General features: G+C 60.7%; 101 protein-coding genes (1 of these 101 running past the window's edge). 51 read left to right on the top strand and 50 right to left on the bottom strand.

Annotated features, from left to right (window positions below):
- The 3 genes from Q4S41_RS20490 to Q4S41_RS20480 all read left to right on the top strand — a co-directional run.
- Positions 1–761: the 3' portion of a T9SS type A sorting domain-containing protein gene (locus Q4S41_RS20490; protein WP_305032999.1), read on the top strand. Its footprint begins 247 nt before the window's first position; 761 of the gene's 1,008 nt are visible here — the last part of the coding sequence; the start codon falls outside the window, past its left edge; the stop codon is at positions 759–761.
- 261 nt (positions 762–1,022) lie between these two features.
- Positions 1,023–4,346 carry a pectinesterase family protein gene (locus tag Q4S41_RS20485; protein WP_305032998.1) on the top strand — a complete coding sequence of 1,108 codons (3,324 nt, stop codon included), beginning with the start codon at positions 1,023–1,025 and terminating at the stop codon, positions 4,344–4,346.
- A 231-nt stretch (positions 4,347–4,577) separates the two neighbouring features.
- Positions 4,578–7,184, top strand: a complete 2,607-nt coding sequence (locus tag Q4S41_RS20480; protein WP_305032997.1) for a pectinesterase family protein — start codon at positions 4,578–4,580, stop codon at positions 7,182–7,184.
- 135 nt (positions 7,185–7,319) lie between these two features.
- Here the strand turns inward: Q4S41_RS20480 and Q4S41_RS20475 are convergent, their stop codons facing one another.
- Entirely contained in the window at positions 7,320–9,818 is a 2,499-nt protein-coding gene (locus tag Q4S41_RS20475) for a TonB-dependent receptor plug domain-containing protein (RefSeq protein WP_305032996.1), read from the bottom strand.
- A 379-nt stretch (positions 9,819–10,197) separates the two neighbouring features.
- On the opposite strand from Q4S41_RS20475, the gene Q4S41_RS20470 reads away from it, so the two are divergent.
- Positions 10,198–11,229 carry a LacI family DNA-binding transcriptional regulator gene (locus Q4S41_RS20470; protein ID WP_305032995.1) on the top strand — a complete coding sequence of 344 codons (1,032 nt, stop codon included), beginning with the start codon at positions 10,198–10,200 and terminating at the stop codon, positions 11,227–11,229.
- Between the two features lie 137 nt (positions 11,230–11,366).
- Here Q4S41_RS20470 and Q4S41_RS20465 read toward each other — a convergent pair whose 3' ends face one another.
- The 10 genes from Q4S41_RS20465 to Q4S41_RS20420 all read right to left on the bottom strand — a co-directional run bounded on the left by Q4S41_RS20465 (position 11,367) and on the right by Q4S41_RS20420 (position 23,791).
- A complete protein-coding gene (locus Q4S41_RS20465; RefSeq protein ID WP_305032994.1) occupies positions 11,367–13,139 on the bottom strand; it encodes a T9SS type A sorting domain-containing protein in 1,773 nt (590 codons plus the stop codon).
- Positions 13,140–13,325: 186 nt separating this feature from the next.
- Positions 13,326–14,156: a 50S ribosomal protein L11 methyltransferase gene (gene prmA, locus Q4S41_RS20460; protein ID WP_305032993.1), complete on the bottom strand. Its 831-nt coding sequence runs from the start codon at positions 14,154–14,156 to the stop codon at positions 13,326–13,328.
- 156 nt (positions 14,157–14,312) lie between these two features.
- Positions 14,313–15,722, bottom strand: a complete 1,410-nt coding sequence (locus Q4S41_RS20455) for a hypothetical protein (protein ID WP_305032992.1) — start codon at positions 15,720–15,722, stop codon at positions 14,313–14,315.
- Positions 15,701–16,462 carry an ABC transporter ATP-binding protein gene (locus Q4S41_RS20450; protein ID WP_305032991.1) on the bottom strand — a complete coding sequence of 254 codons (762 nt, stop codon included), beginning with the start codon at positions 16,460–16,462 and terminating at the stop codon, positions 15,701–15,703. The genes Q4S41_RS20455 and Q4S41_RS20450 overlap by 22 nt, the downstream gene beginning before the upstream one ends.
- 187 nt (positions 16,463–16,649) lie before the next feature.
- The gene (locus Q4S41_RS20445; protein WP_305032990.1) at positions 16,650–17,003 is read right to left on the bottom strand and encodes a hypothetical protein; all 354 of its coding nucleotides are present in this window, start codon (positions 17,001–17,003) and stop codon (positions 16,650–16,652) included.
- Positions 17,004–17,102: 99 nt separating this feature from the next.
- Positions 17,103–17,858 (bottom strand): triose-phosphate isomerase, encoded by a 756-nt coding sequence (gene tpiA, locus Q4S41_RS20440; protein WP_305032989.1) that lies wholly within the window; start codon positions 17,856–17,858, stop codon positions 17,103–17,105.
- Between the two features lie 74 nt (positions 17,859–17,932).
- On the bottom strand, positions 17,933–18,814 hold the full coding sequence (locus Q4S41_RS20435; protein ID WP_305032988.1) for a hypothetical protein: 882 nt from the start codon (positions 18,812–18,814) through the stop codon (positions 17,933–17,935).
- Between the two features lie 225 nt (positions 18,815–19,039).
- The gene (locus tag Q4S41_RS20430; protein ID WP_305032987.1) at positions 19,040–20,110 is read right to left on the bottom strand and encodes a T9SS type A sorting domain-containing protein; all 1,071 of its coding nucleotides are present in this window, start codon (positions 20,108–20,110) and stop codon (positions 19,040–19,042) included.
- A gap of 138 nt (positions 20,111–20,248) precedes the next feature.
- Positions 20,249–23,101 carry an excinuclease ABC subunit UvrA gene (gene uvrA / locus Q4S41_RS20425; RefSeq protein ID WP_305032986.1) on the bottom strand — a complete coding sequence of 951 codons (2,853 nt, stop codon included), beginning with the start codon at positions 23,099–23,101 and terminating at the stop codon, positions 20,249–20,251.
- 114 nt (positions 23,102–23,215) lie between these two features.
- Entirely contained in the window at positions 23,216–23,791 is a 576-nt protein-coding gene (locus tag Q4S41_RS20420; RefSeq protein WP_305032985.1) for a hypothetical protein, read from the bottom strand.
- Between the two features lie 124 nt (positions 23,792–23,915).
- Between Q4S41_RS20420 and Q4S41_RS20415 the strand changes: the two genes are divergently transcribed.
- The 7 genes from Q4S41_RS20415 to Q4S41_RS20385 all read left to right on the top strand — a co-directional run bounded on the left by Q4S41_RS20415 (position 23,916) and on the right by Q4S41_RS20385 (position 33,266).
- Complete coding sequence (locus Q4S41_RS20415; protein ID WP_305032984.1) at positions 23,916–25,310, top strand: alpha/beta hydrolase family protein; 1,395 nt, start codon at positions 23,916–23,918, stop codon at positions 25,308–25,310.
- 239 nt (positions 25,311–25,549) lie between these two features.
- Positions 25,550–26,968 (top strand): alpha/beta hydrolase family protein, encoded by a 1,419-nt coding sequence (locus tag Q4S41_RS20410; RefSeq protein WP_305032983.1) that lies wholly within the window; start codon positions 25,550–25,552, stop codon positions 26,966–26,968.
- A gap of 138 nt (positions 26,969–27,106) precedes the next feature.
- Positions 27,107–28,159, top strand: coding sequence for a ComEA family DNA-binding protein (locus Q4S41_RS20405; protein WP_305032982.1), 1,053 nt, complete (start codon positions 27,107–27,109; stop codon positions 28,157–28,159).
- A gap of 166 nt (positions 28,160–28,325) precedes the next feature.
- Entirely contained in the window at positions 28,326–28,964 is a 639-nt protein-coding gene (locus tag Q4S41_RS20400) for a (2Fe-2S)-binding protein (RefSeq protein WP_305032981.1), read from the top strand.
- A gap of 134 nt (positions 28,965–29,098) precedes the next feature.
- The gene (locus tag Q4S41_RS20395; RefSeq protein ID WP_305032980.1) at positions 29,099–30,082 is read left to right on the top strand and encodes an FAD binding domain-containing protein; all 984 of its coding nucleotides are present in this window, start codon (positions 29,099–29,101) and stop codon (positions 30,080–30,082) included.
- 137 nt (positions 30,083–30,219) lie between these two features.
- Positions 30,220–32,550: a xanthine dehydrogenase family protein molybdopterin-binding subunit gene (locus Q4S41_RS20390; protein ID WP_305032979.1), complete on the top strand. Its 2,331-nt coding sequence runs from the start codon at positions 30,220–30,222 to the stop codon at positions 32,548–32,550.
- A gap of 95 nt (positions 32,551–32,645) precedes the next feature.
- Positions 32,646–33,266, top strand: a complete 621-nt coding sequence (locus Q4S41_RS20385; protein WP_305032978.1) for a nucleotidyltransferase family protein — start codon at positions 32,646–32,648, stop codon at positions 33,264–33,266.
- A 9-nt stretch (positions 33,267–33,275) separates the two neighbouring features.
- Here Q4S41_RS20385 and Q4S41_RS20380 read toward each other — a convergent pair whose 3' ends face one another.
- Positions 33,276–34,550: an MFS transporter gene (locus Q4S41_RS20380; RefSeq protein ID WP_305032977.1), complete on the bottom strand. Its 1,275-nt coding sequence runs from the start codon at positions 34,548–34,550 to the stop codon at positions 33,276–33,278.
- Positions 34,551–34,682: 132 nt separating this feature from the next.
- On the opposite strand from Q4S41_RS20380, the gene Q4S41_RS20375 reads away from it, so the two are divergent.
- The 3 genes from Q4S41_RS20375 to nth all read left to right on the top strand — a co-directional run bounded on the left by Q4S41_RS20375 (position 34,683) and on the right by nth (position 37,088).
- Positions 34,683–35,087 carry a hypothetical protein gene (locus Q4S41_RS20375; RefSeq protein WP_305032976.1) on the top strand — a complete coding sequence of 135 codons (405 nt, stop codon included), beginning with the start codon at positions 34,683–34,685 and terminating at the stop codon, positions 35,085–35,087.
- Positions 35,088–35,380: 293 nt separating this feature from the next.
- Positions 35,381–36,019, top strand: coding sequence for an RNA polymerase sigma factor (locus Q4S41_RS20370; RefSeq protein WP_245113854.1), 639 nt, complete (start codon positions 35,381–35,383; stop codon positions 36,017–36,019).
- Positions 36,020–36,410: 391 nt separating this feature from the next.
- Complete coding sequence (nth, locus tag Q4S41_RS20365; RefSeq protein ID WP_305032975.1) at positions 36,411–37,088, top strand: endonuclease III; 678 nt, start codon at positions 36,411–36,413, stop codon at positions 37,086–37,088.
- Between the two features lie 112 nt (positions 37,089–37,200).
- Here nth and Q4S41_RS20360 read toward each other — a convergent pair whose 3' ends face one another.
- Both Q4S41_RS20360 and Q4S41_RS20355 read right to left on the bottom strand, forming a co-directional pair.
- Positions 37,201–38,403, bottom strand: a complete 1,203-nt coding sequence (locus Q4S41_RS20360) for a glycosyltransferase family 4 protein (protein WP_305032974.1) — start codon at positions 38,401–38,403, stop codon at positions 37,201–37,203.
- A gap of 48 nt (positions 38,404–38,451) precedes the next feature.
- Positions 38,452–39,483 (bottom strand): gliding motility protein GldB-related protein, encoded by a 1,032-nt coding sequence (locus Q4S41_RS20355; RefSeq protein ID WP_305032973.1) that lies wholly within the window; start codon positions 39,481–39,483, stop codon positions 38,452–38,454.
- Between the two features lie 79 nt (positions 39,484–39,562).
- Between Q4S41_RS20355 and Q4S41_RS20350 the strand changes: the two genes are divergently transcribed.
- The gene (locus Q4S41_RS20350) at positions 39,563–40,255 is read left to right on the top strand and encodes a porin family protein (RefSeq protein ID WP_305032972.1); all 693 of its coding nucleotides are present in this window, start codon (positions 39,563–39,565) and stop codon (positions 40,253–40,255) included.
- Positions 40,256–40,336: 81 nt separating this feature from the next.
- Here the strand turns inward: Q4S41_RS20350 and Q4S41_RS20345 are convergent, their stop codons facing one another.
- The 3 genes from Q4S41_RS20345 to Q4S41_RS20335 form a co-directional block, all read right to left on the bottom strand.
- Positions 40,337–41,944: an Rne/Rng family ribonuclease gene (locus tag Q4S41_RS20345; protein ID WP_305032971.1), complete on the bottom strand. Its 1,608-nt coding sequence runs from the start codon at positions 41,942–41,944 to the stop codon at positions 40,337–40,339.
- Positions 41,945–42,286: 342 nt separating this feature from the next.
- A complete protein-coding gene (locus Q4S41_RS20340; protein ID WP_305032970.1) occupies positions 42,287–43,213 on the bottom strand; it encodes a tetratricopeptide repeat protein in 927 nt (308 codons plus the stop codon).
- Between the two features lie 124 nt (positions 43,214–43,337).
- The gene (locus tag Q4S41_RS20335; RefSeq protein WP_190928317.1) at positions 43,338–43,646 is read right to left on the bottom strand and encodes an HU family DNA-binding protein; all 309 of its coding nucleotides are present in this window, start codon (positions 43,644–43,646) and stop codon (positions 43,338–43,340) included.
- 189 nt (positions 43,647–43,835) lie between these two features.
- Here Q4S41_RS20335 and mutY point away from each other — a divergent pair, with 189 nt between their 5' ends.
- The 5 genes from mutY to Q4S41_RS20310 all read left to right on the top strand — a co-directional run bounded on the left by mutY (position 43,836) and on the right by Q4S41_RS20310 (position 50,535).
- Positions 43,836–44,918, top strand: a complete 1,083-nt coding sequence (mutY, locus tag Q4S41_RS20330; RefSeq protein WP_305032969.1) for an A/G-specific adenine glycosylase — start codon at positions 43,836–43,838, stop codon at positions 44,916–44,918.
- Between the two features lie 142 nt (positions 44,919–45,060).
- Positions 45,061–45,495, top strand: a complete 435-nt coding sequence (locus Q4S41_RS20325; protein WP_305032968.1) for a single-stranded DNA-binding protein — start codon at positions 45,061–45,063, stop codon at positions 45,493–45,495.
- Positions 45,496–45,651: 156 nt separating this feature from the next.
- The gene (gene gldD / locus Q4S41_RS20320; RefSeq protein WP_305032967.1) at positions 45,652–46,236 is read left to right on the top strand and encodes a gliding motility lipoprotein GldD; all 585 of its coding nucleotides are present in this window, start codon (positions 45,652–45,654) and stop codon (positions 46,234–46,236) included.
- Positions 46,237–46,342: 106 nt separating this feature from the next.
- Positions 46,343–48,442 (top strand): ATP-dependent DNA helicase RecG, encoded by a 2,100-nt coding sequence (gene recG / locus Q4S41_RS20315; protein ID WP_305032966.1) that lies wholly within the window; start codon positions 46,343–46,345, stop codon positions 48,440–48,442.
- Between the two features lie 620 nt (positions 48,443–49,062).
- Complete coding sequence (locus tag Q4S41_RS20310) at positions 49,063–50,535, top strand: hypothetical protein (protein ID WP_305032965.1); 1,473 nt, start codon at positions 49,063–49,065, stop codon at positions 50,533–50,535.
- A 99-nt stretch (positions 50,536–50,634) separates the two neighbouring features.
- On the opposite strand, the gene Q4S41_RS20305 is transcribed toward Q4S41_RS20310, so the two are convergent.
- From Q4S41_RS20305 to Q4S41_RS20275, 7 genes are all read right to left on the bottom strand, one after another.
- Positions 50,635–51,831, bottom strand: a complete 1,197-nt coding sequence (locus tag Q4S41_RS20305) for a fibronectin type III domain-containing protein (RefSeq protein ID WP_305032964.1) — start codon at positions 51,829–51,831, stop codon at positions 50,635–50,637.
- Positions 51,832–52,073: 242 nt separating this feature from the next.
- Complete coding sequence (locus Q4S41_RS20300) at positions 52,074–53,864, bottom strand: acyl-CoA dehydrogenase family protein (protein WP_305032963.1); 1,791 nt, start codon at positions 53,862–53,864, stop codon at positions 52,074–52,076.
- A gap of 172 nt (positions 53,865–54,036) precedes the next feature.
- A complete protein-coding gene (locus tag Q4S41_RS20295) occupies positions 54,037–54,348 on the bottom strand; it encodes a 50S ribosome-binding protein YggL (protein WP_305032962.1) in 312 nt (103 codons plus the stop codon).
- Positions 54,349–54,477: 129 nt separating this feature from the next.
- Positions 54,478–55,662 (bottom strand): acetyl-CoA C-acyltransferase, encoded by a 1,185-nt coding sequence (locus Q4S41_RS20290; protein WP_305032961.1) that lies wholly within the window; start codon positions 55,660–55,662, stop codon positions 54,478–54,480.
- A 23-nt stretch (positions 55,663–55,685) separates the two neighbouring features.
- Positions 55,686–58,091 carry a 3-hydroxyacyl-CoA dehydrogenase/enoyl-CoA hydratase family protein gene (locus Q4S41_RS20285; protein WP_305032960.1) on the bottom strand — a complete coding sequence of 802 codons (2,406 nt, stop codon included), beginning with the start codon at positions 58,089–58,091 and terminating at the stop codon, positions 55,686–55,688.
- 133 nt (positions 58,092–58,224) lie between these two features.
- Positions 58,225–58,704, bottom strand: a complete 480-nt coding sequence (locus tag Q4S41_RS20280; RefSeq protein ID WP_305032959.1) for a MarR family winged helix-turn-helix transcriptional regulator — start codon at positions 58,702–58,704, stop codon at positions 58,225–58,227.
- Positions 58,705–58,840: 136 nt separating this feature from the next.
- Complete coding sequence (locus Q4S41_RS20275) at positions 58,841–60,640, bottom strand: AMP-dependent synthetase/ligase (RefSeq protein WP_305032958.1); 1,800 nt, start codon at positions 60,638–60,640, stop codon at positions 58,841–58,843.
- A 198-nt stretch (positions 60,641–60,838) separates the two neighbouring features.
- On the opposite strand from Q4S41_RS20275, the gene Q4S41_RS20270 reads away from it, so the two are divergent.
- The 4 genes from Q4S41_RS20270 to Q4S41_RS20255 all read left to right on the top strand — a co-directional run bounded on the left by Q4S41_RS20270 (position 60,839) and on the right by Q4S41_RS20255 (position 63,934).
- Entirely contained in the window at positions 60,839–61,990 is a 1,152-nt protein-coding gene (locus Q4S41_RS20270) for a formimidoylglutamase (protein ID WP_305032957.1), read from the top strand.
- Positions 61,991–62,118: 128 nt separating this feature from the next.
- Complete coding sequence (locus Q4S41_RS20265) at positions 62,119–62,370, top strand: cytochrome b5 domain-containing protein (protein ID WP_305032956.1); 252 nt, start codon at positions 62,119–62,121, stop codon at positions 62,368–62,370.
- 71 nt (positions 62,371–62,441) lie between these two features.
- Entirely contained in the window at positions 62,442–63,242 is an 801-nt protein-coding gene (gene murQ / locus Q4S41_RS20260) for an N-acetylmuramic acid 6-phosphate etherase (RefSeq protein WP_305033057.1), read from the top strand.
- A gap of 107 nt (positions 63,243–63,349) precedes the next feature.
- Positions 63,350–63,934: a hypothetical protein gene (locus Q4S41_RS20255; RefSeq protein WP_305032955.1), complete on the top strand. Its 585-nt coding sequence runs from the start codon at positions 63,350–63,352 to the stop codon at positions 63,932–63,934.
- Between the two features lie 60 nt (positions 63,935–63,994).
- Here Q4S41_RS20255 and Q4S41_RS20250 read toward each other — a convergent pair whose 3' ends face one another.
- From Q4S41_RS20250 to era, 3 genes are all read right to left on the bottom strand, one after another.
- Entirely contained in the window at positions 63,995–64,246 is a 252-nt protein-coding gene (locus Q4S41_RS20250; protein WP_305032954.1) for a hypothetical protein, read from the bottom strand.
- Between the two features lie 181 nt (positions 64,247–64,427).
- On the bottom strand, positions 64,428–65,756 hold the full coding sequence (der, locus tag Q4S41_RS20245; protein WP_305032953.1) for a ribosome biogenesis GTPase Der: 1,329 nt from the start codon (positions 65,754–65,756) through the stop codon (positions 64,428–64,430).
- A 168-nt stretch (positions 65,757–65,924) separates the two neighbouring features.
- Positions 65,925–66,821 (bottom strand): GTPase Era, encoded by an 897-nt coding sequence (gene era, locus Q4S41_RS20240; RefSeq protein WP_305032952.1) that lies wholly within the window; start codon positions 66,819–66,821, stop codon positions 65,925–65,927.
- 214 nt (positions 66,822–67,035) lie between these two features.
- Between era and Q4S41_RS20235 the strand changes: the two genes are divergently transcribed.
- Positions 67,036–67,722: a hypothetical protein gene (locus tag Q4S41_RS20235; protein WP_305032951.1), complete on the top strand. Its 687-nt coding sequence runs from the start codon at positions 67,036–67,038 to the stop codon at positions 67,720–67,722.
- Here Q4S41_RS20235 and Q4S41_RS20230 read toward each other — a convergent pair.
- Complete coding sequence (locus tag Q4S41_RS20230) at positions 67,679–68,701, bottom strand: AraC family transcriptional regulator (RefSeq protein WP_305032950.1); 1,023 nt, start codon at positions 68,699–68,701, stop codon at positions 67,679–67,681. The genes Q4S41_RS20235 and Q4S41_RS20230 overlap by 44 nt on opposite strands.
- A gap of 174 nt (positions 68,702–68,875) precedes the next feature.
- Here Q4S41_RS20230 and hemH point away from each other — a divergent pair, with 174 nt between their 5' ends.
- The gene (gene hemH, locus Q4S41_RS20225) at positions 68,876–69,919 is read left to right on the top strand and encodes a ferrochelatase (RefSeq protein WP_305032949.1); all 1,044 of its coding nucleotides are present in this window, start codon (positions 68,876–68,878) and stop codon (positions 69,917–69,919) included.
- Between the two features lie 97 nt (positions 69,920–70,016).
- Here hemH and Q4S41_RS20220 read toward each other — a convergent pair whose 3' ends face one another.
- From Q4S41_RS20220 to glmM, 4 genes are all read right to left on the bottom strand, one after another.
- Positions 70,017–70,469: a PRC-barrel domain-containing protein gene (locus Q4S41_RS20220; RefSeq protein ID WP_305032948.1), complete on the bottom strand. Its 453-nt coding sequence runs from the start codon at positions 70,467–70,469 to the stop codon at positions 70,017–70,019.
- An 87-nt stretch (positions 70,470–70,556) separates the two neighbouring features.
- Complete coding sequence (locus Q4S41_RS20215; RefSeq protein ID WP_305032947.1) at positions 70,557–71,231, bottom strand: hypothetical protein; 675 nt, start codon at positions 71,229–71,231, stop codon at positions 70,557–70,559.
- A gap of 81 nt (positions 71,232–71,312) precedes the next feature.
- Entirely contained in the window at positions 71,313–72,476 is a 1,164-nt protein-coding gene (locus tag Q4S41_RS20210) for a cysteine desulfurase family protein (protein WP_305032946.1), read from the bottom strand.
- 152 nt (positions 72,477–72,628) lie between these two features.
- Positions 72,629–74,026, bottom strand: a complete 1,398-nt coding sequence (gene glmM / locus Q4S41_RS20205; protein ID WP_305032945.1) for a phosphoglucosamine mutase — start codon at positions 74,024–74,026, stop codon at positions 72,629–72,631.
- A gap of 73 nt (positions 74,027–74,099) precedes the next feature.
- Between glmM and mazG the strand changes: the two genes are divergently transcribed.
- The 9 genes from mazG to Q4S41_RS20160 all read left to right on the top strand — a co-directional run bounded on the left by mazG (position 74,100) and on the right by Q4S41_RS20160 (position 82,412).
- Positions 74,100–74,957: a nucleoside triphosphate pyrophosphohydrolase gene (gene mazG, locus Q4S41_RS20200; protein ID WP_305032944.1), complete on the top strand. Its 858-nt coding sequence runs from the start codon at positions 74,100–74,102 to the stop codon at positions 74,955–74,957.
- A 267-nt stretch (positions 74,958–75,224) separates the two neighbouring features.
- On the top strand, positions 75,225–76,112 hold the full coding sequence (locus Q4S41_RS20195; protein ID WP_369811341.1) for a MotA/TolQ/ExbB proton channel family protein: 888 nt from the start codon (positions 75,225–75,227) through the stop codon (positions 76,110–76,112).
- 87 nt (positions 76,113–76,199) lie between these two features.
- Positions 76,200–76,829 carry an ExbD/TolR family protein gene (locus Q4S41_RS20190; RefSeq protein WP_305032943.1) on the top strand — a complete coding sequence of 210 codons (630 nt, stop codon included), beginning with the start codon at positions 76,200–76,202 and terminating at the stop codon, positions 76,827–76,829.
- 57 nt (positions 76,830–76,886) lie between these two features.
- Positions 76,887–77,423: an ExbD/TolR family protein gene (locus tag Q4S41_RS20185; RefSeq protein ID WP_305032942.1), complete on the top strand. Its 537-nt coding sequence runs from the start codon at positions 76,887–76,889 to the stop codon at positions 77,421–77,423.
- A gap of 77 nt (positions 77,424–77,500) precedes the next feature.
- Positions 77,501–78,250: an energy transducer TonB gene (locus tag Q4S41_RS20180; protein ID WP_305032941.1), complete on the top strand. Its 750-nt coding sequence runs from the start codon at positions 77,501–77,503 to the stop codon at positions 78,248–78,250.
- 214 nt (positions 78,251–78,464) lie between these two features.
- Complete coding sequence (locus tag Q4S41_RS20175; RefSeq protein WP_305032940.1) at positions 78,465–79,286, top strand: energy transducer TonB; 822 nt, start codon at positions 78,465–78,467, stop codon at positions 79,284–79,286.
- A 179-nt stretch (positions 79,287–79,465) separates the two neighbouring features.
- Entirely contained in the window at positions 79,466–79,738 is a 273-nt protein-coding gene (locus Q4S41_RS20170; RefSeq protein WP_305032939.1) for a hypothetical protein, read from the top strand.
- Positions 79,731–80,726, top strand: coding sequence for a PstS family phosphate ABC transporter substrate-binding protein (locus tag Q4S41_RS20165; protein ID WP_305032938.1), 996 nt, complete (start codon positions 79,731–79,733; stop codon positions 80,724–80,726). Before Q4S41_RS20170 ends, Q4S41_RS20165 begins: the two co-directional genes overlap by 8 nt.
- A 54-nt stretch (positions 80,727–80,780) precedes the next feature.
- Positions 80,781–82,412 carry a tetratricopeptide repeat protein gene (locus tag Q4S41_RS20160; RefSeq protein ID WP_305032937.1) on the top strand — a complete coding sequence of 544 codons (1,632 nt, stop codon included), beginning with the start codon at positions 80,781–80,783 and terminating at the stop codon, positions 82,410–82,412.
- A gap of 68 nt (positions 82,413–82,480) precedes the next feature.
- Here the strand turns inward: Q4S41_RS20160 and Q4S41_RS20155 are convergent, their stop codons facing one another.
- From Q4S41_RS20155 to Q4S41_RS20090, 14 genes are all read right to left on the bottom strand, one after another.
- Positions 82,481–83,524, bottom strand: a complete 1,044-nt coding sequence (locus Q4S41_RS20155) for an RluA family pseudouridine synthase (RefSeq protein ID WP_305032936.1) — start codon at positions 83,522–83,524, stop codon at positions 82,481–82,483.
- Between the two features lie 81 nt (positions 83,525–83,605).
- The gene (locus tag Q4S41_RS20150; RefSeq protein ID WP_369811340.1) at positions 83,606–84,247 is read right to left on the bottom strand and encodes an OmpH family outer membrane protein; all 642 of its coding nucleotides are present in this window, start codon (positions 84,245–84,247) and stop codon (positions 83,606–83,608) included.
- A 42-nt stretch (positions 84,248–84,289) separates the two neighbouring features.
- Positions 84,290–84,982 (bottom strand): OmpH family outer membrane protein, encoded by a 693-nt coding sequence (locus Q4S41_RS20145; RefSeq protein WP_305032934.1) that lies wholly within the window; start codon positions 84,980–84,982, stop codon positions 84,290–84,292.
- Between the two features lie 38 nt (positions 84,983–85,020).
- Complete coding sequence (bamA, locus tag Q4S41_RS20140; RefSeq protein WP_305032933.1) at positions 85,021–87,528, bottom strand: outer membrane protein assembly factor BamA; 2,508 nt, start codon at positions 87,526–87,528, stop codon at positions 85,021–85,023.
- An 18-nt stretch (positions 87,529–87,546) separates the two neighbouring features.
- Entirely contained in the window at positions 87,547–88,293 is a 747-nt protein-coding gene (locus Q4S41_RS20135) for an isoprenyl transferase (RefSeq protein WP_305032932.1), read from the bottom strand.
- 131 nt (positions 88,294–88,424) lie between these two features.
- The gene (gene porG / locus Q4S41_RS20130) at positions 88,425–89,180 is read right to left on the bottom strand and encodes a type IX secretion system protein PorG (RefSeq protein WP_305032931.1); all 756 of its coding nucleotides are present in this window, start codon (positions 89,178–89,180) and stop codon (positions 88,425–88,427) included.
- 47 nt (positions 89,181–89,227) lie between these two features.
- Entirely contained in the window at positions 89,228–90,157 is a 930-nt protein-coding gene (locus Q4S41_RS20125; RefSeq protein ID WP_305032930.1) for a DUF6089 family protein, read from the bottom strand.
- A gap of 146 nt (positions 90,158–90,303) precedes the next feature.
- Positions 90,304–91,191 carry an NAD kinase gene (locus tag Q4S41_RS20120; RefSeq protein ID WP_305032929.1) on the bottom strand — a complete coding sequence of 296 codons (888 nt, stop codon included), beginning with the start codon at positions 91,189–91,191 and terminating at the stop codon, positions 90,304–90,306.
- 91 nt (positions 91,192–91,282) lie between these two features.
- Positions 91,283–92,713: a BamA/TamA family outer membrane protein gene (locus Q4S41_RS20115; RefSeq protein WP_305032928.1), complete on the bottom strand. Its 1,431-nt coding sequence runs from the start codon at positions 92,711–92,713 to the stop codon at positions 91,283–91,285.
- A 36-nt stretch (positions 92,714–92,749) separates the two neighbouring features.
- The gene (locus Q4S41_RS20110; protein WP_305032927.1) at positions 92,750–93,424 is read right to left on the bottom strand and encodes a CBS domain-containing protein; all 675 of its coding nucleotides are present in this window, start codon (positions 93,422–93,424) and stop codon (positions 92,750–92,752) included.
- A 128-nt stretch (positions 93,425–93,552) separates the two neighbouring features.
- A complete protein-coding gene (locus tag Q4S41_RS20105; RefSeq protein WP_305032926.1) occupies positions 93,553–94,335 on the bottom strand; it encodes an alpha/beta fold hydrolase in 783 nt (260 codons plus the stop codon).
- A gap of 11 nt (positions 94,336–94,346) precedes the next feature.
- Positions 94,347–94,943: an anthranilate synthase component II gene (locus Q4S41_RS20100; protein ID WP_305032925.1), complete on the bottom strand. Its 597-nt coding sequence runs from the start codon at positions 94,941–94,943 to the stop codon at positions 94,347–94,349.
- 32 nt (positions 94,944–94,975) lie between these two features.
- Positions 94,976–95,506: a CvpA family protein gene (locus Q4S41_RS20095; protein ID WP_305032924.1), complete on the bottom strand. Its 531-nt coding sequence runs from the start codon at positions 95,504–95,506 to the stop codon at positions 94,976–94,978.
- Positions 95,507–95,617: 111 nt separating this feature from the next.
- The gene (locus Q4S41_RS20090) at positions 95,618–96,079 is read right to left on the bottom strand and encodes a GatB/YqeY domain-containing protein (protein ID WP_305013068.1); all 462 of its coding nucleotides are present in this window, start codon (positions 96,077–96,079) and stop codon (positions 95,618–95,620) included.
- Positions 96,080–96,279: 200 nt separating this feature from the next.
- Here Q4S41_RS20090 and Q4S41_RS20085 point away from each other — a divergent pair, with 200 nt between their 5' ends.
- The 3 genes from Q4S41_RS20085 to Q4S41_RS20075 all read left to right on the top strand — a co-directional run bounded on the left by Q4S41_RS20085 (position 96,280) and on the right by Q4S41_RS20075 (position 100,604).
- Entirely contained in the window at positions 96,280–96,993 is a 714-nt protein-coding gene (locus Q4S41_RS20085) for a pyridoxine 5'-phosphate synthase (protein WP_305032923.1), read from the top strand.
- Between the two features lie 71 nt (positions 96,994–97,064).
- Positions 97,065–98,096, top strand: a complete 1,032-nt coding sequence (mnmH, locus tag Q4S41_RS20080) for a tRNA 2-selenouridine(34) synthase MnmH (RefSeq protein WP_305032922.1) — start codon at positions 97,065–97,067, stop codon at positions 98,094–98,096.
- Positions 98,097–98,261: 165 nt separating this feature from the next.
- Positions 98,262–100,604, top strand: a complete 2,343-nt coding sequence (locus tag Q4S41_RS20075) for a T9SS type A sorting domain-containing protein (RefSeq protein ID WP_305032921.1) — start codon at positions 98,262–98,264, stop codon at positions 100,602–100,604.
- A 77-nt stretch (positions 100,605–100,681) separates the two neighbouring features.
- Here the strand turns inward: Q4S41_RS20075 and Q4S41_RS20070 are convergent, their stop codons facing one another.
- On the bottom strand, positions 100,682–101,680 hold the full coding sequence (locus tag Q4S41_RS20070; protein WP_305032920.1) for an AAA family ATPase: 999 nt from the start codon (positions 101,678–101,680) through the stop codon (positions 100,682–100,684).
- Positions 101,681–102,001: 321 nt separating this feature from the next.
- On the opposite strand from Q4S41_RS20070, the gene Q4S41_RS20065 reads away from it, so the two are divergent.
- The 9 genes from Q4S41_RS20065 (at position 102,002) to Q4S41_RS20025 (ending at position 108,637) form a co-directional block, all read left to right on the top strand.
- Positions 102,002–102,220, top strand: a complete 219-nt coding sequence (locus Q4S41_RS20065; RefSeq protein WP_305032919.1) for a PID-CTERM protein-sorting domain-containing protein — start codon at positions 102,002–102,004, stop codon at positions 102,218–102,220.
- A 101-nt stretch (positions 102,221–102,321) separates the two neighbouring features.
- Positions 102,322–102,888 (top strand): exosortase X, encoded by a 567-nt coding sequence (xrtX, locus tag Q4S41_RS20060; RefSeq protein ID WP_305032918.1) that lies wholly within the window; start codon positions 102,322–102,324, stop codon positions 102,886–102,888.
- Positions 102,872–103,378 (top strand): XrtX-associated membrane protein, encoded by a 507-nt coding sequence (locus Q4S41_RS20055; protein WP_305032917.1) that lies wholly within the window; start codon positions 102,872–102,874, stop codon positions 103,376–103,378. The genes xrtX and Q4S41_RS20055 overlap by 17 nt, the downstream gene beginning before the upstream one ends.
- Before the next feature lie 198 nt (positions 103,379–103,576).
- Positions 103,577–104,650, top strand: a complete 1,074-nt coding sequence (gene paaE / locus Q4S41_RS20050) for a 1,2-phenylacetyl-CoA epoxidase subunit PaaE (protein ID WP_305032916.1) — start codon at positions 103,577–103,579, stop codon at positions 104,648–104,650.
- A 171-nt stretch (positions 104,651–104,821) separates the two neighbouring features.
- Positions 104,822–105,778 (top strand): 1,2-phenylacetyl-CoA epoxidase subunit PaaA, encoded by a 957-nt coding sequence (gene paaA / locus Q4S41_RS20045; RefSeq protein ID WP_305032915.1) that lies wholly within the window; start codon positions 104,822–104,824, stop codon positions 105,776–105,778.
- An 86-nt stretch (positions 105,779–105,864) separates the two neighbouring features.
- Positions 105,865–106,152 carry a 1,2-phenylacetyl-CoA epoxidase subunit PaaB gene (paaB, locus tag Q4S41_RS20040; protein WP_190928204.1) on the top strand — a complete coding sequence of 96 codons (288 nt, stop codon included), beginning with the start codon at positions 105,865–105,867 and terminating at the stop codon, positions 106,150–106,152.
- Positions 106,153–106,163: 11 nt separating this feature from the next.
- A complete protein-coding gene (paaC, locus tag Q4S41_RS20035; RefSeq protein ID WP_305032914.1) occupies positions 106,164–106,964 on the top strand; it encodes a 1,2-phenylacetyl-CoA epoxidase subunit PaaC in 801 nt (266 codons plus the stop codon).
- Positions 106,958–107,467, top strand: a complete 510-nt coding sequence (paaD, locus tag Q4S41_RS20030) for a 1,2-phenylacetyl-CoA epoxidase subunit PaaD (protein ID WP_305032913.1) — start codon at positions 106,958–106,960, stop codon at positions 107,465–107,467. The genes paaC and paaD overlap by 7 nt, the downstream gene beginning before the upstream one ends.
- A gap of 9 nt (positions 107,468–107,476) precedes the next feature.
- A complete protein-coding gene (locus Q4S41_RS20025) occupies positions 107,477–108,637 on the top strand; it encodes a 3-hydroxyacyl-CoA dehydrogenase NAD-binding domain-containing protein (RefSeq protein ID WP_305032912.1) in 1,161 nt (386 codons plus the stop codon).
- A 6-nt stretch (positions 108,638–108,643) separates the two neighbouring features.
- Here the strand turns inward: Q4S41_RS20025 and Q4S41_RS20020 are convergent, their stop codons facing one another.
- The 3 genes from Q4S41_RS20020 to Q4S41_RS20010 all read right to left on the bottom strand — a co-directional run bounded on the left by Q4S41_RS20020 (position 108,644) and on the right by Q4S41_RS20010 (position 111,358).
- Positions 108,644–109,261: a DUF6134 family protein gene (locus tag Q4S41_RS20020; protein ID WP_305032911.1), complete on the bottom strand. Its 618-nt coding sequence runs from the start codon at positions 109,259–109,261 to the stop codon at positions 108,644–108,646.
- A 153-nt stretch (positions 109,262–109,414) separates the two neighbouring features.
- On the bottom strand, positions 109,415–110,383 hold the full coding sequence (gene arsM / locus Q4S41_RS20015; RefSeq protein ID WP_305032910.1) for an arsenosugar biosynthesis arsenite methyltransferase ArsM: 969 nt from the start codon (positions 110,381–110,383) through the stop codon (positions 109,415–109,417).
- Between the two features lie 177 nt (positions 110,384–110,560).
- On the bottom strand, positions 110,561–111,358 hold the full coding sequence (locus Q4S41_RS20010; protein ID WP_305032909.1) for a DUF547 domain-containing protein: 798 nt from the start codon (positions 111,356–111,358) through the stop codon (positions 110,561–110,563).
- Positions 111,359–111,511: 153 nt separating this feature from the next.
- On the opposite strand from Q4S41_RS20010, the gene Q4S41_RS20005 reads away from it, so the two are divergent.
- From Q4S41_RS20005 to arsS, 4 genes are all read left to right on the top strand, one after another.
- Positions 111,512–112,204 carry a TIGR04283 family arsenosugar biosynthesis glycosyltransferase gene (locus tag Q4S41_RS20005; protein ID WP_305032908.1) on the top strand — a complete coding sequence of 231 codons (693 nt, stop codon included), beginning with the start codon at positions 111,512–111,514 and terminating at the stop codon, positions 112,202–112,204.
- Positions 112,204–113,202, top strand: a complete 999-nt coding sequence (locus tag Q4S41_RS20000; RefSeq protein ID WP_305032907.1) for an NAD-dependent epimerase/dehydratase family protein — start codon at positions 112,204–112,206, stop codon at positions 113,200–113,202. Before Q4S41_RS20005 ends, Q4S41_RS20000 begins: the two co-directional genes overlap by 1 nt.
- Positions 113,195–114,034 carry an SDR family oxidoreductase gene (locus Q4S41_RS19995; RefSeq protein ID WP_305032906.1) on the top strand — a complete coding sequence of 280 codons (840 nt, stop codon included), beginning with the start codon at positions 113,195–113,197 and terminating at the stop codon, positions 114,032–114,034. Before Q4S41_RS20000 ends, Q4S41_RS19995 begins: the two co-directional genes overlap by 8 nt.
- A 128-nt stretch (positions 114,035–114,162) precedes the next feature.
- Complete coding sequence (gene arsS / locus Q4S41_RS19990) at positions 114,163–115,209, top strand: arsenosugar biosynthesis radical SAM (seleno)protein ArsS (protein WP_305033055.1); 1,047 nt, start codon at positions 114,163–114,165, stop codon at positions 115,207–115,209.
- Positions 115,210–115,343 lie beyond the last annotated feature (134 nt).

Here is a 115,343-nt window from a genome sequence, read left to right as displayed (position 1 = left end):
CCGGCGGTAGCACCGCCATTAGCAGCGGCCCGAAACGGGGGTACTTTGAGCAGTTCACCATTACCAACTCCGGCACTGCTGCGCTACGAGTTGACTCATTGATTTTTTCGGTCCAGACTGCCAACTCGGCCAACGGCCGGGCGGCTCTGTCTTACTCCCTCAACGGCGTCACCACCACCCGTTTCACCACCGACTCCATTGATTTTGCCGGTGGCAAAGGCCCGAGCGGGGTGCTGCCCGCCACTGGCAATGGTTCTTTCGGCGCGGCTAGCTCCACGCAAGCTGCGGTCAACCCGATTGTGATACCGCAGTTCTCGACCACTGCCACTGCGAGAAGCACCACTTTCCGCATGGCCTTTGTGAGCGGTGGTACGGGCCTCTCAATTCCCGCTGGCCGCACCCTCGCCGTGCGTATGTATTTCCGGGTGGGCAGCGACACGGAAGGCCGCTACTTCCTGCTGCGCGACGTCATTCTGAAGAGCCAGCAAGCTGTGGTATCGGCCAGCCGCACGGCCCTGCAAACCAACCTGTCGGTATACCCCAACCCCACCCAGAACCAGCTCAACGTGCCCCACGCCGCCGCCAGCCGCGATGCCCGCGTGACCGTGTTCGGCACCACCGGTGCTAAAGTGGCCGCCTTCGCGGTGCAGTCCGGCAGCACCGAAACGGCCGTGGACCTGAATGCCCTGCCCAAAGGCCTGTATCTGGTAGAATACGCCGACGGCACGCTACGCAGCAGCGCCCGCATCGTGAAGGAATAGCTCTTTCTCTAACAATCCTTTTTAAAAGCGCCCCTGGCTTAGCCGGGGGCGCTTTCTGTTTTCGGGATTTTTGCTAAAGGCTAGCTGTAAAGCAATTGGTGGGCTGGGAGGCCGGGCACATTTCAGCGGAGTGCCTTGAAGACGAGCTGGCAACGTTCCCGGCAACGATTGCGCAAATAAAGCGGCCAGTTTCAGAGTCGCTTAGGGGCTGGCCAGGGTAATATTGATTAGAATTCTCCCCCCAACACCAACTCGTTTCTTATGTCAAACTTTTCCTCAACGCCCGGGGTCCGGGGCCGGGCCGTGGCTCGATTCTGGGCCCTGCTGGGCCTTTTGCTGCTGAGCGGGCTCAGCACGCGCGTATTCGCCTACGACCTGACCGTGGCCAAGGACGGCACCGGCAACTACACCACCGTGCAGGCGGCCATCGACGCGGCCCCGACGGGCCGCACCACTCCGTTCACCATTTTTATCAAGAACGGCCGCTACCGGGAGGTGGTGACCGTGCCCGCCACCAAGCCGTTCATCCAGCTGGTGGGCGAGAGCGTGGGCAACACCGTGCTGACCTACAATAACTCGGCCGGTACCATCGTGAACGGCGTGGCGCTGGGCACCCAGAACTCGGCCTCGGTGACCATCAACGCCACCGACTTTTCGGCGCTGAACCTCACGTTTGAAAACTCGTTTGGCGAGGCCGCTTCCAACGGGCAGGCGGTGGCCATTCTGGTGAACAACGACCGGGCCGCCTTCCGCAACTGCCGCTTCCTGGGCAACCAGGACACGATGTACCTGAAGGGCAACGGCACGCCGCACCAGTACTTCCTCAACTGCTACGTGGAAGGCAACACCGACTTTATTTTCGGCAGCGCCATTGCCCTGTTCGAGAACTGCAACATTTACGCGAAAAATAAGGCTACGGCCTCCACGTCCTACATTGCCGTGCCCAATACGCCGGCCGGGCAGGCCTTCGGGCTGGTGTTTAAGAACTGCAACGTGACCGGGCACTCGGTGGCCGGCGGCACCACCTACGACCTCGGCCGGCCCTGGCAGGCCAACCCCAAAGCCGCGTTCCTGAACTGCAACCTCTCGACGCCGCTGATTCTGAACGAAGGCTGGTCGCCGACCAGCTCGGCCGGCACGGCCACCATCCGCGACTCGTATTTTGTGGAGTACCAGAACACGCACTTCAACGGGCGGCCAATCAACGTGGCCAGCCGGGTGCTGTCGGGCCAGGGCCTGACGCCGGTGCAGCCCTCGTCGCAACTCACCGCCGCCGAAGCTGCCACTTATACCAAGGCCAACATCATGGGCACCTGGGACCCGTGCACGCTCATTGACTGCGCAACGCCGTTTGTAAAAACTGTCATCGTCAACAATTTCCGGGGCGTAAAAGGTACTAGCACCACCAACTCGACCTTTACGTGGAACACGAGTTGGCCCATCAGCGGCGACGTGCTGAGCGTGTTCCGCGCCACGGCCACGCCGCCGGCCGTCCTCGGTGCTTTTGCGGTGGTTAACAGCCAGACCGAGCCCAACGACACGACCTTCAACTACGCTTACTCCGATGCCATTCCGGCCTCGGGCAGCCTCTACAAGTACTTCGTGCGCGGCAGCAACGCCGTGCGCCAGATTTCGTCCGACACCGTGACCATCACCAGTGCCCCCACCATCATAGTGACGGGCACGCTGGGCGGCTTCACGCAGCAGTTGGGTACGGGCTCGGGCGCGCAAAACGTGTCGGTGTCGGGCTCCGACCTGGCGGGCCCCGTGACGGTGACGGCCTCGGCCAATTTCCAAGTGTCGCTGACTTCGGGCGGCACCTACGCCAGCAGCGTGAGCCTCACGCCCACCAGCGGCACACTGGCCGCCACCCCGGTCTACGTGCGGCTGAACGCCACCACGGCCGGCCCCTACACCGGCACCCTGACGCTGACCAGCACCAACGCCACCAACGTAGTACTCAGCCTGAGCGGCACGGCCATTGTGGCGCCCACCATCACCTCGAACCTGTTGCAGTGGTGGCCGCTGCGCGTGAACAACGCCGACAGCGCCCAAATCCGCAGCAGCCGTTTAACAGCCACTACGCCCACGCTCAAGCGCCTGTATCTGTCGAACGGCACCACGCTGGCCACGGTGCCGGCCTACTCGAACCAGTTCGGCCAGGCCTTTGGGCCCAGCGCCAACGGCGACGGCACCTGGACCACGGTGGGCGGCACGCTCAACCGCATGTACTACGAGCAGTTTACCGTGACCGTGGCCGCCGGGGCGCCCACCATGCGCGTGGACTCGCTGCTGTTCAACTCGGCGTTTTACAACACCAGCTCCAACACCAAGATGGGCATTGTGTACTCGCTCAACGGCTTCACCACCCCGGCCGATTCCACGGAGATTACCGGCGTGACCGGCCCCGGCGGGACGCAGACGCTTAGCGCCAGTGGCAACTTCAACCGCTCGTTCCCGCTGCTGAACCAAACTTCGGGCAACACCAACCTCTACCGCGTGGCCCTGAGCGGCCCCAGCACCGCTAACCCCAGCGGCGGCGTGACCGTGGCCGCCGGCCAGACGCTGACCGTGCGCTTGTACTACGCCTGCGGCAGCACTGGCACCCCGCGCTACGCCATGCTCAAGAACTTCCGCGTGAAGGGCGACGTGGCCCCGGTGCCGGTGACGGTGCTGGAGCAGTGGCCGCTGCGCGTGAACAACGTTGACAGCACCCAAGCCCGGAGCAGCCGCATCCTGCCCACGGTGCCCACGCTCAAGCGCCTGTACCTGTCGAACGGTACGACGCTGGCCACGGTGCCGGCCTACTCGAACCAGTTCGGCCAGGCCTTTGGGCCCAGCGCCAACGGCGACGGCACCTGGACCACGGTGGGCGGCACGCTCAACCGCATGTACTACGAGCAGTTCACCCTGGCAGTAGCCGCCGGCTCGGCGGTGCGCGTCGACACGCTGCTGTTCAACTCGGCGTTTTATAATACCAGCTCCAACACTAAAATGGCGGTGGTATACTCGCTGAATGGCTTCACGACGCCGGCCGACTCGACCGAAATTGTGGCGGCGTACGGCCCCGGCGGGCTGCAGACGCTCAGTGCCAGCGGCAACTTCACCAACTCCTTCCCGCTACTGAACCAGACCTCCGGCAACACCAACCTCTACCGCGTGGTGCTGCGCAACGGCGGCGTGCCGCTGGCTGGTGGCCAGACGCTCACCGTGCGCCTGTACTACGCCTGCGGCAGCACCGGCACCCCGCGCTACGCCATGCTTAAGAATCTGCGTTTCAAGGGTACGGCTTCGGTGGCGCTGGCCACTACATCGGCCCGGGCGCTGGCCGGGCAGTTGCAGCTGTTCCCGAACCCGACCTCCACGTCGTTCCGGGTGCAGTTGCCGGCCGTCAGCAGCAAGGCGGCGGTATCGGCCACGCTCATCAATACACTGGGCCAAACCGTGCGGACGCAGCGCCTCAGCGCCGCCAACGGCCAGCCCATCGACGCTGAGTTTGACGTGCGCGGCCTGGCCGCCGGCGTGTACACGCTGCGCCTGAACGTGGATGGCACGCCCGTAACGCGCAAGGTGGTGGTGGAATAGCCCACGCCGCCGTTTCGCAGGCATTTGCCTGAAACACAAAATGCTCCGGCCGCTGGCTGGAGCATTTTGTGTTTAGTGCCGGCCCGCCTCGTGAAGCAGAAAAGCGCGCCACGGCAGCTCGCGAATTACCGGCATCGATTGCGCAAATAAAGCCCGGTTATTGGGCCCTGCCTGGGGCCGGAACCGGGTAATATTGAGCAGAATTCTCTCCCAACATCACACTCATTTTCTATGTCAAACTTCTTCGCTGAATACTTCACCTGGCGACGCCCGGCGGCCCGTTTCTGGGTGCTGCTGAGCTTTATGGCGCTGGCGGTCAGCCGCGCCTTTGCCTACGACGTGACCGTGGCCCAGGACGGCACTGGCAACTACACTACCGTGGCCGCCGCCATTGCCGCCGCCCCTACCGGCCGCACCACGGTCTACAGCATCTTCATCAAAAACGGCGTTTACCGCGAGAAAATCAGCATTCCGGCCACCAAGCCGTTCATTCAGCTGGAGGGCGAAAGCGTGGCCAACACCATTCTGACCTACACCGACGGTGCCAGTACCCTGGTGGGCGGCGTGGCTTTGGGCACCCAGAATTCGGCCAGCTTCAGCGTGAATGCCAACGACTTCTCGGCCCTGAACCTCACGTTTGAAAATTCGTTCGGCGACGGCTCGCAGGCCGTGGCGGTGCTGGTGAATGCCGACCGCGCGGTGTTCAAAAACTGCCGCCTCCTGGGCAACCAGGACACGCTGTACGTGAAGGGCACCGGCGCGCCGATGCACTACTTCCGCGACTGCTACATCGATGGCAACGTGGACTTTATCTTCGGCAGCTCGATTGACATTTTCGACCGCTGCGTGATTTATGCCAAGTCGCGCTCCACTAACGGCGCCTCCTACATCACGGCGGCCAACACGCCGCCCGGCCAGGCGTTCGGCTTCATTTTCCACGATGCCAAAATCCCGTCCAACACCGGCGCCACGCTCTATTACTTGGGCCGGCCCTGGCAAAATTCGACTGGCAGTACGCCCCTGACGCAGAACAAGGTGGTATTTGTGAAGCCCACGCTGGGCTTCAACCAGATTCAGCCTGCCGGCTGGACCACCTGGGACGCCGGCACCGACACCAACCTCATTACCTACGCCGAGTTCCGGCCCCGCTACTTCAGCGGCCGCAACGTGAACCTGGGCCAGCGCGTGGCGTGGTCGCGCCAGCTGGCCGTGGCCGACACCGCCCAGTACCAGACCAGCACCGTGTTTGGCGCCTGGAACCCCTGTGCCGTGGCTCCCGGCATCTGCACGGCGTTCACGCCGGCCATTGCCGTGTCGAACTTCCGCGCCACCAAAGGCGCCACCCAAACCACGCTGGACTGGAACATCAGCTGGGCCATGGCGGGCATTCGCTACGACCTGCTGCGCTCGACGGACAACGTGAATTTCAGCCAGATTAACACCGTGACGGCGGCCACCGACTCGACCTACAACTTTCAGATGACCGACGCGCTGCCCGCCGCTGGCAACGTGTACTACTACAAAGTGCAGGCCTCGAAAGCCGGTCTGGCCACGCACACCACACTTACGGCCACCGTGTCGAGCATCGCCACCATTGTGGCCAATACCACGTCGCTGGGTACGTTTGCGCAGTACCAGACCGGCGCCTCGGCGGTGCAGACGTACTCCCTCTCGGCTACCAACCTCACCGCGCCCCTGACGGTGACGCCCCCGGCCGGCTACGAAGTATCGGCCAACGGCGGCACCAACTGGTATACCAACGCCACGCCGCTGGTGCTCACGCCCACGGCCAATACCGTGGCCGCCACTACCATCAGCGTGCGCCTGAACGCCACCACGGCGGGCACCTACGCTGGCAACATTGTGCACACCAGCACGCCCGCCACCGCCCAGAACGTGGCCGTAACCGGCTCGAAAGTCAATACCGCCGCCCCGGTGTCGGACCCGCTGAAATGGTGGTCGTTGAAAGTAAGCGACCAGGACAGCGCGGCCATCCGCACGGCCGCCACCACGGCCAGCACGCCCACGCTACGCCGTTTCGTGCTCTCGAACGGGACTACCGTAGCGGCTTACCCGGCCCGCTCCACCCGCTACGGACAGGCGTTTGCCGCCACCGCCGATGGGCTGTGGAGCACGAGCAGCGGCGGCCCCGGCAATAACGTTGACCGCCGTTTTTATGAGCAGTTCACCATCGCATCTACGCAAAGCGCCCTACGGGAAATCCGGGTTGATTCGATAACGCTCTGGACGGCTTTCTACAACACCACCGGCAAACTGGCCGTGGCGTATTCTCGCACCAATTTCACGCTTGACTCCACGGACGTGACCAGCGGCCGGGGGCCCGCCGGCGTGCTGCCTTCCACGGCCAACGGCGCCTTCGCGACGCCCGTAGCCTTGGCTAACCAGAACACCGGCGCCAATCAGACCTACCGTTTTGCCCTTAATAATGCATCGGGCGTGAGCGTAGGCCCGGGCGGCTTGCTCACCGTGCGCCTGTACTATGGCTGTGCCAGTTCCAGCTCGGGCCGCTACGCGCTGCTGAAAGATGTGGTGCTCAAAGGCCAGACGCGGGTTATTACGGCCACCCGGGCGGCCCGCAACGGCATGGCTCTGTCGGTGTACCCGAACCCCGCGGCCGGCCAAGCTACGGTGGACCTGCTGGGCACTTCGAAGCCGGCCACGCTCACCGTGCTCAACGCCCTCGGGCAGGTGGTGCACACGCAGGCCATTACGGCCGATGCAGCGCAGCTGAATACCGGCCAGCTGGCCCCAGGTGTGTACCTGCTGCGCGTGAGCACGGCCGATGGCACGCTCTCGCAGCAGCTGGTGCGCGAGTAACGCTTGGGACTTTCTCAACAAAAAGCCCCGCTGGCATTGCCGGCGGGGCTTTTTGTTGTTTGGCAAGCACTCAAACAGCACGTCATGCTTCGGCTGCGCTCAGCATGACGTGCTGTTTTTTTCACGGTAACTACCCTACTTCCCGCGCACCACGAAGTTGCTCGAAGTGCCCTGTGCGGGCTGGCCGTCCACGCTCAGGCCTTCGGCAATGGCCTGGAAGGTACCGCCGCCGTCGGCGGTGAAGAAGTGCAGCTCGGCCTGGCCGTTGGCATTGGTACGCACCAGGGGGTTCCAATAGAGCGTGCTGGTGCGCAGGTCGGCGGGCGGATTGGTGAGCAGGGCGTTGTAGCGCGGCTGGTAAAACTCGCGGGCGGCGTAGAAGCCAGGCAGCTTCACCGTGGCAATACCGGGCGAGGCGCCCAGCGGGCCCTTATAGTTGGGGTTGGCGCGTTTGGTGTAGATGGCAATGGCCCCGCCGCTGCCGCCAAAAATGGCCGCTTCGGTGCCTTTGAAAACCTCCACCGACTCCACATCCGCCGAATTGATGGAGCTGATGGCGTCGATGTCCACCTTCATGCCGTCGAGAATAAACAACGGGCTGCCGCTGTTCCGAATCTGGGCCGTCATATTGGGCGGGTTGCCGCTGATGGTGAGGCCGGCCACCCGGCCCTGCAGCATCTGCAAAATGTTCATGCCGGATTTGGCGGTGGGGTCGTTGGCGAAGTCAATCACGGTGCCGCCGGTGGCACCGTAGAGGCGGCGCGGGTCGTCGCGGGGCACGGTTTCGCGCTTGGCCGTCACCGACACGTTGCCGAGGTTGATGTTGCGAACGGCTTTTTCGGGGTGCAGGTCCAGGTCGGCGGCCTGGGCCTGGCGGCTGCGCTTGATGAACGAGGCCACACCCGCCGGCGCGGCCGAAAGCTGCGGCAGCAGCGGCAGCGGCCCGCCCGTGGGGTCGGGGCCAAAATCGGGCTTGATGAGGACGTTGGAACCGCCCTGCGCGCGCCGGGCCTGCAGCGTGATGAGCGCCGTATCGGTAACGGGAATGCCGGCGAAGCTGAAGCGGCCGTTCACATCGGTGGTGCCGGTGGCCACCACCTTGCCGGGGCGCATCTGCAAAAAGGTGAGCTGGCTGTTGGGAATGGGGCGGTTGCCGCTGGCGCTCACCACCTGGCCCACCAGGCTAATGTCGCGCTCCGGCGTGAAGGGCATGGGCGGGGCCTGCCCGGCCAGCACTTCCTTCCACACAAAGCGGCGCCAGCCCTGGGTGAGCAGCAGGTCGTCCAGCGCCTGGGCGGTGGCGGCCGAGGGTTCGCGGAAGTAGTAGCCGGGGTTCTCGACGTAGCCCACCAAATCAGAAGTGAGCAGCAGGTTGGAGGCAATGGTTTCGGCCTGCGGGTCGATGGCCGTCAGGCCGGCATCGCTCACGCCCAGCGAGAAGTTGGTGGCCACGGGTTTGCCGGCGGCATCGGTCACGCGCACATTGAGCTGCACCGGCGCGTGCGGCCCGTAATTGGTCTGGTCGGAAGTGATGGCGATGCGCAGCGCGCTGGGCCCGTTCAGCACAAAAGCCAGCCGCTCACACTGCGGCGCGCCCTGCCCATCGAACAGCGTGAAGTGCACGATGCCGCTGGGGTAGTTTTTCTTGGGCATACGCCAGCTCACGGGCGCGTCGGCGGTGAGGGTGCGGGGGCCGGGGTAGGCCACCACGCCGCGCACTTCGGTCATGAGCTGCACGGCGCCGGGCGCGCCGGGGCCCCGGTACCGGGCCTCCACCAGAAAGTCATCGGCGCTTTCCACCACGTGCAGGGTGTAGCCGCTGGGCTGCGACGCCGGCAGGGGGTAGTCGGTGGCCGTGCCATCGGGCAGCACGATGCGGGCGTGGTAGCGCTGCCCCGCGCCGGGCACAAAGGCAAAACGCCCCATACCGGCGTGGCGGCTGCTGTAGGCGGGTACTACCACCGCGTTCTGGGCATTCATAATCTGGCCCTTCACGGCCAGGCTGCGGCCGGTGGCGTCGGTGGCTTTCACGGCCACCACGGCGGGCAAGCCTTCCACGAGGTAGCCGCCTTCGGGGAAGAACTGGATATCGGGCTGGCCGGGGCGGGCCACGCGGCGCACGTTGCTGCCCGCGCCGCCGGGGGTACTGGTGGGCACGTCGGGCGGGCTCAGGGGCGAGGCGGGCCACACGCTGAGGCGGCGGCTGTAAATGAAGTTTTCGCCGGCGTTGCGCATCCAGTTGGTGTAGGCGCGCAGCACATAAGTGCCGGCGGTGAGCGAGTCGGCGATGTCAATATCGCCGTTGGCGCGGCCGCCCTGCAGGCGAATGGTACGGCGGGCCACCACCTTGCGCTGGGGCGAAAGCAAATCGACGTGCAGCACCTGGCTGAGCGAGTCGAGCTGGTGGCGCGAGCCGTCTACCACGTAAGCGCTGAACCAGATGGTTTCGCCGGTGGCATACACGGGGCGGTCGAGGTGGAGGTAGGCTTTTTCCTGGCGGGCGGTGGTGTAGTATTCGCCCACCTGGCGCGCAATGCGCTGAAGCAGCGTTTCATCGGTGGGCCGGGGGCGAAACGCCGAGAGGGCCGCGCCACTGGCCAGCAGGGCAACAAGAAGTGCTTTGGGCAAGCGCATGGGTGTCGGGGAAATGTTCGGAACAGAAAAGGTAAGCCGGCCGGCCGGAACTACCCGCGAGATTACCCCACAAAGATGGCGACGCCATGAAGCCTGCGGCGCGGCGCGGTCGGCGAAATACGGGGATTGGTCGAGTGTGTGGCCTCGCCTCGCGCGACTTAGCTAGATTTTCGTTACTCTTGTACCCGGATTGGCCCGACGAAGACTTTTTGAAGGAGCAAGTGGCGGCCCCGGCCCCGTGCGGGGCGCCCGGCTAGGGATAAGCCGGACGGTGGGCGGCGGGCTTGTTGCCGGATGAAACTATTCGGGCCGGTTAGCTGCTAGTTGCCCGGGGGCGGTTCTGCCCGCCGCCTTTCTCTTACTTCCTTTCTCAACGCGCTTGGACCCCGTCACCATCAAGGATATTGCGCACGCCCTCAACCTGTCGACGTCGACGGTATCGCGGGCCCTGCGCGACAGCTACGAAATCAGCCCCGAAACCAAGCGGCTGGTGATGGAGTACGCCGAACGGCTCAACTACCGCCCCAACCCCATTGCCCTGAGCCTAAAAGGCAGCAGCAGCAAGGCCCTGGCCGTGATAGTGCCCCAGATTGCGAACAACTTCTTTTCGCAGGCCATCAACGGCATCGAGGCCATTGCCTACAACCGTGGCTACCACGTCATCATTTTCCAGACACACGAGAGCTACGAGCGTGAGGTGGCCAACGTGCAGCAGGCTGTGTCGCGCCGCGTCGACGGCCTGCTGCTCTCACTTTCCAGCGAAACCTCCGATGTGAAGCACCTGCAGGCCCTCATCGACCAGGGAATGCCGCTGGTGCTCTTCGACCGCGTGGCCGCCGAGCTGCCCGTAACGCAGGTGGTGGCCGATAACTTTGGCGGGGCCTATGCCGCCACCTCGCACCTGCTCCAAACCGGTCGGCGGCGCATTGCCCACCTCACCATTCCGCCCTACCTCAGCATTGCGCAGGAGCGCCTGGCCGGCTACCGCGCCGCCCTGGAGCAATACGGCGTGCCCTACGACGAAAATCTGGTGCGCTACGGCACCTTCGGCCCCGACGAGGCCGGGCCGCTCGTAGATGAACTGCTGGCCCTTTCCCCGGCCCCGGACGCGTTTTTCACGGCCAGCGACCGGCTGGCCCTGGGCTGCCTGGGCGCCCTGCGCCAGCGCGGCATCGACGTGCCCGGCCAGGTGGCGCTGCTCAGCTTCACCAACTCGCAATCGGCCCACCTGCTCAACCCGCCTTTGAGCACCGTGACGCAGCCGGCCCAGGAAATCGGCCAGCTCGCCGCCGAGCGCCTCATCGAGCTCATCGAGCGCAAGCACAAGAGCACCGGCCCCAGCACCATGAAGCTGCCCACCACGCTGGTCGTGCGCGAGTCGTCGCGCCCGGTGCCCAAGCTGGTGGTTTAGGAAAGGTTTTAAAGCAGCACGTCATGCTGAGCGCAGGCGAAGCATCTCTACCGCAGCAGTAAATAATTACGCTTGCGGTAGAGATGCTTCGCCTGCGCTCAGCATGACGTGCTCAATTTATCCCAGAAACTCCTTTCCTACTCCCGCGTGCACTTCGCCGTCAGACTCACGTTGGCGTCGGTGTATACCACCAAATAGTTGCCTTTGGCCAGATTACTCAGATTGACCGGCGTGGCGGTGACGCCCGTGGCGGGCGTGAGCGTGGCCACGCGCTGGCCCACGAAGTTGTAGACGGTGAGGCGGGCGGCGGCCGTGGCGCGGGGGTGCGTCACGGTCAGTTGCTCGCTGGCGGGGTTGGGGTAAAGCTGCAGGGGCGCAACGGTGGCGCCGGTGGGCTTGCTGGCCGTGACGACGGTGACGAGGCCGTTGAGGTAGTTTTCGAGGTTGGTGTAGCCGTTGGCGGCGATGAACTGACGGTCGGCGGGGTTGAGGGGCGCCAAGCCGTTGTTAAGCTCGTAGGCGTCGGGCATGCCGTCGTGGTCGGAGTCGACCGGCGCGGCGCCGCAGGTCAATACCGGCCAGGCCACCTGCGAGGTGCTGATGGGCGTGCCGTGCGGGAAGCCGCCCTGCACATCGATGACGGCCCCGCCGCGCGTTTGCACGTCGTTGATGATGCGCTGGTCGAGCGGGTCGCGCACGGGCAGCACACAGCCCACATTCTGCAGCACCGAAGCGTAGGCGTCGGTAGCCGTCTGGGTATTGAGCGGGGCCACGTTGAAGGGCGTCGTCACTTTCGACTGCACCGTGTCGGCGGCGGTGCCGCCGTTCATCGACACACCTTTCCAGTTAGCGGCCGTCACTATCGGGTTACCATCTACGTAGTTGCCAGCGATGTACAGCTGCGGGTAGGGCAGCACCGGCGCGGTGGTTTGCTTATAGGCCTGAAATACTCGCGAGCGGTTGGTGGTGCTGGTGCCGGTGGTGGGGCCGTACTTGTAGTAGTTGTTCACCATGTTGTAGTTGCCGCCTTCGCCGCCGTAGGCGTTGGCGCCGGCGCCCCAGTTGTAGATGACGTTGTTGCGGAAATCGCAGTTTTCGGAGCCGATGGCGGCGCCGTAGCGGGTGCCGTTCCAGCGCGGGGTGCGGCTCACGCAGTGGGCAAACAGGTTGTGGTGGAACGTGGCCCGCCGGCCGCCCCAGATGCCGCCGTAGCCGTGGCGCTCGTAGTCGGTATCGCCGGTTTCGAAGTGGTAGGAGTAGTTCAGCGGCTCCGAAATCAGGTTCCACTGCAGGGTCATCGAGTCGTTGGTGGCGCCGTAGAACGTGAAGGCCTCGTCCATGCTCCAGCTCATGGTGCAGTGGTCAATCACAATGTTTTTGCGCTCGGTGCTGCTCAGGGCGTCCTCGTCGCCGTTGCCGTTGGTCATGCCGATGCCGGTTTGCTGCGGGTAAGCATCGCCGCAGCGGAAGCGTACGAAGCGGATAATCACGTTGTTGCCATTCACCGTCACCTGCCGGTCGGCAATGCAAATGCCGTCGCCCGGGGCCGTCTGGCCCGCAATGGTGGTGTTGGCCGGAATGTTCATCCGGGAAGCCAGGTGAATGGTGCCGCACACCCGAAACACGATGGTGCGAAACGGCGCCGCGGTGGCCGACTGGCTGATGGCGTAGCGCAACGTGCCCTGCGTGTTGGTATCGGCCAGGCTGGTCACTTCAAACACCGTGGTAGGCGTCGAAGTCCGGCCCCGGCCACCGGTCACGAAGCGGCCCGCCCCTTCCACGCCGGGGAAAGCCAGCTGCTGCGCCTGGGCCGGCACGGCCGCTGCCAGGCCGCCCACCGTAGCCAGCAGGCTTAGCCCCAGGCGCACCCGGGAAAGAGAAGAAACAGTGCGGGAGAAGAAAGAAATCATTGCGAAAATGTTGGGAGTCGACGGAAAATTTGCCAGGCGCTCCCGTCTCAAAACGGCTGCAAAACCCGGCAATTCCCCTATAAATATTACGCCCCAAATGCCCGGCAAATGCTGCGCACCGGCTTTTTATTCGCGCAATCGTTCCCGGCAACGATGCCATCATCTACCCTTCATCCTCCCCTCACGCTACTCCTTCTCAAAAATGGCCGACACCCAGCTGCGCAAGGTGCGGTGGCGCTGGTAGCGCAGGCCGTGCTTGCTGGCCTCGGCCTGAATTTTGGGCAAGTCTTCCTCGTAGAAGCCGCTGAACAGGATGGGCCGGCCGCTGGGCAGCAGGCGGGCGTACTCGTGCATGTCTTCGAGCAGCACGTTGCGGTTGATGTTGGCCAGAATCAGGTCGAAGGGCTCCTCGTTGGCAAGGGTTTCCACGCCGCCCAGGCGGCACTCGATGTTGTGGCACTGGTTTTCGGCGGCGTTGTCGCGGGCGTTTTCCACGGTCCAGGGCTCGGTATCGACGGCCAGCACCTGGCGGGCGCCCAGCATCTCGGCCATAATGGCCAGAATGCCGGTGCCGGTGCCCATGTCCAGCACGCGCAGGCCCTTGTGGTTCACGTCCAGTTGGTTTTCAATCATCAAAGCTGTGGTTTCGTGATGACCCGTGCCGAAGGACATGCGCGGCATAATCACGATGTCGTAGTCGACGCCCGCCGGCTCGGGGTGAAACGGCGCGCGAACCGACACCCGCTCGGCAATGATGAGCGGCTGGAAGTTCTTCTCCCACTCCGCGTTCCAGTTCTGGCGCGTGATGATGCGGTGCGAATGATTTAAATCGCCAATGCCGGAGTAGCGGGCCATGATTTCCTCCACGGCATCGGGGTTGAAAACCTCCTCGGTGGTGTAGGCGCGGAAGCCTTCGTCGGTGTCCTCAAAGGTGTCGAAGCCTACTTCGGCCAGCTCGGCCACCAGAATGTCGGCCATCTCGCGCGGGGCTTCCACGGTCAGTTCAATAAAATCCATCTTGTTTGGATGAAGTGTGAGAAAAGAAACAGAACGTCATGCAGAGCGCAGCGAAGCATCTTGCCCGCCACTAGTAAATAATTACTATTGCGGTAAAGATGCTGCGCTGCATGACGTTCTTTATTCCGGTTGCGTCTTACAAAGGTCGCCAAAAAATCAGGCCCCGATGCCGCGCCACAGCCGGCGACGCAAGCTGCCATCGTTGCGCAGCACTGCTTGGATGGGCCAGTAGGCCGACGCGGTGATAACCAGCGCTAGCGCAATGCGCGCCCACCACCAAGGCAGGAAATACAGCGCCGCCGCCGTGCCCAGGGTGGCAAAGCTCATGAGCGTGCTGGCGTTGCGGTTGTTGCCGAACTGCACCGTTTTCACCACGTGCTTGGCCTGGTAGAGGCTTCCCCACAGCCCCAGGCTGGTGAGCGCAGCGGCCCCCAGCGGCAGCAACCCCAGGTAGGGCCAAAACGGCCGTGGGAATAGTCCGAGCAGCGCCGCCGCCGTCAGCAGGCAGTCGACGAGCACCACGGGCAGCACCAGCCGCAGGTACAGCAGCAGCACCCGTTTGGTGAGGCCCAAGCGCTGGATTTCGTTGGCCACCAGCGTGCGCACGAAGCCAAACAGGTTGTTGTTGGCGTAGGTGAAGCCGGCCAGCGGCACCAGCGCGAGGTAAAAGAACGACTGGCTTTTCAGCTTGGCACCATTAGCATCCAGGCCCACCAGGTTGATGAGCATCAGCACCATCTTCAGCACCAGCCCCATCAGCAGCAGCACCCATACTTTGGCAAAATAGGCGCGGTGCTCGGGCGACAGCCGCGCCAGCAGCGAGCCCGAGGCCGGCGCGGCCGGGGCCGCCTCCGCAGGCAGGTAGCGGGCGCTGAAGTACGGCCCCAGCCGGTAGAGCTGCCCCGCCCCCAGCAGCCACGGCAGCACGGCCATGCCCGCGCCCAGCGCGGTGTTGTAAGACGCTTCGGGATGCGAGAGCCACCACAGCATGAGCCCCAGGCTGGCCAGGTGGGCCAGCATGAGCGGGTGCCGCCAGCGCCGCAGCGCCACCAGCAGCCGTAGGTTGAAGCTGAACACCGTGGCCCCCAGCACCAGCAGCAGGCTAAAGCCCGGCACCGCCGCGTGGCCGGGCGCCACGGCCAGCGCCGTGAGCAGCGTGGCCACCACCAGCAGGCGGCGCAGCGTTATCAAATCGAGGAGAAAAGCCGCCGCCCCGTTCCAGCGCGCCGATACCGGGTAGTGTTCGGGCACGGCCCGCACCACCGGCCGCAGCGCGGGCAAAAAATCGACCAGCAGCGCCGACACCAGCCAGGCCGCGTTCAGCCCCACCAGCAGCGTGGGCAGAAAATCGGCCGATTCGTCAAGCGCGTCGGCGTGGTTGAGCATCAGGCCAAAACCGGCGCCGTAGGCCATCATCAGGGCCAGCAGCAGCAGGGCCATGGTGCGCTCACCGCCCTCGGCGGGCCAGAGCACAGCGCGCAGGCGGCGGCGTAGCAGGTAGGGCAAAAAATGGCCGAGCCGGCCCCCGGGATGGCCGGCGGGCGCTAGCGCTGCGAGGTCAGCCATGTCAGGTCCTGGGCTTGGTTGGTGGCAGGGTGCAGCAACTGCAGCAGAGCGTCGCCGAGGTCGGCGCGCTCGCCCCGCGCAAACTCGTCCATGGTGCCCCAGAACTTCACTTCGCTCTCGTCAATAATCAGCAAGTGGGTGGCCAGCTGCTCGATATGGCCCAGGTTGTGCGACGACACGAAGGTGAGGGCCTGCGGCTGGTAGCTGCGCAGCAGGCTCAGCACGCGGTCGGCGGCAAACACGTCGAGGCCGTTGAAGGGCTCGTCCAGAATCAGCAGCTCGGGGCGGTGCAGCAGGCAGGAGGCAATGGCCACGCGCTGCTTCATGCCGGTGGAAAAGGTGCTCAGGCGCTTGTGGCGCACGGTGTCGTAGTCTTCCAGCAGGTGGGCCAGCAGGCTGGCAATGCGCGCCTGCGCATCGGGCAGCGCGTAGATGCGGGCCACGAATTGCAGGTATTCTTCGGCCGTGAGCTCTTCCACCAAATAGCCCTGGTTAACGAGCGCGCCCATGCGGCGCTTCACCGCCACCGGAAAGGTTTCGCCCATCGCCTCGCCGTCGATGATAATCTGGCCGCTACTGGGCAGCAGCACGTTGGTGAGCAGGTTGAACAGCGTGCTTTTGCCGGCGCCGTTGCGGCCCAGCACGCCCACGCACATGCCGGGGCCGGCCGTCAGGCTCAGGTCGCGCAGCACGGTTTTCGTTCCGAAGGACTTGGTGAGGTTTTGTAGGGTTAATTCCATGGAAAGGGATAATAGTTTTGCTGTGAATGAAAGAACGTCATGCTGAGCGCAGCCGAAGCATCTCTATCGCAGAGTGTTTTCAATCGCCGACTCTTTATCGTCGGGCATTCGATTAAATTACTGCTGCGGTAGAGATGCTTCGACTGCGCTCAGCATGACGTTCAGAGTCAGTCGCTTTTGCTTCTGTTTAATTGTTCGACTTGCAGCCCGCGAACGAGCGCACCTTCGTGTAGTGAATGCTGAAATCGGCGCGACTGCGGTCCGTCACCACCAGCAGCACGTAGTCGGCGAAGTTGCGGGCGGGGGCGTCGGCCCACAGGCCGGCTTTATCGGCAAACAGCTTGTTGTTCTCCTTGAAAACCAGCACGTCGGCAAAAGCTTCTTCGGGCTCCACGTACACCGTGCCGTAGCAGTAGCTGCGCCGGCCGGGGTCGGTTTCGAGGTATACCGAGCCGAAGATTTTGCACGGCTCCAGCGGGCCGGCGGCCGGGCTTTTGGCGGGCGGCAGGGCCAGCAGGAAGGTGAGGATGAAGGAGAGCATGCGATGAGGGTTGCGTTTTGAATGTGAAAGGCTGAATGTCAAATGCAGTGCCGCGTTGTGTTTTTCAACTCCGCTCCCAACCCTAAAAATTCAACATTTCTAGAACGACTGAATAATCGTCGTGAAATCGGCCGCTTTCAGCGAAGCACCGCCAATGAGTCCGCCGTCCACGTCGGGCTGCGAGAACAGCTCCCGCGCGTTCTGCGCATTGGCCGAGCCGCCGTAGAGAATGGTGGTGTCGAGGGCCGCCTGGGCGTCGTAGGCCCGCGCAATCTGCTCGCGGATAAAGGCGTGTACTTCCTGCGCCTGGGCGCTGGTGGCAGTACGGCCCGTGCCAATGGCCCAGATGGGCTCATAAGCCACGGTTACCTGCGCAAACTCCTCGTTGCTGAGGTGGAACAGGCCGGCGGCCAACTGCTGGCCGATGAAGTCGAACGTCTCGTCGGCCTCGCGGGTGTCCAGCGACTCGCCCACGCAAAAAATGGGTTTCAGGCCGGCGGCCAGGGCAGCTTTCAGCTTCTGGCTCAGCAGCTCATCGGTTTCGCCGAAGTACTGGCGGCGCTCCGAGTGGCCCAGAATCACGTATTCGCAGCCCACCGAAGCCAGCATTTTGGCCGCTACCTCGCCGGTGAAGGCGCCGCTTTCCTTCTGGTGGCAGTTCTGGGCGCCAAGGTGCAGCTTGCCGCCCTGCGGCAGCTTCTCGCCCACGCCCGCCAGGAACGGGAACGGCGGGCAAACCACCACTTCCGGCCCGGTGCCGGCTGCGTTCAGTCGAACAATTTCTTCTACCAGGGCAAGGCCTTCCTGATAGGTGAGATTCATTTTCCAGTTGCCGGCAACGAGGTTTTGGCGCATACTAAGCGGGGCGAATTAAGTGGGAGTTCGTCGCAAAGCTACGGGCCAAACCGCCGGCCGGGCGCCCCGCCGCCTTAGTGGTTCTGGCTGGCCGCGTTGCGGGCGGCAATCTCGGCTTCAATGGCTTTGGCAGCCTCGTCGCGCAGCTGCCAGGGCGTTTTGCGGCCGCCCACGCGCGACAGCGTGAAGCCCAGCACAATGCACACCACCGCGCCGGCCAGCGCGGCCCAGCCCAGCTCGGGCACCTCGTGCAGGCGGGCCACCCACAGCCACGCCAGCGCCCAGGCCACCACCAGCGGGAACACCAAGTCGCGAAATATCCGGCTCATTATCAGGGCCAAGGCCACAACAATGAACAGCAACCCCAGCGTGAGAACCACCGAAACGCCTTCGGCTGTTTGCCAGCCCAGGTGCCGGATGCCAATGGTGAGATTGATAACCGAGGCCACCGAAATCCAACCCAGAAACAGCGAAAACGGCACCCCCACCCAGGCCGGCGCGGCCTCGGCAAAAATGCGACGGCGGACCCGGCCGTAGGTTATTATCAGGCTGATGAGGATAACGAGCATGACGCCTACGCTGGGCAAAATCAGCTCATAGGCAAACAGCACCACCCAGGCGCTGGTGCACAGGCAAGCCAGCGTCAGGGGCTTGGCCACGGCATCGGGCAGCGAGAGTTTCTGCTGGGCCGGCAGCAACTGCCACACCGAATACACCACCAACCCCAGAAATATCAGCCCCCAGATGCTGAACGCGTACCCCGCCGGCGTGAGCAGCGTAGGATATTTGGCCGACACCTGCCCCATGGTCTGGCCATTGAAGGGGTGGGTATTGGCGTAAAAATTCACGAAAACAGTGCTCCAAATAAACAATGCAGTCAGCCAGCGCCAGGCATGGCCGGTGGCGGTGGCTCTTGGGGCGGCGTATTGGTCAGGGGCGGTGACGGTGGAGGGCATTGTGCAGAAGGGTGGGAATTACTACCTACGTGCCAGTGAACAAGTTGGATTAGGCAGCAGGCTCCCCAACCCGCGCGCCATAAGCATCATTATTTCCCTTTCGCATTGGAAATAACGGCCGTCTCATTGCCCACGGCGCTAGGCTTGGGGCTACAACGTTACACTTTCTTCATCAAAAACTAACACCTGAGCCTTTATAATCGGCCCGGATGTTGATAACCAGCATTATCCGCCAACCTGAAAACGCTGGCTGAGCGTGGCGGCAGCACCTTTTGCTACCAGCAGGTACAACCCGGGCGTCAGGCCGCTTAGCTGCACATCGGAGCCGCCAACGGCCTGCACGGTGGGATAAACGCGCTGGCCCAGCACCGTGTACACGCTCAGCTCCGCCCCGTCGAGCGCGGGCGCCAGGCGCACCGTGAGGCTTCCACCCGGCGCCGGGCTGGGGAACACCTGCACCTGGGCGCCGGCTGGGCGTGCGGCCACGGCGGCCAGGGCCAGCGTGTGCAGGGCCTGGGCTTCGGCGGCCGTCAGGGCCCGGTTGTAGAAGCGGGCTTCGTCGAGGCCGCCGTTGAAGTTCAGTCCGAAGCGGTTGGCATCGGTCAGGAAGCCGGTGCGACTGGTGCTGTAGCCGGGGTTGAGGTCGACAAACATGGTGGACGTGGTGGTGAGCTGAAACACCGTGCCGCTGATGGTGCCGTAGTCGGGCCGGGACGACACGTAGGTGAGCGGCTGCGCCACGCCATCCACGTACACCACAATTTGGCGGGTGCCTCGGTTCACTACGGCCGTGGCCGTGTGCCACAGGCCGTCGTTGAAGGAGCTTTGGGTGGCCAGGCCCAGGTTGCCATTATAGGAGCTGGCGGCCACCAAGTTGAAATACACCTTGCCCACCTGGGCGTTGTCGAAGCCCAGGCTCCAGCCGCGCGCCCCGGTGCCGGTGCTGCCGCTGACCGAATAGTAGCCCTGGTTGCTGAAAAACGCCTGCGTGGCCGACGACAATGACCGAAAAGCCACCGAGAAGCTGAAGTCGCCGGTGGTGCCGAAGCTGAGCAGACCGTTGGGCAAAATCCATACTTCGCCACCCCCGCCCAGCTGCAGCGCCGCGTTGGGCTGGTTGCGCCGGTCGGGCCCGTACGCCACGTTGGTGGCGCTGTTGGTGCTCATATTTCCGGTGGCGTCGGTGGTGTTGCCATCGAACGGAAAGCGGCCCAGCAGGCCGCTATTCAGGTTCTGTGCATCAGCATGTTGGCCGAGCAAGCAGCCGAATAATACCCAAAGTAGCTTTTTCTTCATTTAAGAATAAGAATTGGAAATTGATACCGTTCACTAATTGAAACAGATGCCTGAAACAACCTGATGCGCAACGGTCGGGCTAAACACGAATTACTTCCCGCTTTAGCCCGACCGTTGCCGCATCAATTAGCTTCAAAATTACACCTTCTCCGCCAGGAAGCGGGCCGTGTGGTTGGTGTCTTTTAGCTTCACCATGTCCTCGGGCGTGCCTTCGAACAGCAGGTGGCCGCCGTTGAGGCCGCCCTCGGGGCCGAGGTCAATAATCCAGTCGGCGCACTTGATGATGTCGACGTTGTGCTCGATGATGAGCACGGAATTGCCCTGCTCAATCAGCGCATTAAGGGCGCCCAGCAGCTTGGCAATGTCGTGAAAGTGCAGGCCGGTGCTGGGCTCATCGAAGATGAACAGAATCTTATCCTGCTGCAGCGTAGCGCCTTTGGTGAGGAAGCTGGCCAGCTTCACGCGCTGGGCCTCGCCGCCGCTCAACGTGTTGGCCGACTGCCCGAGGCGGATGTAGCCCAGACCTACGTCCTCCAGCGGCTTGAGCCGCTCGGCCACTTTGGGGTGGGGCTGGAAGAACTGCACGGCATCCGTCACCGTCATTTCCAGTACCTCATCAATGCTCTTGTCCTGGTATTTAATTTCGAGAATGTCCTGCTTGAATTTATGACCGCCGCAGCCCTCGCAGGTCAGGTAAATGTCGGCCATGAACTGCATCTCGATTTTTACCTGGCCCTCGCCCTGGCACACCTCGCAGCGCCCACCATCGACGTTGAAGCTGAAGTGCGACGGCTTCAGCCCCCGCGCCTTGGCTAGCGGCTGCTCCGAAAACAGCGTCCGGATGGCGTCATACGCCTTCACGTAGGTAACGGGGTTGGAGCGCGACGACTTGCCGATGGGGTTCTGGTCGACGAACTCGACGTGCGACACCTGCCCGTTCACGCCGGTGAGGCGGTCAAATTTGCCGGTGCTTTCGCCCGCGCCGCCGCCCAGCATCTTCATCAGGGCCGGCGCCAGAATGCGCTTGATGAGCGTGGACTTGCCCGAGCCTGATACGCCCGTCACGACGGTCATCACGCCCAGCGGCAGCTTCACGCTCACGTTTTTGAGGTTGTTTTCGCGGGCGCCGGTCAGCTCCAGGGCGTTGCGCCAGGGGCGGCGCACCTTGGGCACGGGCACTTCCATGCGCCCGCTCAGGTACTGGCCGGTGTAGGTGGTGGTGTCCTGCAGCAGCGCGTCCATCGTGCCCTGAAACATCAGGTTGCCGCCGCCGCTGCCCGCTTCGGGGCCGATGTCAATAATCTGGTCGGCGGCCTCCATCATCTTCTCCTCGTGCTCCACCACCACCACGGTGTTGCCGAGCTGCTGCAGAGAGCGCAGCACGCCAATCAGTTGCTCCGCATCCTTGGGGTGCAGGCCAATGCTGGGCTCATCGAGCACGTACATCGAGCCCACCAGCGCCGAGCCCAGCGAGGTGGCCAGCGAAATGCGCTGGCTCTCGCCGCCGCTCAGCGTGTTGCTCAGGCGGTTCAGCGTCAGGTAACCCAGGCCCACGCGGTTGAGGTAGCCGAGGCGGTTGATGATTTCCGTCACGAGGCGCTCGGCCACTTTGGCGTCGTGTTCGCTCAGGCTCATGTTCTCGAAGAATTTGAGGGCTTCCGAGATGGGCAGCAGCACGATGTCGGCAATGCTGCGGCCGTCAATCTTCACATACTGCGCGTCTTTGCGCAGGCGGGTGCCGCGGCAGTCGGGGCAGGTGGTACGGCCCCGGTAGCGGCTTTGCAGCACACGGTACTGGATTTTGTGGGTCTGTTCGCTCACCCACTTGAAGTAGGAATCGAGGCCCTGGAAGTGCTTGTTGCCGGTCCAGAGCAGGCGCTGCTCGGCGGCGCTCAGTTCGTTATAGGGGCGGTGAATGGGGAAGTCGAAACGGATGCCGTTTTTCAACAGCGGCTTCAGCCACTCGCCCTGCTTCTCGGTGCGCCAGGGCGCAATCGCGCCTTCGTACACGGTCAGGCTCTTATCGGGAATCACCAAATCCTCGTCAATGCCCAGCACCGAGCCGAAGCCTTCGCAGGTCTGGCAGGCGCCGTAGGGGTTATTGAAGGAGAAGAAGTTGACGCTGGGTTCCTCGAACGTGATGCCGTCAAGCTCGAATTTATCCGAAAAAGTGCGGGTTTCGGACCCGCTGTCGGCGCCGGACATCTGTACCAGGCAGGTGCCGTGGCCTTCAAAAAACGCCGTCTGCACCGAGTCCGACAACCGGAAAAGCAGGTCTTCATCGTCGGGCCGCAGCACGGCGCGGTCAATCATGATGTAGACGTCGCCCTTCACCTCGGGCAGGCCCTCTCCTATCAGGTCTTCAATCTGGGCGGTTTCGCCGTTCACCACCACGCGGCTGTAGCCTTTTTGCAACAGCAAATCCAGCTCCTTGCTCATGGCGCGCGTGGGGTCAGGCCGGTGCAGAGGGGCCAGAATCATGGCGCGGGTGCCCTCCGGCTGTGCGGCCAGAAAGTCAACCACGTCGGCCACGTTATCCTTGCGCACCTGCTCGCCGCTCACCGGCGAAAACGTTTTGCCCACCCGCGCAAACAGCAGCTTGAGGTAATCGTAAATCTCGGTACTGGTGCCCACCGTCGAGCGGTTGTTCTTGATGCTGACCTTCTGCTCGATGGCAATGGCCGGCGAAATGCCCCGAATGTAGTCCACGTCGGGCTTGTCCATGCGGCCCAGAAACTGGCGGGCGTAGCTGCTCAGGCTTTCCACGTACATGCGCTGGCCTTCAGCGTAGAGCGTATCGAAGGCGAGGCTGGATTTGCCCGAGCCCGAGAGGCCCGTGACGACGATGAACTGGTTGCGCGGCAGGGCCACGCTGAGGTTTTTGAGGTTATGAACCCGGGCGTTTTTGATGAGGATGAATTCGCGCGGGTCGAGGTTGTCAATGGCGTTGTCGGCGGGGGCCGAAACTTGCAAAGCGTCTTTTTTGGGCATAAACGAACTAACAGCCAAACCGGGCCGGAAGGTTTCGGCCGCGGGCATTTGCTGAGAGTACGAAGGTACGGCCGGGGCGGAGGCAAAGAATTTTCCGAACGAAGCGCGGGCCAGCTACTTTTCGGTCTCCGCTAAATAATATCTCCCCGAACGGCCGTCGCCCGTCACTTCCGGCGTGGCAGCAAGGTCAAATACAGAGGCCAATTCATTGCTCCAGTACACCGTGCGAGCTTGCCGAGTTTTGGCCACTTTTTTCTTTCCGGAGGAATAGAAATCCCATACCGCAAAGTCGATAAATCCTAACGAAAAGCTTGCTATGGCATTTCCAGCCCTATAATTTCCGCATAATGGAGCACAGAAGACAAGCGCTTGGCCAACCGGAATGGTGATGGTTTTTGCAAAGTTTTTGTCGCAGCCCCAAGCTCCACACAGCCCGGAATTTCCCTTCTGAGTCCAAGAGTTGTCCCACCCACATGACATGATGGCAACGTCGCGGTCATGAGTGGTTTGGTTGCGGACACTTAATCTTATGTAAGGGATGTATTGAGGCGCAGTTACTAATTGTTCAGCTGATTTAACTGCGTGGACAATTTCGGCCGTTACAGACAAGTCGGTGGGGGCAGCAGCTTGCCCGGCGGCTTTTGATGAAATCGAAAGCGAGACGATTGTCAAGAGCCAGAAATTTTTCATGCATCGAATATAAAACCCAATGCCGGGCGAACCAACGCATGTTTTTGAACTTATTTTTTCATTATTTAGAAATTTGTCTAATTATCTTCGTACCATTGCAGCGTTATTTAACTTCCTCTTTTCCATGCCCACCTTTACCCGCCTTCTCCTCGGCACGGCCGCTGCCGCGCTGCTCAGCCTCACCAGCGCCTGCGCCCAAACGGCCCGCCCCAGCCTGAGCGGCGACTGGACCGGCGCCGTTGGCCCCATCGACTTCACCATCCACCTCACCGACCCGGCCGCCGGGCCGCGCACGGCCACGCTCGACATTCCGGCCCAGAACGCGAAGGGCCTGCCCCTGCAGTTCACGGCACCCGGCGACAGCGTGTACCTGCGCCTGTCCCAGCCCGCGGCCCGTTTCGTGGGTCGCCGCTCGGCCGATGGCCAGCAGCTCGTGGGCGAATGGCAGCAGGGGCCGCGCACCTTCCCGCTCACGCTGTCGCATGCCAGCGGCACGGCCAAAGCGGCCCCCGTCCGCCCCCAAACGCCGAAAGCGCCTTTCCCCTACCAAGCGACGGACATCACGTTCCGCAACGAAAAAGCGGGCGTTGCGCTGGGCGGCACCTACACCGTGCCCGCCGGCAAAGGCCCGTTTCCGGCGGTGGCGCTGCTCACCGGCTCGGGGCCGGAAGACCGCAACGAATCAGCTTTTGGCCACCAGCCGTTTGCGGTGCTGGCCGACTACCTCAGCCGCCACGGCATCGCCGTGCTGCGCTTCGACGACCGGGGCGTGGGCCAGAGCGGTGGCACGCAACAGGGAATGACCTCGGCCGACTACACCACCGACGCGCAGGCGGCGCTGGCCTGGCTGCGCGCCCAGCCGGGCATTCAGAAAAACCACGTGGGGCTGGCCGGCCACAGCCAGGGCGGTACGGCAGCCATTGGCGCCGCGGCGCTGCCCGGCGGGCCCGATTTCCTGGTGCTGCTGGCCGCACCGGGCTTGGCCGGCGATGAGATGATGGTGCAGCAGTTTCTGGCAATTAGCCGCGTGCAACACGCCACGCCCGCCCAGCTGGCCGAGATTGAAAAACGCCAGCGCAGCATTTTCAACATCATTCAAAAGACCAGCGATAACGCGGCGGCCCAGGCCCAGCTCACCGCCGTGCTGAACCCCACCGCCGACGCCCAGGCGCAGGCGCAACTGGAGCCGGTGCTGGCCACCTACACCTCACCGTTTTACCGCGACCTGCTGGCCGACCGCCCCGCTGCCACCCTGCCTAAGGTGCACTGCCCGGTGCTGGCCCTGGGCGGCAGCAAGGATGTGCAGGTGCCCGCCGTCCTCAACCTGTCCGCCACCGCCGCCGGCCTGAAGGCGGGCCACAACCGCGACGTGACCACGAAGGAGCTGCCCGGCCTCAACCACCTTTTCCAAACCGCCACCACCGGCGCGGTGGAAGAATACGCCACTATCGAAGAGACGTTTTCGCCGGCAGCGCTCCAGCTTATTGGCGACTGGATAGGGCAGCACACCCGCAAATAGCCAAAGGCTGCAGCCCGTATTTAGCATGTAAGGCCGCTCCAATGAAGCGGCCTTTTTTATTTCACAATTGCGCATTTCAAAGCCGGGTATTGAATTGCCGGAAAAAGCTTTGTTGTACTTTTCAGCATAACTTTGCCTCAATAAGCTACCAAACACTCGTTTTATTGCCTTATTCCATGACAAGATTTATACAAGTCGCATTATTTTTTCTGGCTTCGATTATCCAATTCTCCGTTGCCTTGGCTGCCCCGCTGGCGCCGGCGCCGCTCAATGGCCAGTGGCGGGGGCCCTTGAAGCTGCTGGGCGGCGAAATCACCATCGTCATCACCATTGTGCCGCTCACCAACGGCACCTACTACGCCGCCCTCGACGCGCCGCAGCAGCGCATCAGCCGCATGCCGGTGGAGGTGGAAGTGAAAGACGACAACCTGACGCTGCGCATCGAACAGGCGGGCAGCAGCTTCGTGGGCAAAATTCAGGACGACGGGGCCACCCTCAGCGGTACCTGGAAGCAGCCCGGCGTGACCGCCCCGATGGTGCTCAAGCGCGCCATCGCTTCGACGCAGGCCGCTACCAAGTTCAAAGCCACACCGCCCTACCGCCTGAGCGACGTCGCCTTCACCAACCCCGCCACCCGGCAGCGGCTGGCCGGCACCCTCACGGTGCCCGCCGGCGAGGGCCCGTTTGCGGCCGTGGTGCTGCTGTCCGATTCGGGCCCGCAGAGCCGAGAGGTGGAAGTGCCCGGCTACCGCATGTTTGGCCAATTGGCCGATTACCTCACCCGCCACGGCGTGGCCGTGCTGCGCTTCGATGACCGGGGCGTGGGCAAATCGGGCGGCACCTACGCCAACGCCACCACCGCCGACCTGGTGACCGATGCCCAGGCGGCGCTGGCGTACCTGCGCACCAGTCCGCTGGTGTCGGCGCACCGCGTGGGGCTGCTGGGCCACGGCGAAGGGGCCAACGTGGCCCTGCTGGCCGCGGCCGGGGCCGGCCGGGCGCCGGCGTTTGTGGTGTCGTTGGCAGGCTACGGGCAAACGGGCTACGACGTGCTGCTGCGCCAGCAGGGCGAAATCATGCGCCTCATCGGGGCCGACCCGGCCCAGGTGAAGGCCGCGCAGGACGTGTACCAGCGCACGGTTAACATCATTCGTCAGACGCCCGATAATGCCGCGGCCCGCACCAAGGTGGCCTCGCTGCTGGCCGGCGCCAACATGGGCCTCGACGGCAGTATGGCCCGCGCCCGCGCCGTGCAGCTCACTTCGCCCTGGGCCCGCTACTTCTTCGATTTCGACCCGCAGGCCAAGCTCGACAAGGTGCAGTGCTCGGTGTTGCTGCTAAATGGCACAGCCGATTTGCAGGTATCGGCCCGGCGAAACATGACGCCGCTCTACAAGGCCCTGCGCCACGCCAATCGCACGGCTACCTCCTACAAGCTCACCGGCGTCAACCACCTGTTTCAGGCCCCGCCGGCTCAGTGGCCGTTGGTGAATGCGGCCCCGCAGGCCGTTTTCTCGCCCGAGGCACTAAAGCTCGTGCACACCTGGATAGCCCAGGAAACCAAGCTGCCCGGCGGCCCGCTGCCCGTCACGGTGAAGCGCCCCAGGCCCTCCCGCAAGGCCAGCCGCACGCCCAGCACCGCCCGCACGCGCAGCTAGGCGCGGGGCCGGGCACCAGGCAGAGGTAGCCAAACTGATAGATTTATTCCTATCATTGCGCAGCAGCTGGCCTAACGCGCTGGCGTTCTGTCCTCCTTCTACCTACTTGCTTGGGCCGCTGGCCGGTCCCGCCCGCGTATGGCACCTCCTCCCCCGTCCCGGCCCCGGTGGTCCTGGGAAAACTCGGCCCCGATGCGCTGGGTGCGGCGCTCCTTTGGCTACTCGCGCGGCGAGGCGCGGGGCCTGGCGGGTCTGCTGGTCATCATGCTGCTCACCATTGTGGCGCCCATCCTGCTGCGGCCGGAGCTGCCCACCTACCTGCCCGCCGCCGACCAGAAGGGCGTCGATGAGCTGGCGGCGCAGCTCAAGGAGCACCGTACTGTGGAACAGGGGTTTGCCTCGCGCTTTCCGAAGCGTGAGTACCGAAAATACGAGCGCCGCGGCCCGCGCTACCCGGCCGTGCCCCAGGTGCGCCTCAGCCCCTTCGACCCCAATGCTTTGTCGGCCGAAGGCTGGGAAGCGCGCGGGGTTCCGCACTTCGTGGCGGCCCGAATGGTGAAATACTGCCAAGCGGCGGGCGGCTTCAAGGCCAAGGCGCAGGTGAAGAAAATGTACGGGCTGGAAGACTCGGTGTACCAGCGGCTGGCGCCGTTTATGCAGCTGCCTGAGGAGGCGCCTAAGCGCGACTACGCCGCTAACCCGCCCGGGACCGATGGCAAGTTCCCGCCCTTCGCCGCCGGCGATGCCACCGCCTCAAAATTTCCACGCAAACCCCGCAACCTCCAGCCCTTCGACCTCAACACCGCCGATACCACGCAGCTGATGCAGATTCGGGGCGTTGGCGCGGGCCGGGCCAGGTGGGTGGTGAAATACCGCAACCAGCTGGGCGGCTACGTGCGCGAAGACCAGCTGGACGAGGTATTTGTGCTGCGCGACGCCCCCGACCTGCGCGACAGTCTCAAGAAATACACGTTTGTGGCCCTAGGTTTCGCCCCCAAAACGGTGAATGTGAACACGGCCAGCTTCGACGAGCTGTATCTGCAACCCTACATCGGCAAGCCGCGGGCGCGGCTCATTGTGGCCTACCGCCAGCAACACGGACCCTTCAAATCGGTGGAAGATTTGAAGCAGATGCCCACCCTCAAACCCGGCGACTGGGAGAAGATGCGGCCTTACGTGCGCTGCGAATAGCCAAAGCAACCCGCGCAAAACAGGCACCCGGGACGCGGCCTGAATATCGGACTCTGGCCATAGTTCACTATTCAAACCGCTCTTTATCCGGCAAATAAGCCAGGGCTCTTCGCCAACAATTAGGGGGCAAATTCAGTATTACTAGCCCGGCTAATTTCCTCGCGCTATGACTGACGATTTCCTCCCCTCCTCCACCGGCCCCGACGGCCTGGAGCCCAATGACGGCCGCCGCACCTTCATCAAGCAAGCCTCGGGGCTGCTGGGGCTGGCCCTGGCGCCGCCGCTGGTGGGCCAGGCCGAACGCCTCACCGCCATGGCCAAAAAGGTGGAAGGCGTGACCGAAATGCGCCTCAAGGTGAACGGCACCCTGCGCACCATCAAGGCCGAGCCGCGGGTGAGTTTGCTCGACGCGCTGCGCGAAAAGCTCGACCTCACCGGCTCGAAAAAAGGCTGCGACCACGGCCAGTGCGGCGCCTGCACCGTGCTGGTGGACGGCCGCCGCGTGAACAGCTGCCTCACCCTGGCCGTGATGGCGCAGGGTAAGGAAATCACCACCGTGGAAGGCCTGGCCAAGGGCGAAGACCTCCACCCGCTCCAACAGGCTTTTCTCGACCACGACGGCTTTCAGTGCGGCTACTGCACGCCGGGCCAGCTCATGTCGGGCGTGGCCTGCCTGAAGGAAGGCCACGCCAAAACCGACGGCGACGTGCGCGAGTGGATGAGCGGTAACCTCTGCCGCTGCGGCGCCTACCCCAATATCGTAGCCGCTATTCGCGAGGTGGAAAAGAGCGGGTTTAAAGGATAGCAGTACCTCACGCCGGAACGTCATGCTGAGCGCAGTCGAAGCATCTCTACCGGGGAAGTAAATAATTACCACAGCGGTAGAGATGCTTCGACTGCGCTCAGCATGACGTTCTTCTCCTCTTTCGGAACCAACCAATGAACAACTTCTCCTACCTCTCCACCACCACGGCCAAAGACGCCACGGCCGCCGTGACCGGCACGAAAGGTGCGGCTTTCATCGCAGGCGGCACCACGGTGCTCGATTTGATGAAGCTCAACGTGGAAAACCACAGCGAGCTGGTCGACATCAATATGGTGCCCTTCAAAGGCATTGAGCAAACCGCTGACGGCCTGCGCATTGGCGCGCTGGAGCGCATGAGCGACGTGGGCGAGCACCCGCTGGTGCTGCAGAACTACCCCATGATTTCGCAGGCGCTGCTGCAAGCCGCCTCGCCGCAGCTGCGCAACATGGCCAGCATCGGCGGCAACCTGCTGCAACGCACCCGCTGCGGCTACTTCCGCGACGTGGCGTTTCCGTGCAACAAGCGGCAGCCCGGCTCGGGCTGCCCGGCGCAGGAGGGCGAAAACCGTGGCCTGGCCATTCTGGGCGGCAGCAAATCGTGCATCGCCACCCACCCCGGCGACCTCGGCGTGGCTCTGGCGGCCCTCGACGCCGTGCTGCTGCTGGAAAACGCCAAAGGCAAGCAGCGCCGCGTGCCGCTGGTCGATTTCCACGTGGTGCCCGGCACCACGCCCCAGCGCGAAACCGTGCTGGAGCCCGGCGAGCTCATCGTATCGGTGACGGTACCGGCGGCGGCTCATGCCCGCAAGTCAATGTATTTGAAAGTGCGTGACCGGGCCTCGTACGCTTTCGCGCTGGCCTCGGCCGCCGTGGGCCTCGATGTGCAGGGCGGGCAGATTCGCTCGGCGCGGGTGGCGCTGGGCGGCGTGGGCACCAAGCCCTGGCGCTCGGTAGCCGCCGAGAAAATCCTGACCGGCGCGCCGGCCACGGAAGCCACCTTCCGGGCCGCTGCCGCCGCCGCCGTGCGCGACGCCCAGCCCCGCGAGCAAAACCGCTTCAAAGTGGAGCTGGCCCAGAATACGCTGGTGCGGGCACTGCTGGAATTGTCGGCGGCTTAAAGAACGTCATGCAGAGCGCAGCGAAGCATCTCGCGTGCATTGCTAATCCAATTGATTAGAGTTACCACCCCGAGCGAGATGCTTCGCTGCGCTCTGCATGACGGCCTGACGGGTCGTCCCAACCAACCCAAACGGTCATGGAAAACGAACCCGCTTTTTTCGAAACTTCACCCAAGCCGGGCGTCGTCGGCAAGCCGCTGAACCGTGTAGACGGCCGCGACAAGGTGATGGGCAAAGCCAAATACTCGGCCGAATACCCGCTGCCGGGCCTCGTGTACGGCGTGCTCAAAACCAGCGCCATTGCTAAAGGAAGGGTGCAAAGCATCGACACCAGCTTGGCCCTGAAAGAGCCCGGGGTATTGCAGATTCTTACGCACCTCAACCTGCCCAAGCTGGCCAAAACGCCCAACGACCCCGAGGGCAAAAAGGCCATCGGCGCACCCATGGGCTTTCTGCCAATGACGTCGGACATTATCCATTACGCCGGTCAGCCGGTGGCCCTCATCGTGGCCGACACCTTCGAACGCGCCACTCAGGCCGCCGCGCTGGTGCGCGTGAACTACGCCGCCGAGGCGCCCATTGCGGCCTACACCGACAAGCGCGCCCAACTCTTCAACCCCGAGAAAATTCAGGACGGCAAAGCCGACGGCTACACCCGGCGCGGCGACGCCCGCGCCGCCCTGGCCAGCGCCCCCATCAAGATGACGGCCGTGTACACCCACGCCATCAACCATCACAACCCGATGGAGCCCGGCGCCACCACTGCCATTTGGGAAGCGCCCGACCGCGTGACGGTGTACGAATCGACCCAGGGCGTGACGCGCACCCAAAAGTCGTTGTCGGCCTATCTGGGCCTACCGCAGGACCAGGTGCGCGTCATCACCAAGTTCATCGGCGGGGGCTTCGGATGCAAGGGCTCGTGCTGGCCGCACACCGTGCTCACGGTGCAGGCCGCCAAGGCCGTGGGCCGGCCGGTGAAACTGGTGCTCACCCGCCCGCAGCAGTTCACGAGCATGGGCCACCGCGAAGACCAGACCCAAACCCTCACGTTGGGCGCGAGCAAGGAAGGCAAGCTGCTGGCCCTCATCCACGAGAAAACCTCCACCACCTCGCCCTGGGACAACTACGCGGAATCGAACAGCAAGATTATCAACCTACTGTACGACTGCCCCACGTTCGAGTCGCACTACGAATTGGGTCGGGCCAATGTGATGACGTCGACCTTCACCCGCGCCCCCGGCGAGGCGCCCGGCTCGTTCGCCATCGAGTCATCGATGGATGATTTGGCCTACCAATTGGGCATCGACCCCATCGAAATTCGCCTCCGCAACTACGCCGAGAAAGACCCAAGCACCGGCCAGCCCTGGAGCAGCAAAAGCCTGCGCCAGTGCTACGCCCGCGGCGCTGAGCTCTTCGGCTGGAGCAAGCGCAACCCCAAAGCCGGCGTGACCAAAAACGGCCGCCTGCTGGTGGGCTACGGCATGGCCACGGCCAGCTACCCGGTACACAACTCGCAGGGCACCGCCCGCGTGCGCCTCTACGCCGACGGCCACGCCGTGGTGCAGGCCGGCGCCACCGACCTCGGCACCGGCACCTACACCGTGATGACGCAGGTAGCCGCCGACTCGCTGGGCCTCGCGCCCGACAAAATCCGCTTCGAGCTGGGCGATACCAAGCTGCCCACGGCGCCCAACTCGGGCGGCTCGGTGGCGGCCGGCACGGTGTCGTCGTCGGTATACATGGCGGCGCAGGACGTGTGGGAGCGCCTCACCAAAATGGCCATCAAGGACCCGAAATCGCCGCTTTTCCAGGCCAAAGCCGAAGACGTAGCCATGGAAAACGGCCGGCTGCAGTTGAAAAAGGATGCCTCAAAGGGCGAAGATTTCAAGGCTCTGATGAAGCGCGCCGGTATCGACGACATCGAGGGCAGCGGGCAGGGGAAGTACGGCTCCGGCTACGAGGCCGGGCAGTCGGCCGCCAGCGCCAGCGACGCCCATAAGGACGAAGCCGGTAAGCACTCGATGCACTCCTTCGGCGCGCACTTCTGCGAGGTGCAGGTCGACCCCGATTTGGGCACCGTGCGCGTCACGCGCTGGGTGAGCGTGCACGGCGCGGGCCGCATTCTCAACGCCAAAACGGCCCGCAGCCAGATTATCGGCGGCAGCATCTTCGGCATCGGCGCGGCCTTGATGGAGGCCACCGCTCGCGACCCGCACTACGCCCGCTACACCAACGCCGACCTTGGTGACTACCACATTCCCGTCAACGCCGACATCCCGGAAATGACCGTGGAGTTCATCGACGAGCACGACCCCTACATCAACGCCATGGGCGTGAAAGGCATTGGCGAAATCTCGATGGTGGGCGTATCAGCCGCCGTGGCCAACGCCGTGTTCCACGCCACCGGCAAGCGCGTGCGCGATTTGCCGATTACGCCGGATAAGATTCTGGGCACGAAGTCAGTGTAAGTATTGAAATCGCCTGTCATCCTGAGCGCAGCGAAGGACCTTATCACGCTCGAGCAGTTAGTTCTAACGTGATAAGGTCCTTCGCTGCGCTCAGGATGACAGCTCCAAACCCGATGCAAAACGCTGCCTCCGCCTCCACCGCCCTGCTCCTCCTGGCCGCCGGCGCTTCCACCCGCATGGGCCAGCCCAAGCAGCTTCTGCCCTACCGCGGCCGCACCCTGCTCCGCCACGCCGCCGAAACAGCCGTAGCCAGCGGCTGCGCGCCCATCGTGCTGGTCACAGGTGCTTTGAATGAAGCCTTAACATCTGAAGTAACGGGCTTGCCCATTCAGACCATTCACAATCCGGACTGGGAAACCGGCATGGCCTCCTCCATTCGCGCGGGTCTGCTGGCGGTGCAGGCCGCGCAGCCCCGCGCCGTGCTCGTTATGCTGAGCGACCAGCCGCACGTGACACCGGAGTTGCTTCAGCAACTGATACAACGGCAGCAGCAAACGCAGGCGCCCATTGTGGCCGCGGCGTATGGCGACACGCTGGGCGTACCCGCCGTTTTTGCCGAAACCGTGTTTCCAGAGTTGCTCATGCTGCAAGGGCAGGCCGGCGCCGGACGGCTCATTGCCGGCTATTGCGCAGCCGTGGAGCGCGTTGATTTCCCGGCCGGCTTGCTCGATGTAGACACGCCGGAGCAATACGCGGCCCTGTTAATTAATAGCTAAAAGCACGTTCTACTTCGTGCCCGACTCCAGCTTGCGCAGCTTGTCGGCCCGCCAGGTGGTGATGGCCACCACCAGCAGCGTCATCAGCCCGCCAAACACTACCGAGCGTACCGTGCCCAGCAGCCGCGCCGCCGTGCCACTCTCGAAAGCTCCAATCTCGTTGCTGGAACCGATGAAAATGTTGTTCACCGCTGATACGCGGCCCTTCATGTATTCCGGCGTATACACGTGGATGAGCGTGGAGCGCACAATCACCGACACCGAATCGAACACGCCCGTGAGGAACAGCAGGAACAGCGACAGCCAGAAGTTGGTCGACAGCGCGAAGCAAATCGTAGCCAGCCCGAAGCCCGCCACCGCCCCCAGCAGCTTCCACCCGGCCCGGCGCTTCAGCGGGTAGTAGGTCAGGAAAACGGCCATCAGCACCGAGCCAATGGCCGGCGCCGCCTCCAGTTGCCCAAATCCCTTAGCCCCTACCTTCAGAATATCCGACGCAAACACCGGCAACAGCGCCACCGCCCCGCCAAAGAGCACCGCGAACATATCCAGCGACAGCGCTGCCAGCACCAACTGGTTGCCGAAGATAAAACGCAGGCCGCTCAGCACGCTGTCTTTCAGGTTAAGCCGCTCGCCTTCCATGGGCGGCAGCGGCCGGTCGGCAATGCGCGCAAACTGCACCAGGCCCAGCACCAGCAGCCCCAGCCCCACCGCGTAGGACCAGGCCACGCCCAGCGGCTCAATCAGAAAGCCCCCCACGGCCGGCCCCAGCACCGCCGAGGCCTGGTACGTGGTGCTGTTCCAGGTAATGGCATTGGGCAGCAACGCCCGGTCGGGCAGCAGCTGCGGCATAAACGAAAACAGCGCCGGCCCCATAAAGCCCCGCGCCAGCCCACTCACAAAAATCACCGCGTACAGCGGCAGCGTGTAAAGCGCGCCCTTCGCCAGCAGCCCGATGCCATAGGGGCTGGCCAGCGCCGCCAGCGCCGCCGCACACAGCACTAGCACCGCCAGCGCTAGCACTACAATGCGCTTGCGGCGTACCGTATCAGCCACGTAGCCGGCGTAGAGCGACACCACAATGCTCGGAATGGCCTCCGAAAGCCCAATAAGCCCTAGTGCCAGTGGGTCGCCGGTGAGGTGGTAAATCTGCCAGCTCACCACCAGTCCCTGGATACGCGTAGCCACCGTGAGCAAGGTGCGGGTCGAAACCAGGCGGCGAAAATCGGGCACCCGCAGGGCCGCGTACGGGTCGTGGGCCGGGGCCGAATCAGCGGAAGGCAGCATATAACAACTTCAAAAGGCGCCAGTACGGCGTGGGTCGGCAAAGGTAGGCCCGGTTGGTTCGGCCCCCTAGGTCCGGCCGTGCGTTTCGCCTATCTTGGAGGCCTAACGCTTATTGCTCGCGCCGCCCGGCCCATGCCCAACTTTGGCCTCGAAATAACCCCGCGTCCCGACCTCCCAGCCATTGTAGCCCGCTGGCAGCGCGAAATCACCGCGCCCGAGCTACAGGCCGGCTACCTCGCCATCCTGGCCGCCGCCGATGCCGCTGGCTGCTGGCGCTGGCTGCTCGACCTGCGCCGCCGCGACGAGCTGGTGTCGCCCGAGCTTACACACTGGGTCAACACCGAATTCTTCCCGCTCCTGCCCGGCCGCTACCCGGCCCCGGTGCGGCTGGCCTTCCTCATCTCGCCCCTACGTGCCCAACAGCAACAATCGGCTAGTTCCGTGGCGGCCATCAGCGCCGCCACCCAGCCCGAGCACGGCTACCATACCGCTTTGTTCACCGAGGAAGCTGCTGCCTATCAATGGCTAGGGGGGTGAATTGCCTTATCTGAAAAATAAAAAATTATTTTTTGAAACTTTTTTCAGATTTTTTATTCCTCAATTATGCGTTAGCAGCACGTAGATGAAGTTTTGCGGAAGGTTGCTCCATTTATCCTACAGAATTTTGTCATTTTTTAGTTGAGGGGTATTGCGGATGTGCATTTCATCGCTCTACATTTGGAACGATTCTAGCGGGCAAAACACCCGACTACCGGTCGCTCCCCAAATTTTTTCTCGGTAACTGCATACTATGGCCTAAAGCTCTACGTTCCCTTATTCCGTAGCCCTTTATGGACCTCTTGCAACCGAGCGACTCCGCGCTCATCTCGCTCTACCTGGCCGGCCAGGAATCCGCCTTCGCTATCCTGCTGGAGCGGCATCGCAGTCGTGTGTTCACGACCATCCTCCTCATCGTGCGCGACGAGGACGTGGCCGAGGACCTGTTGCAGGACACGTTCATCAAGGCCATCCATACACTGAAAGGCGGGCGCTACAACGAAGAGGGCAAATTTGCCCCCTGGATTTGCCGCATTGCCCACAACCTGGCCATCGATTCGTTCCGGCGCGGCAAGCGGACGCCCCACGTCAGCCTCTCCGACAACGACCGGCTGGCCAACACGCTCACCCTCGCTGATGATGGCCCAGACGATATCCTGGCCCGTGAGGAAACCCATACCCGCCTTCGGGCGTTAATCCAGGAGTTGCCCGCCGCGCAGAAGGAGGTGCTGCTGATGCGCCACTACGGCGACATGAGCTTCCAGGAAATTGCCGACGCAACCGGCGTCAGCATCAACACGGCCCTCGGCCGGATGCGCTATGCGCTGATTAACCTGCGGAAGAAAATGACCGCAAATTCCCTGCATCATTATGATTCAAACCTTACCCCATTCGACACTGCTCCAGTATGTGTACAACGAATTGCCTCCTGAAAGGCAGCGCGAGGTAGAGGAGGCGTTGCAGCACGACCCGGAACTGGCAGCCACGTGCGCCGACCTCCTTTTGGCCCAGCGGGCCCTCGACGGCGTTCGCCGCGAGCCGCGGGCCCACACCTCCGAGGCCATTTTGCGCTACTCGCGTACTTTTTTAGCCAAATCCTGAGTCCGTTTAATTTCCTGTGGCAACCGCTCCAGCCCCTACGCCGGAACCGGAAGCAAAAAAGCTGACGAACTCGCCTGAGATACAAAAACGGTCATGCTGAGCGCAGCCGAAGCATCTCTACCGCAGTATTAAATCCAATCAAAAGGAATAGTATTGCGGTAGAGATGCTTCGGCTGCGCTCAGCATGACCGTTTACTTTTGTGGAGCACCTACTTTCGCCCCATGCGCCGCGCCGACCGATTCAAATACTTCCTCGACTACTTCACCAGCAACTTCCCGGAGCCCAAAACCGAGCTGGCCTACGGCACCCCGTATGAGTTGATTGTAGCCGTAGTGCTAAGTGCGCAATGCACCGACAAACGCGTGAACCTCGTAATGCCCGCGCTACTAGAGCAGTTCCCCACGGCCGCGCACCTCGGCGCCGCCACGGCCGATGACATCTTCCCCTTCATCCGCAGCGTTTCGTACCCCAACAACAAGGCCAAGCACCTAGCCGGCCTGGGCCGCATGCTCACTGAAGATTTTGATGGCGAAGTGCCCAGCCAGATTGAGGAGTTGCAGCGCTTGCCCGGCGTGGGGCGCAAAACGGCCAACGTGGTAGTTTCAGTTATCTACAATCAACCCGCCATGGCGGTGGATACGCACGTCTTCCGGGTGTCACACCGCCTCGGGCTCGTGCCCAAAACGGCTACTACTCCGCTGGCCGTGGAGAAAGCCTTGGTGAAGCATATCCCGGAAGAACTGATTCCAAAGGCCCACCACTGGCTGATTCTGCACGGCCGCTACATCTGCGTGGCCCGCTCGCCGAAATGCATCAGTTGCCCGCTGGCACCCAGCTGCGCCTACTTCGAAAAGCATTTTGGCAAAGCCGCGGCTTATATTCCGCTGCCAGAAAGCTAACCGCTGCGGAGCTTGAGAAGCACTATCTACCCTAATTCTGTTCTTGTTTTTAGTACACAAAGTTCAATTAAAGGTACAAGGCCGTACAAACCCATTTGCGGCCGGCACAAAATCATTGGGCCGCTTTTTCCAGTATCTGCTGGACAACAGCAGCCAACTGCTGGCGGTCGAAGGACTTTTGAGCAAGGTATTTTCCCCTTTGCCCAGCCTGCATCAGCAATTCAGGCTGCATAAGCGCTTGGCCTAGCTGAGCGGTCAGGGCTTCGGTATTGCCAGCGGGCACGTACCAGCCGCAGCCGTGCTGCTCCACCAGCGCTTTGGTCCAGCCCCGGTTCGTAACCACGACCGGTGTGCCCACCGCTAGCGAGTCGTAGAGCTTAGCGGGCGAGTTACTATCCAGCACCGGCAAATCCAGAAACGACACCACCGATACCGCCGCCAGTGCAAACCAGCCGAAAACCTGGTGCCGCGCCTGCCCGCCCACCAACTGGATGCGCCCCGGCCAGCGCTCCGCCGCCGCCGCAATCAGCGGCTCGTGAAACCCGTGGCCCAGAAACAGCCACACGGTGTTTGTTTCGGTAGCTGCTATGGCTTCGGCCGCCGCTACCAGCGTGGGAATATCATTGGCCCGCCCGAAGGTGCCAGCATACAGAATGACTTGCTTGCCCGCCAAATCGTGTTTCTGCCGCAAATGCTCGACGGTTTCGGGCGTGGCACGGGCGGCTAAATCGAGGTCGGTGCCGTTCAGCACGGTGGTCACCTTGCCAGCATCAATACCTAAATCCGTCACGTAGCGCGTCATATCGGGCGAAAGCGGCAGCACGTGCCGAGCGCTTTGGTACAAGCGCTTTTCGAGCCGAAAAAACTGCTGCCGGGCCAGCGCCGTGGGCACTGCCCCCATCGCAATAGGAAACGACGGCCACAAGTCCTGCACTTCAAACACCCACGGCACCCGCCGCCAGCGTGCCACCTGCGCCGCCGCCCAAGCCGCCGTAAGCGGCGTGCTGATGCCCCAAATCACGTCCGGCTTGTCAATTTTCAGCCCCTCCCGTACGGCCCAAGCGGCATACTGCGCAAAAGACAAGGCCCGGCGGGCCGGCCCCATTTTGTTGTCGTATGGAATGTTAGCCTCCCGGATTTCCACCCCGGCCGGTACCCACGGAAACTCATGTGTCAGTTGCTGGCTGCGCCAGGCAGGCGTGGTCAGGAGTGTCACCCGGTGCGTTTTCGCAATATGCGCCAGTAGTGTGTAGTGTCGGCTAGTAGCCGGACAATCGGGACTGGTATGATACTGGCTGAAAACGGCGATGTGCATGGTATCAATGAAGAATTATGAAGGAGCGCAAACGCTAGTCTTCATTCTTCATTTCGATTCGTGCATGGGCCGGTAGTGCGACTCATTCAGAATGCGCTGGGCGTTTTTCTCAGCCATCAGGCGGCCCAGGGTCACATCGGGGTGCAGTTCCACGTACTTACGCACGATTTGCAGGCCCACCCACTGGCCCACGCGGCCGGGGCAGGTTTTGTCGATTTCAGGCACGTTAGGTCGTTCGCCTACGTACTTCTGCAGTAAGAAAGGCGTGGTAGAATACAGCAGGTTCTTTTCCAGAAAGTGGCCCCATACGCGGGGCTCGTTGGCTTCCAAGCCCACCATTTCACGCTTGGTATAGCCCATCAGCAGCGAATCGGGGGTGCAGGGAAGCATCTGGCTGGCGAAGTAGAGGGCCTTGCCTTCATGCACCATAGCGTCAAGCATCGTATTGGCCGTTAACTCGTGGCGGTTGTATTTACTCGACACGTTGTGCGCCAGCAGCGGCATCAGCCCGGCGGGTGTGTAACGGCGCAGCATGTACTGCGGCAAATCGGGCCGCTTGCTGGCCTTCGGCCCCACGAACCAGTCTAGGCTCATTACTAACAAGCTGTCGTTCACATAAATATCCTTCGCCAGAAAGCCGCTAACGTACGTGTTGGCCGGAGGCACCCGGAAATCGGGGAAATAATGATGAACCCGCCGAAACACCTCGCCCAAATCGTGCCGCAGGGCCGCGCTATCGGGAAAAGCCGCCGCTGTTTCGCGCCCCAGCTGTTGCAATGCCCCATTGGTTGCCAGCTGCACCAGGCTGCTTTCGAGCTCTTTTTCATTGGCCGGCTGGCGTTGCAGATAATACCGTGCAAAGGCTGGATTTGCACCCATAAACTGCTGGGCATCAGCCGGCGTCTTGATGGCGAAGAAGGGCTGTTCCAAGCGCTTCAGCTTCACGGACATCGCCGGGGCATCGGCCGCAGCGTCGTCGCGGCAGCCTTCGGCGGGCCCCTTCTTACAGGCAGACAGGCCGAGGCTTCCTACTAAAAACAGGGGCAGCCAGCGCCGCCAGGCAAAATTATTCGTATTCACGCGCGTTACTTTGGCGTAAAATTAGCCAAAACCTACCGGCAGTCGGTAGTTTCCATCAGCAGTAGCCGTATCAGTGCATATGAAAAAGATATTCCTTGCCGCCTTCGTCCTCGCCGCCACCGTTGGCACCGCTTCGGCCCAGGTCGAAATCGGACTAAAAGTCTCGCCTACCATCACCAGCCTGCGGGCTGAATCAACGTCCAAAAATGGCTTCGCCAGCGACGGCAGCCAGCTTGGTTTCAGCGGTGGCTTAGTAGTTGATTACTTCTTCGGTGAAAATTACGCCTTCAGCACCGGCCTCGAACTGGCTGGCAAAGGCGGCACCGTGCGCTATACTGACTTCTATAACAATGGCAACGGCGTAGGCAATGCCTTCCAGACTTCTTACAAAATGAGCACGCAGTACCTGCAGGTGCCGCTTTCCGTCAAGCTTTTCACCAACGAAATCGCGCCGGCTACGCGGCTCTACTTCCAGGTTGGCGGCTCGCTGAATGTGCCCATCGGCACTCGCATCAATAGCAGTAAGTTCTACACCGACCCTGCCACCGGCACCGAAAACAAAGCCGGCGACTACGTGTACTTCTTCGACGCCGACGCCTTGGTAGGAGCCGGTGCCGAATACGCGCTGGGCAGCAGCACCAAGCTTTTCGCCGGCATCGGTTACCACCGCGGCCTGGTCGACATCGACCATTATTTCGAAAGCAAACGCGACTTTACCGACGTCACCATCAAGAATAGCTCATTTGGCCTCGATTTGGGTATCAAGTTCTAGATACTAACCCAACAAAAAGCCCCAGCTTCTCACGAGGCTGGGGCTTTTGCTTGTTGCGGCAAACGACGAATAGGCCAAACGCTAGTCCACAATTTCAACCTCACGGTCCTGCAAACGGCTCATGGCGGCGGCCGACGAACGCAGCTGGATTTCCTCACCCCGCTCATCTTCGATGCGGTAGTCGGTGAGGCCCAGGCTGCTGTCGTTCACCACCTTCACCCACTTGTAGTACTTGAGGTACCACTTCATCTGGCGCGAAATCAGGCCTTTGGTGTAGTAAGCGTACAGGAACGGGTGCACCGACAGCGTGATACCCGACTGGTTCTGGTTCACCAGCAGGTCGTCGATGCTGTTGTCGATGTCGTCCGTCACCTGGATGGAGGCCGAAATCTTGCCCGTGCCGCCGCAGGTGGGGCACACCTCGCCGGTCACGATGTTCTCAGCCGGCCGCACGCGCTGACGCGTAATTTGCAGCAGACCGAACTTGGTGATGGGCAGCACCGTGAATTTGGCTTTGTCGTGCTTCATCACGTCGCGCACGGCGTCTTCCACCTTCTTACGACTTTCGGCCGAGCGCATGTCGATGAAGTCGACCACGATGATGCCGCCCATGTCGCGCAGGCGCAGCTGCCGAGCCACTTCTTTGGCCGCCAGCATGTTAATCATCAGCGCGGTAGCTTCCTGGTCGTTTTCCTGGTTGCTCTTGCTGCCCGAGTTCACGTCGATGACGTGCAGGGCTTCGGTGTGCTCGATGACGAGGTAGCCGCCGCCGGGCACGGTTACCGTCTTGCCAAACAGCGTTTTCAACTGCTTCTCAATGCCGGTTTGCTCGAAAATCTTGATTTTCGAGTTGTGCAGCTTCAGCAAACCGAGCTTATCAGGCGCGATTTTTTGGATGTAGTCGCGCATCTCCTCGTACATCGTCGGTGCGTCGACCATGATACTGTCGAAGGACTCGTTCAGCATGTCGCGGAGCATGGACGAAGTGCGGCCGAGCTCGCCCAGCACCTTGTCGTTGGGTTTGGCGGTGCGCAGCGTGCTGTAGAGTTGCTCCCACTTCGCCACCATATCCTGCATGTCCTTGTCCAGCTCGGCCACCTCGCGGCCCTCGGCCACGGTGCGGATGATGACACCGAAGTTGTCGGGCTTGATGCTGGCAATGAGCCGCTTGAGCCGGTCGCGCTCCGCTTTGCTCACTATCTTTTTGCTTACGCTGATGGTGTTCGAAAACGGCATCAGCACGAGGTAGCGCCCGGCCATCGAAATGTCGGTGCTCACGCGCGGGCCCTTCGTTGAGATGGGCTCCTTAATAATCTGAACCACAATCTGCTGGCCCTTCTTAAACACGTTTTCAGCCTTGCCCACTTTGTCGAGCACGGGTTCAAACGTGAATTTTTCGAGGCCGGCGGTGGTGGCGCGGCCGCTTTGCACGGTGCGCGCCCACTTCGTGAACGAGTTGTACTGCTCGCCAAGGTCGCCGTAATGCAAAAACGCGTCTTTTTCGTAGCCAATGTCCACGAATGCTGCGTTCAGGCCGGGCATCACCTTTTTCACGGTGCCCAGGAAGATGTCGCCTACTGAGTAATTGGTGTCGTTGCGGTCGAAATGGTATTCAATCAGCCGCTTGTCTTGCAACAACGCAATCCGCTCGCCTTCCTGAGTAGAATTAATGACTAATTCATTACTCAAAGCCTTGATTTAGTTAAAGTAACCCACCGGCAATGCCGCCGCAGCACTACCCCGAAACCGGCAAAGGGAAGCCAGAACCATAAGTTCTGGCTTCCCTCGCGAGCCACGGGAAAAGCGCCCAACGCGGCCACACCCAGGAGGCTACGTGAGAGATAGGCGGCTGGCTCCCTTCCCGTTAGGAAAACTGCCGGCCGCCGCTACGCCCCGTGAGGCTTACTTCTTCTTGTGGCGGTTCTTGCGCAGGCGCTTCTTGCGCTTGTGGGTGGCAATCTTATGACGCTTTCTTTTTTTACCGCAGGGCATGATGCTTGGGGGTTAAGTTGGTGATTGATTGTGTCGTAGCTATTTCAATTTGGCAATTTCTTCGTCCACCGAAGCCGCCAGCGCCGGGTCGTTGCTGAGGCTTTTGGCGGCGAGAAACGCCTGCTTGGCTTCGGCTTTGGCACCGGTGCGGGCCAAAGTTACGCCGAGATAAAACTGGCCGTTCACGTTTTTCGGATTGACTTTCACCAAATCCTGGAAACGCTTCACGGCCTTGTCGAACTGGTTGCTTTGCACGGCCAGAATGCCCATGTTGTACAGGGCTTTCTCGTTGCGGGGGTCAACTTCCAGCACTTCGCGCAGGTAGGTAACGCCCTGCACGGGGTTGTCGGAGGCCATGTAGGCCATGCCGAGGTTGGTTTTGGCGTCGAGGTTGCCGGGTTGCTCCTTCAGCACCTTGGCATACAGCTCACGCGCCTTGCCGCCGAGCAGTTTCACCCGCTCATCGGTAGCCGCGAAGCTGAAGGCTTGGTAATAAGCGTCGGCGGCCTGCTGCCAGTTGGCGGCAGAAGGCTTGGCCAGCGCTACTTGCTCCAGGTAGTAACCGGCGCTGTCGAAGCGCTCCACGTTGTTGTAGCGGCGGGCCAGGTTAGTGGCCACCGCAGCTTTGGCGGCAGCATTGGGAGCGGCGTTGTATTCCTGCAACAGCCGGTTTATTTCCTGACGCTGCGGGGCAGTAGTGGTGGTGTGTGGTGCGGCAGCGTTAGGGCCATTATTGTCCGTAGCCGTGGCCGGCACCGGTCCCGAGGAAGACTCGGTTTTGGAGCCGTTGGTTTTGGAACCGCCACCGTCACGGTTGGCCGTGGCGGCGGCGTCCTTGTTCAGTTCCGAGCGGCTTTCCTTGGGCTTCATGATGCCTTTCGGCAACACAAAAAGCCCTCCTACCAGCGCGAGCGCGGCAGCGAGGACAACCAATTGATGCGATGCGGAACGGGACGTTGTAGCCATGGGCTGAAAAAAGCCGGCCGCCGGGCTTTCCCTCGCGGGAAAGACACCGGCGGCGCGGCCGGCAATTCTTCAGTGGTTGTGGGCCGATGGCCGGGACAACCACTAACAGTTAATCGTTGATAGACTAAGCTTTAGCAGCCGTAGCTTTCACTTTCTTGCTGTTTTTGATTTTAGCAACGAAAGTCTTCGACGGCTTGAAGCTCGGGATGTAGTGCTCCTCGATGATGAGGGAAGTGTTTTTCGAGATGTTACGAGCCACTTTCCGGGCGCGTTTTTTGTTGACGAACGAGCCGAAGCCGCGAACATAAATGTTGTTGCCTTCCGTCATTGAATCTTTCACGACTTTGAAGAAAGCTTCAACAGTCATCAATACGTCTGCTTTCTCGATGCCGGTCTTCGTGGAGATTTCGGCGATTACCTCAGCTTTAGTCACGTTGGTATGGTACTTAGGTGGTTGAAAAAATTACGTTTTTAGGCAAAAAAATCCCGAATTCCAGCGTAAGCCTTTGCCTGGCAGGCGGTTCGCCCTCGAATTGGGGCCACAAAGGTAACCCCATTTTTTGGTTTTACCAATGTACCCTCCTAAACAAAGGCTGGGCCCAATTTATTCTCTTTCAAAATTTTGACAAAAACCCTCTCCCATCCTTCCTTTCTGGCCTCGGCCCTGCTGGCGTGGTACCCGCGCTACCACCGCGACCTGCCTTGGCGCCACACCCGCGACCCGTACGCCATCTGGCTGTCGGAAGTGATTTTGCAGCAAACCCGTGTGGCTCAGGGCCTCCCCTACTATAACACCTTCCTGGCGGCCTACCCCACGGTGCAGGACTTGGCCGCCGCGCCCGAAGCCGAGGTGCTGCGCTACTGGCAGGGCCTGGGCTACTACTCCCGGGCCCGCAACATGCACCGCACCGCCCAGCAGGTGGTAGCCGAATACGGCGGCAAATTCCCGGATAACTACGCGGAGCTGCTGAAGCTGCGCGGCATCGGACCTTATACGGCTGCGGCTATTGCCTCCTTTGCCTTTGATGAGGCCGTGGCGGTGCTCGATGGCAACGTATACCGGGTGCTGGCCCGTATTTTCGGGCTGCATTCGGATATCGCGGCGCCCAGCTCGCGCAAGGAGTTTCAGGCGGTGGCTGACCAGCACATTCCCGCCACCGCACCGGCCGATTTCAACCAGGCCATTATGGAGTTTGGGGCCATTCAGTGCACGCCGGCCAAGCCCGACTGTTTGTTTTGCCCGCTGCAAAGTACCTGTTGGGCGTTTCAGCATGGGCAGGTGGCACTGTTGCCGGTGAAGAGCAAGGCGAAGGCGGCGCGGACGCGTTACTTCCACTACTTCGTGCTGCGCCACGGTGAGCAAACCTACCTGCGGGAGCGGCGCGAGAAGGACATCTGGCAGGGCCTCTACGACTTTGCCTTAGCCGAAACCACCGTGGCGGAGTTGCCAGCGGCGGAGTTGAGCCGCCACCTCGACGCGCTTGGTGCTACCTTAGACACTAGTCAGGTCGCCGAACCCAGCGCCGCTTACCGCCACGTACTGAGCCACCAGAAACTAGAGGTGCACTTCTACCCGATGACTCTGGCAAAACCGTTGCCTGAAGCAACGCTGCACGATTTGGGGCTGCGGGCTTATTCGCTGGCCGAGATTGAAACACTGCCAAAGCCCGTGCTGATTGCTAATTATGTTGAGCAAAATAGGTGATTTTTGTTATTGCCAATATTTTTAGATTTTTCGGCAAAAAATATTGGCAAAAAATCTTGCTTTCTGGATTTAAGCTTTTATCTTTGAGACAAGAAAAGGCCGGGTGGTTTTTTCGATTTTGTATTTCCTAACGTGCAATAATATGGCCGGTGTGAACAAGGTGATTTTGGTAGGCAACCTGGGGAAAGACCCCGAAGTGCGCCATTTGGAAGGTGGTGTGAGCGTGGCTCACTTTACCCTCGCCACCAACGACTATTACAAGGACAAGCAAGGCAACCGCGTGGAGCGCACCGAGTGGCACAACATATCGGCGTGGCGCGGCCTGGCCGACATGGCGGATAAATTCCTCAAAAAGGGCCAGCAGGTGTATATCGAAGGCAAGTTGCGCACCCGCCAGTACCAAGACAAGGACCAGCAGACCCGCTATATAACCGAAATCATCGCTGATGAGATTTCGATGCTGGGCGGCCGCCCGCAGGGCGCTGGCGGAAACGCGGGCGAAGCCAACAGCTCGGCTGTGGCTGAAACGCAGCAGACCTTCCGGCAGGAGCCGGAGCTGGACCAGCTGCCGTTCTGAATCCCGGGGATTGGACTGACGGGCCTGTGGCTGCAGCTGTCCAAATCGATTATTAGCAAGGAGCCCTGGCACTGTGCCGGGGCTTTTTTCGTTGCGGTACCGGTTACCTTTGAAGCTATGAAGGCCGGGCCATTTCAGGCTGGGGCCGCTTTTTGCATGAGATATTTTTCGACCGTGTCGTTGCTGATGGGGCTGGCGCTGCTGGCCAGCTGCTCGTCGGCACCGGATTTCACGCCCAAGCCGAAGGGCTATAACCGCATCGACCTGCCCTCGCACCGCTACCAGTTGTTGGGCGGTGGGCACCCGTACGAGTTCGAATATTCGAAGGAAGCGGTGATAAAGCGCGATTCGTCGTACATGGCGCAGCCGCACTGGCTGAACGTATATTACCCCAAGCTGCACGCCAACGTGCAGATTACCTACATGGACGTGCAGCGGGACCGACGCCTCTACAACAAGATGATGGAGGATGCGCGCAAGCTTACGGGCAAGCACGAAATCAAGGCCACAGCCATTGATGAGCGGATTTTGAAGACGCCGAGCGGCATGCGAGCTTCGGTGTTTGAGTTGTCGGGTGAAGTGCCGAGCCAGTTTCAGTTTTACACCACCGATAGTACCAAGCACTTCCTGCGCGGTGCGCTGTATTTCCGCACAGCCACGGCTAACGACTCGTTGGCCCCGGTGATTGAATATGTAAAAACAGACATGGTGCGAATGCTGAATACGCTTCGTTATAAGTAATTGCCAGACTGTTGCATTGGTTAATTGTTGAATTGATTGGCATGGAAACGGACTTGTGTCTCGCCATCTAACCATACAGCAGTTTGACCATTCAGCCATTTTTCCCTTGAGCAACTTTTTCAATACCCGGCTGGAGTTTTTGCGCTCGGTGGGCAGCCTGCAGCGGGCGCAGCTGCTGGGCAAAGAGCTGAACCTGTTTACCTACGGCGACCTGATTCAGCGCTACCCATTCCGGTACCTGGACCGGACGCAGGTGTACCGCATTGCCGATTTGAACGACGACCTGCCTTATGTGCAGGTGCGCGGCGTGCTGCGCGGCAAGGAGCTGGTGGGTGAAGGACCGAAGCAGCGCCTAACTGCCAAGGTGGGCGACGGCACCGGCGAGTTGGAGCTGGTGTGGTTCAAGGGCGTGAAGTGGGTGCAACAGGTGGCTAAGAACAACCAGGAGTACATCGTTTTTGGCAAGCCGACGATGTTCAACGGGCGGCCGCAGATGGCGCACCCGGAACTGGAGGAAGTGAGCGAGAACAAGCCGGGCCAGAGCTTTCTGCAGCCGGTGTACAACACCTCAGAGAAGCTCAAGAATTACCACCGCGTCGACAGCAAGGCCATTATGCGGATGGTGGCCGAGCTGCTGAAGCTGGCCTTGCCGCACATCCAGGAATCGCTGTCGCCAGCCCTGATTGAGCACTACGGGCTGATGCCCAAGGCGCAGGCCATGCAGCAGATTCACTTCCCGCAGAGCCCCGAGCTGCTGGCGGCGGCCAAATTCCGGCTGAAGTTCGAGGAGCTGTTTTTTGTGCAGCTCAAGCTGCTGCGGCAGCGCGACCAGCGCAAGGTGACGCTGGCCGGGCAGATTTTCAAAGAAGTGCCCACGTTGGTGGACTTCTACAAAAACCACCTCACCTTCGACCTGACTGGCGCACAAAAGCGCGTTATCCACGACATTTACAAGGATTTCTGCGCGGGCAAGCAGATGAACCGGCTGCTGCAGGGCGATGTGGGCTCGGGCAAGACCATCGTGGCCTTCATTTCTATGCTGATGGCGGCCGACAACGGCGCGCAAAGCTGCCTGATGGCCCCCACCGAAATTCTGGCCGACCAGCACTACGTGGGCCTGAAGGTGTATGCCGACGCGCTGGGCATTAAGATTGGCAAGCTCACGGGCAGCACCCGCACCAGTGAGCGGCGCGTGCTGCACGAGGAGCTGCGCAACGGCACCATGCACATGCTGGTGGGCACCCACGCGCTGCTGGAGGACGTGGTGCAATTCCGCAACCTGGGCTTGACCATTATGGACGAGCAGCACCGATTTGGCGTGGCGCAGCGTTCCAAATTGTGGCAGAAGAACCCGCACGTCATCCCGCACGTGCTGGTGATGACGGCTACGCCCATCCCGCGCACGCTGGCCATGACCTTATACGGCGACCTCGATGTGAGCGTGATTGACGAGCTGCCGGCCGGCCGCAAACCCATCGTGACGGTGCACCGCTTCGACGCCAACCGGCTGAAAGTGTTTGAGTTTATCCGGGACCAGGTGAAGCTTGGGCGGCAGGTATACATCGTGTATCCGCTGATTGAGGAGTCGGAAACGATGGATTACAAGGACCTGACCGACGGCTACGAGAGCGTGGCCCGGGCCTTCCCGGAGATGCAAATCAGCATCGTACACGGGCGCATGAAGGCCGAGGAGAAGGACTACGAGATGCAGCGCTTCATCAAGCGGGAAACCCAGATTATGGTGGCCACCACTGTGATTGAGGTGGGCGTGAACGTGCCCAACGCCTCAGTGATGGTGATAGAATCGGCGGAGCGGTTTGGGCTTTCGCAACTGCACCAGTTACGCGGGCGCGTGGGGCGCGGCGCAGACCAGAGCTACTGCATCCTGATGACGGGCTTCAAGCTGAGCAAGGACGCCCGCACCCGCCTCGAAACGATGGTGCGAACCAACAACGGCTTCGAAATTGCCGACATCGACCTCAAACTGCGCGGCCCCGGCGACCTGATGGGCACCCAGCAAAGCGGCGTGCTCGACCTGCTCATTGCCGATTTGGCCAAGGACGGCCGCATTCTGAGCGAAAGTCGGGCGGCTGCCCAGGCTCTGCTGGCCGAAGACCCCAACCTCACGCACCCTGAGAATGCCAACATCCGGCACCACATCGAGAGCCTGCCGGCTACGGCGGTGAACTGGAGCCGGATTAGTTAAAACAGGGTTGAGCTTACCGGGTGGGGCAAAAAAAAACGACTTTTTTGAAGTCGTTGGGGTTGTTCCGGCTAGTAAAGCTCTGTTATGAGGCCACTGCCACTCTGCTGCGGCTGGGTTTGCTGTTGGGCAGGCTTCACGGGCTCGGAAGTGAGCACTTGGTGCACCAACACAACGGAGCTATCGGGCCGGCCCTGGAAAGTGCGGGCTTGGGCAGTGGTGGCGGGTACGCTCGTTTTAGCGAACCTACCTCCGATGATAAGTGCTGATAAAAGCGAGAACTTCAAAAGTGACTTCATAACTATATATATAACAGCGGGGATAAAATTAATACTGCGGAATTAGTTTTTCACACAGTACACCAAAACTTTATACACCCGCTGATGGGCAACCGGAAAATTTGAACGGCGGTAGAAAAGCATTGCGGGATGCGCTCCGATTGAGCTTCATTTCCTGACGCAAAGTTAACGGGTTCCCTGTACGGAGGGGTGGGTAATAGTGTTATGGTTCGGCTAACATTTTTTTACCAAGCCCTTATTATCATAGCCTTGGGCTTGAAAACATGCCATACAAGCGCTAAAATGGCTACTTTTGAAGGCTTGCTTAGTCCAAAAACTTATTTTATGATTCAATCGCACGTAAAAAATCTGATGCATCGCGCCTGCCTGTTGGGCACGCTGGGGCTGGCCCTGGCGAGCACGCCCGCTTTGGCTCAAAAAGTGAAGTCGACCCCGTTTAGCTACCTGCCCGAGCAGGGCACCGACCGCTACGACATGCGGGTGCCGCGCAAGACCCTGGCTCTGGCCGATGGCTCGGGCTTCGTGATACTGGCCCACCAGAGCGCCGGCGGCTACGCCGTGGAACGCTACGATGCCGACCTGAAAAAGCAGTGGAGCACCACCATTCCGGTAACGCCCGGCGAAACGCTCGAAGCCTTCGGGCGGGGCGACAAGCAAGCCTTGGTGGTGCTGCACCACAAAGACGACGCCGGCCAGAACCTGGCCGTGGTGGCCGTGAACCTGCAAAGCGGCCAGCGCAGCCCGGCCAAAGTGGTGATGAGCGTGAGCCCGCGCGACCGGCGGCCCGGCGTATCCATCTCGCCCGACGGCAGCCGGCTGCTGGCCTTCCGCTACCTCACCACCGGGCAGCAGGTGAGAAGCATTGCGGCCACGCTCTTCGACCAGAACGTGCTACAACTGGAAGAAAAAAGCTATGATTTCCGTGATGTGGGCGACTTTTTCTCGCCCGCCGTGCACGTGGCCAACGACGGCACGCAGTATGTGACGCTGGTGAGCGACGGCATGAAGAAGCTGACCGTGCGCCGCTACCTGCCCGGAGCGAACAAGGAAATTAAGGTACTGGGTGTGCCGGTGGGCGGCGTGTTTGGCGGCCGCCCTGTGACGGTGCGCGACACCAAATTCACGGTGCTGAACGACGGCAGCCTGTATGCCGCCGCGCTGTGCGCCGACTACGCCACCGGCGAATACTACAGCCTGAAGGTGGTGAAGTACGATTTCAGCGGCAACGGCGACATGAAATTCTCGCCGGAGTTTCGCTTCACGCCCGCCTACCTGGCCGAGGTGAGCAAGGCCAGCGGCATCGACGTGAAACGGCTGGACGATGTGTACCTGGCCGACTTGCTGCTTACGGCCGACAAGCAGCTGGTGGTAGTAGCCGAAAAGCATTTTGAAGAAGGCGGCAGCGAGGCGCCGGTGCACGCCCGCGAGTTGCACTTATTCGGCTACAACGAGTTTGGCGCCCCCACCTGGCACAGCCTGGTGGCCAAAGACCAGGTGGCCCCGGCCGTGGATGCCTACACCGGCATTGGCTACCGGGCGGCGGTGTTTGGCAACACGGTGCAGCTGCTCACGCTGGAAAACATCAATAAGAAATCGGACCTCTACTTGCGCCGGGTGAACGCGCAAACCGGCGTGGTGAGCCCGCCCGAACGCCTGAAGCTCAACGTGGCCGACGACCAGCAGCTGGCTTACGTGAAAGACTTTACAGCCTGGCTGGGTGAGAAAACCATTGTAGGCGTAAGCCGGCCAAGTAAGAAATCAGCGGCGCTACAGTTGGACAAGATTGTGGTGAAGTAGAATAAGCTATTCATCATCAGTGAACTAAACAAGCTGCTTAGTCACAAAAAAGGCCGCTCCTGACTTAGGAGCGGCCTTTTTGCCTTTCAATTGCGTCGTCTACTCAACGGCTAGCCGTTGGCTGGCCGTTTGGCTACCCGCCGCCACGCGCAAGGTGTAGAGGCCCGGCGCCACGCCCGACAAATCAAGCGCGGCGCGGGTTTCAGCGCCCACCAGCGGCACAACGAGCACCCGTACCTGCTGGCCCAGCCCGTTGAGCAGCACCACCCGGGCCTGGCTGGCCCCCGCCACCGCCGGCAGCACCAGATTGGCAGCCTGATGGGCCGGATTGGGGAATACGGCCAGCATGCCCCCGCCCAGCGCGGCCCGGGCGCCCAGCGTGCCCCGGAACGCATAGGTGATAGGCGTACCGGCCGTGTAGGTGACCGTGGTGCCGGTGCCGCAGGTGCTCGTGACCTGAATGGTATAGGTGCGGCCGGGCACGAGGCCGGTGAGCGTGATGGGCGAGGCGTTGGAAACCACCCAGCGCGACGAATCATTCGGCACGTAGTAAGTCACGGTGAACTGGGTGTTGTTGGCGCCGGGCGTGAAGCTGACCGTGGCCGTGGAGGCGCTGGTGGCTGTCACCACCACATTGGTAACTGCACCGCAGGCAACCGGCACGGCCTGCGTGCGGAAAGTGACCCGCGTAGCGCCCGAGGTAGCACCGTTGCAGTTGCTGTAGACGCGGGCGATGTACGGCGTGTTCGGCAGCAAGCCGCTGAGAACCACCGGCGACCCAGCCACCGTCTGCGTAATGGCGTTAATGCTGTCGCCCACCGCGTAATACACCACGCGGTAGCTGGCCGCCCCGCTCGCGGAGGCGAAAGAAAGCGAAGCCGTAGTGGTGGTCAATCCCGAAACGGCTAAGCTGGTGGGTGCCGTGCAGCCCGTAGGATTGGAACCGCCGCCCGTGGTCTGGAGCCCTACCCAGGGCGAGGAAGTGGTGAAGCCTCCCGCGCAATTGCTCATCACCGACACCCGATGAAAACGCCCCGCCACCAATCCCGTCAGCGTCACGGGCGAAGCGGTGGTATTGATGCTGGTGATGCCCGCTGCCGTGCTGTCGATGGAATAAAAGCGCACCGTGTAGCTTATGGCCGTTGCCGAAGGCGTGAAGCTGACCACTGCGCTGGCATTCGTCACATTGCTGATGACGACGTTGGTCGGAGGAGCGCAGGTTTGGGCGTGGGCGGCGGGCGCGGGCCCGCCCAGCGCAGCCACCAGCATGACCAGGAAAAGGGTAAAGGTTTTCATAAGCACAGAAAGAAAAGAATGATGAATGGTTGAAGCCGGGCGGCCGCTCCATGCTTTTCTTCCAGACCAGCCATTGGTGCGAAAGGCTTCTTCACATCCTAACTTTTCTGCAAATATCTTTTCCTATATAACCCCATACGGCCAATATCTACAATGAAAAAAGCCGCCCCCGGACTCAGGAGCGGCTTTTTTAACTCATCTACAAAATCCGACCAATCTGTCGAATCCGATAAATACGTGGGCTAGAACACGTACTCGTTGGCTTCGATGAGCTTGGCGGCCACGCGGCGGCGGGCCTCCTTCACGTTCAGCAGTTCGGCTTTGGTGAAGCGCTTGAGGCCCATGAGCAGCAGGCGTTGCTCGTCGCCTTCGGCCATGCTGCCGATGGCATCTTTGCCGGCTTTCTCCACCAGGTCCACGGCGTCGGCCAGATACACGCGGGCCATGTCGGCCTGGGCCGACAGCGCCTCTTCGCCTTTGGCGGCGGCTTCTTTCTCCACGCGGAGCAGGGTGCTCTCAGCGATATAGGTTTTGATGGCCATGTCGGCGATATTCATCAGCAGCTCCTGCTCCTTGGCCAGCGTGGCGGTGAACTTCTGCACGGCCGAGCCGGCCACCATCAGAATGGCCTTTTTCAGGTTGGCGATGGTTTTCAGCTCCTTGCTGAACAGGCCGGTTTCCTCGTCCTGGCTCATGCTTGGGATGCTCATCAACTCCTGCTGCACGGCCTGGGCCGGGCCCATCAGGTCGATTTCGCCTTTCAGGCCTTTCTTCAGAATCATGTCAACGGCCAGCAGGCGGTTGATTTCGTTGGTGCCTTCGAAAATGCGGTTGATGCGCGAATCCCGGTAGGCGCGGTCCATCGGGTAGTCGGCCGAGAAGCCGTAGCCGCCGTAAATCTGCACGCCCTCATCCACCACGTAGTCAAGCACTTCCGAGCCTTCCACTTTCAGAATGGCGCACTCCACGGCAAACTCGCGGGCGGCGCCTAGCAGGGCTTCGTTCGGGCCTTTGCCTTCGGCCATGAGCTTTTGCTCCATGCGGTAGATGTCGTCGCCGGCGCGGTAAATGGCCGATTCCACGGCGTACATCCGGATGGCCTGCTGCGCCAGCTTGAAGCGAATAGCCCCAAACTTGCTGATGGGCAGCTTGAACTGCACCCGCTCGTTGGCGTACTTAATACTTTGGTTGGCAGCACCTTTGGCCCCGCCCAAGCAGGCCGCGGCCAGCTTGATGCGGCCGATGTTCAGCACGTTGAAGGCAATGAGGTGGCCTTTGCCAATCTCGCCCAGCACGTTCTCCTTCGGCACCTGCGCGTCGCTCAAAAACACCTGCCGCGTCGAAGAACCCTTGATGCCCATCTTGTGCTCCTCGTTGCCGAGGCTCAGGCCGGGCGTGTTTTTCTCCACAATGAAGCCGGTGAACTTGTCGCCGTCAATCTGGGCAAACACGATGAACACATCGGCAAAGCCGGCGTTGGTAATCCACATTTTCTGGCCGTTCAGCACGTAGTGCGTGCCTTCGGCGTTGAGCACGGCTTTGGTTTTGGCACCCAGGGCATCGGAACCGGAACCAGGCTCGGTGAGGCAGTAGGCACCCATCAGGCTGCCATCGGTGAGACCGGGCAGGTACTTAGCTTTCTGTTCATCGTTGCCGAAGTACAGAATGGGCAGCATCGCAATGCCTGTGTGCGCCGCAAACGCCACCGGAAACGAGTGGCCGCCGCCCACGCCCTCGGTCACCCGCAGGGCCGTGGGGAAGTCCATGTCCAGCCCGCCGTACTGCTCCGGAATGCTCACGCCGAACAGGCCTAGCTGGCCCGCTTTCTCCATCAGGCCGCGCATGAGGCCTTCCTCGTGGTTATCGAGGCGCTCAAGCAGCGGCGACACTTCCGTTTGCACGAAGTCCAGACAGGTCTGGTACATCATGTTTTGCTCTTCGTTAAAATCAGCCGGCGTGAAAACGCTCTGGGCATCTGTCGGCTTGATGATGAATTCGCCGCCCTTCAGGCTGGCTTGCTGCGTGGTTTCCATGACAATTGGGGTGGGTGTGGAGTTGAAAAGTATTAGGCAAGCCTACTATTTTGAGAAACAGCGGACCGGTGGTTTTAGTGTTGCAAGATAAGAAAAATATGTTAGGCACGCCTACTATATCGGCGAAAGAAAACCCCGGATGAGCGGGGTATTTCTTGATTTGGATAGCGGCCTAGTTGAAGAAACAATACCAAGCATCTACCAGCGGCCCGATATTTATGGCTGTGACTTCGGGTTGCTGCCGAAGCCAGGTTTCTATGGCTTGGCGGTCAGCTTCTGACGTTTTCCGACTTGAATCAGATTGCACGAAAAAATCATTAAGCCCACCGCCCAACAGCAAGTGATTTGATTCAATTGCGTTGATTAGCCGGTCACCAAAATTGTCTTCCGCTTTGCTGTTGGGCAAATTCAAGTCGAACTTCACAGAGAAGCCCATTTCCTGAAACTCTTGTAGCCGAAGTTTCTTTCGCAGTCGTCTTTTCATGTTGTTTTCCTGACGTCGCTCGTTGAGCGAAGCCGAAGCATATCTAACGCTGGCTGATTGATTACTAGCGCGGTAGAGATGCTTCGACTGCGCTCAGCATGACGTTCTTAATACTGGCGACACAGACAGCTACTTCAGCAGCTCGTAGATGCCGGCGACGCCCTGGCCGCCGCCCACGCAGGCCGTGACGATGCCGTACTTCTTGCCGCGCTCGCGCAATTCGTCGAAGAGCTGGATGCTGAGCTTGGCGCCGGAGCAGCCCAGCGGGTGGCCCAGGGCGATGGCGCCGCCGTTCACGTTCAGTTTCTCGGGGTCGATGCCGAGTTCGCGCACCACGGCCAGCGACTGCGAGGCGAAGGCTTCGTTCAGTTCAAACAGGTCGATGTCGTCGAGTTTCAGGCCGGCTTGCTTGAGCACTTTCGGCACGGCTTTGATGGGGCCCATGCCCATGATGCGCGGGTCGACGCCTTCGGTGGCGTAGTTCACCATGCGGGCGATGGGCTCCAGGTTCAGCTCCTTCACCATGCGCTCCGACATCACGAGCACGAAGGCCGCGCCGTCGGACGTCTGGGAAGAGTTGCCAGCGGTTACGGTACCGTTGGCGGCAAACACGGGGCGCAGCTTGCCCAGGGCTTCCACCGAGGTGTCGGCGCGGGGGCCTTCGTCGGTATCCACCACGTAGGAGCGGTTTTTCTTCTTGCCGGTGGCCTGGTCCACGTAGGTTTCCTCTACCGTGATGGGCACGATGCTCTTGGCAAACTTGCCGGCCTGAATGGCTTTGATGGCCTTCTGGTGCGAGTTGTAGGAGAATTCGTCCTGGTCCTGGCGGCTGATTTTGTAGTCGTTGGCCACGGCTTCGGCGGTGAGGCCCATGCCCATGTAGTAGTCCGGGTGCGCCATCGCCAGCTTATAGTTGGGCACGGTTTTCCAGCCCACGGTGGGCACCATGCTCATGCTCTCAGTGCCGCCCGCGATGATGCAATCGGCCATGCCCGAGGAGATTTTGCCCACCGCCATGGCAATGGTTTCGACGCCGGAGCCGCAGTAGCGGTTCACGATGAGGCCGGACACGTTGATGGGCAGGGCCAGCAGTGAAATCAGGCGGCCCATTTGCAGGCCCTGCTCGGCCTCGGGCACCGCGTTGCCGACGATTACGTCGTCGATGCGCGTGGGGTCGAGGGCCGGCACCTGGGCCACGAGGTGTTTGATAACGGCAGCGGCGAGGTCGTCGGGCCGGGTGAAACGGAGGCCGCCACGGGGGGCTTTGCCCACGGCCGTGCGGTAGCCTGCTACGATATATGCGGTATTAGACATGGTCTTTATCGAATCAGAATGAATTAATTGCGCAGCGGCTTGCCAGTGGTCAGAATGCTCTGAATCCGCTCCAGCGTCTTGCGCTCGCCGCAGAGCGACAGGAAGGACTCACGCTCCAAATCCAGCAAGTATTGCTCGCTCACTTCAGTGGGAGACGACAAATCCCCACCGCACATCACATAGGCCAATTTATCGGCAATGAGTTGGTCGTGGGTCGAGATGTAGTTGCCTTGCTGCATGGCGTACACGCCGGTTTTGAACATGGCCAGCGCGCCTTTACCGTGCACCTTGATATTGGTTTTCTGCATCGGCTGGGTGTAGCCGGCATCGGCCAGGTCGATGGCGGCCGATTTTGCGGCGGCGATAACGCGGTTACTGTTCAGCACCACTTCATCGCCCCGGCGCAGGAAGCCCAGGTCGAAAGCCTCGGCGGCGGAAGTCGACACCTTGGCCGTGCTGATGGTCATGTAGGTGTTGCGCAGCAGGTTGAATTCCGGCTCGCCGTCTTCGTACTTGAGGGCGGTGCGCAGGGTCATTTCCTTGGTACCGCCGCCGCCGGGAATCAGGCCCACGCCGAATTCCACGAGGCCGATGTAGGATTCGGCCGCTGCTACCACGCGGTCGCAGTGCAGGTTCAGTTCGCAGCCGCCGCCCAGCGTGAGGCCGTGCGGGGTGCCCACCACCGGGATGCTGCTGTAGCGCATCCGCATCATGGCTTGCTGGAACTGCTGAATCATCATGTTCAACTCGTCGAACTCCTGCTCCAGCGCCTGCATGTACACGAGGCCCAGGTTGGCGCCGGCTGAGAAGTTCGGCGCATCGTTGCCCACCACGAGGCCGCGGTAGCCGGCTTCGGCCATCTCTACTCCCTTCAACAGCCCCTGGATAACGTCGGTGCCCAGCGAGTTCATCTTCGAGTGGAACTCCACGTTCAGGATGCCGTCGCCGAGGTCAATAACTGAAGCGCCCGCGTTTTTCCACAGCACTTTGCCGCTAGCGCGCAGGTTGTCGAGAATGATGAAATTCTCCACGCCCGGAATGGCCTGGTAGCTCTTGCTGGCTTGGTCGTAAAACTTGCGCACGCCGTCTTCCACCTTATAGAAGGTCAAATTGCCGGCGGCCAGCATCTCCTCTACCCAAGGCGCCACGGTACGGCCGGCCACTTTGGCTAGGTCGACGCCAGCCTGCACGCCCAGCGCATCCCAGGTTTCAAACGGTCCCAGTTCCCAGCCGAAACCGGCCCGCAGTGCGTCATCAATCTTGTAAAGCTGGTCCGAGATTTCCGGTACCCGGTTGCTCACGTAAGCAAACAAACCACCGAAACTCAGGCGGTAAAACTCGCCCGCTTTGTCCTTGCCACTCACCAGCACCTTGAAGCGGTCAGCCAGCTTTTCGATGGTTTTGGTCATTTCCAGCGTGGCGAATTTCACCTTCTGGCTTGGCTTGTATTCCAGCGTGCTCAAATCCAGCGCGTGGATTTCCGACTTGCCACCTTCCCCTTTTACTTTTTTGTAGAAGCCTTGGCCGGTTTTGTCACCCAGCCACTTGCTTTCGCCCATCTTCCTCACGAAATCAGGCAACACGAATACATCCTTGGCCTCGTCGTCCGGCAGGCCCTGGGCCAGGCCGTTGGCCACGTTGATGGTCGTGTCCAGGCCTACCACGTCGGAAGTGCGCAGCGTGGCCGACTTCGCGTGGCCAATTACCGGGCCGGTCAGCTTGTCGGTTTCCTCCACGGTCAAACCCAGCTTCTGCATGGTCTGCATGGCATCGAGCAAGGCCCACACGCCCACGCGGTTGGCGATGAAGCCCGGCGTATCCTTGGCCAGAACCACCGTTTTGCCCAGGTACAAGTCGCCGTAGTGTTGCAGGAAATCCAGCACGTCGGGCTTGGTGTCCGGCGTCGGGATGATTTCCAGCAGCTTCAGGTAGCGCGGCGGGTTAAAGAAGTGCGTGCCCGCGAAGTGCTGCTTGAAATCGTCCGAGCGGCCCTCGGCCAGCAGGTGAATCGGGATGCCGCTGGTGTTGCTGGTAATGAGCGTACCCTTCTTGCGGAACTGTTCCACCCGCTCGTAGAGGCTCTTTTTGATATCGAGGCGCTCGATAACCACCTCAATCGTCCAGTCGCAACCGGCAATGTCTTTGAGGTTGTCGTCAAAGTTGCCGGTTTTGATTTTGACGGCGTCGGCCTTGCGATAGAGCGGCGAGGGATTGGCAACGATTGCAGCTTGGAGCGCAGCATTCACAATGCGGTTGCGCACGGCCGGGGCGTCCAGTTTCAGGCCCTTCTTTTCTTCGTCGGGCATCAGCTCTTTGGGGGCGATGTCGAGCAGCAGCACCTGCACGCCGATGTTGGCGAAGTGGCAGGCAATGCGCGAGCCCATAACGCCGGAGCCGAGCACGGCCACTTTCTTGATGGTTCGATTCATAGTGGTTTTAAACTGTCATCCTGAGCAGCGCGAAGGACCTTATCACGTTCGCACCTTAAATGAGTAGTAACCTGACGAAAACAGCCGTGATAAGATGCTTCCTTCGTCAGCATGACAACGATTCAACAGTTACTTAGGAAGCAGCAGATTCCTGTCGCAACGGCTTGAGCACAAATTCCTCAAACAACGTCTTTCCTTCAATCATGCTCGTAATCTGAGCCGCTACCTTAAAGAAAACATCCAATTGATTCTGCGGGATTTTCTCGCGGATTTTCAGGTTGAAGTGCCGCACCGTCTGGCGCGATACCTCCTTTTTCTCCAGTCCCAGCGGCGTCAGAAAAATGCGGACCGAGCGTTTATCCACCGAATCGGCCTGCTTGTAGATGAGGCCCTTTTCCTCCATGCTGCGCAGAATGCGCGTCAGGCTGCGGGTTTCGAGGCCCAGCAGCGGCGCAATTTTGGTGGCCGGCGTGCCCTTCTCCTGGTCAATGTTCAGCAGCACGAAGCCGATGCTCGTGGTGATGTCGTTCTGGGCAGCCTGCGTGTTGTACATGCGCGAAATCGCATGCCAGGCCACTTTTATGTTATAATCGACGGTTTCTTCGGGTTTCATGGGCGGGCAGTAAGTGCGGTAAACTTACGAAAAATATATTAGGCTTGCATAACAGTTCACAAAAAAGTAGCGCGGACTTTTAGTTCGCGAATGGGTGGTGCCACTCACGGACTAAAAGTCCGCGCTACGCTGCTGCCTAGTGCGCCGTGCGCTCGTGCGGCTCCTTCTCGGCCCGCTCGTAGATGTCGGCAATCAGGTCCTTGTTGTGCTCGGTGATGACCTTGCGCTTCACCTTCATGGTGGGTGTCATTTCGCCGCTTTCCACGGTCCACTGCGTGGGCAGCAGCACGTGCCGCTTCACCTGCTCCCACTGCGCAAAGCCTTTGTTGTATTTCTCAATCAGGTCTTTGTAGAGCTTCACCACTTTCTCATTCTTCACCAGTTCCTCGTTGGATGCATCGGGCACGCCGTTGCGCTTGCACCAGCCTTTGAGGTCGGGGAAGGACGGGATGACCAGCGCGGAGGCGAACTTCTGGTCGGCGCCCACCACCATGGCCTGCTCGATGAGCGGGTCTTCTTTCAGCTTGCCTTCAATGACCTGCGGAGCAATGTACTTGCCGCCTGACGTCTTGAACATTTCCTTCTTGCGGTCGGTGATTTTCAGGAACTTGCCGTTCACGAGCTCGCCAATGTCGCCGGTGTGGAACCAGCCTTCCTCGTCAAATTCCTTGGCCGTGAGTTCGGGCTGGTTGTAGTAGCCCTTCATCACCGAAGCCGATTTGGTCAGAATCTCGCCGTCGGGAGCGATTTTCACCTGCATGTTGTCGATGAGCGGGCCGACGGTGCCAATCATATTGTTCTCCGGCTCGTAGCCGCCCACGGCGATTACGGGCGAGGTTTCGGTCAGGCCGTAGCCTTCCATCACCCGAATACCGGCCGCCCAGAACACCCGCGCCAGCCGCGGCTGCAAGGCCCCGCCGCCGCTCACGATGCAACGAAGGTTACCGCCCAACGCCTCACGCCACTTATTGAAGATAAGTTTATTGGCCAGCGCCAGCTGCGTGTTGTACAGGAAGCCCTGGTCTTTCTGCGTATCGTATTTCAGGCCCAAATCCAGGGCCCAGAAGAACAGGCTTTTCTTGATGCCGTCCAGCTCGTGGCCCTTCGCCACGATTTTATCATACACCTTCTCCAGCAGGCGGGGCACGGTGGTGAAGATTTCGGGCTTCACCTCGCGCAGGTTGTCGGCGATGACGTCCATGTTTTCGGCGTAGTAAATACTCACGCTGTTTATCATGTACAGGTACGTCACCATGCGCTCGAAAATGTGGCAGAGCGGCAGGAAGCTCAGGGCCTTATCGTTTTTCGTGACAGGCACGAAGCGCTGCGAGTTGCGGCAGTTGCTCAGGATGTTATCGTGCGTGAGCATCACGCCCTTGGGCTGGCCGGTGGTGCCGCTGGTGTAGATGAGCGTGAGCAAATCGTCGGGCTCGACGGCCGCTTTGAGCGGTTCCAGGTCGGCGGCGTTGCCTTTTTTACCGATTTCCAGCAGTTCGCTGAAGTGGCGGGCGCCCTCAATTTTATCGAAGGTGAAGATATTTTCGGCCGGAATATCGAGGTCCTGCGTGGCCTCTTTCACCTTGTCGTACAGCTTTTTATCGGCCACAAAAACGGCCCGCACGCCGGCGTCGGTGAAGATGTACTTGTAGTCCTCCACGGTGATGCTGGGGTACATCGGCACGCTGGTGGCACCGATTTGGGAGATGCCGAAGTCGGCCATCATCCACTCGGGGCGGTTCATGCTGATAATGGCCACTTTATCGCCTCGCTTGAGGCCGAGCGACACGAGGCCGAGCGAAACCAGATTGGCTTGGTCCTGCATCTGCTGGCTGCTGATGGGCACCCACTGGCCATCAATTTTGGAGGCCAGCGCGTCGGGTTTGGGCGCGGTGGCCATTTGATGCGGGAGGATATCGAAGGCGCGACGAACGTCCATTGGGTGGGGTTGGGTAAGGCGTATCGGGTGAATTTATGCTTAAATAAAAAGCTTTTTTCGGGGCCAAGCTACGGTTGCGGAGCCCATCCGTAGGCTTGCGTGTACGGGTAAAAACCAAACGAGCCGCAAAAACGGTCAAAAAACCGTTCGCGCGCCCTTTTCCTGTGTAATTTTGGGCCACTTGCATTTCCGCCCCCAATGAATCTGGCCCTGTTTTTTGACCCGCTGCCGGAAACGCTGACCGCCGCCGCGCCCGCGCCCACCACGCTGGCCGCCTACGCCACCCGCTTCACCGAAACGTTTCCGGACTGGCGCGCCGCCGACCTGGCCCTCATCGGGCTGGACGAATGGCGCGGCAGCACCATTGGCCACCCCAGCCGCCACGGGGCCAACGAGGTGCGCCAACGCTTCTATAGCCTGCAAAAAGGCAGCGGCGCCGTGCGCCTCGTCGACCTTGGCAACCTGCGCCCCGGCCTCACGCTGGAAGACACCTACCAGCGCCTGCGCGAAATAGTGGGCGCCCTGATTGAGGAAAACACGGTGCCCATCCTGCTCGGTGGCAGCCACGACCTCGACTACGGCCAGTTTCTGGCCTACGAAACCCAGAACCGCGCCATCAGCTTCGCCATGGTCGACTCGCGGCCCGACATGGCCGAGCCCGGCCCCGGCACCGCGCCCGAAGACAGCCACCTGCGCCGCATGCTGGTGCACGAGCCCAATTTCGTGTTCAGCCTGGCCCACCTGGGCCACCAGCAATACCTCACGCCGCCCGAAGTACTGGTGGCTTTGGAGAAAATGCACTTCGAAACCATGAGCGTGGGCGAGGTGCGGGCTGACCGGCGCATTTCGGAGCCGCTCATCCGGCAGGCCGATTTTATTAGCATCGACATTGCCGCCCTGCGCTGGCAGGACGCGCCCGGCTACTACCCTGCCTACCCCTTCGGCCTTGGCAACGAGGAGGCCACCCAGCTATGCTGGTACGCGGGCCACAACGAGCAGCTCAGCTCCTTTGGTCTCTACGGCTACCGCACCGACCAGGACATCAATGGATTAGCTGCGGCTACATTGGCCACCATGCTCTGGTATTTTGTGGAAGGCTTCTACCATCGGCGCCCCGAAACGGGCTTCGGCACCTTCCGCTTCCTCACCTACACGGTGGTGCTGCCCGGCAACCCCGACAAGCTGGTGTTCTACAAATCGCGCCGCGCCGACAAGTGGTGGATGGAAGTCGAGCGCCTCGGCGACAACGCCGTGAAGCGCGTGGTGCCCTGCACCTACGAGGACTACCTGAATGCTTCGCAAGGCGACCTCCCGCAGCGCTGGATTCGGCTGCAGGCGCTTTTGAGCTAGATTAGAACGATTTATAGGAACGTCATGCTGAGCGCAGTCGAAGCATCTCTACCGTAATACTAAATTTAATCGATGTAACGAAGCGGTAGAGATGCTTCGACTGCCCTCAGCATGACGTCCTCTCAATAATGGCCGACCAAACCAACGACCTGAAAACTTACACCAAAAACCAGCTCGCCCTGCGCAACGGCCAGGACCGCGACGAAATCTGGGTGGCGTATCAGGGGCAGATTTACGACGTGAGCCGCTCACGGCTGTGGCGGCGCGGCAACCACTATGAACACTGGGCCGGCCAGGACCTCACCGCCGAGCTCGACAAAGACGCGCCGCACACGGCCAACGTATTCGACAATTTCCCCGTTGTGGGGCAACTGCTGTAGAACAGGCTTTGGCTTGTTCGTCGTTTCAACTTCTTTTTTCCTGAACAAGCCAAAGCTTGCTCTGCACTATGATGACCACCGAAGCACCCTCCGAATTCAACCACCTCGAAACCCTTTCCACTCCCGAGTTGCTGGCTGGCATGAACAAGCTCGACCATACGGTGCCCGACACCGTGGCCAAAGCCCTGCCCCAAATCGAGGCGCTGGTGGAAGCTACGGTGGCCCGGCTGCGCGAGGGCGGCCGGCTGTTTTACATCGGGGCGGGCACGAGCGGGCGCCTGGGCGTGGTCGATGCTTCGGAGTGCCCGCCCACGTTCGGCGTGCCAGCTGAAATGGTGGTCGGCATCATGGCGGGCGGCGACGGCGCTATCCGGGTGGCGGTGGAAGGTGCTGAAGACGATGCCGAGCAAGCTTGGATTGACTTGCAGCAGCATAACATCACCGCGAAGGACGTGTTGGTGGGCATTGCCGCCTCAGGCCGCACGCCTTACGTCATTGGCGGGCTGCAACGGGCGCGGGCAGCCGGCGTAGCTACTGGCTGCGTGGTGTGCAACGCTGATTCGGCAGTGGCGGCAGCAGCCGAGTTTCCGATAGAAGTGGTGACGGGCCCCGAGTTTATTACGGGCAGCACGCGTCTGAAAGCTGGCTCGGCCCAGAAAATGGCGCTCAATATGCTCACCACGGCCACTTTTATTCGCCTAGGCTATGTGCGCGGCAACAAGATGGTTGATATGAAGCTGTCCAATGTGAAGCTGGTGGACCGCGGCGAACGCATGCTGATGGATGAGCTCGGCATCGGGCAAGCCGAGGCTGCTGAGCTGCTGAAGCAGCACGGTAGCGTGCGCGTGGCACTTGAGGCGGCCAAGCAGTAGCATATACTTCAGCTTGTGCCTTACGAGCTTACTTTTCCCGACGAACGATTCGGGCATTTCGGCGTTTCTAGGGAAGCACCCGCTCCAACTGGTGCTCCCTTTGCCCTATGCACACCATCGAGCCCTACTACAACTGGATTGAGCAATATTCGGCTTCCGAAGACCCCCGCTCGCCGCTTTTTGAAGCCGAAAACAGCCTCGAATCCTACACTAACACCATTTACGGCTACTACATTCACCCGCAGTGGGACAGCCTGGGGTCGGACACGCTGTTTTTCAAAATCCTGTACGCCGACTATGACGACGGCGTGGCCGTGCTCGAATTCATCGGCGAGTGGAACGACGCCATCGAGAATGACATCATGGAGCTCAAGCGGAATATCATCGATATTCTGACTCACGAGGGCATCCGCAAATTCATCCTCATCGGCGAAAACGTGTTCAATTTCCACGGCTCCGACGATGACTATTACGAGGAGTGGTACGAGGACGTGGAGGATGGCTGGATTGCGGGCGTCAATTTCCAGGAGCACGTGCTGCGCGAAATGAAGCAGTTCAACGTCGACAACTACATCAATTTCGGCGGCCAGCTCGACGACCTGCCGTGGCGCACCTACGAGCCGCGCCGCCTCTTCGAAGTGGTCGATAACCTGCTGAACCGCCGCCTGGGCCTGCCCGAAACCGAATTGTAAACCCAATAAAAAAGCCTCTCCGTTACGGGAGAGGCTTTTTTGGTGCCAGAGGGCTAAGAATTACTTCTTAACTTCTTCAGCGGGGGTTTCGGTAGCAGGAGCCATTTTGTCGGCAGCATCCTCCATTTTGTCCGACTTAGCGTCAGCCGAGTCACGTACGGCGTCAGCCTTGTCTTCCATGGCATCAGCTTTGGCTTCGCCAGCAGCTTCTACGTTGTCAGCCTGCTGCTCAACAGCCTCTTCTTTCTTGCTTTCGCAAGCGGTGAACGAGAACGAGGCAGCGGCCAGGGCGAGGAACAATACTTTTTTCATCTTGAAAATTTTTAAAGTTGGGGTGAGATTTCAGGCAACTTCTGAAGCTTCAGCCAAGGCAAAACTTCAAATTCGGGGCTTTATACCCGAGCTTGTGATAGGTAACCCACCCAACCAAAATATTTATGAAGAATTTGTGAACGAAGCATTTTCCCCGTTTCCAAGGCTCAGCGGCTCAGCCTTACTTCTTGCGGAACACAATACCAATCGGCACGCCCGTGAAGTCAAAATGCTCGCGCATGCGGTTTTCGAGGTAGCGCGTGTAGTTGGTTTGCACGTACTGCGGCAGGTTGGCGAAGAAGGCGAACACGGGGTTGTGCGTGGGCAGCTGCGTCACGTACTTGATGCGAATCATCTTGCCTTTGAGCGCCGGCGGGCCGTATTTTTCAATCTCCTTCAGCATCACGTCGTTGAGCTGCGAGGTCGGGATTTTACGGCGTTTGTTGTGGTACACCTCAATGGCCGTTTCGATGGCCTTGTGCACGCGCTGCTTGTTCAGCACCGAAATGAAAATGACCGGGATGTAGGAGATGGGCGCAATTTTTTCGAGGATTTTTGCCTCAAATTCCTTGGCCGTATTGGTGTCCTTGTCGGCCACCAAATCCCACTTATTTACCAGAATGACAATGCCTTTGCGGTTCTTGTCGGCCAGGGTGATGATGTTCACGTCCTGGGCTTCGATGCCGCGGCTGGCGTCGAGCATCACGATGCAGACATCGGCCTCTTCCAGCGCGCGCAGGCTACGCATGTTGGCGTAGAATTCCACGTCTTCGCTCACCTTAGCCTTGCGGCGCAGGCCGGCGGTATCGACCAGGATAAACTCCTTGCCGAAGGCGTTGTAGCGGGCCGAAATCGAGTCGCGGGTGGTACCGGCAATGTCCGTCACGATGCTGCGGTCTTCGCCCAGCAGCAGGTTCACGAGGCTGGACTTGCCCACGTTGGGGCGGCCCACCACGGCAATGCGCGGAATTTCCGACTCGGGCTCTTCGATGCCGGGGTCGTCGAAGTGGCTTACTACCGCATCGAGCAATTCGCCGGTGCCGTGGCCGTTCTGGCTGCTGATGGCGAAGATTTCGCCATCGCCGAGGCCCAGCGAATAGAACTCGCCCACGCCGTTGGCGCGCAGGTTGGTATCGGCCTTGTTGGCCACCAGATAGATGGGCTTTTTGCCCAGGTAGCGGCGCAGCACGTGCGCAAATTCCTCGTCGAGGCCGTGTACGCCGGCGTCGGCGTCCACCATAAAGAGGACAACGTCGGCCTCTTCGATGGCCAGCTTCACCTGCTTGTTGATTTCACCTTCGAAAATATCTTCCGAATTGTGCACGTAGCCGCCCGTGTCAATTACGGTGAAGTTCTTGCCAATCCAGTCGCCGTAGCCGTAGTGACGGTCGCGGGTAACGCCGCTCTCGTTGTCCATGATGGCCTTGCGCTGGCCCACGAGGCGATTGAAAAGCGTGGATTTGCCCACGTTGGGCCGCCCAACAATGGCGACCGTGTTTTGCTTTGACATGATGTGTGGCCCCAGCCGCCGACCCGACCTAGATTCGGCAGTGCCCGGGGTGTGTTCGTTATAGATGGTCGGAATGTATTTTCTCTGTCATCCTGAGCGTAGCGAAGGACCTTATCACGGTAGCACCGTTGTGATAAGGTCCTTCGCTACGCTCAGGATGACAGGCGATTATTGATAACCGAAACGCGAAAGCGCTTTCGCATCGGTGCGCCAGTTCTCGTTCACTTTCACGTGCAGCTCGAGGAACACCTTTTTCAGGAAAAACTTCTCCATTTCCTCGCGGGCCCAAGTGCCTACTTTCTTCAGTGCCTCGCCGCCCTGGCCGATGACGATGCCCTTCTGGCTGCTGCGCTCGACGTAGATGATGCCGCGAATGCGAATAATGGCGTCTTCTTCCTTGAACTCCTCAATAACTACTTCGCAGCTGTAGGGAATTTCCTTTTTATAGAGCTTGAAGATTTTTTCGCGCACCATTTCGGCGGCGAAAAAACGCTCCGGCTTGTCGGTCAGTTCGTCTTTGGGGTAATACGGCGGGTGCACGGGCAGGCGCTCCAGCACCAGCTGCAGCACGCCGTCGGTGCCGAAGTGATTGAGGGCCGAGATGGGCAGGACTTCGGCGGCGTTGGGCAACTGCTCTTTCCAATAGGCCAGCTTGGCTTCGACTTCGGCCTGGTCGGCCTGGTCGATTTTGTTGACCAGCAGAATGATGGGCGTGTCCACCATCTTGCGCAGGCGCTCGACTACGGGCTCCTCGTCGTGCTTCTCGTAGATATCGGTCACGAACAGCACCACATCAGCATCTTCGAGCGACGAGTACACGAACGACATCATGGCATTGTGCAGCTCGTATTTGGGCTGGATGATGCCGGGGGTATCGGAATAAATCAGCTGGAAATCATCGCCGTTGAGGATACCCAGGATGCGGTGGCGCGTGGTCTGGGCCTTGCTCGTGACAATGCTGAGCCGCTCGCCCACCAGCGCATTCATGAGCGTGGACTTGCCCACGTTGGGCTTGCCAATGATGCTCACGAAGCCGGCGCGGTGGGGTTTAGTTTCGGGGTTCACGATGGATGGGTTTGATAATCAGGGCCGCAAAGGTACGGCTTTCGGGGCGGAAAAGCTACGGCGGCGCTAAAGAAGCCGGCTAGAACGCGCATGCTAACGGCGTAGAATTTCGCTTTTGGTCAATTCGATTTGCGGAAATCATCAGCAAGGCCGCTGGGGCGGGGCCGGACCTTTGTCCTGTTCTCAAACGCTGTTACTTCTAACTCTCAACTCTATGTTTCTCGGCCATTTCGGCGTCGCTTTCGGCGCCAAGACGCAACAGCCCCGCGTGTCGCTGGGCACCTTATTTCTGGCCGCGCAGCTGGCCGATTTGGTGTGGCCCACGCTGCTCCTGCTCGGCGTGGAGTGCGTGAACATCGTGCCGCATGCCACCGCCACCAACGCCTTCGATTTTGTGCATTATCCCTTCACCCACAGCTTGCTGGGCGAGCTGGTAGGGGGCCTGTTACTGGGCCTTATTTATTGGCTGGTGAAGCGCAATGCCAACGGGGCGCTGCTGGTGGGCCTGCTGGTGCCCAGCCATTGGCTGCTCGATTTGGTAGTGCACCAGCCTGATTTGCCGCTTTATCCCGGGCAATCGCCGCTGCTGGGTTTTGGGCTTTGGAACCACTTTGCGATTACGCAGGTGGTGGAGTTTGCGCTGCTGGGCCTGGGGCTGTGGCTGTATGTGCGGCGCACCCGGGCCCGCAACGGCGTGGGCCGCTACGGGTTGGTGGGGCTAGTGGCTTTTCTGGTGCTGGTGCACGTAGGCAGCATTTTCAGTCCGCCGCCCACTGCGGTTGCGGCCATTGGCTGGGGCGGGCAGCTTATGTGGCTGACAGTGCTGCTGGCCTATTGGGTCGACGGTAATCGGGAGACTAGCGGCGGAATGCACCCGGCGTCTGCCCCGTCCATTTCTTGAAGGAGCGGACGAACACGCTCGGCTCGGAGTAGCCCAGCAGGAAGGCGACGTCGGTAATGCTCAGGTGAGGCTCGCGCAGGTGGCGCTGGGCAAGGTCGTTTCGGACGGCATCGAGCAGCTGCTGATAGGTGTGGCCGGCTTCCTTCAGCTTGAGTTGGAGGGTGCGCACGCCCAGGTGCAGGCAGTCGGCCACAGCGGCTAGGGTAGGCGCTTCGCCTTTTAGTAAGCGTACTATTTCGGCCCGCACCCGCTCGGCCAGCGTGGGCGGCTGGTGGCTGGGCAACTGGGCCAGCAGCGCCGCCGCGTGCTGCTCGAACAACGGAAACAGCGCCGGATTGGCGTGCGGAATGGGCAGCGCCAGCGTGGCCGCGTCGAACGCAACTTGTGTGAACGGCGCGTCGAACTCCAGATTGGTTGTTCCAAAGGTTTGCTCGTGCTCCCGGGTATCGGCGGGGCGCGGGTAGGCGATGCGCACGGCTTGGGGTACCACGGTCTGGCCGGTGAGCGTAGCGAAGGCGGCCAGGTAAATGGACAGCTCCGAATTCAGCACGTATTGTGGATGCACGATGGCGGGGCTGGTCAGTTCCAGGTTCAGCCAGATGCTGCCGGGCCACTCGGGGGCCGGCGTCTGATAGGTGCGCACGCCCTGGCAGGCAATGTCCTGATAGCGGCAGAGCTGGGTGATGGCGGCGCCCACGGTGGGCGCGTGCATCAGCACGTAGGCCAGCGTGCCGGCCGTAGCGAAATTGATGTAGCCGCCGAGGTGCAGGTCGAAGTTTGGGTCATGCGTGGCGTTCATCACCAGCGGCCACAGGCGCTGAATGGTGGCAATGGGCAGGCGGGCATCGGGGTTGCCGGTGGCAGCGGCCGGGTCAAAGCCAACGGCTTGGCAGAGGGCGGGCACGTCGGCGCCGTGCTGGCCGGCGACCCAGAGCAGCAGGTTGAACGAAGAAACGGAAAGGGTATCGGGCGAGGTCATGGGTCAGGCGGCAAATCGGCCCGCAATTACGGCCGCGAGTCCGAACCAAGAACGGGTCGAGCGGTTTGCTTGGCAAGCCGGTGTAGCGTGGACTCTGCGAGTCCGCGCGTCGGTAGAATGTGCGCCCGGGCGCGGACTCGCAGAGTCCACGCTACACTCCCGAACTTTGCCCCAATGAACTCCACTACTTCGCCCAACGCCCGCATTGGCGTGCTGCTCGTCAACCTCGGTACGCCCGATTCGCCCAATACGCCCGACGTGCGGCGCTACCTCAACGAATTTCTCACCGACGGCCGCGTGGTCGATATGCCGGCTGCTATTCGCTACCCGCTGTTTCAGGGACTGGTAGTGCCGTTGCGGGCGCCCAAATCGGCCAAGATTTATAAGGAGCTGTGGACGGAGCGCGGTTCGCCCTTGCTTTTTCACGGGCTCGATTTGCAGGAGAAGGTGCAGGCCGCGCTGGGCGCGCATTACGTGGTGGCCTTCGGCATGCGCTACCAGAAACCCAGCATCGAGAAGGCGCTGGAGGAGTTGCGCGTGGCCAACGTGGAGCGCATCATCGTGCTGCCGCTCTTTCCGCAGTATGCCTCGGCCAGCACGGGCTCGGTGCAGGAGAAGGTGATGGACATTGTGAAAGACTGGTGGGTGGTGCCCAGCATCAGCTTCATCAGCCAGTTTGCCACCGACCCGGGCTTTATTGCTACCATCGTGGCACGGGGCCGGGCCGAAATGGAAAAGCAGCACTACGACCACGTCGTGTTCAGCTACCACGGCATTCCCGAGCGCCACGTGAAAAAGGGCGACCCCACCAACTACTGCCGCTTCGGCAGCTGCTGCGACACGCTCACGCCCCAAAACCAATATTGCTACCGCGCCCAGTGCTTCGCCACTTCGCGCCTCGTGGCCGAGGGCCTGGGCATCGGCCCAGAGCAGTACACCGTGGCCTTCCAGAGCCGCCTGCAAAGCCGCCTGCGCGACCCCTGGCTGCAACCATACACCGACGAGGTGCTCAAAGAATTCCCCGCCAAGGGCATCAAAAACGTGCTGGCCTTCTCCCCTGCTTTCGTGGCCGACTGCTTGGAAACGACCATTGAAGTTGGTGAAGAATTCAAGGAGCTATTCGAAGCGGCCGGCGGCGGGCACTGGCAGTTGGTGCCTTCGCTGAACTCCGAGCCGCAGTGGGTGGACGCCGTGGCGGAGATGGTACGCCGGAATTAGCCGACGGAAAAGAATAATCAAAAGGTCGTCATGCTTCGACTACGCTCAACATGACGACCTTTTTCTGTTATTGCTGCTTAGTAGTAACAGCCAAATACTACGACGCCCGCCGGCGGCTGTAGAAACTATCGGCGTCGAAAGAATCCTGCTCGTAGAAGCGCGGGTTGGCAGCTTCCGGCTCTTTACCCAACGCGCGGAGCATGGCTTCTTCGTATTCGCGGGTGATTTGGATTTCGACGTAGGGCGGATAGTTCAGCACCGACTCGGCGGTGAGGGCGGGCACGAAAACGTTGTCGTCGTCGGCATCAATTGCGGCCACGCCAATGGGCAGCAAAATGTGGTTTTCGTGCTCGTTGATATGGAAACGGCCATCCAGTTCTACGTCAAGGTAGCGCACTTTCAGCACGTCGGGCTCCACTATCAGCTCGTACACGGTACCCAGGGCCTGGCCGTCGGCGCCGCGCACGGTCCAGCCGCGCACGTCGGGGTTGCCATCGGCCACTTCAAAATCGGTCAGGTCGCGCAGGCGGCGCAGGATGGGAGCTTCCATATACTGGTTAGGCTGATGCGGTTGGGTGGTAGTTAGCTAATCGTCGAATCCATTCACAGCTGACAACAAGCAACCGGCAACGAAAAGTTAATTCTTCGGCTCGCTCAGCACGCGCACCGCGGCGGCGGCCTGCGTGAGGAACTGCTTGTTTTTCTGCTGTTCGGCCGCCGTGGCGCTACGGCCCGACAGTTGGCCGGCCAGATTCACCAGCTCCGTGGCGCTGCCCTCCAGGTCGGGGTAGGCTTTCTGCTGCAGGGCCCGGATAAGGCCGGCCGCAGCCACGAAACCGGGCCGCAGGCTGGCGTTGGGCTCGCCCAGGCGGGCAGTGGCGCTGGTCAGGTTGTCGCGCTGCTCCGTGGTGGAGGCATCGCGCAGGTCGTCGCGGTCGGTGAGGGCCACCAGCACGCCGGTGAGCTTTTGGAGGCCGTTGAGGGCGTAGTCGGGGGCGGCGGGGTCGGTAGCGGCTTGGGCAGCCAGGGTGGCCGCCGTTTCCGAACTGCCGGCCGTGGTAGAGTCGCCCTGCGGAATGCCGTCGATGGCGGCGCGGCGGGTGGCCTGGTCCACGGCATTGGCAGCGGCTAGGGTGTCGGGCGCCGGAGCAGGCGCCGTGGCTGCAGGAATGGCCGCGGGCGGCGCGGGCTCGTCGGCCGGGTCGGGGCGGAGGAAGAAGTAGGCAGCCACGGCCAGCACCACGGCTGCCAGCAGCACCAGCAGCCACGGGCTGGGTGATGCTTTTTTGCGTTGAATATTGATGTCAGCCATGCCAGCGCAAACGAGAAAACAACGCAACAGGATTCAGCACCACCCGGCAGCCGGCCATCTCGCGCCGTGCCTCTGGCTTATTTATACGGCCACCGGCCGGTAGAGCTTGGCCAGCGCCGCCACGGCGTAGTCAACCTCCTCGGGCGTATTCATCTTGCTCATCGAGAAGCGCACCGTGGCGCGGTCGGGGTCGCAGCCCAGGGCTTCGAGCACGTGCGAGCCGGCCTGTGCCCCGCTGGTACAGGCCGAACCGCCCGAAGCCGCCACCTTACTGATGTCGAGGTTAAAAAGCAGCATCTCGCTGATGGCCGAGGGCGGCAGGCTCACGCTCAGCACCGTGTAGAGGCTACGGTCGGCGTGTTCGGAAAGGCCATTGAACTGCACATCGTCGATTTCGGTCCGCAGCTTTTCAATGAAGCGCGTTTTCAGGGCCTGCACGTGGGCCTGGTGGGCGCCCAGGTCGCGCACCGCGATTTCTAGGGCCTTGGCAAGGCCCACAATTCCATACACATTCTCAGTGCCAGAGCGCACATTGCGCTCCTGCGCGCCGCCGTGGATGAGCGGGCTCACCTGCAAGCCGCTGCGGGTGTAGATGAAGCCGACGCCCTTCGGCCCGTGAAACTTGTGCGCCGAGCCCACCAGAAAGTGGTTTTTCAGCTGCTGCACATCGTGGCGGTAGTGCCCCATCGTCTGCACCGTGTCGGTATGAAACACGGCGTCGTAGCGCGCACAAATCACCCCAATGGCTTCGATGTCGTTCAGGTTACCGATTTCGTTGTTGGCGTGCATCAAGCTCACAAACGTGCGCGACTGCCCGGCCAGCAGTTCCTCTAGGTGGCCCAAATCGAGGGCGCCTTGCTCGTCGTGCTTCACGTAGTGCAGCTCGATTTCGCCGCGCTTGGCTAAGGCCTGCAGCGGGTGCAGCACCGCATGGTGCTCCAGCGGCGAGGTGATGGCGTGCTTCAGACCCAGCGTGCGCACGCTGCCGAAAGCGGCGTAATTGTCGGCCTCCGTGCCGCCGCTGGTGAAGATGATTTCGGCCGGTGCGGCATTCAGCAGGTGGGCCACCGTTTTGCGGGCATTCTCGATGGCGGCGCGCACCTGCCGGCCGGGGCCATGCAGGCTGCTGGGGTTGCCGTAGTGGTTCTGCAAAAACGGCAGCATGGCCTCCAGCACCTCCGGGTCGAGGGGCGTGGTGGCAGCGTTGTCGAAGTAAACGTAGGCGGGAGAGGTGGGGAGGGCCATGGAATGAGAAAAACAAGTCAATTGGGAGTGGGTGCTCCCGCCGAACCAGGGTATTAAAACACAAACCTCGGACTTTTAGCCGAAACCATTCCGGCCATTGCCCATTGCCGGAAAGCAAGCAGGGCCCGGAACATCGTTCCGAGCCCTGCTGACTATGCTTTCACGGCAATAATTTCTTTAATGTCGCCGATGATTTTCTGGGCCAGATAATCGGCCGTCGCGTTGGAGTCCGATTCGGCGTAGATGCGGATAATGGGCTCGGTGTTGGATTTGCGCAGGTGCACCCATTCCTTGTCGAACTCAATTTTCACGCCGTCGATGGTATTCACCGGTTGCTTGGCATAGCGCGTCTGCATCTTGGCCAGCACATCGTCGGTATTGATGTCGGGCGTCAGCTCAATCTTATTTTTCGAGATGAAATAGCCCGGGTAGGAATTGCGCAGCCGGCTCACCGTCAGGCCCGACTTGGCCAGGTGCGTCAGAAACAGCGCGATGCCCACCAAGGCGTCGCGGCCGTAGTGCAGCTCGGGGTAAATGATACCGCCGTTGCCCTCGCCGCCAATCACGGCGTTGGTTTCCTTCATTTTGGTCACCACGTTCACCTCGCCCACGGCGGCAGCGGCGTAGCTTCCGCCAGCTTTCTCGGTCACGTCGCGCAGGGCGCGGGTGCTGCTCAGGTTGCTCACGGTGTTGCCGCCACCCAGGGCCTTCAGCACGTAGTCGGCCACGGCCACAAGGGTGTACTCTTCGCCGAACATCTGGCCGTTTTCGCTCACCAGGGCCAGGCGGTCCACGTCGGGGTCCACCACAATGCCGAGGTCGAAGCCGCCTTTTTCCAGCACCTTGGCAATGTCGCGCAGGTGCTCGGGCAGTGGCTCGGGGTTGTGAGCAAAGTCGCCGGTGGGCTCGCAGTGCAGCTTTTCGACGGTCGTCACGCCCAGGGCTTCCAACAGCTGCGGCACGGCAAAGCCCCCCGAGGAGTTCACGGCATCTACCACCACCCGGAAGTTGCGGGCCTTGATGGCCTCCACGTCCACCAGCGGCAGCGCTAGAATGGCTTTGATGTGCTTCTTGAGGAAGGTATTGTCCGTGGTGTACTGGCCCAGCTTGGTCACCGGCGCGAAGTCGAAATCCTCGGCTTCGGCCGAAGCCAGCACCTGCTGGCCGTCGGTGTCTGAGATGAATTCGCCCTTGGCATTCAACAGCTTCAGCGCATTCCACTGCTTGGGGTTGTGCGAGGCGGTGAGGATGATGCCGCCGGCCGCGTTTTTGGCGGGCACGGCCATTTCCACGGTGGGCGTGGTGCTCAGGCCCAGGTCGCACACGTCGAGACCCAGCCCCTGCAGGGTAGCCGAAACCAGCCGGCTCACCATGTCGCCCGAGAGGCGGGCATCGCGGCCAATGACGATAAGCTTGCTGTCAGTGGCTTGGGTTTTTACCCACGTGCCGTAAGCAGCGGCATATTTCACCACGTCGAGGGGAGTCAGGCCTTGCCCAACCGGCCCGCCGATGGTGCCGCGAATGCCGGATATTGATTTTATGAGTGTCACGCAGTAGAATTTTTGAAAGGCCAAAATTAGGCATTAACCGCCGGTTGGCGGCGCCGGATTTATCTTTGGAACAATGGAAAATTCCGCATCTGACCCTACGGCCCTGCTTACCAACGCTCGGCGCCCTGCGCAGCTCGAAGCCTTCGGCCGCCTGCTCGACGTGCTCGACCGCCTGCGCGCCGAATGCCCCTGGGATAAAAAGCAAACCCTGCAGAGCCTGCGCCACCTCACTATCGAGGAAACCTACGAAATCAGCGACGCCATTCTGCGCAATGACCTGCCCGACCTCAAAAAGGAGCTGGGCGACGTGATGCTCCACTTGGTTTTCTACGCCCGCATCGCCGCCGAAAAAGGCGCTTTCGACATTGCCGATGTCCTCAACGCCCAGTGCGAAAAGCTCATCTACCGCCACCCGCACATCTACGGCGATGTGCAGGCCGACGACGAAGACGCCGTGAAGCGCAACTGGGAACAGCTCAAACTCAAGGAAAAAGGCAATACCAATGGCGTGCTAGGCGGTGTGCCGACCTCTCTGCCGGCCCTGGTCAAGGCCATGCGCATTCAGGAAAAAGCCCGCGGCGCGGGCTTCGACTGGGAGCAGCCCGAGCAGGTATGGCAGAAAGTACAGGAAGAATTAAGCGAATTCGGCGACGAGTACGGCCACGGCCAACCCGAACGCATGAACGCCGAGCGGGCCGCCGATGAGTTCGGTGATTTGCTGTTTTCGCTGGTCAATTTTGCCCGCTTCGCCGGCATCAATCCCGAAGAAGCGCTAGAGCGCACCAACCGCAAGTTTATCAATCGTTTTCAGTACCTTGAAAGTGCGGCTTCTGCCGCTGGCCAGCGCCTCGCCGACCTCACCTTGGCCGAGATGGACGTGTATTGGGAGGAAGCCAAACGGCGCCCCACCCAACCAAACGCGCCGAATTAGCGTTGGCCTCATTCTACCTTCATTATCCTTCTATCTGGTCAGCACCGGGCAAGTTTTCTTTGGTCGGGCCAAGCTTTTTGGTTAGGTTTGCCCAGCTAAGACGGTTTAGTGGGTAGCTCGAACTTCGGTAAGTGCCATTTTAGTCCTTTCATTACGGGATTATCAACGTTCTTTGCCGCCTGCTGCGCGTCTAAACAACTTTTTTGCTTTTTCTTTACCCACTCAATTCAACTACTTCACAACAACAACCCCAAACACTCCGGAACAATGGAACAGAAAAATGCCATGAATACGAGCCCCCGGCCCGCCGCTACGGCCGCCAAAGCCGAAGCCCAAAGCAGCGGTGGAGCCTCGCTGTTCTCCGTCCTGGTTATCATCCTAGCCTTTATCGTCAGCGTTGTAGTCTATAAATTCGTGCTCGGCGACGGCAGCCACTTCCAAGGCGGTGACCACAAAAACAACCCCATGGCTGGCGACTACCTCGGTATAGTTTACAAGGGTGGTGTCATTGTACCCATCCTGATGACCATGCTGCTGTGCGTAATCACCTTCTCCATCGAGCGGGCCCTCACCATCAGCAAAGCCAAAGGCAGCAAGAGCATCGAATCGTTCGTGCGCAGCGTCCGTCAGAAGCTGAACGCTAACGACATCAACGGCGCCCTCGCCGTGTGCGACCAGCAGAAAGGCTCGGTAGCCAACGTGGTGAAAGCCGGCCTGTTGAAATACAACGAAATGTCGCGCGAAACCACCATGGGTACCGACCAGCGCGTACTCGCCATCCAGAAAGAAATCGAAGAAAGCACCGCCCTGGAGCTGCCGATGCTCGAGAAAAACCTGGTTATCATCTCGACCCTGGCTTCTATCGCCACGCTGACCGGTCTGCTCGGTACGGTATTCGGCATGATTAACGCCTTCGCCGCTCTGGCCCAGGCCGGTAGCCCCGACGCCGTAGCTCTGGCAAACGGTATTTCGGAAGCACTCATCAACACGGCCCTCGGTATCGGTACGTCGGCCCTGGCCATCGTGGCCTACAACTACTTCACCAGCAAAATTGACGAGCTGACCTACAGCATCGACGAGGCTGGCTTCAGCATCATCCAGACGTTTGCCGGCCAGCACGGCAACAACGCGGGCCAGCCGGTTCGGACGGTTTAATTTCCGTCTTTCACTGATGCACTAAAATGCGGGGTGATTCGTTCAACTAATCCGGAACGAATTGCCCCCTTTTAATCCCACCTCGCAATGCCTAAAGTAAAACCGCACCGTACCTCGCCGTCGCTTGACATGACGCCGATGGTGGACCTGGCCTTCTTGCTGGTGACGTTCTTCATGCTCACCACCAAATTCGCCCCTGAAGAGACGGTGGTAGTGGACACGCCATCGTCTATCTCGGAGATTAAACTCCCCGAGAGCAATGTGATTACGCTGACCATCGACAACAAAAAGCGCGTGTTTTTTGGCGTTGATGACTCGAAGACCAAAACCCAAATTCTGCAGAAGGTTGCCGCCAAGTACGGCGTCAACTTTACGGCGGCTCAGGCCAAGGAATTCAGCAATCTGCCAAACTTCGGTCTTCCCATCAATCAGTTGGGGTCATACCTCAATGTGGAAAAGGAAGAGCGTAAGGCGCTTAACGCACAACAGCCGGGTATTCCAATCGACTCGCTCAATAACCAGCTTATTGATTGGGTAATGGAAGCTCGTCGGGCCAACCTGGCGCTTTTCAAAAAGCAAACTTTCATTGCCATTAAGGGCGATGGCAACGCCGATGTACCCACGGTGCAGCAAGTTATTAAGCTGTTGCAGGAACGCGACATCAACCGCTTCAACCTCATTACCGACCTGGAAAACGCGCCCGTTGCGACTAAGTAATTTCGACTTAGTCACACAAGCCTTCCTTTTTCCGGTTCATTCAATTTTGTAAATCCCATGGCAGAAATTCAAGGAAAAGCCGATACCGGTGGGAAAGGTGGGAAAAAGCGGGCCAAGAAAATGTCGACCAAAATCGACATGACCCCGATGGTTGACTTGGCCTTTCTCCTGCTCACCTTCTTCATGCTGACGACCACCTTTGCCAAGCCCAACGTGATGCAGCTCACGATGCCGGTGAAGAAGACCGACGACGTGGAAGACACCAAAATCAAGGCCTCGCAGGCCATGACCATCCTGCTGGGCAAGGACAACAAAGCGTACTATTATTTCGGCCTGAACACGCCCAACGACAAAACCGTACCCAAGCCCGAACTGAAAGTAACCAACTATTCAGCCGATGGCATCCGGAAAGTTCTGTTGGACCGTCAGCGCCAGAGCCCCGAGCCCATCATCCTCATCAAGCCCACTGAGGACGCCAAGTATAAGAACATGGTGGATATTCTCGACGAGATGAATATCACCAACCAGAAGAAATATGCGCTGGTGAAGGTGTACAAAGACGACTTAGACCTTATTAAAGAATCTGGCTTATGATGGACAATGCGCAAATCGCCAAGGCCAGCTTAAACGATATCGTTTTTGAGGGCCGTAACAAGGCGTACGGAGCTTACGTGCTTCGTCGGTTGTACCAGCGCCACGTAACCCGGGCGTTGATTATTGCCACGGCTCTGTTCCTGCTGTTGATTGCCTTCCCGCTCATTTCGCAGTACCTGAAAGACAGGATGCCGAAAGAGCCGAAGAAAAACCTGCAGGAAAACGTGCTGATGGACGCTCCTCCGCTGGACGAGACCAAGCCGCCACCCCCGCCCCCGCCCCCCGAGGCGCCCCCACCCCCGCCGCCCAAGCTGACCACCATCAAATTCACCCCTCCGGTGGTGAAGAAGGATGAGGAAGTGAAGAAGGAAGAGGTGCCGGACCAGGAGGAGCTAAAGGACAAAGCCGTATCGACGGTGACCGTGAAGGGCAATACCGATGCTGCTCCGGACCTGTCGGAACTTTCGGGTGAAGGCGACAAAGTGGTTGAAGAGGTGGTAGAAAACAAAGTCTACACCTACGTGGAGCAGATGCCCCAGCTGCCCGGCGGCGGCGGCAACGGTGCCATCGTAGCAGCCATTCAGAAAGCCACCAAGTACCCGCCCCTGGCACTCCGCAACCAAGTCGAAGGCCGCATTTTCGTGAGCTTCACGGTGAATGCCCAAGGTGACGTTTCGGATGTGAAAGTGGTAAAAGGACTGGGCTCTGGCTTGGACGAGGAGACGATTCGGGCGGTGAAAACCCTGCCTAAGTTCATCCCCGGCAAGCAGAACGGCCGCGCAGTGAGTGTATCGTTTACGGTGCCGATTACCTTCAAAATCCAGTAAAGAGCACTGCTGCCGTAAGTCAAGTAGTAAGAGAACCCCGAATGAAGCTTAACGGCTTGATTCGGGGTTTTCATTTTTAATATTTTAAGCAATAAAAAAGGTATGCTTGCATACTATAACATCCGTACCCATCGTTGAATGTGGGCAAGCCAGTGGCGGAGGGCCCCCGCTGATGTGGCTTGGGTTCGATTGTTTCACCTCAACCCACACTGCTATGTCCACGTCCATTCTGCTCACTGGCTCGCTCGATGACATTGTTTTCGAAGGCCGCAACCAAGCTTACGGCGCCTTTCAGCTGCGTCGGTCCTACCAGCGTCACCTGGGGTCGGCGTTGGCTATCACACTGACGACTTGCGCCCTGCTGTTCCTGGCAGGAATGACGGCCAAAAGGCTTTTTGCGGATGCGCCAATAGCGGGCCCGACGCTGCCCGAGATGCCACAGCCGCACCCTCAGATTTACGAATTGCCCAAACTCAAGCCTACGCCACCGCCAGCCGCCGCACACCCGGCCGTGACGGTGGTGCCGCATGCTGTTATTAAGACACAGGTGGCGCCCGACCATGAAGTGAAACCTGAAGCTGACACGAAACTCCTCCCCGATGTGGGCCCGACCGGCCCGGCAAAAATCGGAGTGGCTGATGCCGATGGTGCCATGGGCAGCACTGGGCTGAGCACCGGGCCAAGTACCGACTCGGCCCGGCCCGCCGCGGTACCCGCTCCGGCCGCAGTGCTGTATGCCGAAGTGATGCCGGACTTTGTGGGCGGTCGGGCAGCTTTGCAGCGCTACCTGCAGAAGCATTTGCGGTTTCCGGCAGCGGCACTGGCGGCGCAGGTATCTGGTAAAGTATTCGTTTCCTTCGTGGTGCAGACGGATGGCACGATTGGGGAAGTCACGGTTTTGAAAGGCTTGGGCTATGGCACCGAGGAAGCAGCGGCCCGCGTGGTACGCGAGATGCCGGCCTGGACGCCGGGCCTGCAAAACCACCACGCCGTGCCGGTGCGCTTCACGCTGCCCATTACGTTTCAGTTTGAGTAGCCGCCCGCGCCACGCACAACGGCGGCAGCCTGCTGAAAAGCCGAAAATTGTCCGCAACTATGAAAAGCGGCTAATTTTCGGCTTTTTTGTGGGCTGATTCCGAGGCCATCTTCGGGCCATCCGAACCTTTACCGGCCGTTTCATGGTTTATCCATCTCCATTCCTGCGCTTATTGCCTCATGCTCAACATCCCTACAACTGAAGAGCGACTCGGGAAGTCGCCTCAGCGCCTGGTTCGTTACTTTGCTTTGATAATGGCCCTGGTTTATATGGGTCTGGGAGCCTGGCTTTGGTGGACGGCGGACGCGCCAACTGCGGGCAGCATCATCACCTTGGGGCCAATTGCGCGCCGCGTTTTGGGTTCGGTGTTCGTTCTTTACGGGCTCCTGCGTTTCTTCCGGGTCTACCAAGCCCACTTTCGCAAAAATATTCCATCTAACGACCATGACTAAGCGCACGCAATTTTTGACTACCGGCGCGGCCACCATGCTGGCGACTGCCCTTGTGGTGGCCTCCTGCAACGGGCCCGGCACCCCGGGCGCCCAGGACACGCCCACCAGTGGCACCGTAGCCGTAGGCGTAGACGAAACCTTTGCCCCCATTCTGCAGGCTGAGATTGACACGTTTGGCAAGCTTTACCCCAATGCACATTTGAAGACGTCTTTTCAGCCGGAAGAGAAGGTGATGGTGGATTTGGTGAATGACAAGATTAAGCTGGCGGTGGTGTCGCGGGAGCTGAACGCTGAGGAAAAGGCGGACTTTGAGAAGCAGACAATCAGCACGCGCACCACGCATATCGGCATTGATGGCTTGGCCATTGTGCTCAACCGCTCCAATCCCGACTCGTTGCTGACGGTGGCGCAGCTGGCTGATATTTTCACGGGCAAAAAAGCCAATTGGAACCAGATTAGCGGCAAAAAAGGCCTGGCGGCCATCAACGTGGTATTCGATGCCAACCGCAGCAGCACGGCGCGCTTCGTGCGCGACTCGGTGACACGCGGCGCGGCGCTGACGCCCCGGGTTTTTGCCGCGACATCGAACCCCGCTCTGATTGATTATGTTGCAACGCACCCCAACGCCATTGGCGTGGTGGGCGTGAACTGGATATCAGACCGCGACGACCCCGCCGCCATGAAGTTTGCCAATAAGGTGCGGGTGGCCAGCATCACTTCCCGGCCCAACCCCACGTCCGCCGACTACATCCAGCCCTACCAGGTGTACCTAGCCGAGAAGACGCCGGCGCAGATGGCGGAACACCCCGAGTTGCAGAATTACCCGCTCCGGCGCAACCTTTACATCATCAGCCGGGAGGCCCGGGCCGGATTAGGCACAGGGTTTGCATCCTTCGTAGCAGGCAAAAGTGGTCAGCTGATTTTTCAGAAGTCGGGCTTGCTGCCGGCCCAGATGCAGGCCCGCATCGTGACCACGCCTAAACTGTAAGCGCTAGTTGCGCGTACTCTTTTTCACTTACGCTTTTCATCTTTTCATCATCCTATGAGTTTCAAGCCCTGGAAACAGCCGCTGCTCGCCGCCCTCTTTGTGGCAGCAGGCACTACGGCGGCCACCGCCCAAGACGTACAGAAAGCCCAGCGCGCCATTGAGCTGGGCCGTTACAACGAAGCCCGCGCCATGCTGCGCCCCGGCTCTTCGCCCGAGTCGGCGTTTGAGCTGGGCCGTCTGTATCAGATGCGCGACATGCCGGATTCGGCTGCTTACTACTTCAACAAAGCCGCTGGTACCACGCCGTTTGGCCAGGTAGCCGCCGGCCGGGCTTTGCTCGCCAAAGGCCAGTTGGCCCCGGCTGAGGCGCAATTTGACGCTGCTGCCAAAGCCACCAAGAACAAAGACACCAAAGTCCTGACGATGATTGCGCAGGCTTACGGGGAGGCTGATATCAAGGAAGCCGGCAAATCGCAGACTTACCTGACGGCCGCTCAAACGGCTTTCAAGAAGGACGACCCGGCCCTGATGGTAGCCCGCGGCGACATCTATTTGCACTCCGACAACGGTGGTGGCGAAGCTATGACCAGCTTTGACCGCGCCATTGCGGCCAACCCCAGCTACGCCCAGGCCTATTATAAGAAAGGCGTATTGGACGTACGGGCCCGCAACTTCAACGCTGCCCGGGAGGCCCTGAACAAAACCATCGAGCTGGACCCCAGCTACGCCCCTGCTTACCGCGAGCTGGCCGATATGTACTACTACGCTGGCCAGTACGATTTGGCGCTGAGCACGTTCAAGAAGTACACGGATTTGGCAGAGCCTTCGTCTTCTACGAATGCGCAATACGCGTCGTTCCTGTATTTGACGAAGAAGTATCCTGAGTCTTTGGCCGAAGTGAACAAGGTGTTGGCTGTTGAACCCAACAACCTGACGATGAATCGTCTGAAGCCCTACCTGCTGTATGAAACCGGTGACTACACCGGCGCAGCAGCAGCAATGGAAACATACCTGAAGGTTGCTCCGAAGGACAAAATCATTCCGGAAGACTATGCCTACAAGAACAAGATTCTGAGCCGCACCGGCAAAGGCGACGAAGCTGTGGCGGGCATTCAGGAGATGATTAAGAAGGACCCGTCGAAGGCGTGCGACCTGCAAAACGACCTGGCTACCATTTACGCCAACAAGAAGGACTACAAGGGCGCTATCAGCGTGTATAAATACAAGCTGATTAACTGCAAAGGCGACTTGACCGACCAGTTCCGTCTGGCAACTGCCTTCACCGGCGATAAGCAATACACCCGCGCCGACAGTGTATACAACATCATCCTGACTGCCAAGCCTACCTACGCGCCCGGTTATCTGGAGCGTGCCCGCGTCAACAACAACCTTGACCCCGATGGCAAAAAGGGCTTAGCCAAGCCATACTACGAGAAGTACATTGAGCTTTCGAAAGCCGAAGGTGCCGACCCGGCGAAGTTCAAGTCTGGTGTTATCGAGTCGTACGGCCAGTTGGGTGTGTACAGCGCTACCGCTGGTGATAAGGCTGGCGCGGTGAAGTATTTCGAGCAGGTTTTGGCCGTAGACCCCAGCAACAAGGGAGCCGAGGACAACATCAAAATCCTGAAGACCCCGGCCCGCACCCCGGTTAAGAAAACCACCACGACCACCGTTAAGAAAAAGTAACGATTGGTGATAATCAAAAAGCCCCGCTGTGTTAACAGCGGGGCTTTTTTTGCTTTATGCGGGCGGCGCTAAGCGGCCCATTTGCGCCATTGTTCCAGCACCGCCGCAAAGTCCTCCGGCAGTTCTGCCTCAAAAAATAACTGTTCGCCGGAAGTGGGGTGCACAAAGCCGAGGGAGCGCGCATGCAAGGCCTGCCGGGGCATCGTCTGAAAAGCACTTTCTACGAAGTCGCGGTAGGCGCCGGTATTCTGCCCTACCCGAATGCGGTCGCCGCCGTAGGTGGCATCTGAGAACAGTGGGTGGCCGAGGTACTGCATGTGCGCCCGAATCTGGTGCGTGCGGCCGGTTTCGAGCACACAGCGCACGAGCGTGACGGGGCCGAAGTTCTCCAATACCTCATAATGCGTCACAGCGGCCTTTCCTTGCTCGCCGTCGGGATACACGGCCTGCACCTTGCGGTCGCGCACGCTACGGCCTATGTGGCCCCGAATGGTGCCGGTGGGCCCAGGCGGCGTGCCCCACACCAGCGCCAAGTAGCTGCGCTTAATGGTATGATGGAAAAACTGGTTGGAAAGGTGCGTCATCGCAAACTCCGTTTTGCCGATGACGAGCAGGCCCGACGTATCCTTATCGATGCGGTGCACCAGCCCCGGCCGTATTTCGCCGTTGCGTCCGGTGGGCAGGTTAGCCAGGTGGAAAGCCAGGCCGTTTACCAGCGTACCCTGCCAATGCCCGTAGGCCGGATGCACCACCAGACCAGCCGGTTTGTTCACAATAAGCAATTCCGAGTCCTCGTAGCGGATGTCGAGGGGCATTTCCTCGGGCACTACCCGGTCATCGCGCGGGGGCTCGGGCAGGGTAATGGTGATGGTATCGAGCGGCTTGATGCGGTAGTTCGGCTTCACGGCCGTGCCGTTTACCTCCACCGCCGAGGCCCGAATGGCTTCCTGAATCTTGTTGCGCGAGGTGTTGCGCAGGCGGTTATGCAGGAACTTGTCGATGCGCAGCAGTTCCTGGCCGCGGTCGACTACGATGCGATGGTGCTCATACAGCTCGTCGCCTTCCTCGTCGGGCCCGATACCCAGCAGTTCGTCATCAAATGTATTTTCCATCGGCTTCTACCCTTGTTAACACGAAAAAAGCCGAAGCGGATGCTCCGGCTTTTCCTAGGCGCAGTTGCGGCCATTATGGCACTACTTGGTTTTGGTTTTGGTCTTGCTCGGCGTCTTGTTCACGGCTGGCGCGGGAGCCGGAGTGTTGGTAGGCTGACGAACCACCGGAGCAGCGGCGCCGGGGGTGATGCCCATTTTCTTCAACACCAAGTCCGAGATGTCGCCATCTTTGGGCGCGTGCAACAGCAGCGGGCTGCCGCCGCCATCAGAGTTGAACACGTAGGTGAAGCCGTTTTCATCGGCCACCAGGTCAATGTTTTTCTGCAGCTTGTCGAGGGCCGGCTTCAGCAGGGTCTGCTGCTTCTGCTGCAGCGACTGCTGCGCGCTCTGCTGGAACTCCTGAATGGACTGCTGCATGGCTTGCAGCTCTTTCTGCTTGTCGGCTTTCACGATGTCGGTCATCGTTCCTTCCTTCTGCTGATAATCCTTGTATTTCGTTTCCAGTTCGGACGTTTTGCTCTTGAGCTGGTTTTCCAGCTGCGAATTGTAGGCTTTCAGGTCCGATTCAATTTGCTTGCTTTCGGGCATCTGGGCCAGCACGTACTGCACGTCGGTGTACCCAATTTTCAGGGGAGCCTGGGCCTGCGCGGAAGTGGCAGCCAGGGTTCCGGCGGTCAGCAGAGCGGCGGCGAGCGTCAGACGAAAGATTTTCACGAGATTCATCAAAAAGAAAAAGGGTCAGGAAAAATGTTGGGACAAAGGTAATTACTTCGAGGTCTTCTTCACCGGCCTCGTCGATTTAGTCGCCGGCGCCTTGGTTTTAGGCGTCAGCACCGGTTCGGGCGTGCCCGAATCCGATTCAAAATTGGGGTCGACCGGGGTTTTGGGCGGGGCCACGGTTTTAAGCGGGCCTTTGGGGCCGGGCTGGTTGCGGTCTTCAGCCCCCAAGCCCAATTCCTCTAACACAAATTCGGTGTAATCGTGCGCCGGATTGGTGTAGAGCATGGTCAAATCACCGGATTTGTCGAACAGCACCGCCAGACTCTTCTTCTTGGCCACCTTTTCACAGGCCTCGAATACTTTGTCCTGCACAGGCTTATTCAGTTCCTGACGTTTCTTAAACAGCTGGCCTTCGTAGCCAAACTGCTTGTTCTGGTAGGCCTTGATGTCTTGCTCCTTCTTCAGAATTTCGTCCTGGCGCTTCTTTTTCATGGCCTCCGTCAGCACCACTTCTTCAGCCTGATACGTACGGTAGAGCTTGTCAAGGTCCTTTTTCTGGGCCTCGATTTCCTTCTGCCACGTATCGGACAAGGCATCGAGTTCGGTTTTGGCCTTGGCGTACTCAGGCATCTTGCCCATAATAAACTCCGAGTCGACCCAGCCAAATTTCTGCGCCTGGGCATTCGGCACGGCCAATAGCAACAATAAGGCCAGCCACAGGCCACTGATGTTCTTCATAGGTGAGGAAACGTGAAATGTCGCCTGCTAGTGCCCGGCTAGCGAATTTGCTGGCCGATGATGAAGTGGAAACGGTTGAAGTCCTGGTTGCCCGCGCCCGACACACTGGGAATCACTGCATCGAAACCGTGGCCAAAGTCAAACCCAAGCAAGCCGAAGGCCGACATGAAGATTCGGGCGCCTACCCCGGCCGAGCGATACAGCTTGTAGGGGTTGTAGTTAGTGTAGGCATCCACCGCGTTGCCGGCTTCGGCAAAGGCCAGCACATACACCGTAGCGGCGGGGTTGAGGCTCACCGGATAGCGCATCTCCAGCACGTACTTGTTGAAGGCAATGCCGCCGGGCTGGTTCGCTTGTGCCGTGGGGATGGCGAAGGCTTCGCCCGGGTCGGCGTAGCCGCGCAGGCCCACGTAATCGGCACCTACCAGGAAGTTGCCGCCGCCGTTGTAGCCCAGGCCCGCGCCGCCCATCTTAAAGCGTTCAAACGGTCCTACGCTGCGGTTCGAGTTATAAGTGCTCAGGTAGCCGAAGTGGGCGCGGGTGTTCAGCACCAGCTTGCCCACAATGGGCGTAAACCACGAGGCATCGAACATCCATTTGTGAAACTCAATCCACTCGTTGCTGGTGTGGTCCTTGTTCAGCAGCGAGTACGGCGGCGTCAGGTTCACGCTCAAACTCAGCGAAGAGCCCCGACGGGTATAAGTCGGGTTATCGATGCTATTGCGGGCCAGCGTGGTGTTCAACGTGATGTTGTTGAACGTGCCCGTGGTAGCCCCGGCAATGGCAATGTAGTTCTGCGTGTTGTACTGGCTATACGACAGCGAGTTGCTGAGCGTAAAGTAGTCATCCGGCACGCGCAGCTGGCGGCCCAGGCCCACCGTGGCGCTGTTTACTTTAATGAACTGGTCGGAAGCCGCGTCTAAAGCCGCACCGGCCCGCTGCACGCTGTGGTTGAGGCTAAAGGAGAAGGAATTGGGGCGACGGCCACCCAGCCACGGCTCCGTAAACGACAGTGAATACGCCTGGTACTGCACGCCATTGGCCTGCACGTTCAGGGCCACACGTTGGCCGTCGCCGGCCGGCACAGGCGTCCAGTTGCGGAAATTGCTGGCCTTGCGCAACGAGAAGTTATTAAAAACCAAACCCACCGTCCCAATAAAGCCGGCGTAGCCGCCCCAGCCGCCCGACAGGGTCACTTGGTCGGAAGGCTTCTCTACGACGGTGTAGTTAATGTCCACCGTTCCATCGGCCTGGTTCGGCACCGGGTTGATACCAATTTTTTCCGGGTCGAAATAGCCCAGCGTGGCAATTTCCCGCTGCGAGCGAATGAGCAGTTCACGGTTGAACTTGTCGCCGGGCAGCGTGCGCAAGGTGCGCCGCAGCACGTGGTCGCTGGTCTTGGTATTGCCCGAGATATTGATGTCCTTGATGTGCGCCTGCACACCTTCGCTAATGCGCATTTCGATGTCGATGGAATCACCATCCACTTTCGTTTCCACTGGGTCGATGGTGAAGAAGAGGTAGCCATCGTTCAGGTAAAGCGACGAAATATCCTGACCCGTGGGGTTGTAATTCATGCGCTTATCCAGCACCTCCTTGCTATACGGGCTGCCCGGCTTGATGCCCAGCACGTTGGCCAGCGTCTTGTCGTCGTAGAGGTAGTTGCCGGTCCAGGTGATGTGGCGGAAGTAGTATTTCGGCCCCTCGTCCACTTTGATGCTGAGCGCCAGGCCCTGACTGTCGCGTATCAGTGTATCGCTCACAATGGCCGCATCACGGTAGCCTTCAGTGTTATAAAACTCGATAAGCTTCTTCTTGTCCTCTTCGTATTCGCTACGCTGGAACTTACCGGCGGTCAAGAACTTGTATGGCTTACGCTCTTTCGTTTTCTTCAGCTTCCCTTTCAGTTTGCGGTCCGAAAAGGCCTTGTTGCCCTCGAAAGAAATGTCATGAATCCGCACCTTCGAGGCTTTGTCCACATCAATGCGCAGAGCCACGCTGTTGGCCAGCGCCGAATCGGCCACTTGCACCACGTTCACTTTGGCATCCAGATAGCCTTTGTTCACGAAGAACTTACGGACTTGGGCGCGCGTGTTATTCAAAAGCGCGTCGGTCACCACCTTGCCCCGAATGAGCGCAATTTTCTTGGTGAGGTCTTCCGTTTGGCCTTTGCGGATGCCCGTAAAAGTGAACTTCGACAAGCGCGGCCGTTCCTTCACGTTATAATCGAGGAAAATCTTGTTGCCCTCGATGCGGGAAATCGTCACGCTCACATCGCCCAGCAAGCCCTGTCCCCACAACTTGCGAATGGATTTGCCAATTTCTTCGCCCGGGATATTGATGTCATCGCCCACCCGCAAACCAGACAGGCTGATGAGCGTATTGGGGTCGAGGTTGCGAGCTCCACTCACCGTAACGCCGCCCAGCTGGTACTTTTTGGGCTCGTCCCCCGCCGGCGGGGCTGCTTGTTGCGCGCGTGCCGAATGGCCCGCCACACTCCCCAGCATTCCCAAGGCCAGCACTAATCTTACAACTAAATTACGCACAAGAAAAATTACAAAAATTTAAGAGACAGCTACTTGCTCACTGGTTTTGCCAAAGCGGCGTTCCCGGCGCTGGTAGGCCCGAATGGCCTCCCGGAAATGCTCTTTCCGGAAATCCGGCCACAGCAAATCCGTAATATATAACTCGGTATAAGCCAGTTGCCACAGCAGAAAATTGCTGATGCGCTGCTCCCCACTGGTCCGGATAAGCAGCTCCGGGTCCGGCATGCTGGCCGTCACTAGGTAGCTGGCCACGGTCTTTTCGCTCACATCCGCAGGCTGTAGCTGGCCGTTGGCCACGTCAGCAGCCATGCGCCGGGCGGCCTGGGTCAGGTCCCAACGTCCGCTGTAACTCAGAGCCAGCACCAAGGTCATGCGGGTGCCGGCCTTGGTCAGCTCCATCGCTTCCGCAAGTTCGCGCTGGCAGTTGTTCGGCAGTGTGCTGATATCGCCAATGGACTCCAGTCGAATGCTGTTTTTTAGCAGCGTCGCCGTTTCCTGCCGAATGGTATGCACCAGCAACTGCATCAGGGCCATCACTTCGAGGGCCGGACGGTTCCAGTTCTCGGTCGAGAAGGCGTAAAGGGTCAGGTAGCGCACGCCTAGCTCGGCAGCCTCCTCCACGGTTTCGCGCACGGCCGTGATGGCACTTTGGTGCCCGAACATACGCAGGCCACCCCGTTGCTTCGCCCAACGCCCATTGCCATCCATTATGACGGCCACATGAGCGGGAATATTTTGAGTATCTATATCGGCCTTGCCGGTCATCTTTGCGGTTTCGCTAAAAGAGGCCGCAAGTTACGGAAATGGTTGCATTTAGCGGCGGCATACCTTTCAGCATAGCTGTCGCGACAAGGCAAAGTCTCTTTATTTTTCAGCTTATTCTATGGCATCAACTGCTATTTGAGTAGCTTTTTATTCTTTTTATACTGGCTGGGACAAGGTATCTTATAAAAAGTATAGGACAGGCTCAAGCCGCTGTAGTAATACCAATCTTGGTCGTGCGGATTCACCAGCAACGGGTCCTGGTCGCCCAAATGGTCAAGCTGGTCAGTAAACGCCTTCCGCACCCCAACTTCCAGCCCGAGGTTGAGATGCTCCGACAACGCATACTTCAAACCAGCCCCTGCCGGAATAGAAAAGCCCAACATAGCCCCGTCCCGGTTGAAATCGTTACCGAGTTGAGCGTTGTTGGTCACTGTGCTGGTATTGGCATAAAATGCCGCCACCCCAGCAAACAAGTAGGGCGTAAAGTGAATCTTATCGGTGCGGTAGTGATAGTCCAGAAAGTTGTATTCCACGACGGCAGAAGCCTCCAGAACACTGCCCTTCGTATTGGCCCGCCGGTAGGCCAGCAGAGGCGGCACTCCCCCATTTGTCCCACTCACGTTGTCGTCGGCCGCCCGTAGCAGCCCGGCCGTAAATCCGCCTCGCAGCGTAATCGGCACCGACACGTCTTTGCGGTAGAATACCGTAAACGCGGGCCGGCTGTTCTGCAGCTGGTACTCCGGCGAGATTTCCCCGCGGTAGTTGGTGGCACCAATGCCAATGCCCAGCTCGCTGGTATTTTGCGCACTTGCTGAGGCGCAAAAACAAACACTCCCCGCTTGCACGAGGCAAACGAGGAGTGCGGTATTGAAAGTCGAATTCGTCATTTAAACTAATTGCTGGCTTGGAAAGGGTCTCAACCAGCGGCCGCTGGTTAGCGGAATTTGGGGTTCTTGATGCGGGGCGTCAAGATGTAGTTCAGCGTGACGCCGGTAACGATGTACCAGTCGGTCTTATTGCCGGTGTCGCCGCGCTGAGCGATGGGGTCGGTAAAGCCGGGGTACTTACCGGGGTTGAAATTTGCGTCCGGCATCGAGATGCTGCGGGTAATGTCGCGGCCAAAGTACTGCTGAGCCGGGGTTACCAACTTGGACGGGTCGGCAAACTTGCCTCCTACATCGTCCAGATAGTCGGTGAACGTTTTGCGCCAGCCGATTTCGAGGCTTGCATCAAAGTTGCGGTTGATGCGGTAGCGGATACCGCCGCCGAACGGAATCGAAAACTGGGTTTGGCCGTACTTGCTGGCTTGCCCTTCGGTCTGCAGGTCTGCCAGGGCGATGTATTCGCCCTCGGTCAGACCGAGGCTGTTCTTGCCTACCAGGCCCTTGGGGTTGTTATAGAAACCGGCTACGCCTACGAAAACGTAAGGCACAAAGTCAGGACGTTTCAGGTAGTTATTGCGGTTCTCAATCAGGTCGATAACAGCAACAGCCGAAGCCTCGAGGATATCATTCCGGAAAGAGAAATTCCGGTTGTAGCGGAAACGGGCGTTGGGGTCGTTCTGATTAGCGGCCTGCGAGTCGTCGCCGCTGATGCGGCCATAGGAGAGGCCAAAACGGCCAGACACACGCGGATAAAAACGACGAGTGATAGAAACACCGGCACCAACGCGGGTAGCACCCAAACGCAAGCTGGTGAAGTTGGTAACCGGAGTTACATCGCCGAAGTAGTTCATCGCGTTCAGGCTGAAGCCGATGGAGTTGTACTGCTTCCGCTTGCTGAACTGCTGGGCATCTGCATCCGGCGTAGCCACCAAGGCCAAGCCGAGCACAAGTGCCGAGGAATAAGTGAAAATATTTTTCATAAGGCAACGAAAATGATGATTCGAGTTTCGAGGTGTTGAGGGCAGTGCAGTGAATGCGCAGTTTCAGACGGTGACAAAAGTAGGCGTAATCGGGAACTAAAAAAACTTTCGGCGATTTTTTCAATAAAAAACCTGTTCATTTTTAGTTAACTACCAACCGGATTACGGCGGTCTAAGCCCCAATTAAGTTTGCTGCGCAAGGTACTAAGGAAGTTAACGTGATTTAATTTTACTAGGCGAGCATTGAAAGTTTCACGGCGAACGGCAATCTGGACGGAGGCTTCGACGGGAAGGGAGCGCGAATCGAGGGCCAGCATGTAGCTGGTGCTACGGCCTTCGATTTCGAAGGAAATCACGCTCTGGTCCGACACGACGAGGGGCCGCACATTCAGATTGTGAGGGCATACGGGAGCGATAATAAAATTGTTTGTCTGGGGCAGCATTACCGGGCCGCCGCAGCTAAGGGAGTAGCCCGTGGAACCGGTGGGCGTGGCTACCACCAGGCCGTCGGCCCAGTAGGAGTTCAGGTATTCGCCGTCGATATATGTGTGCACGACAATCATCGACGAGGTGTCGCGCTTGAGGACACTGAACTCGTTGAGGCCGAAATTGAGGCTGCCGAAGACGTCGGGGTCGGTATCGACGCGAATCAGGCTGCGGTCTTCGATGGTGAAATGGCCTTTATAAAGGGCATCGATGGCCTGGGCAATGCGGTCGGGGGTGATGGTGGCCAGGAAGCCGAGCCGGCCGGTATGAATGCCGAGGATGGGGATTTGGAGGCTGCCGACGTAGGTGACGGTGTCGAGCAGGGTGCCGTCGCCGCCGATGCTGAGCACGAACTGCACGCCGCGCAGGGAGTCGCCGCGGCGGAACTCGGTGGTGCCGGGGGGCAGGCGCAGGCGGTTGTCGAGAAAGGTGCGGAAGGACTCACCGATGCGGACTTCGGCGCGGCGCGCGGCCAGGTCGTCGAGCAGGGCTTGGATGGCCGGTGCGGCTTCGTCGTCGAAGGGCTTGCCGAGAATGGCGATTTTCATGCGGAGAGAACGAGGGGCTGGCGCATTGGAAGGGCCGGTTCGCTTGGGTGATTCATAACAAATAAATAACCGAACGAGCTGGCAGCGGCAGCTAGATGGGGAATTCGGCCCGAAAAAAGTAGCCGGTTTGGCCCAGGCCATTCAAAGTGTACTCGACGGTGAAGACCCGGTCATAGTACGTGACGAGGTGCAGGCCGAGGCCGATGGAGCGAAGAAAGTGGTTGGGCAGGCGGTTTGATGGCGGAGGTGCCGGGGCAATGACGTAGCCGGCATCGGTAAAGATATTCAGGTAGAGGGCCAGCGGGATTGTGTTAATTTTCGGATTGTCGATGCTGCCCAACTGAATGGTCCGGGGCCGCAGCAGGGCGTAGGAGACACCTTGCTGCACCAGGCCGTAGTGGCGGCCGTCGATAACATATTCGTCGTAGCCCCGCACGAGGTCGGCGTAGCCCAGGGCGCGGGTATCGGCGTAGGCGAGGCGGCGGGCGAGGCGCGATTGGGCGCTGAGACCGAGGCTGTAGTAGAAGTTGTGCCCCAGCGCCAGGTAGCGCGAATAGCTGAGGTGTAGCGTGGTGATGCTGGGCGCAACGCCTCCCAGAAAAACGCGGTGCGAGAGCGACACCTGCGCAAACTGCCCGGTGAGCGGGTAGGCAAAGGTGCGGCGCTGGTTGCGGGTGCTGGTGAGGGTGAAATCCAGGTACTCGCGCTGGGTGCGGCCGAGGTAATAGTCGGCGTTGTAGTAGGCGATGGTGTCGGCGAGGCGCTCGCGGTGATAGGACACATCGAAAGCGGTGAGAAACTGGACGGTGTGCCGCAGGCGCAGCCCGCCCGTGGCGTAGAAGCGCTGGATGGGAAAGCCCGCGTCGGCCCGAAATGGCACGAGGCGGTCGGCTTGGGTGATGTAGTCGAGGGTGCGGCTTTGGTAGTAGGAGGCGCCCACGCCGAAGCCCAGGCGGCGGTAACGACCCAGGCCGGGAGCCTCGTAGAACAGCTCGTATTTGCGGTTGAAGCCCAGCTGCAGGTTGGCACTCAGCTGTTCGTTGCGGCCGCGGAAGTTGGTGCGCACCAGATGAACGCCGTAATCGACGCGGCGCCAGCGGTCGGAGCGGTCGAGCCAGGAACGCAGGTTGCGGTCGGCGAGGGAAAGAATGGGCACCGGGAAGGTGTAGAGGCGCTCCTGCAGGCCGAATACGATGAGCCAGCGCCCATTTTTACAGCTGGCCTGCACCACTACCGCGTGGAAAAGCTGCAGGTTGAAGAGGCGGCTGCGGTTGGCTTCGAGGCGGGCAGCGGCATCAGCCACGGCGAGGGTGTCGCCTTCGTGGAGGTCGAGTTCGACCCGTAGGATGCGTTCCTTGGTGATGGCATTGCCCAGAAACAGGATGGTGCCCACGGCCGCACGCGCCACGCCGGGGCAGGGCAGCACGCGCACCAGCGTATCGGCGGGCGCTACCACTGGCTTCAGGGGGCGAGGCAGCGTGTCGGTAGGCGTCTGGCTGGGGGCCGGGCTGGCCAACAGCATCCGCAGGAATAATAAGACGACTCCGAGCACCCGTTATCAGACGCTCAGGTAGCGCAGCAGGGCGTCGTAACGGTCCTGCTCGTCTTCGTTCGGAGCAGCGGTGCCGCTGAACTGGGCCGTGACAACGTAGCCGAATCGCTCCAGCGTGGCCGTGATGCGGGCCAGGTTGTCGGTGTTGAGCTTGAGGGTGAGACGGATGCGGTAGGGGTCCACTTCGTCCTGGGCTACCAGGGCACTGAGGACCTTGGCGTTGTTTTCCTCCACGTAGCGGCTGATTTGGGTGAGCGAGTAATCCCGCTCTTCCATGGTGAGGACGATGATGCCGCCCTGCCCGCCGGCCGGCTGCTGGCCAAAGGCCGCCAGCGCATCGGCAATGGTGACCACGCCGGCGTATTCCTGGTGCTCGTCGACCACAGGCACCAGCTGAATTTTATTCTCAATGGCCAGCTCCATCACGCGGTAGAAGTGCTGGTCGGGGCGCACGTAGGCATCGGCATAACCCAGGGGCAGCTCGGAAAGCAGGGTTTCGGGGTCGTCAAAGTCGGCCAGGTCAGACTCGGTAACAAGGCCACGGTAGTGACGGTTGTCGAGCACCGGCAGCTGGGCCACATGAAACTCATCGAGCCAGCGCGCTGCTTTGCCCGCCGAATCGGTGCCTTTCAGGGGCGGAATCATTTCGTTGAGTAAGTCCTCGGCGAGCAGGGCGGGCATATTCGTAGCTGATAAGGAGGTAAACGGCAATAAGGGCAGGATTGGTGGAAAGGATAGAATAAAACAGCACCCTGAAGCGTGATGGTCTGGTGAACAACAATCGGGCCGGCCAAAAAGATAACTGCCCTTTAGGCAGCCACGGCCGGCGCGGTTTCGGTAGTACGCAAAAAGTGGCGCAGGTAGGCATTGAAACCGGCGGGGCGCTCCATCATGGGGGCGTGGCCGCAGTGGTCGAGGAAACGCAGCTCGGCGTGGGGCAGCAGGCGGGCAAACTCGTGGGCCACCGGTGGCGGCGTGATGGTATCGTTCAGCCCCCAGACCAGCAGCGTGGGCACCCCGATTTTCGTCAGCTCCTTGCTCAAATTGTGGCGCTGGGCCGACCGAGCAATCGAGATAATGCGCAGGCACTTGGCATTGGAGTTGGTGACGTTGAACACCTCATCGACCAGCTCCCGGGTAGCAATGGTGGGGTCGTAGAAGGTGTAGCCAACCCGCTCCTGCACATAGGCGTAGTTGCCGCGCTTGGGGAAGGAGCCGCCCATGCTGTCCTCAAACAAGCCGCTGCTGCCGGTAAGCACCAGGCTATTGACGCGGGTGGGGTTGCTGAGGGCATATACCAAAGCTATGTGGCCACCCAGCGAGTTGCCGAGCACCGTAAAGGACGGTGGCAAGGCCAGGGCTTTCACGAAGCCTTCGACATAGGCTACCAGGCCTGGCACACCGGCCTGGGTGAGGGGCATGTCGTAGATAGGCAGCAGGGGAATGATGACGCGGTGGTCGGTAGAAAATTCTTCAACCACGTCCTGCCAGTTGCTGAGGGCGCCGAAGAGGCCGTGCAGCAGGAGCAGTACGGGGCCCTGGCCTTCGTCGACGTACTCGTACCCGTGTTGGTGCTGGCGGCGCAATTCCATCTCGTTTCTCGTCAATTACCGGCGGTTTTGGCAATGATACAACAACGGAGCCAATTGGCCAAAATTGCCAGCCCGTGCGGCGTCAGCAGGGCTTCGGGATGGAATTGGACGCCGTAGAGCGGCAACGTGCGGTGACGCAGGGCCATGAGCTCGGGCACCGGGCCGGTGGTGCGAGCCAGCGGCACGAGGGCTTCGGGCAGGGGCTCGCGCAGCAGCAGCGAGTGGTAGCGCGTGACTGGTTGAGTAGCAGGGAGCCCCGCAAAAAGCGCCTCATCGGGAGCGCACTGCATTTCCGACACTTTGCCGTGCACGGGCCGGGCGGCCCGGGCCACGGTGGCGCCGAAGAATTCCCCCAAAGCTTGGTGGCCCAGGCATACACCCAGCATGGGCACCTGCTGATGATAATGCGCAATGACGGCGGGCATTACGCCGGCCTGGGCGGGCGTGCCGGGGCCGGGCGAGAGAACAATGCCATCGAAATGCATTTGTTGCAGTTCCCACAAGGGCACGTCGTTGCGGCGCACGATGACTTCGGCTTCTAGCTGGCGCAGGTAGTCGGCCAGGGTGAAGGTGAAGGAATCGAAATTGTCGAGCAGCAGCAGACGCATTCTTTTGAGTGGAAATCAGAGGAAAATAACCCTCACCCCTTCACAAACGCCGCCCGCATGCGCACCAGCAAATCCTGGGCAATGGGCAGCACGTAGCCGGTGATTTGCAGGGCCAGCGGCGTGGCCTGCCGCACGATGGGCAGCACCTGCGAGCCGGCCACGAGGCTGGGCGACAGCAGGTGCAAACCCGCCAGGCCGGTGCCGTGCAGCAGCAGGCTCAGGCCGAGTATCCACTTGAGAACGCCGGCCGCGCCACCGAGCAGGTTGTCGAGCACGCCGAGCGGGGTGAGGTGCACCGCCGTTTTGAGCAGGCCGCCCAGCAGGTGCACGCCCCACATAATGCCCACAAACACCAGCGCAAACGACACCAGCGGCAGCATGCCGAAGGCATCGCCCACGTACTGCCGCACCAGCGGCACGGCCGCCGAGAGCAGGCTGAGGCCCCCAATCACGGCCAGCACAAAGGCCAGCAGCGACACGGCTTCCAGCACCAGCCCGCGCCGGTAGCCCTTCACGGCCCCGATGCCCAGCGGCAGGAGAAGAAGGATGTCGAGGGCAGTCATTGTTTTAAATGGGTGGATTGTTGAATGGTTAGATTGTTGAATCGGCTGGCCGGACAGATGAACCAATTCAGCTATTCAGCAATCTAACCATTCAACAATCCACCCATTCACCTACAGGTTTGTGTTATTGAGCAGGTGGCCCAGCACGTCGGAAATGCGCTTGCCATCGGCCTGGCCCGAGAGTTCGCGGGCGGCCACGCCCATTACCTTGCCCAAGTCGGAAGGGCCGGTAGCGCCCACGCGCTGGATGATGTGCACGAGGCGCTCCACCAGGTCGGCTTCGGTGAGCTGGGCGGGCAGGAATTCTTCGATGATGGCCAGCTCGGCCAGCTCGTTTTCTTCCAGTTCGGACCGGAACTGCTCCTTGTAGATGGCGGCGGCGTCGCGGCGCTGCTTGGCGGCTTTGTTGAGGAGCTTGAGCTCGGCTTCGGGGGTGAGAGCGGCGCCGTGGGCACCCTCGGCGGTTTCGGCCAGCATGATTTGCGATTTGATGCTGCGCAGGGCGGTGAGGCGCAGTTTGTCTTTGGCCAGCATAGCTTGCTTGATGGCGGCGTCGATGGTGTCTTTTAACATGAGGCGGATTGGTGGGTTGGTGGAGTGACGGATAAACAGAACGACACAAAGAACGTCATGCAGAGCGCAGCGAAGCATCTTGCCCGCAATAGTAACCCCGGTTAACTGGATTGCATGGCGCGGGCAAGATGCTTCGCTGCGCTCTGCATGACGTTCCTTTTACCTTCGTCAACCCAATACACCCTCCTGCCCTAACGCCCATGACCAAGCTCAGCGTCAACATCAACAAACTGGCCACCCTGCGCAACGCCCGGGGGCACAACCGCCCCGACATTCTGCAAGCCGCCCGCGACATCGAGCGGTTTGGGGCCGAGGGCATCACGGTGCATCCGCGCCCCGACGAGCGCCACATCCGCTACCAGGATGTGCGCGACCTCAAACCCATTCTGACCACCGAGCTGAACGTGGAGGGCAACCCCACCCCCGATTTCGTGGCCCTGTGCCGCGAGGTGCGCCCCGAGCAGGTGACACTGGTGCCCGACGCGCCCGACGCCATCACCTCCAACGCCGGCTGGGACGTGGTGACGCACCAGCAATTCCTGCGCGAAGTGGTGGCCGAGCTCAAGTCCTTCGGCTGCCGGGTGAGCATCTTCCTCGACCCCGACGTGCGCCTGGTAGAAGCCGCCGCCAGCACCGGCACCGACCGCATCGAGCTCTACACCGAAGCCTACGCCGTGCAGTACCTCGCCGACCGCGAAGCCGCCGTGGCCCCCTACCGCGCCACCGCCGCCCGCGCCGGCCAATTGGGCCTGGGCGTGAACGCCGGCCACGACCTCGACCTCGACAACTTGGCCTGGCTGCACCAGCAGCTGCCCGAGCTGGCCGAGGTGAGCATCGGCCACGCCCTGGTGTGCGATGCCCTGTACCTGGGCCTCGAAAACACCGTGCAGCTGTACCGGCGGCAGCTGCGTTAGGCGCGCCACCGGTGGCGCGCCATTCCCAGGCCCGGCCGGCTATTCTTTCTGTTATTACGTACCCACCCACCATGCCCCGCCACCCCCTCGCCGAGTTCGAAGCCCTGCCCTACCCTATCCTCGATGTGCGCGCCCCCATTGAGTTTGCGCAGGGCCACGTGCCGGGCGCGCTCAATCTGCCGCTGTTTACGGATGAGGAGCGGGCCCGCATCGGCACTACCTATAAGCAGGTGAGCCAAGAGCGGGCCGTGCACCTGGGCCTGGAATTCTTCGGGCCGAAGATGTCGCAGATGGTGAAGCAGGCCAAAAAGCTGGCGCCGGGCAAGGAAGTGCGCCTGCACTGCTGGCGCGGCGGCATGCGCAGCGGCGCGGTGCTGTGGCTGCTGGAGCTGGCGGGTTTCAAAGTGCATTTGCTGGACAAGGGCTACAAGGACTACCGCCGCGCGGTGCTGGCTTCTTTTGCCGAGCCGCGGCAGTGGCGGGTGTTGGGTGGCCTCACCGGCAGCGGCAAAACCGACGTGCTGCACGCCCTGGCCGCCGCGCCCCACCAGCAGCCGGTGCTCGACCTCGAAGGACTGGCCCACCACAAGGGCTCGGCGTTTGGCAGCATCGGTCAGCCGGCGCAGCCCACCCAAGAGCAGTTCGAGAACAACCTGGCGGCTGCCATGCTGCACCTGCCCACCGATGCGCCGGTGTGGGTAGAAGACGAGAGCCGCCAGATTGGCCGGCTCACCATTCCACCGACCTTGTTTGAGCAGATGCGCACCGCACCGCGCTGGGTGCTGGAAGTGCCCCGCGCCGCCCGCGTGGCCAAGCTGGCTGCCGAGTACGGCGCCGAAAGCCCCGCCCTGCTGGCCGAGGCCATTGAGCGGCTGCACAAACGCCTGGGCGGCCTGGCCACCCAGCAGGCCCTGGCGGCCGTGGAAGCGGGCGACTTCCCGCGCATGGTGGAGCTGGTGCTCGATTACTATGACAAGACCTACACCTACGGCCTGGCCCAGCGCCCCGGCGAGCCGGCCCGCACCTTTGTGCCCGTAGCGGACTGCAACCCGGCCGACAATGCAGCTACTTTGCGGCAGTTAACGCAAGTGGCCAACGCCTAGCGCGGGGTCGCAGGCCCCAACTGCGGAGGTGAGCCGGGCAGTTTTGCGGTTGCTGTCGTAATTTGGGCACAGGTTAGGCCCGGCCCGGCCCTGGGCGGGGGCTATTGCCGTTTTATTCGTCACATCTTTTCCCTTTTTCAGTATTCACCACCTTTTCCCTTTTTCATGTTTACATCCCTACAAACGCAGCTGAAACGAGCTAGTCGGCTGCTGCCCGTTGCCCTGCTGTCCTCCTTCGCGGCGCACGCGCAATTAGGCTATAGCCCCACCACGGCCGTAAACGCCGCGGGTACCTATACCGACCTGGCCGCCACAGGCACGGCCATCTCCACGGCCAACACCGACGACGCCAACTCGACTGCCCAAGGCATCGGCTTCACGTTTACCTTCAACGGGACGGCGTTTACTCAGTTTGTGCTGAACACGAACGGGTTCATCAAGCTCGGGGCCACGGCTCCGTCGGCAGCCGACCTGTTTCTGCCGGAATCGATGACGGCTACCCAGATTGACCCCTTCGAAAGCACCAACGCCGCCGATGTCAACATCCTGGCTCCCTTCAATTTCGACCTGATGGCCGGCACAGCCGCCGGGGGCACGGAGTACCGCGTGGCCACCACCGGTACCGCCCCGAACCGGGTGTGCACCATTCAGTGGAAAAACGTGGCCGACAAAACGCTGGAATACGACCAGCAATACGGCTCGATGAACTTCCAAGTGAAGCTCTACGAAACCACCAACAACATCGAGTTTGTGTACGGCACCGCCGTGCAGGGCACCTTGCCTAATGACTACCGTTTTGCCGTTGTAGGCATCAAAGGCTCCAGCATTACCAATAACCAATCGATTGTGGTAACCAAGCCCGGCACCGGCACCGTTGCCTGGAGCGCGGCTACTTTTTCCACCGGCTTCTACACGACCGATGCCTTCAACTACAGCGGCAACGTGCGCCCCGACGCGGGCCGCACGTACCGCTTTGCGCCGGGTACCGTTCCTACTGCCGTCAACGACGACCCGACCACTGCCATCACGCTGACGCTGGGCACCACCTGCACGCCTACCAACGGCACCAACGTCAATGCCACTACCACCACCGCCAACGGCTACACCAACGGCACCAACCCCAACGCCGCCTGCGGCATCGCCGTGAACCCCAAAGACGTGTGGTATAAGTTTACCACCGCCGCTAGCGGCGCGGGTAGCACTTCGGCCACGATACAAGTAACCGGCAACCCTGCCGGCTACCTGCGGGCGTTTTCTACCACCGGCGGCGCTGCTGGTCCTTTCACGGAAATCGGCTGTGCCTCGGGCGGGACTAACAACACCGTTTCGGCTCCGTTGGCCTTAACCGGCCTCACCCCCAACACCACCTACTACATTTCTGTGGCTGGCTACGGCTCGGGCGATACCCAAGGTGCTTTCACCATCTGCATCACGGCTCCGGCTGCCAATGATGCCGCTGTAACGACCATCTACACGCTGGGCACGGTTTCGAGCGCCTATGGCTCGCCTGTAACGGCTCAGGTTGTCGTTACCAACGCAGGCTCTGCTGTCCTCACGGCGCTGCCGGTGACCCTGACCGTGAGCGGTGGCACTACTTATACCAACACGCAGACCGTTGCGTCGCTGGCTGTTGGCGCTTCCACTACCCTCACCTTCACCTACCCGGTGACGGGCACCACGGGTACCAATACCCTGACGGCCACCGTCCCGGCTGATGCAGTAGCCACCAACAACTCCAAAACCGCTACTCAAACCATCACCCGCACCAGCGCGAGCCACTTCCCGGCTGGCACTACCACCTACTCCGGCGGCATTGGCTCCAATACCACGGCCAACATCCTACTCCTGGCCCGCTACAGCGCCACGCCGGCCACCACCATCACCACCGTTACGCCCACCTTCCTGGGCACCACGGCCAGCACCTACCAAGTGGTGATTTACGGAGCAACCGCCACGGGCACCCCCGGCACGCTGCTCTACACTTCGCCCACACGCACCCGGCCCGCAGTAGCCGGCCCCGATGCCGTAACCATTCCCGGCACCGCAGTTAGCGGCGATTTCTACGTTGGCGTCAAGCAATTAACGACCACCAACATCGGCTTGGCCTTCCTGACCGATTCGCCGTTGCGCCCGGCTACGTTCTTCATCTCGGCCGACGGCACTACGTTCTCCGACCTCGTTGCGTCGACTTTGTCTCCCCGTTTGGCCATTGATGTAACCTTCTCGACGCCCACCGCAGCCCGCAACCAGGCCTTGGCCGCCACGGTGGGCCTGGCTCCCAACCCCGCGCACGGCAGCTTCCAGTTGCTGGTACCGGCCGGCAACCTGCACGCCGCCACTGCCACGCTGAGCAACGCGCTGGGCCAGACGGTGCTCGTGCGCCAGCTGAACCTGCCCGCCGCCGGCGGCACCGCCGATTTCAATGTGAGCAACCTCGCCAACGGCGTGTACTCGCTGACGTTGAAATCGGGCAACGACGTGGTGGTGAAGCGCGTGGTGGTGGAATAACCCCCTCCCGCTTAGCACCAAAAAAGGGCTGACCGCATGGTCAGCCCTTTTTTTATGGCCCTGGCAGAAAGGGCTGGCTAGCTAATAGGCACCTTGCGCAGAATGGCCTCAATCAAATCCTGGGTGCGGATGCCATCGGCCTCGGCCTCGTAGGTGAGCAGAATGCGGTGGTTGAGCACATCAGCGGCCACTTCTTTTATGTCTTCGGGCAGCACGTAGTCGCGGCCTTCGAGGTAAGCCACGGCTTTGGAGGCGCGGTGCAGGGCAATGCTGGCGCGCGGGCTGGCCCCAAACTGCACGGCCTGGGCAAACTCGGGAAGGTCGTAGTCGGCCGGGCGGCGGGTGGCAAACACCAGCTCGATGAGGTACTTCTCCAACGTGTCGGAAATCTGCACCTGGTTGATTTGCTGACGAATGCCGAAGATGTCGGCTTTGGTGAGAATGGGCTGCACGTCTTCCACAAAGCTGAGGTTGGCCATGCGGCGCATCACCTCCAGTTCATCGGCCTTCTTGAGGTAGTCGACGTGCACTTTCAGCATGAAGCGGTCAACCTGGGCCTCGGGCAGCGGGTAGGTGCCCTCCTGCTCCACGGGGTTTTGGGTGGCCAGCACCAGAAAGGGCAAGTCGAGCGGGTAGGTGGTGTCGCCGATGGTGACCTGCTTTTCCTGCATGGCTTCGAGCAGGGCGCTCTGCACCTTGGCGGGCGAGCGGTTGATTTCGTCGGCCAGCACGAGGTTGGCGAAAATCGGCCCCTTCTTCACCTCGAAGATGGACTGGTTCTGGTTGTAAATCATGGTGCCTACCAGGTCGGAGGGCAGCAAATCGGGAGTGAACTGCACACGCTGGAAGTGCAGGTGCAGCACCTTGGCCAGCGTGGAGATGGTGAGGGTTTTGGCCAGGCCGGGCACGCCTTCGAGCAGGATGTGGCCGCCCGTGAACAGGCCAATGAGCAGGCGACTGAGTAGCGACTGCTGCCCCACCACCACCTTGCCCATCTCGGCAAAAACCTGGCGGATGAGGGGATGATAATCGACGGGGGCAGATGCCGGAAGGGACGTATCGGAAGCAGGAAGCATAACGGAATAGCAAGCCAAATTGAGAGCCGCAAGGTAGGCATTGCGCCCGGCTGCCACCAGAAGCCTGGCCGGCCTTCATCCTTTCGCCGGCTTCGACACCCAACCGCGGGCCGCCGGCGTATAAATGCTTCGGCCGCCAGCCAGCCAGCCAGCCAGCCAGCAAACGCTGGCCAAGCGCGCGGTGATTGAATAACGCCGTGATAAAATTGAAATGTGATACCCTTCTGCACTTAATTGATGGGGTTTGCATTCCAAAATATTGCTTTACATTTACTCCTGCCGACTTTTCACCTGCCTTCTTCACCTTTTCAGCTCTTGCGCATGAAATCACTTTGTCTAAACCGTTTACTACCAGCCCTTGCCCTCATTGTAGCGTGTAGCGGCACTTTGCTGGCCCAGGGCCCCAGCACCGGCGGCCCCGCCCCCGGCACGCCCCCCGCTACCACCGATGTGCCGCTCGATGGCGGTGCTTCGCTGCTGCTGGCCGGCGGGGTGGCCTATGGCCTTAAGCGCCTGCGCAACCGTCGCAAAAAAGCCTAATTACCCCGCCGCCTGGCGTAGCTCAGCCCGACCGACGGCCTTCCTTGATTGGTAGGCCGTCGTTGTTTTGCAGTTTTGCAGTCGTCCCCATTCCCCCATCCATGCATCCCACCGCTCCCACCGCCGGCGCCCCGCCCGATAACCGACTGCTGTTTCGCTTCCTGTTCGTGGCCGGGGTGATGTATCTGGCTTGGTTTTTTGCCTACCAGCAATGGCTGGGGCCCGACGGTCGCCTCGACGCGGCGCTGTGCGGCCAGATTACCCGCGCCAGCGTGGGCCTGCTGCAAGCCGCGGGGTTCGAGGCGGCCGTGGCGCCCACCAACGGGCAGCTCGTGCTGATGAACGGCGAGCCCTCGGTGGTGGTGTACCCGGCCTGTAATGGGCTGGTTCTGTACGCATTGTTTGCTGGTTTCGTGCTGGCTTTTCCGGGGCCCTGGCGGCACAAGGCCTGGTTTATTCCGGCCGGCATTGCCCTCATCTGGGGGCTGAATGTGCTGCGCGTGGCGGCCCTGTCCATCAACCACCACTACTCGCACCAAACCGTCGATTTCAACCACCACTACACCTTCAACGTGGTGGTATACGGCTGCATTTTTGGCCTCTGGATGCTGTGGGCCCGTCGCCTGGCTCTTAATACCCCGCTCCCCCCGGATGCCTCGCCCAGCTAGTATAGCCACCGAGCAGGCCGCACCAGTGCCGGCGCGCGCACGCTGGGCACTGGTGGCCCTGTTGCTGCTGGTTTTGCTGCTGCTGGGGTTTTATGAGGAGCCGGTGGTGCTGTTTCTGACCAGTTGCTGGCAGCGGGCCCTTTCGGCGCTGGGGCTGGCGCGGCAGGCCGCCGCCTTCCAGCAGGGCATCAATGGCAGTGTGGTGAAGCGCCTGCTGCCCGCCGTAGCTACTTATGCGGCCATTTATCTGGTAGTCAGCCTGCTGTTGCTCCGCCTGCTACTGCCAGAGCAGTGGCGGCTGGTGTGGCGGCTTTACGCGGGCGCGCTGGCGGCGTACGTGGCGCTGGTGCTGCTGGGCAAGCTGGGCGGCGATGTTATTTGGGCCTACCGCCTCAGCCGGCAGCTGCTCGATTTCATCATCAGCCCCTTGCCGGTGGCCGGGCTTTTCGTGCTGATGCGAACGGGCCTGGCGGCCCCGCCCCGGGCTTAGCGCGCCTTTGGGGTTAATGCATGAATGACTGGCCGGAGCATGGCGCGCCGAATAACAAACACTCGTTAGCTTTTCGGGTTATAATGACTACTTTTGGAAACGCGTCAGTGCCCGGCTGATGTTGCTACCCCGCGCCCAGGCGTTGGCCAGTGGTTTTCAACGGGCCCGTTGCTTCCACAGCTCATCCCCTTCCCACCCATGAGCCGGTTTCATCCACTCAAAATCAAAAACATTCGCCGTGAAACGCCCGACTGCGTTTCGGTGGCGTTTGACGTGCCGGCCGAGCTGCGCGAAACTTTCCGCTTCACGCCCGGCCAGTACCTGACGCTCCGCCGCGAGCACCGGGGCGAGGAACTGCGGCGCTCCTACTCCATCTGTAGCAGCCCGCTCGACGACGAGTGGCGCGTAGCCATTAAGAAAGTGCCCGAAGGGCGTTTCTCGACGCTGGCCATGGACGGCCTGCACGTGGGCGACACGCTGGACGTGATGCCGCCGCAGGGTCGCTTCACGCCCGCGTTGCACCCCACGCAGGCCAAACGCTACGCCCTGTTTGCAGCCGGCAGCGGCATCACGCCCATCCTGAGCATTGCCAAAACCGTGCTGCTGACCGAGCCCGACAGCCACGTGTACCTCATTTACGGCAATCGGGGGCGCAACTCCATTATCTTCAAGGAAGCCATTGACGGCCTGAAGAATAAATTCCTGAACCGTCTCAGCGTGTACCACGTGCTGAGCCGCGAGCAGGGCGATAGTGACCTGTTTTTCGGCCGGCTGGACTACGCCAAGGCCACCGAGTTTCTGCAGAAGATGGTGCCCGCCGCGCAGCTCGACGAAGCCTACATCTGCGGGCCCGAAGAAATGATTCACGGCGTGAAGCAGGCGCTGGCCGAGGCCGGCGTGGCGTCGGAGAAAATTCATTTTGAGCTGTTTGCCTCTACCAAAGGCGTGGCGGCAGTGAAAGCTGCTACCCATCCGGTGGGTGAGGACGACCAGAAAAGCCAGGTGACGGTGCGCCTCGACGGCCGTGCCTACCCGCTGGCCATGTCGTACTACGGCGATACCGTGCTGGATGCGTTGCTGGCCATTGGGGTGGATGCGCCTTATTCCTGCAAAAACGGCATGTGCAGCACCTGCCGCGCCCGCGTGACGGCCGGCACCGCCGAGATGGACGTAAACTACTCGCTTTCGGAAACGGAAATTGCCAAGGGCTACGTACTTACCTGTCAGGCCCGGCCTACTACGCCGGAAGTGACAGTTGATTTTGACCAGTAAGAATTGAGATTGTCGTACAAATAAGGAACGTCATGCTGAGCGCAGCCGAAGCATCTCTACCGCAGCAGTAACCCTCTTTCATTAAATGCGTTGCGCTGCAGAGATGCTTCGGCTGCGCTCAGCATGACGTTCTCTTTGCCCAATCTTTCCACCACCATCCCACCCAATCCCATGGAAACCCTCGAAAAAGTCCTCACTCCGGAAGAACAGTTTCAGGCCCGCATCGACGCAGATATTCGCATCGAGCCCAAGGACTGGATGCCGGACGCTTACCGCAAAACTCTGATTCGCCAGATTTCGCAGCACGCGCACTCCGAGCTGGTGGGCATGCTGCCCGAAGGCAACTGGATTACGCGGGCGCCTTCGCTCAAGCGCAAGTCCATTTTGCTGGCCAAGGTGCAGGACGAAGCCGGCCACGGCCTCTACCTCTACAGCGCCGCCGAAACCTTGGGCACTACCCGCGACCAGATGCTGGCCGACCTGCACTCGGGCAAGGCTAAGTACAGCAGCATTTTCAACTACCCCACCCTGAGCTGGGCCGACATGGGCTGCGTGGGCTGGCTGGTAGATGGCGCCGCCATTCTGAACCAAGTGCCGCTGTGCCGCACCAGCTACGGCCCGTATGCCCGGGCCATGGTGCGGGTGTGCAAGGAGGAGAGCTTCCACCAGCGCCAGGGTTTCGAGGTGATGCAGACGCTGTGCGAAGGCGCGCCGGTGCAGAAGGAAATGGCCCAGGAAGCCCTCAACCGTTGGTGGTGGCCCACGCTGATGATGTTCGGCCCGAAAGACGCCGACTCACCCAACACCGCGCAAAGCATGAACTGGCGCATCAAGCGCTTCACCAACGACGAGTTGCGGCAGAAATTCGTGGACATGATGGTGCCCCAGGCCGAATTCCTGGGCCTGACCGTGCCGGATGAAAAAGTAAAGTGGAACGAAGAGCGCCAGGCCTACGACTTTGGCGAAGTGAACTGGGACGAGTTCTGGGCCGTGGTGAAAGGCAACGGCCTCTGCAACCACGAGCGCCTGCAGGCTCGCGTGGACGCCCACGAAGAAGGTGCCTGGGTGCGTGAGGCGGCCAATGCCCACGCGGCCAAGCGCGCGGCGCGGGAAGCGGTGGCGGCGTAGGGTTCTGGTGAATAACAAATTGAAAAGGCCGTCATGCTTCGCCTGCGCTCAGCATGACGGCTTTTTTAGAATCAACAAAAAGCATAATGAACCAGTCTGAATGGCCTCTCTGGGAGGTATTTATCCGTAGCAAGCAGGGGCTTGACCACAAGCACGTGGGCAGCCTGCACGCCGCCGACGCCACCATGGCCGTGCAAAACGCCCGCGACGTGTACACGCGCCGGCTGGAAGGCGTGAGCATCTGGGTGGTAGAATCGAAGCACATCCACGCGTCGAACCCCGACGACTCGGAAGCCTTCTTCGACCCGGCCGCGGATAAAGTGTACCGGCACCCCACGTTCTACGAGGTACCGGATTCCATTAAACACATGTAAGCCCGCTGTTTATGTCTGCTACTTTGCCTGAAACGCCGGCTACTTCGGTTCCGGCCGCTGCCCCGAACCAGCTGTTTCCCTTCGTGTTGCAGCTGGCCGACACCAGCCTCATTCTGGCGCACCGCCTCTCGGAGTGGTGCGGGCACGGCCCCGTGCTGGAGCAGGATTTGGCCATGGCCAACATCGCGCTGGATATGCTGGGCGAGGCGCGCAGCTACTACCAATACGCCGCCGAGCTGGAGGGCCAGGGCCGCACCGAGGACGACCTCGCCTACCTGCGTAGCGCCGTGGAATACCGCAACCCGCTGCTGGTAGAGCAGCCCAATGGCGACTTTGCGCACACCATTCTGCGCCAGTTTCTGTTCGATAATTTCCACTACCACCTGTTGCGCAAGCTCAAGGACGGCCCCAACGCCCAACTGGCCGCCATTGCCGAGAAGTCGGTGAAGGAAGCTGCTTACCACTTGAAGTGGAGCTCGGAATGGGTCATTCGCCTCGGCGATGGCACCGATGAGAGCCGCAAGCGCCTCGACAAAGCCATTGCCACGCTCTGGCGCTTCGGCAGCGAATTGACGACGCCCACCGCCACCGAAACCGCGCTGCAGGAAATTGGTGTGTTGCCCGATTACGCCGCATTGCTGACCGAAATGCAGGCGCACACCGAGCACGTTTTTGCTGAGGCCACGGTGCCGCTGCCGGCCCCTGTTTTCGCGCAGTTGGGCGGCAAAACCGGCCGCCACACCGAGCACCTGGGCTACCTGTTGTCCGAGTTGCAATACATGCAGCGCACCTACCCCGGCCTGACATGGTGACGGCCGCCGCTCCCACCGAAGCCCGCATCTGGCGGCTGCTGGAAGAAGTGAGCGACCCCGAAGTGCCGGTGCTCAGCATTTTGGACCTGGGCATTGTGCGCGGGGTGAAAGTCACGGGCGAGCAGATTGCCGTGACCATTACGCCCACCTATTCGGGCTGCCCGGCCATGAACGTCATTGCCACCGAAATCCGGCTGCGGCTGCTGGCCGAGGGCTACCCAAACGTAGTGATTCACAACCAGCTCAGTCCGGCCTGGACCACCGATTGGATGTCGCAGGCCGGCCGCAGCAAGCTGGAAGCCTACGGCATCGCCCCGCCGGTGGACGGCACGGCCACCGGCCACATGCTCAACCTTTTTGGCAAGGATACGGCCGTGCGCTGCCCGGTCTGCAAATCAACGCATACGCACCTGGTGAGCCAGTTTGGCTCGACGGCCTGCAAGGCGCACTACCAGTGCGACGACTGCCTGGAGCCGTTCGACTACTTCAAGTGCCACAACTAAGCTAAACGAATGATTATCGGAATTATCGGCAGCGGCGCCATGGGCGCGGGCATCGCCCAGGTAGTGGCCGTGGCCGGGCATGAAGTTTATCTGCTCGACCAAAGCAGCGCAGCGTTGGAGAAAGCCACCACCGGCATCGCCGCTGCGCTGCGCAAGCAGGCTGAGAAAGGCAAAATGACGCTGGAGGCAGCAGAAACTGCCATCACCCGTGTGCACCCGACTTCCGATATGCAGGATTTTGCGGGCTGCGGGCTGGTGCTCGAAGCCATTGTGGAAGAACTGAGCATAAAGCAGCAGGTATTCAAGCAAGTCGAAATCGTGGTGTCGGCCGACTGCATCCTGGCCAGCAATACTTCGTCGCTGTCCATTGCGTCCATCGCGGCGGCCTGCCAGCGGCCGGAGCGGTTCATTGGCATTCACTTCTTCAACCCCGCTCCGCTGATGGCGCTGGTGGAAGTTATTCCCGCGGTGCAGACGCGTGAGGGTTTGGCCGAGGAAATGCGGGCGCTGGTGCAAAGCTGGGGCAAGCTGCCGGTGCTGTGCAAAGACACGCCGGGCTTCATCGTGAATCGCGTGGCGCGGCCGTTCTACGGCGAAGCCATCCGGCTGCTGGAAGAAGGCGTGGCCGACACGGCCACCATCGACTGGGCCATGACGGAGCTGGGCGGCTTTCGCATGGGCCCGTTCGCGCTGATGGATTTTATCGGCCACGACGTGAACTACCGCGTCACGGAATCGGTGTTCACCGCCTTCTTTTTCGACCCGCGCTTCAAGCCGTCCTTCACCCAAAAGCGCCTGTTCGAGGCCGGCTACTATGGCCGCAAAACCGGCCGTGGCTTCTACAGCTATGCCGAAGGTGCTCCGCTGCCTGAGCCCAAGCGCGACGAGGCCTTGGGCAACCAGATTTTGACGCGCATCCTGGCTATGCTCATCAACGAAGCCGTGGACGCGCTGGCCTTCAATGTGGCTTCGAAAGCCGACTTAGAACTGGCCATGACTAAGGGCGTGAATTACCCCAAAGGCCTCTTGGCCTGGGCCGATGAACTGGGCCTGCCGCAGGTGCTGGCCACACTGGACGCACTCTACGACGAGTACCACGAAGACCGGTACCGCGCCAGCCCGCTGCTGCGCCGCATGGTGCGCGCCGGCCAGACGTTTGCCGACCGGTAGCCCGCCTCACGGCAGCAGCCGGATGATGAAATTCTTGAGCGGGTTCTTCTTGATGATGGTGACCAGCTGGCCGTTAGCGTACTGGTACTCGTCCTCGCGGCCGTCGCGCACGGCGCGGATGGTGCCGTCTTTGGCCCGGCTCATGGCGAAATAATCGCCGAAATATTCCGCGAAAGCCCGGGTTTGGCCAGCGGGCTCCGCGAAGAATAGATTGGTGACGGCGTAGCGGATAGGCTGTTTCTCGGTGGCTTCGTAGTGGTGTTTGTACTGGTCAGCTAAGATGGTGTAATAGTCGCCCTTCCACTCGGTGCGCGACTGGAAATCACCCTGGTTGGTGTGGGCTTCCACGGTGGATAGCAGCAGCTGGCCGTTGCGGAAGCGGTTCATCACCTGGTAGTAAATCTTCAGGTGGTAGAATAAGAAGTTCACTTTCACGTCGCTTACCAGCGTGTACACTTCCTCTGCGCCGACGGGCGGTTGGCGCGTGGCCGTCATGGTGCCCACGCGCAGGCCGGCCACTTCGATGGCGTAGCGGCGCACCTCAGCGGCCGGCTTGGCTGGCTGTTGGGCGTGGCTAATAAGCGGGAAAGCGCAAAGGCAGAGCAGCGTGGGCAGCTTTTGCATGGGTTGTGACAACAAAAAGAGAACGTCATGCTGAGCAAAGTCGAAGCATCTCTACCGTGCAAGTAATTCATCCGATTGGGTTTACTTACACGGTAGAGATGCTTCGGCTGCGCTCAGCATGACGTCCTGACAAGACAGTTCAACAACCGCTAATTAGCAGCAGCCGCCTCCGTCATAGTGGAACGTGGAGGGCGACACGAAGATGTCGTTGCGGCCGAGGGCGAGCAGGGCGCCGGCGGTTTTGTCGCATACGGCCAGAGGCTGGTTGGCCATCAGCACGTGGCCTTTCTGGTCGTCGAACAACTCTTCGCCGCCGTAGTAGATGGCGGTGCGGCCCGTGAAAATGCATGGCCCGTCGGCCGGCATGGGGTCTTTGATGGCGCACACTTCCACGCTTTCGATGTAGATAAGCTCATCGGTGGCGTAGTGGCCGGGGGCCAGCACGCGGTAAGCGCGCTTGGCGCGCACTTCCACGGTGCCGAAGCCGACTTCGGTAATCATATTCAAATACTCCTGCAGCGGCAGCGAGCCGGTGAGGCAGAGGGCGCGCAGGCGCTCGTCGGCGCGCAGCTCGTCGCTCATGGGCTGCTCGCAGGTGGGGTCCGACATCACGAGACGGCCGTGGGGCTTGAGCACGCGGTAGGTTTCCTGCAGGGCGCGCCGGAGGTCGTCGGCTTTGAAGATGTTGAAGAGGCAGTTTTGGGCGGCCACGTCCACGCCTTCGTCCTCTACCGGCAGGTGCAGGGCGTCGCCGGCCCGCAGGTCGATGAACTCGCTGCGGAACCAGTCGTTTTCCTGCTCGGCGGTTTCCATATTCTGGCGCGAGGCTTCGAGCATCTCGTCTACCACATCGACGCCGATGACGGCGCCAGGGCGGCGGCTGAAATAGGCAAACTGCAGCAGCTCCATGCCGCCGCCCACGCCCACGTAGAGCACGGTGGGGCTGTTGGTGAGGTCGCGCGGGTTGACGGTGCTGCCGCAGCCGTAGTTCATAGCCAGCATGCGCTTGGGGATGCTCAAGCCAGGCAGCTGCCACACGGGATTGGTGGTGCAGCACAGGCCCACCTGGGGCTCCTGGGCGGCCTGGCGGTACACGTCGGCGGTGGTATCGAGGTAGCTCATTTAGTGAAGTTTTATAGAGCGCGGTTATGATAAGTTGTCTTGATAAAGCACGTCATGCAGAGCGCAGCGAAGCATCTTGCTCGCTGCCACTAATCATTATGATTAGATTGATTGCGTTGCGCGGTAAAGATGCTTCGCTATGCTCTGCATGACGTGCTGTTTCGGACCGTGCGGGCTCTACTGCTGGTTCAGCTTCCAGTTGTAGTCGAGGTAGCTAATGGGCGTTTTCTCGTCAATCTTGGTGGTGGAGTACTTGTTCACCCACTTCGCCACCGACTGGCCGTTCTTGGTCCAGTCGCCCTTGTACCAGTCGAAGTATTTCGACAGCTGAGCGCTGTTCTTGGCAATCTTGTTTTTGGCCGGATTGTTCAGGAAATCCTTGCCCTGGTCGTCGAGCTGCGCGTCGAGCCTGGCGGCGGTGTAGGCCTCGTTGCGCAGGCGCGGGCAGCTCATGGAGGCGCACACCAGCGCGAAGTGGATGCGCGGGTCGTCGTACTTCTTCCGCAGGGTGCCGTGCTCGATGTTATCGAGGCTCATTTTCTCGCCGCCAATGCTGAAAAACTTGATGGCCCAGGGCGTGGTGACGAACGGAATCTTGATTTTCGAGCCAATGTCCTTGATGCTTTCCACGGGGTAGTGGTCGAGGATGAGGCGAATGGTGTAAGCGTTGTAGGCGTTTATCCAGAAGGCCATTTGCTCCTGCTTGCTGGCGCTGCTGCCGGGCTTGTTTTTGCTCAGCAGGTCGAGGTATTGGTTGAAAACCTTTTCGTCGGTCTTGAAGCCCTTGTAATCGACCAGGCCTTTGTCGTTGACGTGCTTTTTGAGCAGTTTATCGAAGGCTGAATGGTCGACGGCGGCCGTGGCGCGGGGGGCCACCACGGCGGGCCGGGCGCCGGCGGCATTGGCCGGCGCAACGAAAGTTGCAGCCGCCGCGAAGGCGCTGGCGGCGAGGAAAGCGAAGGCAGTTTTTTTCATAAAAAGGTCGGTGGCCGGAATATACGGGCGGGGGCCACGAAAAAGATTGACCGTGCCCAAACTCACCTTTGCCGCGCCTGCGTAAGGTCGGGTAAATAACCGGCGCCAAGTTTGCCGAAAAAGCCGGAAGTTGCGCTTCCTTTCCCGCCTGCCATGACCTTCAGCGTTATCATTCCTACCTACAACGAGGCCGCCGGCATTGCCCGGCTGGTGGCCGATTTGCGCCGCTACGCCCCCGCCGACGAGGTCGAAATATTGGTGGTTGACGCCCCCAGCCCCGACGGCACGGCCGCCCAGGCCAGCCAGGCCGGTGCCACCGTGCTGGTGAGCCCCAAGCCCGGCCGCGCCGCCCAGATGAACCACGGCGCCGCCCACGCCACCGGCGACATTCTGTATTTTGTGCACGCCGACGTCGGCATTCACCCCGATTTTGTGGCCACCATCCGGCAAGCGGTGGCCGATGGGCACGAGGCTGGCTGCTACCGCTTCCGATTCGATTCGAAGCACCCGCTGCTGCGCATCAACAGCTACGGCACGCGCTTCAAAGGCATCATGAGCCGCGGCGGCGACCAGACTTTGTTCATCACCAAGGCCTTATTCCAGCGACTGGGGGGCTTTAATGAGCGGTTTGTCATCATGGAGGACTTCGAAATCATCCGGCGCATCCGGCGCGTGGCCTCGTTCTACATCGTGCCGCAGGACGTGGTGGTGTCGGCCCGGAAGTACGAAACCAACAGTTGGCTCCGCGTGCAGCTGGCCAACCTCACGGCCTTCACCATGTTCTTTCTGAACGTGCCGCCGCCGCGCATTGCCCGCACCTACAAGGCCCTGCTCAACTACCGCTGATGCCTGGCCGCGTACTCGTAACCGGCGCCAACGGCTTCCTGGGACGCCATTTGGTAGAGGAGTTGGCGCGGCGCGGCCACGCCGTGCGGGCATTGCTGCGGCCCGGCACTGCCCCACCCTTCCCACCGAAATGGAACGTGGAATATTGCGAAGAGGACTTGGCCCGGCCCGCTAATATTTCCCGTTTAACCAATTTGGCCGACGGCTGCGAATGCCTTATTCACGCGGCAGCCTTGGCCCAGGTGAACCCGGCCCGTAATCCGGAGGTGATGCTCACCAACATTGGCGGCACCGAAAATGCGCTGCGGATGGCCCGAAAGGCTGGCATTAAACGCTTCGTGTACGTGGGGACGGCCAACGTTTTTGGCTTCGGCACCAAGCGCAAGCCCGGCGACGAAACCTGGCTCTACGCCGGCCGGGGCTACGGCCTCGACTACATGGATAGCAAAGTGGCCGCTACGCAACTCGTGCTACTGGCCATTCAGCAGGAAAAGCTGCCGGCCGTGCTGGTGCATCCCACCTTCATGCTGGGGCCGGGCGATGCCAAGCCGACCTCCAACGCGCTGCTGCTGGAGCTCTACCACGGCCGCCTGCCAGGCTACCCGCCCGGCGGCAAAAACTACGTGCACGTACGCGACGTGGCCGTGGCCACCGTTAACGCGCTGACGATGGGACGCGTGGGCGAGTCATACATTCTGGGCAATGAAAATTTGAATTATCGTGAAGCTTTTGCGCTGATTGCCGGCGTATTGGGCGTGGCGGCGCCGCGGTGGCCTATTCCGGCCGGCCTAGCCACAATCTACGGACAGCTCTGCGACGTAAAGACCAAGCTGACCGGCCGGCCAGCCCAGCTGAACGCGGCCATGGCGGCCGTGGCCAACGACGGCCATTACTTTACGGCCCAAAAGGCCCGCACCGAACTGGCCCTGCCCCAAACCCCCATCACCCACGCCGTTGCCGAAGCCTTCGACTGGTTTAAAATCCACCACTATGTTTGATGCCGGGCCGGCCGGCCGCTCCGGTTTATTTGCCGGCAAGGTGGCCATCGTCACGGGCTCCGAGTCGGGCATTGGCCGCGAAACCGCGCGCCTGCTCTGCGCAAATGGCGCCGCCGTGGTGCTCAACGGCCGCAACGCCGAGCGGCTGGGCCAAACCCGCGCCGCTTTGGAAGCTGCCGGTTTTGCCGTGGCTAGCTACGTGGCCGACGTGACCGATTACGCAGCTTGTGAGCAACTTGTCAACACGGCCATCGACGCCTTCGGCCGGCTTGATATTCTGGTGACGAATGCCAGCATTTCGCAGCGCGCGTATTTCGCGGATATGCAGCCGGAAGTATTCAAGCAGGTGATGGACAGCAACGTGTACGGCTCGGTGTTTCCGCTCAAAGCCGCGCTGCCGCACCTGATTAAGTGGCGGGGCAGTGTCACGTTTATTTCCTCCATATCAGCCCTGAATGGCATGCCCAGCGGCTCGGCCTACTGCGCGGGCAAGGCGGCGGTGGCCAACCTGGCCCACACCCTGCGGCTGGAGCTGGCCGGTACGGGCGTGCATTTTGGCGTGGTGCACATCGGCTTCACCCAAAACGACCCCGAAAAGCGCGTGCTGGCCGCCGACGGGCAGCCCGTACCCATTGCCCACCGCCCCCCGCGCTGGCAGAAAACCCAGGCCGAGGTGGCCGCCATCATCGTGCGGCACATTCGGCGGCGGCGGCAGCGTACCGTTATTTCGGCGCTGGGGCAGCTGATTGTACTGGTGCACACCTACTTCCCCCGTCTCGGCGACTGGGTGGTACTGACTACCATTCGCCGGATGCGACATTTTTATGAATGACGCGGTTGGTAAATCTGCGGCCTTCGGCTTTCTCGTAAGGTTCGGCAGCCGGCCTCGTCCAATAACTTGCGGCCGTTTTTACGGTTGCGTTTTCGCCGCACTATCCAGGTCCTCTATTAAGTTGCATGATTAAGTCCCTCAAAGCCACCGGCAATCAGCTTGCCGATTCTGCCTTCCAGCTCACCGTGCTGCGCCGCGAGGTGGCCGAAACGCTGCACCTGCCGCTCTTCCACGAGAAGCTGCGCGAGGCGGCGCTGTTTCCGCTGACGCCGGTGGCGCCGGCGGTGCTGCAAATCAACGTGGGCAAGATGTGCAACCAGGTGTGCAAGCACTGCCACGTGGATGCCGGCCCCGACCGCAAGGAAATCATGACCCGCGAAACAATGCAGTATTGCCTCGACGCGCTGGCCCAGACCGACATCCCGACGGTGGACCTCACTGGCGGCGCGCCCGAGATGAACCCCGATTTCCGCTGGTTTGTGGAGGAAATCAGCAAGCTGGGCCGCAAGGTGCTGGTGCGCTGCAACCTCACCATCATCGTGGCCAACAAGAAATACCACGACCTGCCCGAGTTCTTCAAAAAGCACGGCGTGGAAGTGGTGAGCTCCCTGCCCTTCTACAGCGCCGCTAAAACCGATAGCCAGCGCGGCGACGGCGTGTTTGAAGACTCCATTCGGGCCCTAAAAATGCTGAACGCCGTGGGCTACGGCCAGCCCGGCACCGGCCTGGTGCTGAACCTGGTATACAACCCCGCCGGCGCCTTTCTGCCCGGCTCGCAAAAGGGCCTGCAGGACCAGTTCAAGAAAGCGCTGATGCGGGACCACGGCATCGTGTTCAACGAACTGTTCGCCATCACCAACATTCCCGTGAGCCGCTACCTCGATTATTTGATTGAGTCGGGCAACTACGCGGGCTACATGGAAAAGCTCGTCAACGCCTTCAACCCCGTGGCGGCGGCCGGCGTGATGTGCCGCAACACCATTTCGGTGGGCTGGGACGGCGGCCTCTACGATTGTGACTTTAACCAGATGCTTGACCTGCACGTGGCCAGCACCGTGCAGCACATCCGTGACTTCGACGCCGCGGCCCTGGCCCGGCGCCCCATCGTCGTCAACCAGCACTGCTATGGCTGCACGGCTGGCAGCGGCTCCAGCTGCGGCGGCGCGGTGGCGTAAAGGCAGTTCTATTTTGTAGAGACGCGACACTTCGCGTCTTCGCGTTTTTTTTCGCTCGGTGTGGCCCGTCCCGGACCCTGTGGAAGTCCCCGTCCGCCTTCTTTTTTTTGGGCGCTGCCGTCACCTGTCTCCCC

Source organism: Hymenobacter convexus, from assembly GCF_030580955.1.
Classification (GTDB): Bacteria; Bacteroidota; Bacteroidia; order Cytophagales; family Hymenobacteraceae; genus Hymenobacter.
This window is presented reverse-complemented; position numbering and strand designations above follow the sequence as displayed.

Bases quoted from the DNA above. Each gene is read 5' to 3' on its own strand.
- Q4S41_RS20485 (WP_305032998.1), top strand. From the start codon at position 1,023: ATGTCAAACTTTTCCTCAACGCCCGGGGTCCGGGGCCGGGCCGTGGCT.
- Q4S41_RS20480 (WP_305032997.1), top strand. From the start codon at position 4,578: ATGTCAAACTTCTTCGCTGAATACTTCACCTGGCGACGCCCGGCGGCC.
- Q4S41_RS20475 (WP_305032996.1), bottom strand. From the start codon at position 9,818: ATGCGCTTGCCCAAAGCACTTCTTGTTGCCCTGCTGGCCAGTGGCGCG.
- Q4S41_RS20465 (WP_305032994.1), bottom strand. From the start codon at position 13,139: ATGATTTCTTTCTTCTCCCGCACTGTTTCTTCTCTTTCCCGGGTGCGC.
- prmA (WP_305032993.1), bottom strand. From the start codon at position 14,156: ATGGATTTTATTGAACTGACCGTGGAAGCCCCGCGCGAGATGGCCGAC.
- Q4S41_RS20455 (WP_305032992.1), bottom strand. From the start codon at position 15,722: ATGGCTGACCTCGCAGCGCTAGCGCCCGCCGGCCATCCCGGGGGCCGG.
- Q4S41_RS20450 (WP_305032991.1), bottom strand. From the start codon at position 16,462: ATGGAATTAACCCTACAAAACCTCACCAAGTCCTTCGGAACGAAAACC.
- Q4S41_RS20445 (WP_305032990.1), bottom strand. From the start codon at position 17,003: ATGCTCTCCTTCATCCTCACCTTCCTGCTGGCCCTGCCGCCCGCCAAA.
- tpiA (WP_305032989.1), bottom strand. From the start codon at position 17,858: ATGCGCCAAAACCTCGTTGCCGGCAACTGGAAAATGAATCTCACCTAT.
- Q4S41_RS20435 (WP_305032988.1), bottom strand. From the start codon at position 18,814: ATGCCCTCCACCGTCACCGCCCCTGACCAATACGCCGCCCCAAGAGCC.
- Q4S41_RS20430 (WP_305032987.1), bottom strand. From the start codon at position 20,110: ATGAAGAAAAAGCTACTTTGGGTATTATTCGGCTGCTTGCTCGGCCAA.
- uvrA (WP_305032986.1), bottom strand. From the start codon at position 23,101: ATGCCCAAAAAAGACGCTTTGCAAGTTTCGGCCCCCGCCGACAACGCC.
- Q4S41_RS20420 (WP_305032985.1), bottom strand. From the start codon at position 23,791: ATGAAAAATTTCTGGCTCTTGACAATCGTCTCGCTTTCGATTTCATCA.
- Q4S41_RS20415 (WP_305032984.1), top strand. From the start codon at position 23,916: ATGCCCACCTTTACCCGCCTTCTCCTCGGCACGGCCGCTGCCGCGCTG.
- Q4S41_RS20405 (WP_305032982.1), top strand. From the start codon at position 27,107: ATGGCACCTCCTCCCCCGTCCCGGCCCCGGTGGTCCTGGGAAAACTCG.
- Q4S41_RS20400 (WP_305032981.1), top strand. From the start codon at position 28,326: ATGACTGACGATTTCCTCCCCTCCTCCACCGGCCCCGACGGCCTGGAG.
- Q4S41_RS20395 (WP_305032980.1), top strand. From the start codon at position 29,099: ATGAACAACTTCTCCTACCTCTCCACCACCACGGCCAAAGACGCCACG.
- Q4S41_RS20390 (WP_305032979.1), top strand. From the start codon at position 30,220: ATGGAAAACGAACCCGCTTTTTTCGAAACTTCACCCAAGCCGGGCGTC.
- Q4S41_RS20385 (WP_305032978.1), top strand. From the start codon at position 32,646: ATGACAGCTCCAAACCCGATGCAAAACGCTGCCTCCGCCTCCACCGCC.
- Q4S41_RS20380 (WP_305032977.1), bottom strand. From the start codon at position 34,550: ATGCTGCCTTCCGCTGATTCGGCCCCGGCCCACGACCCGTACGCGGCC.
- Q4S41_RS20375 (WP_305032976.1), top strand. From the start codon at position 34,683: ATGCCCAACTTTGGCCTCGAAATAACCCCGCGTCCCGACCTCCCAGCC.
- Q4S41_RS20370 (WP_245113854.1), top strand. From the start codon at position 35,381: ATGGACCTCTTGCAACCGAGCGACTCCGCGCTCATCTCGCTCTACCTG.
- nth (WP_305032975.1), top strand. From the start codon at position 36,411: ATGCGCCGCGCCGACCGATTCAAATACTTCCTCGACTACTTCACCAGC.
- Q4S41_RS20360 (WP_305032974.1), bottom strand. From the start codon at position 38,403: ATGCACATCGCCGTTTTCAGCCAGTATCATACCAGTCCCGATTGTCCG.
- Q4S41_RS20350 (WP_305032972.1), top strand. From the start codon at position 39,563: ATGAAAAAGATATTCCTTGCCGCCTTCGTCCTCGCCGCCACCGTTGGC.
- Q4S41_RS20340 (WP_305032970.1), bottom strand. From the start codon at position 43,213: ATGGCTACAACGTCCCGTTCCGCATCGCATCAATTGGTTGTCCTCGCT.
- Q4S41_RS20325 (WP_305032968.1), top strand. From the start codon at position 45,061: ATGGCCGGTGTGAACAAGGTGATTTTGGTAGGCAACCTGGGGAAAGAC.
- gldD (WP_305032967.1), top strand. From the start codon at position 45,652: ATGAGATATTTTTCGACCGTGTCGTTGCTGATGGGGCTGGCGCTGCTG.
- Q4S41_RS20310 (WP_305032965.1), top strand. From the start codon at position 49,063: ATGATTCAATCGCACGTAAAAAATCTGATGCATCGCGCCTGCCTGTTG.
- Q4S41_RS20305 (WP_305032964.1), bottom strand. From the start codon at position 51,831: ATGAAAACCTTTACCCTTTTCCTGGTCATGCTGGTGGCTGCGCTGGGC.
- Q4S41_RS20300 (WP_305032963.1), bottom strand. From the start codon at position 53,864: ATGGAAACCACGCAGCAAGCCAGCCTGAAGGGCGGCGAATTCATCATC.
- Q4S41_RS20295 (WP_305032962.1), bottom strand. From the start codon at position 54,348: ATGAAAAGACGACTGCGAAAGAAACTTCGGCTACAAGAGTTTCAGGAA.
- Q4S41_RS20290 (WP_305032961.1), bottom strand. From the start codon at position 55,662: ATGTCTAATACCGCATATATCGTAGCAGGCTACCGCACGGCCGTGGGC.
- Q4S41_RS20285 (WP_305032960.1), bottom strand. From the start codon at position 58,091: ATGAATCGAACCATCAAGAAAGTGGCCGTGCTCGGCTCCGGCGTTATG.
- Q4S41_RS20280 (WP_305032959.1), bottom strand. From the start codon at position 58,704: ATGAAACCCGAAGAAACCGTCGATTATAACATAAAAGTGGCCTGGCAT.
- Q4S41_RS20275 (WP_305032958.1), bottom strand. From the start codon at position 60,640: ATGGACGTTCGTCGCGCCTTCGATATCCTCCCGCATCAAATGGCCACC.
- Q4S41_RS20270 (WP_305032957.1), top strand. From the start codon at position 60,839: ATGAATCTGGCCCTGTTTTTTGACCCGCTGCCGGAAACGCTGACCGCC.
- Q4S41_RS20265 (WP_305032956.1), top strand. From the start codon at position 62,119: ATGGCCGACCAAACCAACGACCTGAAAACTTACACCAAAAACCAGCTC.
- murQ (WP_305033057.1), top strand. From the start codon at position 62,442: ATGACCACCGAAGCACCCTCCGAATTCAACCACCTCGAAACCCTTTCC.
- Q4S41_RS20255 (WP_305032955.1), top strand. From the start codon at position 63,350: ATGCACACCATCGAGCCCTACTACAACTGGATTGAGCAATATTCGGCT.
- Q4S41_RS20250 (WP_305032954.1), bottom strand. From the start codon at position 64,246: ATGAAAAAAGTATTGTTCCTCGCCCTGGCCGCTGCCTCGTTCTCGTTC.
- der (WP_305032953.1), bottom strand. From the start codon at position 65,756: ATGTCAAAGCAAAACACGGTCGCCATTGTTGGGCGGCCCAACGTGGGC.
- Q4S41_RS20235 (WP_305032951.1), top strand. From the start codon at position 67,036: ATGTTTCTCGGCCATTTCGGCGTCGCTTTCGGCGCCAAGACGCAACAG.
- Q4S41_RS20230 (WP_305032950.1), bottom strand. From the start codon at position 68,701: ATGACCTCGCCCGATACCCTTTCCGTTTCTTCGTTCAACCTGCTGCTC.
- hemH (WP_305032949.1), top strand. From the start codon at position 68,876: ATGAACTCCACTACTTCGCCCAACGCCCGCATTGGCGTGCTGCTCGTC.
- Q4S41_RS20220 (WP_305032948.1), bottom strand. From the start codon at position 70,469: ATGGAAGCTCCCATCCTGCGCCGCCTGCGCGACCTGACCGATTTTGAA.
- Q4S41_RS20215 (WP_305032947.1), bottom strand. From the start codon at position 71,231: ATGGCTGACATCAATATTCAACGCAAAAAAGCATCACCCAGCCCGTGG.
- Q4S41_RS20210 (WP_305032946.1), bottom strand. From the start codon at position 72,476: ATGGCCCTCCCCACCTCTCCCGCCTACGTTTACTTCGACAACGCTGCC.
- mazG (WP_305032944.1), top strand. From the start codon at position 74,100: ATGGAAAATTCCGCATCTGACCCTACGGCCCTGCTTACCAACGCTCGG.
- Q4S41_RS20195 (WP_369811341.1), top strand. From the start codon at position 75,225: ATGGAACAGAAAAATGCCATGAATACGAGCCCCCGGCCCGCCGCTACG.
- Q4S41_RS20190 (WP_305032943.1), top strand. From the start codon at position 76,200: ATGCCTAAAGTAAAACCGCACCGTACCTCGCCGTCGCTTGACATGACG.
- Q4S41_RS20185 (WP_305032942.1), top strand. From the start codon at position 76,887: ATGGCAGAAATTCAAGGAAAAGCCGATACCGGTGGGAAAGGTGGGAAA.
- Q4S41_RS20175 (WP_305032940.1), top strand. From the start codon at position 78,465: ATGTCCACGTCCATTCTGCTCACTGGCTCGCTCGATGACATTGTTTTC.
- Q4S41_RS20170 (WP_305032939.1), top strand. From the start codon at position 79,466: ATGCTCAACATCCCTACAACTGAAGAGCGACTCGGGAAGTCGCCTCAG.
- Q4S41_RS20165 (WP_305032938.1), top strand. From the start codon at position 79,731: ATGACTAAGCGCACGCAATTTTTGACTACCGGCGCGGCCACCATGCTG.
- Q4S41_RS20160 (WP_305032937.1), top strand. From the start codon at position 80,781: ATGAGTTTCAAGCCCTGGAAACAGCCGCTGCTCGCCGCCCTCTTTGTG.
- Q4S41_RS20155 (WP_305032936.1), bottom strand. From the start codon at position 83,524: ATGGAAAATACATTTGATGACGAACTGCTGGGTATCGGGCCCGACGAG.
- Q4S41_RS20150 (WP_369811340.1), bottom strand. From the start codon at position 84,247: ATGAATCTCGTGAAAATCTTTCGTCTGACGCTCGCCGCCGCTCTGCTG.
- Q4S41_RS20145 (WP_305032934.1), bottom strand. From the start codon at position 84,982: ATGAAGAACATCAGTGGCCTGTGGCTGGCCTTATTGTTGCTATTGGCC.
- Q4S41_RS20135 (WP_305032932.1), bottom strand. From the start codon at position 88,293: ATGACCGGCAAGGCCGATATAGATACTCAAAATATTCCCGCTCATGTG.
- porG (WP_305032931.1), bottom strand. From the start codon at position 89,180: ATGACGAATTCGACTTTCAATACCGCACTCCTCGTTTGCCTCGTGCAA.
- Q4S41_RS20125 (WP_305032930.1), bottom strand. From the start codon at position 90,157: ATGAAAAATATTTTCACTTATTCCTCGGCACTTGTGCTCGGCTTGGCC.
- Q4S41_RS20120 (WP_305032929.1), bottom strand. From the start codon at position 91,191: ATGAAAATCGCCATTCTCGGCAAGCCCTTCGACGACGAAGCCGCACCG.
- Q4S41_RS20115 (WP_305032928.1), bottom strand. From the start codon at position 92,713: ATGCTGTTGGCCAGCCCGGCCCCCAGCCAGACGCCTACCGACACGCTG.
- Q4S41_RS20110 (WP_305032927.1), bottom strand. From the start codon at position 93,424: ATGCCCGCCCTGCTCGCCGAGGACTTACTCAACGAAATGATTCCGCCC.
- Q4S41_RS20105 (WP_305032926.1), bottom strand. From the start codon at position 94,335: ATGGAATTGCGCCGCCAGCACCAACACGGGTACGAGTACGTCGACGAA.
- Q4S41_RS20100 (WP_305032925.1), bottom strand. From the start codon at position 94,943: ATGCGTCTGCTGCTGCTCGACAATTTCGATTCCTTCACCTTCACCCTG.
- Q4S41_RS20095 (WP_305032924.1), bottom strand. From the start codon at position 95,506: ATGACTGCCCTCGACATCCTTCTTCTCCTGCCGCTGGGCATCGGGGCC.
- Q4S41_RS20090 (WP_305013068.1), bottom strand. From the start codon at position 96,079: ATGTTAAAAGACACCATCGACGCCGCCATCAAGCAAGCTATGCTGGCC.
- Q4S41_RS20085 (WP_305032923.1), top strand. From the start codon at position 96,280: ATGACCAAGCTCAGCGTCAACATCAACAAACTGGCCACCCTGCGCAAC.
- mnmH (WP_305032922.1), top strand. From the start codon at position 97,065: ATGCCCCGCCACCCCCTCGCCGAGTTCGAAGCCCTGCCCTACCCTATC.
- Q4S41_RS20075 (WP_305032921.1), top strand. From the start codon at position 98,262: ATGTTTACATCCCTACAAACGCAGCTGAAACGAGCTAGTCGGCTGCTG.
- Q4S41_RS20070 (WP_305032920.1), bottom strand. From the start codon at position 101,680: ATGCTTCCTGCTTCCGATACGTCCCTTCCGGCATCTGCCCCCGTCGAT.
- Q4S41_RS20065 (WP_305032919.1), top strand. From the start codon at position 102,002: ATGAAATCACTTTGTCTAAACCGTTTACTACCAGCCCTTGCCCTCATT.
- xrtX (WP_305032918.1), top strand. From the start codon at position 102,322: ATGCATCCCACCGCTCCCACCGCCGGCGCCCCGCCCGATAACCGACTG.
- Q4S41_RS20055 (WP_305032917.1), top strand. From the start codon at position 102,872: ATGCCTCGCCCAGCTAGTATAGCCACCGAGCAGGCCGCACCAGTGCCG.
- paaE (WP_305032916.1), top strand. From the start codon at position 103,577: ATGAGCCGGTTTCATCCACTCAAAATCAAAAACATTCGCCGTGAAACG.
- paaA (WP_305032915.1), top strand. From the start codon at position 104,822: ATGGAAACCCTCGAAAAAGTCCTCACTCCGGAAGAACAGTTTCAGGCC.
- paaB (WP_190928204.1), top strand. From the start codon at position 105,865: ATGAACCAGTCTGAATGGCCTCTCTGGGAGGTATTTATCCGTAGCAAG.
- paaC (WP_305032914.1), top strand. From the start codon at position 106,164: ATGTCTGCTACTTTGCCTGAAACGCCGGCTACTTCGGTTCCGGCCGCT.
- paaD (WP_305032913.1), top strand. From the start codon at position 106,958: ATGGTGACGGCCGCCGCTCCCACCGAAGCCCGCATCTGGCGGCTGCTG.
- Q4S41_RS20025 (WP_305032912.1), top strand. From the start codon at position 107,477: ATGATTATCGGAATTATCGGCAGCGGCGCCATGGGCGCGGGCATCGCC.
- Q4S41_RS20020 (WP_305032911.1), bottom strand. From the start codon at position 109,261: ATGCAAAAGCTGCCCACGCTGCTCTGCCTTTGCGCTTTCCCGCTTATT.
- arsM (WP_305032910.1), bottom strand. From the start codon at position 110,383: ATGAGCTACCTCGATACCACCGCCGACGTGTACCGCCAGGCCGCCCAG.
- Q4S41_RS20010 (WP_305032909.1), bottom strand. From the start codon at position 111,358: ATGAAAAAAACTGCCTTCGCTTTCCTCGCCGCCAGCGCCTTCGCGGCG.
- Q4S41_RS20005 (WP_305032908.1), top strand. From the start codon at position 111,512: ATGACCTTCAGCGTTATCATTCCTACCTACAACGAGGCCGCCGGCATT.
- Q4S41_RS20000 (WP_305032907.1), top strand. From the start codon at position 112,204: ATGCCTGGCCGCGTACTCGTAACCGGCGCCAACGGCTTCCTGGGACGC.
- Q4S41_RS19995 (WP_305032906.1), top strand. From the start codon at position 113,195: ATGTTTGATGCCGGGCCGGCCGGCCGCTCCGGTTTATTTGCCGGCAAG.